The following is a 115,343-nucleotide window of genomic DNA, read 5'->3' as shown; positions in this document are numbered from 1 at the left end:
CCCGGTTACATTCCGAACCCGGAAGCTAAGCCTTTCAGCGCCGATGGTACTGCAGGGGGGACCCTGTGGGAGAGTAGGACGCCGCCGAACAATCTTTGAAGGACCTTTGGTCCCAGCGTTCAGCGCTGGGACCAAAGGTCCTTTTTTTATTTCCCGAAGCGCGTCGGATCGCCGACTGCGTGAGAATGACTGCGGTACCCGAAGACAGGAGCCCCACCCATGTCCACCAACTCTCCCGACGACCGACCGGAGCGCGAGCCGCGTCGCCGGGACGGCGGTGACCAGGGCGGATTCCGCGGTGGTCGTGATAATCGATCCAGTGGCCCGAGCCGGGACAACGACCGTGGTGGCTTCCGTCGCGACGACAACCGCGGTGGCAGCCGTGGCGGTGGCAGCGGAGCCGGTGGGTTCCGTGGTGTCCGTGACGACCGCTCGTCCAGCGGCCCGCGCCGGGACGACCGTGGTGGGCGACCCGCCGGTGCCGGTGGTGGTTTCCGTGGTGGCCGTGACGACCGGCCGTCGGGTGGGCCCCGTCGTGATGACGACCGCGGCGGACGGCCCGGCAGCGCCGGCGGATACCGCGGTGGCCAGCGTGACGACCGTGGCGGCCGCCCTTCCAGTGGTGACCGTGGTGGGCGTCCGGGTGGTAGCGGCGGTGGGTTTGCCCGTCGTGATGACCGGCCGTCGTTCCGGCGTGACGACAGTCGTGGTGACCGGCGTGATGACAGCCGTGGTGGGCGTCCCGGTGGTGGTGGCGGTTTTGAGCGTCGCGATGACCGGGGCGGTGACCGTGGTGGCCGTCCGTCCGGTGGTGACCGTGGTGGGTTCCGTGGCGGTCAGCGTGATGACCGTTCGTTCGGTGCTCCGCGCCGCGATGACCGTCCGTCCGGTGCCCCTCGCCGTGACGATGAGCGCGGTGGTGGCTTCCGCCGTGACGACCGTCCCAGCGGTGGCGGCTACGGCCGGCGCGACGACCGGGGCAGCGACCGGGGCGGGTTCCGTGGTGGGCGTGAGGACCGCCCGTCCGGTGGTCCGCGCCGTGATGACGACCGTGGCGGGCGTCCGGGTGGTAGCGGCGGTGGGTTTGCCCGTCGTGATGACCGGCCGTCGTTCCGGCGTGATGACAGTCGTGGTGACCGGCGTGATGATCGTCGTGATGACAGCCGTGGTGGGCGTCCCACTGGTGGTGGCGGTTTTGAGCGTCGCGACGATCGGGGCGGTGACCGTGGTGGCCGTCCGTCCGGTGGTGACCGTGGTGGGTTCCGTGGCGGTCAGCGTGATGACCGTTCGTTCGGTGCTCCGCGCCGCGATGACCGTCCGTCCGGTGCCCCTCGCCGTGACGATGAGCGCGGTGGTGGCTTCCGCCGTGACGACCGTCCCAGCGGTGGCGGCTACGGCCGGCGCGACGACCGGGGCAGCGACCGCGGCGGCCGTCCCTCCGGTGGTGACCGTGGCGGGTACCGCGGCGGTCAGCGCGATGACCGTGACCGTGGTGGATACCGGGGCGGCCAGCGTGACGAGCGTGGCGGCGGTTTCCAGCGGGACGACCGCGACCGGGACCGCGAGCCTGTGAAGCGGCTTCCCATCCCGGAGGACGTCACCGGCCAGGAGATCGACAAGGACGTACGGCAGGAGCTCATGAGCCTGCCCAAGACCCTCGCCGAGGATGTCGCGAAGAACCTGGTGATGGTCGCCCGGCTGATCGATGAGGACCCCGAAGAGGCGTACGAGTACTCGCGTATCGCCCTTCGGCTGGCCTCCCGGGTCGCCGCTGTGCGTGAGGCGGCCGGGTTCGCCGCGTACGCGACACAGAAGTACACGGAGGCGCTCGCCGAGTTCCGTGCCACGAAGCGGATGACCGGCACGGTCGACCTCTGGCCCGTCATGGCGGACTGCGAGCGCGGTCTGGGCCGGCCCGAGCGGGCGATGGCGATGGCCGGAGAGCCCGAGGTGCAGAGGCTCGACAAGGCCGGACAGGTCGAGATGCGTCTGGTCGCCGCCGGTGCGCGCCGCGACATGGGACAGATCGACGCGGCGATCGTCACGCTGCAGAGCCCGGAGCTGGCGTCCCACTCCGTACAGCCGTGGACCGCGCGGCTGCGCTACGCGTACGCCGACGCGCTCCTCGCTGCGGGACGCGAGGACGAGGCGCGTGAGTGGTTCGCCAAGACCATCGAGTCCGACAAGGACGGCTCGACGGACGCGTCGGACCGGCTCGCCGAGCTGGAGGGCGTCGAGTTCGTCGACGTCGAGGACGAGTCGGACCACGAGTCCGACGAGCCGCAGGCCGATGCCCCGGACCGGAGCGTGGACGGCGACGGCGACAGCGCTGCCGGCGGCCGGGACTGACGGCCGCCGTCCGGCCCTGGCCGATCGGTCAGTGAACTGACAACGAGACGGGCCGCACCCGGAAGCCGGGTGCGGCCCTTCTCCGTATGGCGCGATTCAGTCGATGGTGAGGCTGCGCAGCACGAGCCCGGTCGCCGGTTTCGGGCCGAACGAGGTCGATTTGCGGGGCATCGTCACCCCTTGGCGGGCCAGCTCCCGGACGACCTCTTCGCGTACCGGATGCATCAGAACAGCTGTGCCGCCCTGGCGTTCCGCCTGTTCGACGGCCGCGTCCGTGGCATGGATGTACGCGATGTGCTCAGGCGCGTCCGGGACCGACCAGACCTTGTCCAGGAGCGTGTGGTGCAGGACGGTCGCGTCGAGGGTCTGCCAGGCCGTGGGGTGGTCCGTGGGGACGGTTCGGGCCAGCAGCTCCTCCGACGGACGGTCGACGAGATGGAACCGGCCGTCCCCGGCCAGCAGGAAGGCGTTGCCCGCGGCTGCCGCGTCGGCGAGGGCGGCCAGCGCCTCGGGGAGCGCTTCGATCGTGCGGACCCGGAAGGCGCCGTCGAGCGCCGCCAGCGCCTCGGAGACGGGCAGCCGGCGCAGTACCCGGTGGATCGCCCGTACCTGGAGCGGATAGTGGACCGTGTCGATGAGGAGCACCAGGCCGTACCCCCACGGGCCCGGCCCCGGATGTTCGCCGCGCAGCTGGAGGTAGGTCGCCCACCGGTGGTGCCCGTCGGCGATCAGGGCCTGGCGGTCGGCCAGGTCCGCCTGCGCCTCCGCGATCTCCGCCGGGTCGGTGACGGCCCACAGCCGGTGGCTGAAGCCGTCCTCGGTGGTCGTCGCGAGCAGCGGGGGGCCGGTTATGGTCCGCTCGATGACAGCCGTCGCGCCCGCCGGTCCTGCTGTGTCCGCTGTGTCCGCTGTGTCTGCCGCGTCTGTTGTCCCCGTCGCGCCGTCGTCGCTGCGGTAGGTCAGCAGAAGCGGTTCGAAGTTGACGGCTGTGGTCCGCATCAGCGCCGCCCGGTCCGCGACGATGTCGGCCATCACGTCCTCGTGCGGAAGGACCACGCCCTCCTCGGGCGTGGAGAGGGCCAGTGCTCCGATGAGACCGCGCTGGAGCACAGCGCCGTTGCGCTGCTCGTACACATACAGGGCTGCCTCGGGGTCGGCGGCCAGGATGCCGTCCCTGAGCCAGTCGGAGAGGGTCGCCGCGGCCCTCTCGTTGCGGGCTGCCGGAGTGTCGGCCTGCGGCAGGATCAGCCTCACGATGTTGTGCGGATCGGCGGACTCCAGGTGCAGCAGCCCGTCCGGTCTGACCACGACGTCGTACGGCGGAGACGTGACGGCTGCGAGGCTGCCGACGCGTTCGGGAACGTAGCGCACTCCGCGGAAAGGGAAAAGACGCAGTCCGGTGTCCGCATGCCGACCACTTGAAGTCATTGGTGCATGGTATGTGGGGATCCGTCATACGGGATGATCGGGAGAAGAACAGCTATCGAGGAGTGCGATGACCCGGCAGACCAGGACCAGCCCGGACGGCATGAGGACAGCGCTGAGTGAGACGTACGACACAGCCCTGCTCGATCTGGACGGGGTGGTGTACGCGGGCGGCGCGGCGATCGTCCACGCCGTCTCCTCGCTCGGGACCGCGCGGGACGGCGGGATGCACCTCGCGTACGTGACCAACAACGCGCTGCGGACGCCGGATGCGGTGGCGCTGCACCTCACCGAGCTGGGGGTGCCCGCCGAGGCCGCCGATGTCATCACCTCGGCCCAGGCGGTGTCCCGGCTGATCGCCGATCAGGTCCCGCAAGGGGCCCGGGTGCTGGTCATCGGCGGGGAGGGGCTGCGGGTCGCGCTGCGCGAACGCGGTCTGGAACCGGTGGACTCGGCCGAGGACTCCCCGGTGGCGGTGGCCCAGGGGTACGGCGGTCCCGACATGACCTGGGCGCGGTTCGCCGAGGCCGGGTACGCGATCAACAGCGGTCTGCCATGGTTCGTTTCCAACACGGATCTGACCATTCCCAGCGCACGTGGGATCGCGCCCGGTAATGGCGCCGCGGTCGAGGTCGTCCGGATCGCCACCGGGGCCGAGCCGCAGGTGGCCGGGAAGCCGTTGCCCCCCATGCACCGGGAGACCGTGCTGCGGACCGGAGCCGAACGGCCGCTCGTCGTCGGGGACCGGCTGGACACGGACATCGAGGGCGCGTTCAACGGAGGGGTGGACTCGCTGCTCGTACTGACCGGCGTGACGGATGCGGCGCAGCTGCTGGCCGCCCGGCCGGAGCACCGGCCGACCTATGTGGACGCGGATCTGCGGGGGTTGCTCACCGGTCAGCCCGAAGTGACCGGCGAGGGCGGTGCGTTCCGCTGCAGCGGCTGGACCGCCTCGGTACGGGACGGTGAGCTGGCCGTGGACGGTGACGGTGGCGCGCTGGACGGGCTGCGGGCGCTGTGCGCAGCGGCCTGGACAGAGGCGGGCGAGGGTACGTACGGTCCGGACGCGGGCAAGGTGATCTCCCGCATCGGGCTCTGACGTACGCCGTGCTCCGACGCGCGTCGGGCGGTAGCGCGCGCCGTGCTCCGTCACGCGGACCTCGCCGCTTCCCCCGCCTCACCTTCCGGGTGAAGCCTCCCAGTCGAAGAGTTGCGAGGGTAGGCTAACCTAACTACGTGTTGGTCGACAGTCTCCCCAGACAGAGCGCGGAACAAGCCCCCGCGCCCCCGAAGCACAACGCTGCGCGCGCCGCCGGGCTGCTGTTGTCGCTCGGTGTGCTGCTCCTGGTCGTCGTGGCGAGCATCGCGCTCGGCGCCAAAGCGGTGCCGCTCAGCGATGTATGGCACGGCCTGGCGCACAGCTCGGGCACCGCCGACGACGTCCTGATCCAGGATGTGCGAATACCGCGCACCCTGCTGGGGGTCCTCGTAGGAGCCGCGCTCGGGGTCGCGGGAGCGGTGATGCAGGCGCTCACCCGCAATCCGCTCGCCGAGCCCGGCATCCTCGGTGTCAACGCGGGTGCCTCCGCCGCCGTGGTCTCCGCGATGAGCTTTCTCGGCGTCAGCTCCTTCACCGGCTATGTGTGGTTCGCGTTCGCGGGCGCCGCGGTGGTCTCGGTGCTCGTCTACGTACTGAGCGGGAGCCGCGGCGCCACCCCGGTACGGCTCGCGCTCGCCGGCACGGCCGCCACGTACGCGATGTTCGGATACGTCAACGCCGTGGAGCTGCTGGACTCGGCCGCGCTGGACAAGATGCGCTTCTGGACGGTCGGTTCGCTGGCATCGGCGACGTCCGCGACGGTCTCGCAGGTGTGGCCGTTCGTGGCGGCCGGTCTGCTGGTCGCGCTGCTGCTCGGCCGCCCCCTGAACGCCATGGCCCTCGGCGACGACACGGCCAGGTCGCTCGGCGCGCATCTGACGCGCACCCGGGTGCTCGCGATGGTCGCCGTCACGCTGCTCTGCGGTTCGGCGACCGCCGCCTGCGGGCCGATCGTCTTCATCGGGCTGATGGTTCCGCACATCGTCCGGGCCATCACCGGACCCGACATGCGCTGGACGCTGCCGTACGCGGCGGTCCTCTCGCCCGTCCTGCTGCTGGGCGCCGACGTCGTCGGCCGGATCGTCGCCCGGCCCGCCGAACTCCAGGTCGGCATCGTGACCGCGCTCATCGGCGGCCCCATCTTCATCTTTCTCGTACGCCGCCGGAGGATGACTCAGCTGTGAAAGCGATCCACGCGATACGGACCCCGGGCGGGCTCTCCCTGCGGGTCGAGGTCAGGACCGCGGTCGTCGTCGTACTGCTGGCCGTGGTCGCCCTGGCGGCCGCCGTCGTGCTCATCGGGAGCGGTGACTACCCGATGGCACCCGCGGACGTGATCCGCACCCTGCTGGGCAGCGGCACCACCGCCCAGGAGTTCATCGTCAACGACCTGCGGCTGCCCAGAGCGCTCGTCGGCCTCCTCGTCGGGGCGGCGCTGGGCATCGGGGGAGCGGTCTTCCAGTCCATCTCCCGTAATCCGCTGGGCAGTCCGGACGTGATCGGCTTCGGGCAGGGGGCCAGTGTCGGCGCGCTCGCTGTCATCGTGCTCTTCCACGGCGGGGCGACCGCGGTGGCCGGCGGCGCGATCGTCGGCGGTCTGGCCACCGGAATCGCCGTGTACATGCTGGCGTGGAAGCGCGGTGTGCACGGCTACCGGCTGGTCCTCGTCGGCATCGGCGCCGCCGCGATGCTCACCGCCTGCAACAGCTATCTGCTCACCAAGGCCAATCTGGTCGACGCGACCCGCGCCGTCGTCTGGATGACCGGCTCGCTCGACGGCCGCGACTGGTCGCAGGTCTGGCCGCTGCTGGTCACCTGTGCGGTCCTGATACCGCTGGTACTCGGGTACGGGCGCAACCTCAGGATGCTGGAGATGGGCGACGACGCCGCGTACGCCCTGGGCGTACGGGTCGAGCGGACCAGGCTGGTGCTGATGCTGGCCGCGGTCCTGCTGACCGCGGTGGCCACCGCCGCGGCGGGGCCGATCGCCTTCGTGGCGCTCAGCGCGCCCCAGCTGGCCCGGCGGCTGACCCGCTCACCGGGCGCCAACCTCCTCCCGTCGGCCTTCATGGGCGCGGCCCTGCTGGTGGTCGCCGACTGGATCGCCCAGCGGGCCTTCGGGGACCGGCAGCTGCCGGTGGGAGTCGTGACGGGGGTGCTCGGCGGCTGCTATCTGCTGTGGCTGCTGGTCTCCGAACGCAAGGCAGGACGGATCTGATGATGACAACCAGGAGCACCCCCATGCAGCGACTCACCGCCGAATCGGTCACCCTCGGCTACGAGCAGCGGGTCATCGCCGAGAACCTCTCGGTCGAGATCCCCGACAACTCCTTCACCGTCATCGTCGGCCCCAACGCCTGCGGCAAGTCGACCCTGCTGCGCGCCCTGTCGCGGATGCTGAAGCCCTCGCAGGGGCGGGTGCTCCTCGACGGGCAGGCGATCGGCTCGATGCCCGCCAAGAAGGTGGCCAGGACGCTGGGGCTGCTCCCGCAGTCCTCCATCGCCCCCGACGGCATCACGGTCGCCGACCTGGTGGCCCGCGGCCGCTACCCGCACCAGGGCCTGCTGCGCCAGTGGTCGCCCGACGACGAACGGATCGTCGAGGAGGCGATGGCCGCCACGCGGATCGGCGGGCTCGGCGACCGTTATGTGGACGAGCTCTCCGGCGGTCAGCGCCAGCGCGTGTGGATCGCGATGGCGCTCGCCCAGCAGACCCCGCTGCTGCTCCTCGACGAGCCGACGACCTTCCTCGACATCCAGCACCAGATCGACGTGCTCGACCTCTGCGCGGAGCTGCACGAGACGCAGGGGCGCACGCTGGTGGCCGTACTGCACGACCTCAATCACGCCGCGCGCTACGCGACCCACCTCATCGCCATGCGGGACGGAGAGATCGTCGCCGAGGGACCGCCCGCCGACGTGGTCACGGCGGGTCTGGTGGAGAAGGTGTTCGGGCTGCGCTGCCAGATCATCGACGACCCCGAGACGGGGACACCGCTGGTGGTGCCCGCCGGGCGCCGGGTGCGTACCGCGGGGACGGCTACAGCAGTGTCCTGAGGCGCAGCAGATCGCGGAAGCCCGCTTCGAGCCGCACCCGGCCCGAGCCCCAGGCCTTCGCGAAGTTCAGCTCGCCCGCCACCAGGGCCACCAGATCGTCGCCCTTCATGGCGAGCCGGATCTCCGCCTTCGCGGGCGGTGGTCCCGCGACGGTGTCGAGCACCTGGATCCGGCCATCCACGAGACGCCCGGTGAAGGTGACGTCCAGGTCGGTGATGTGGCAGCTCAGCGAGCGGTCCAGTGCCGCCGCGCTGCGTACCTGGCTGTTCGCCTCTGTCATGTTGTCCGAGAGCCTGTCGAGGGCGCTGCGGCACTCTTCTGTCGTCGCCATCGTGATCGACCGTACCGCAGCGCTTCGGGGTAGCGTCTGGGCATGAGTGACGCGATGCCGGAGCCCCCCGGGGCGCAGGCCGGGAGCCAGGACGGTCAGGACGGCCCGGGCGGTACGGAACACGCCCCGGCGCCGCTGGGAGTCGTCCGCACGCCCACCGGGAACGACGGCGTGGACCGGGTGCTCGGCCGGCTGGCCGACGCCGACCACCTCGCTGCCGACGGACATGTCGAGGTGTACGAAGATGTACACCGTGGGCTGCGTGAGGCGCTGGACGCGCTGGACGCACCGCCCGGACCTCCGGCCCCGGCCCGGGGCCCCGCCCCTCACGAGGTCCCTCAGAACGTCCCTCACAACAGCAGGAGCTGAACCGAACGTGGCAGGAGTGGCACGCCGGCGTCTCGACGCCGAGCTGGTCCGCCGGAGTCTCGCCCGCTCGCGGGAGCACGCGAGCCAGCTGATCGCGGCAGGACGGGTGTCCGTCAAGGGCGCCACCGCGACCAAGGCGGCCACCCAGGTCGAGACGAGCGCCGCCGTTGTCGTACGCAAGGACGACACGGATCCCGACTACGTCTCGCGCGGCGGGCACAAGCTCGCGGGCGCCTTCGCGGCCTTCACACCGCTCGGCCTGCGGGTCGAGGGGCGGCGGGCGCTGGACGCGGGCGCGTCGACCGGCGGTTTCACCGACGTCCTGCTGCGGGCGGGCGCCGCGCAGGTCGTCGCGGTGGACGTCGGGTACGGGCAGCTCGCCTGGTCGCTGCAGAGCGACGACCGCGTCACCGTCAAGGACCGTACGAACGTACGCGAGTTGACGCTGGAGGACATCGGCGGAACACCCGTGGACCTGGTCGTCGGAGACCTCTCTTTCATCGCGCTCGGTCTGGTGCTGCCCGCTCTCGCGCGGTGCGCGGGGCCGGACGCCGACCTGGTGCTCATGGTCAAACCGCAGTTCGAGATCGGCAAGGACCGGCTGGGCAGCGGAGGCGTGGTCCGCAGCCCCGAACTGCGGGCGGAGACCGTGCGGACCGTGGCCGGGCAGGCGGCCGGGCTCGGACTCGGCGTACGGGGTGTCACCGCCAGCCCGCTGCCGGGACCCTCGGGAAACGTCGAGTACTTTCTGTGGCTGCGGGCGGACGCGCCCGCGCTCGATCCGGCGGATGTGGAGCGTGCAGTGGCGGAGGGGCCGCAGTGACGGAAGCAGCAGCACCATCGGCAGTTGAATCAGCAGCTGGACCGGCGGTACGGGGAGTGGCACCGGCCGTGGCGGCGGGGCCGGCGGTGGAAGCGCCGGCGGAACCGGCGGCGCCCCCCGTGGACCGTACGGTCTTCCTGCTCGCGCACACCGGGCGGCCCGCCGCCATCCGCAGCGCCGAGCGCGTCGTGGAGGGCTTGCTGAAGAACGGCCTGCGCGTCCGGGTCCTGGCGGCGGAGGCCGCCGACCTGCCGGTGCCGCCATCGGTCGAACTCGTCGCCGAGGCGACACCCGCCTGTCTGGACGGCTGCGAGCTGCTGATCGTTCTCGGCGGCGACGGAACACTGCTGCGCGGTGCCGAGTTCGCCCGCGCGTCCGGGGTGCCGATGCTCGGCGTCAACCTCGGCAGGGTGGGCTTCCTCGCCGAGGCCGAGCGCGACGACCTCGACAAGGTCGTCGACCGGGTGGTCACCCGGTCGTACGAGGTCGAGGAGCGGATGACCGTCGACGTCCTCGTGCACAACAACGGCGACATCGTGCACCGTGACTGGGCGCTCAACGAGGCCGCCGTACAGAAGACCGAGCCCGAACGGATGCTGGAGGTCGTCCTGGAGATCGACGGCCGTCCGGTCACCGGCTTCGGCTGCGACGGCGTCGTCTGCGCGACCCCGACCGGTTCGACCGCCTACGCCTTCTCGGCCGGCGGGCCGGTGATCTGGCCGGAGGTGGAGGCGCTGCTGATGGTCCCCATCGGCGCACACGCGCTGTTCGCCAAGCCCCTGGTGACCTCGCCCGCCTCCGTCCTCGCGGTCGAGGTGCAGCCGCACACCCCGCACGGCGTCCTGTGGTGCGACGGGCGCCGCTGGGTGGGGCTGCCCGCGGGGGCGCGGGTCGAGGTGCGCAGGGGCGCCGTGCCCGTACGGCTGGCGCGGCTGCACCACGCTTCGTTCACCGACCGCCTGGTGGCCAAGTTCGCACTGCCCGTGGCGGGCTGGCGCGGCGCTCCGCACTGAGCTTCCCACCGGCCTTCCCGCTGAGCTCCGCACGCCCGGCCGGCGGCCGCTCCGGCCGGGGCACGTCGCACGGGACCCGGGAAACCTCGTATGGTCATGTGCGTGTTGGAGGAGATGCGGATACGGTCGCTCGGAGTCATCGACGACGCTGTGGTGGAGCTTTCACCCGGTTTCACCGCGGTGACCGGTGAGACGGGCGCGGGCAAGACCATGGTCGTGACCAGCCTCGGGCTGCTGCTCGGCGGGCGCGCCGACGCCGCCCTGGTGCGGCTCGGTGCCAAGTCGGCGGTGGTCGAAGGGCGGATCGCGCTGCCCGCGGGCGCGCCGGCCGCGGTACGGGCCGAGGAGGCGGGCGCCGAACTCGACGAGGGCGCGCTGCTCATCAGCCGTACGGTCTCGGCCGAAGGGCGCTCACGGGCGCACATCGGCGGACGTTCCGTACCGGTCGGGCTGCTCGCCGAGATCGCCGACGAACTGGTCGCCGTGCACGGGCAGACCGACCAGCAGGGGCTGCTGCGCCCCGCGAGACAGCGCCAGGCCCTCGACCGGTACGCCGGCGAGGCGGTGGCGGGCCCGCACACCAAGTACGCGGCTGCCTACAAACGGCTGCGCGCCGTCGCCGCCGAGCTGGACGAACTGACCACCCGGGCGCGGGAACGGGCCCAGGAGGCCGACCTGCTCCGCTTCGGGCTCGACGAGATCGCCGCGGTCGAGCCGCTGCCCGGTGAGGACGCCGAACTCGCCGCAGAGGCCGAGCGTCTCGGGCACGCCGAAGCGCTCGCGTCCGCCGCGTCCGCGGCGCACACCGCGCTCGTCGGCAACCCGGAGGACCCCGAGGGCATCGACGCGACGACCCTGGTCGCCGGCTCGGGACGGGCGCTCGACGCGGTACGCAGCCACGACCCGGCGCTGGCCGCGCTCGCCGAACGGATCGGCGAGATCGGCATTCTGCTCGCCGACGTGTCGGGGGAGCTGGCCGGTTACGCGGACAACCTCGACGCCGATCCGCTGCGGCTCGCCGCCGTGGAGGAGCGCCGGGCGGCCCTGACCCAGCTGACCCGCAAGTACGGCGAGGACATCGCGGCCGTACTGGCCTGGGCGGAGGAGGGCGCGGCGCGCCTCACCGAGCTGGAGGGCGACGACGACCGGATCGGTGAACTGACGGCGGAGCACGAGGCGCTGCGCTCGGAGCTGTCCGGTCTCGCGCAGACGCTCACCGACGCGCGTACGGAGGCGGCAGAGCGGTTCGCGGGCGCCGTCACCGCCGAACTCGCCTCGCTCGCCATGCCGCACGCCCGGGTGACGATCGACATCCGGCAGACCGACGACCCCGAAGGGGTGGAGGTCGGCGGGCGGACCGTCGCCTACGGCCCGCTCGGCGCCGACGAGGTGGAACTGCTGCTCGCCCCGCACCCCGGTGCGGCCGCCCGACCCATCTCCAAGGGCGCGTCGGGCGGTGAGCTCTCCCGGGTGATGCTCGCGGTCGAGGTCGTCTTCGCGGGGTCCGATCCCGTACCGACGTATCTCTTCGACGAGGTCGACGCCGGGGTCGGTGGCAAGGCCGCCGTCGAGGTGGGCCGCCGGCTCGCCAGGCTCGCCCGGTCCGCGCAGGTGGTGGTCGTGACGCATCTGCCGCAGGTGGCCGCCTTCGCCGACCGGCAGCTGCTGGTCGAGAAGACCAACGACGGCTCGGTGACCAGCAGCGGTGTCACGGTCCTGGAGGGCGAGGATCGGGTACGGGAGCTGTCGCGGATGCTCGCGGGCCAGGAGGACTCCGAGACGGCGCGGGCGCACGCCGAGGAACTGCTGGCCACAGCACGGGCGGACGGCTGAACGGACCGCGGGGCAGCAGGACGGTCGGCCGGTCGCTCAGCGCCTCCGGCCGACCCCGCCGGGGCTGCCCCCGGACCTCCGCGGGCCGCCGCCTAGGGTGGAGCGCATGACCAGACACGGCGCCCGGACCACCGCACTTCTCGCTTCGTTCGGTGCGACCCGCGCCGCCGCGACGGGACTGCGCCGCCGGTTTCCGGGGGGCGCGGCGCGCTGGGAGCGCACCAACTACGCCGGGCGCACGGTCGATCTCTGCGCCGGTCCTGCCACCACGGTCGGCGCGGCGCTCGGCGCGGTCGTCGGCACCCTTCCGCCCCGGGCACGCGGGGCGGCCGCCCTGGCCGTGCTCACCGCCGGTGCCTGCGGGGCCTACGACGACACCGCCGGCGCGGGCGATCCGCGCCGCGGGTTCCGCGCCCATCTCGGCGCGCTGAGCCGCGGCGAGATCACCAGCGGCACGGTGAAGCTCCTGGGCATCGGCGCGGCGGGTCTTGCCGCGGGCGCGCTGCTCAAGGACCGCCCCGTCGACCGGGTGCTGGCCGGGGTCGTCGTCGCGGGCACCGCCCACTTCGTCAACCTGGTGGATATGCGCCCGGGGAGGGCCGCCGTCGCGGTGCTCGGTCTCGCGGCGCCCGGTCTGCTGCGGCGCGGTCCGGCCGGGGCGCTCGCCGCCGCACCGCTCGGAGCCGCGGCAGCGGTCGTCATCGACGACCTGGCCGAACAGACCATGCTCGGCGACGCGGGAGCGCACGCCCTCGGTGCCGCCCTCGGCGTGGCGATCGTCGCGGGCAACGGGCGGGCCGGACTCGCCGCGCACGCGGCAGCGGTGGTCGCCGCCGCCGCGTACGGTGACAAGGTGAGCCGCGCGGCAGCCGGTTGAGCCGCAGCTCACCCATGCGGGTGACAGCTCAAGCGCGTTGACGCGACCGCACAGGGGCTCGGTCCCCCGGAGAGTGCCGGAACCCGTGCGCGGGCTGGCATCCTGGGGCGCACACATCCGTCCGACGCCGACTCAGGAGCTCCGGTCAGTGAGCAGCACCCAGGTCCCGCCGTACGGCCGTTCACCTCTCTGCGCCGTCCAGGTGCTGGGCGGCGGCAGCGCCGGCAGCAGCGCACATGTCCGGTCGATCACCGGGGGCCTGATCGAGCGGGGCGTGCACGTCACGGTGTGCGCCCCCGCCGAACTTGAGCGGACATACGGCTTCAGCGAGGCGGGCGCGCACTTCGTGCCCGTACCCCGGCGCAGCGACCCGTCGTCCGTCGCCGCGCTGCGCGCCGCCTGTCTGCGGGCCGACATCGTCCACGCGCACGGGCTGAACGCCGCCGTACGGACCTCGCTCGCGCTCAGCGGACTGCGGCGGCCGCTCGTCGTCACCTGGCACACCCGCCCGCACGCCGAAGGCGCGCGGAGCCGTCTGCTGCGGTTGATGGAGCGAAGGGCCGCCAGGGCGGCGGCAGTTGTGCTCGGTACGTCGTCCGAACTGGTCGACAGGGCACGCAGCCGGGGGGCGCGCGACGCGCGGCTCGCGCCGGTCGCTGTCCCCGCGCCCCGAGTGGCCGCGAGCGGTACCGAGAGCAAGGCCCGCGCGGAACTGGGCGCGGTGGACCGGCCGTTGGTGATGACCGTCGGCAGCCTCGTCGCACACCACGGTTACGGGACGCTGCTGGACGCGGCCCGGCTGTGGCAGCACCTCGACCCGGTACCGCTGCTGGTGATCGCGGGCGAGGGCGCGGAGCGTGCCGCACTGCAGAGCCGGATCGCGGCCGACGCGCTCGCGGTCCGGCTCATCGGCAGCCGCGAGGATGTGACGGAGCTGCTCGCGTCCGCCGATGTCGCCGTACTGTCCAGCCGTTGGGAGGCGCGGCCCCTGCTGGCGCAGGAGGCACTGCGGCTGGGGGTGCCCCTGGTCGCCACGGCGGTCGGCGGGGTGCCCGAGCTGGTGGGCGAAGCGGCCGAACTCGTCCCGTACGGCGACCCGGAGGCCCTGGCCGCACGGGTGACCGCGCTGCTGGCCGATCCCGAACGCCGGGAAGGACTCGCCGCTGCGGGTCTTGCGCAGGCCGCGGACTGGCCGACCGAGGACGAGACGGTGGCGCAAGTGCTCAGCGTCTACGACGAGTTGACCGAGTCCGTCGGCGCCCGCTGATCGCCCGCCGCCGGGTGACCCGCTTCCGCCGGCGGATGGCCCGCTCCCGCCGCCGGGCGCCCTGCTACGGGGTGTGCCTGCGGGCCCGCAGCGCCAGGCTCAGGGCGAGCACCGTCTGCGGGTCGTCCAGGTCGGTACCGAGGAGCTCGGCGATCCGCGCCAGCCGGTTGTAGAGCGTCTGGCGGTTGAGATGCAGTTCGCGTGCAGTCTCGGCCTTGCGGCCCGCGTGTGCCAGATAGGTCTGGAGCGTGGGCAGCAGCGCGGGCCGCGACGTGCGGTCGTGCTCGCGCAGCGGGCCGATCGCCCGGTCCACGAAGGCCGCCAGGTCCGGCTGGTCGCGCAGCCGCCAGAGCAGCAGGTCGATATCGAGACGCCGTGCGTCGTACCAGGGGCGGTCGGGCAGCCCCTGCGCGGCGGTCGCCGTCTCGGCGGCGTGCCGCAGCCCGGCCGATGCCGCGGCCCAGCCGCCCGCCACCCCCACCACGACGATCGGCGGATGCGCGCCGGCCCGCTCCAGGCCCGCGCGCGCCACACCGGCCCGCAGCGCGACGGCCACCCGGTCGGCCACGGTGGTGCGCTCCGACTCCGTACGCAGACCGAGGAGCAGTGGGACCCGGCCCTCCACGGGGCGTACGCCGAGGAGCACCGGCACCCCCACGGAGCTCAGCTCCTCCAGCACAGCCCGGGCCAGCACGGCCCAGTTGCCCGACGGCGACAGTTCGGCCGCCAGCCGCATCACCACGGGCAGCAGCGGACCCTCACCCGGCCGGAAACCGAGCACCCGGGCCTGGGCGGGAGCGTCATGGGCGGAGACCCGCCCCTCGGCCAGGTCGGTCAGGAAGTCACCGCGCCCGCGCGCTGCCAGCTCCTCCTCCTGCCGGGCCTGCATCAGCACGACGGCGAGGATCCCGGCGGTCCGCTCGGCGGCCATCCGGTGCACCTGGGCCAGCGGCGCCGACACCGGGAGGAGCGCCAGCCTGGCCCGTACCGAACCGGTGCCCGAGCCGCCGCCCGCCACGTCCACCAGGACCGCGCCCGCCGGACGGTGTCCGCGCAGCCCCTCCCACACCTGGAGCGGCTCGCCTTCGCCCGCGGCGTACAGCAGCTGTCCGTCGGGGGTCTCCAGGAAGACCGGGTTGGCCGTGAACTCGGCCAGGATCGAGAGCACTTGAGGCACCCCGCCACCGCCGAGCAGCGCCTGTGTGCACCGCCGGTGCACTTCGTCGGCGCGCTGCACCAGGGCGTAATGACCGTTGATGATCTCGGTATGGACCTCCTCCGTCACCGAGACGAAGGGCACCTCCCGGTGCAGCTGGACCAGCGGCAGCCCGGCCGCCCGTGCGGTCTCCACGAGTGTCGACGGCAGCCGCGAGAAGCGCGGGCCCAACTCCACCACGAGGGCGGCGATCCCGCGGTCGGCGAGCCGGCGGACGAACGCCCGCTGCTCGGCGGGGCGGGTGCCAAGACCAAGACCGGTGGTGAGCAGCAGCTCGCCGCCCTTGAGCAGCGAGGCGATGTTCGGCACCTCACCGGCGTGCACCCACCGGACCGTGCGGCTGAGCCGGTCGCCGCCCGCGACGACCTCGGGCAGCCCACCGCGCAGTCCCGGCAGCTCAAGCGCCCGCTGCACTGTGATTCCGCCCTGGTTCTCCATGAGGCCGGACGCTACCCGAAGCCGTCGGCGCAGGTTTCCGTGAGCCGGGGTCGTGAAGCGCGTTGCCCGCGGATTCGTGAGGTGATCCCGGGACTGCGCCATCGGGGTCGTCGCTTCATCGTGTCGTACTGCCCGGGACAGGTCGGGGTGTGACCGGGATACGTGCCAAGGGCAACGGGATGATCTCGAAGCCCTGAGCGCCCGTCGCCCGTCACTCATCCGGCTCGGTGCCGGTGGTGGTGATGCGGCCGAGGGAGGTCCCACCGTGGCGGTGCCAGGAGACGATGCGGTCGCGCTTCTGCTCACCATCGAGATCGACGATAATGCCGATAATCGATTATCTTCCTGATCATCTATTGTGTAGGCATGACCCAGACGACCCACCCCTCAGCCTCGGCGGGGAAGCAGATGCTCTCCGAGCGGGTCTACACACACCTGCGGGAGGCGATCATGCGCGGGGACCACGCTCCCGGTGACGCCCTCAAACCCCAAGACCTCGCGAAAGAGCAGGGCGTGAGCCTGGCCGTTGTGCGCGAGGCGCTCGTGCGGGTGGTCGGCGAGGGCCTCGCCGACCGGCTGCCCAACCGCGGCTTCGCCGTCCCGGCCTTCTCCGATCTCCGCTGGCAGGAGATCGCGGAGGCCCGCCGGACCATCGAACCGGTCATGCTGCGCATGTCCGTCGAACGCGGCGACGTCGACTGGGAAGCCCGCGTACGAGCCGCCCACCACCGTCTGACCCGCACCCCGGCGTACGTACCGGAGGAGGGCGAGCACTACAGCAGCACATGGGCCGAAGTCCACCGGGTCTTCCACCGCACCTTGCTGGAGGGGTGCGGCAACCTCGTCCTGCTGGAGACCTTCGACCGGATGTGGACCGCGAGCGAGCTGGCCCGCCGCTGGTCGGCGCACCGCAACCCCGACCGGGACGGCGCCCTGGAACATCGCCGACTGGAGGAGGCAGCCCTCGCCCGCGACGCCGGCACCGCAGCCGAGGTACTGACCCAGCACCTCACCCAGACCGCGGCCGGACTGACCGACTGCCCCCACCACGAGGCCACGGACGAAGCCTGACGCGCACCGCCCGCCTGACCGCACCTGATCACCGAGACCGGAGTCACCGCATGACCATCTTCGAGGCGAGCACGAGCCGCCACTGTCACAACGCTGTCAGCCCTCTGCACGCATCCGTGTACTTCGCGCCGGAGCCGGAGGAAGAACTCGCGGCACTGGGGCTGGAGCGCGGATCCATGGTCTACCTCGCGAGCCGCGCGGCGCCGCTGGGGGCCGTCGACGCGGGCACCGTCACAGCGACGTTCTACAACTTCAACCACCAGCACGTGCAGCGGTACATCCCCGCCGCATGGACCGTCACCACACCGGACAAGGTGCTCACGGCACGCCTGCGCGGCGCGGACCGAACGCTGCAGCGGCTGCTCGGGAAGGAGGCCCTCATGTCCACAAAGATGACCGAGGCGGCCGAACTGGCGCTGCACGCCACCGAAGCCTGCCGCCGAGAGGCACGGCCGCTGTACGCCGCCAACGCCGACCTCCCCGTACCCGAAGAACCGCACCTGGCTCTGTGGCACGCCGCGACGCTGCTGCGCGAACACCGGGGTGACGGTCACCTCGCCGCCCTGGCGATCGCCGGCCTGTCCGGCATCGAGGCGCTGGTCCTGCACAACGCCACCGGCACGGCACCGACATCGGCACTGTTCATGCGGACCCGCGGGTGGTCCGCGCAGCAATGGGACACCGCCCGGAACCAGTTGCGCGAGCGCGGCCTGCTGGACGAGGCAGGCAACCTCACGCAGGCGGGCACGGCCCTGCGCGGCGAGACCGAGGTGCTCACCGACCGCCTCGATGCCGCCCCGTACGACCACCTCGGCCGGGCCGCCACCGCACGCCTCACCGAACTGGCCAGCGGCTTCTCCGGAACCCTCAGGGCAGCGGGCGCCTTCCCCGCGGTGCACTTCGGCAAGGGCTGAGGCCTGCTTTCCGGCCCGGCGCGTCATCCTGGTCACGAACCCGGACGGCTGCCCCGCCCCTCGGCTCAGGGGCTCGGTCAACGGTCTGCTGTCCGGCATGGCATGGACCTGCGCCGGTTTGAGTCAAGGGCAACCAGCCGACACTGTTCACGCAGATCAAGGCGCTGCCGTGGAAGGACGCTCCGGTCGTGGACAACAGCGAGGACCGCGCCCACGGCCGCATCGAGCGGCACAGTGTCAAGGTCGTCACCGCCGCCGGGATCCTGTTTCCGCGCGCCCGCCAAGCCATCCAGATCACCCGCAAGACCCGGCGGCTCGACAGCACGAAATGGACCACCGAGATCGCCCAGGCGGTCACCAGCCTGACCGCCGAGCAGGCCACCGCGCGCCAGCTCGCCACGTGGGTACGAGGCCACTGGCGCATCGAAAACCGAGTGCACTTGGGTCCGCGACGTCACCTTCGACGAGGACCGATCTCAAATCCGACTTTGCCGGGATCCTGGTCCGGACGCTCAGAAAGTCGGGCGGGGTTCAGCGGCCGAACCGTGACTGCAACTGCTCAGGGAGACGTTCGCCCTGGATCCGGATGTTGGCCGCGGCCTCTTCGATCCGATGCAGGTCGCCGGTTGTCAGCTCGACGTCGAGTGCGCCCAGGTTCTCTTCCAGGCGGTGCAGCTTGGTGGTGCCGGGGATCGGCACGAACCACGGCTTCTGCGCCAGCACCCAGGCGAGAGCGATCTGGGCCGGAGTGGCTCCCTTGTCGTCGGCAATCTGCTGCAGCAGGTCGATCAGCACCTGGTTGGTTTGCCGTGCTTCAGGGCTGAAGCGCGGAAGCAGGCGGCGGAGGTCGTTGTCGGCCAGTGACGTGCTGGAATCGATCTTGCCGGTCAAAAATCCTTTGCCGAGCGGGCTATAGGAAACCAGACCGATGCCCAGTTCTTCCAAGGTCGGAATGATTTCGGTTTCGTGCTCGCGCATCCAGAGCGAGTACTCGCTTTGCAGTGCCGTTACTGGCTGAACGGCGTGGGCGCGACGAATCGTCGCGGCACCGGCCTCGGACAAGCCGAAGTGCTTTACCTTGCCTTCGGCGATCAGCTCCTTGACCGTGCCGGCCACGTCTTCAATGGGCACGTTGGGGTCGACGCGGTGTTGGTAGAGCAGGTCGATGCTTTCGGTTTGAAGACGCTTGAGCGAGGCCTCGGTCACTTGGCGGATCTGCTCGGGTCTGCTGTCGACCCCGGACATCGGGGTCGGCCCGTGCTCGCCGTGCCTGATTCCAAACTTGGTGGCGATCACCACCTGGTCGCGGACCGGTGCCAGCGCCTGGCCGACCAAGTCCTCATTGGTAAACGGTCCGTAGACCTCGGCAGTGTCGAAGAAAGTCACGCCGTGGTCAACGGCCGCCCGCAGCAGCTTCGTCATCTCGGCCGTGTCTTGTGGCTGACCGTAGAAGAAACTCATGCCCATGCAGCCGAGCCCGAGAGCCGAGACTTCGAGGTGTTGTCCTAGTTTGCGTTTTTGCATTAGAGATACTCCTGGGATATTGGTCGTCTGGCTCCCGCTTATTAGTGTTCAGCCGGGAGCCGGTATAGAAGTTGGACAGCCTTCGGGGACGGCCGGCGAGACCCTAGTGATAAAGGCATGCCCTCAACGCTATGGCTTTGGAGTGCACTCCAAGCAAGCGGAACAGGTAAGAAATCGGCAAGGTGCTCCCGCGGGGCGGCGGCTGCACCCCTGGGTGCTCCCGGGCCGCTCAGTACTCCAGCTGTAGATCGCGATCTTCGTAATGCGGGGCCGGCTGGGCTTGGTGGCTGCGGTGGGATGGTGCCTAGGGTGCCGGGGTGATCGCGATGCCAGAGGAGTTCGCACAGAGCACTGTCGACCGCGAGGGGGAGGCCGGGGTGGTGTGGCTCGCCGAGTTGCCCGGGATCGTGGAGGAGCTGCTGGGGCGCTGGGGGTGTATGCCGGATGGCGAGGTCATGCACGGGGGCGTTGGTGTCATCGTTCCGGTACGGCGGCGGGCTGAGGAGGGCGCCGTGCTGAAGGTGTCGTTTCCGCATCCCGGCAACGTTCACGAGCCGGATGCGTTCGTTGCGTGGGGTGGGTGCGGTGCCGTCCTACTGCATGAGCGCGACGACGAGCGGTTCGCGATGCTGCTGGAGCGGGTTCAGCCGTCGACCCTGGCGGAGGTCGAGGACGGCGACGAGGTGGTGACGGTCGCCGGGCGGCTCAATCGCCGCCTGGCCATCCCCGCACTGCCCGGCCTGCCCCGGCTGCGTGAGCAGGCCGATGTCTGGGAGGAGCAACTGTGCAAGGACGCCGTGGAGCTGCCGCAGGCGCCGCCGCGCAAGGTGCTGGACGCCGCCGTGGCGACCGTTCGGGAGCTGGGTCGGGTCCAGCCGGACACCCTCATCCATGGCGACTTTCATCCCCGGAACATCCTGCGTGCCGACCGGGAGCCGTGGCTGGCGGTCGACCCCAAGGGGTACGTGGGAGACCCCGCCTACGACGGCGGCACACTGCTGAAGTCCCGCGCGCTGATGCTCCTCGAAGCGGATGACCTGCGCAAGGCTGTCCACCGGGTCTTGGACGTCTTCGCCGAGGCCGCAGAACTCGACCGTGAACGCGTCCAGCGGTGGGCCCAGTTCCATGCCGTCCAGGCTGCGTTCTGGGGCCGCCGCCACGGCTTTCGTATCGCCCGCAGCGGACCACGGCTGGACTGGCTCACCGAATTCGCCGACCGCCTGGCTGAGTTGCTCACCGAACGCACGTAGAACGTGATGGTGCTGGCCGGGTCCGGTGGGTGGACGAGTGTGGCCACCGTTGACCATCGTGAGCTGTGTGGACTGACGATGAGATGGCGGCCAAAGGTCACAGCGTGGATCCGGCCCGGTGGCGGGAGACGTTCGCGGCGGTCATGGGCCGCATCGCGGGCCGATTCGCCCGATACGAACCCCGTTTGCGGGCCGGGCGGCTGGTACTGGGCCTGCTGTCGGACTTGCCCCACAAGAACTGCTGGGCGATCGCGGAGTGGGCCGGGGAGGCCAGCCCGCACGGTATGCAGCATCTCTTGTGCCGGGCCTCCTGGGGTGCATCTCTCGGCCGGGCGCGGTGCGAAGGGACAACGGCTCTACGACTGCACCGTCGTCGACCTCGCCGACCCGACGCCGGGCAGCCACCAGCTCCCGATCCGCCGCAGCCGCACCACCGGCGAACTCGCCTACTACCGCTGCGACTCCACCGAGCCAGTCCCGCTGACCGTGCTGGTCAAGCGAGAAGTGTCATGCTTCCGGGCGGAGTTGTACGCGTGTCTGACCGCGCGGGGCGAGGCGTTGTTCGAGGCGTTGGTTCGAGTTGTGCGACGCGCTGCTGTGCGCGGTTGGGCCGGTGCGGACGCTCGTCGACCTGGCGCTCGCGCCGGAACACCGCCGCGGGCACGGCGCCCTCTACGCCGGCCTCAACCAGGGACGGATCGACGTGACCCGACTGCGCCGTGCGCTGGTCTCGATGCCGAAGCCGAGGGCCGCGGACTGTCGTATCGTGCTGGCCGCGGACGTCCCGCCATGGCTGCGGCCGGACGTCGACACCTGCCCTGACCGGACCTTCTGCCACGTTCGGCCGGGGTGAAGGGACCGGGGTCACCCCGGCCGGCGAACCACGCAGCCAGGGGCCCGGGTGCGCTGCCGCCCGGCGGTGGCAGCACACCCGGACCTGACGGTCAGCGGGCGCGGGCCGGGGCGGCTGTCACCCGAGGGAGATCGGGTCGGTGCCGAAGGTCCAGGAGCTTCCGGACCTCGCGTAGACCTGGATCGGGGTGCTGCCGTAGTCCTCGCCGGAGATGGAGTCGCACTGGCCGGGCGCGAGGACGGGAGTGATGTGCCCCGGGCTGGTGACGTTGTCGCCCGCCGTGTCCTTGATCCAGAAATAGAAGCTGTTCGCCGAGCTCTGGTAGTTGCACAGCCGGGCGGACACCCACGGGTTGTCGTCCAACGTGTGCCAGCCAGTGATCTCCACGCCGTGCGCAGAGTTGGAGTCGGATCCGGTTGCGGCGGATGCGCTTCCCGACGCGAGCCCCAGCCCCGTGACGGTCAGTGCGGTCACTGCGGCGAGGGAGGCGACTCGGCGCCCCAGTTTGAACTGCATGTCTTCCCCTTCGATTCGGACGGGACGAACGATCCGTGTTCACAACCCTCTGACAAGTCATGGCACGGACAACTGTCCGACAAGCCATGCCTCGCAGAGGGAGTGGGTGCAGCTACTTCTCCTGCGTGCTCGCCGCTATATGGAGATCGGCGGCGTCTCTCCCCCGTACCAGTAGGCAGGACTGGTGAAGAAGGAAACTCCGTAGTAGGTGCCGGAGCCAGGGAACACCGTGTTGGAGAAGACATCGCTGCCGGGTCCCCACACGACGTTGCAGTGTTCAAGCTGCCAGGGAGAATGTTCTGGTTGCTGTCAACAACCTCTGCACAGCGGTTGATGTGGGTGTTGTTCGAGCCGCTCGTCTGGACCTCGGTCCATATATCACCCGCGCCGTCTCCATCCACACACGTCCTGACTTGAAGGCCATCCGCGGACAGATAGCGGCAGCCGCCACCTGACTGGTCGGCCGAGGCGGCGCCCGCAGCGCCAATGGAGATGCCCGTGACAAGTGCCAAAGCGGCTGCGCCGCCGGCGACAGCCCGTCGAAACCTCATGGTTCGTTCCTCTTGTAGGCGGGCGCTGCTGTGAGACGTCCTGTCGGAACTCGAAGCCACGCGGCCATGGGGAGCTGGGAAGGGTCTGTCTGCACAGTGAAGAGAAGTGCCGTCGCGCGCGTGGAGGTTGCCGAGGTAGAGCAGGCTGACGGCATCCGGATGTACTTGCCGCTGCTGGACGGCACTGGGCTGGGGCACGAGACGTTCTCGACGGGGGCGCCGGCCGGGGTTGCGGCGACGAGGCCAGCGGTGGTGAGGCCGGCCGCGATGCCTCCGGCCGTCAGTTTCAGGGCGAGTTTCATGTGGTCCCCCCCGACGTCTGTGCGTCAACGGCCTGTGTCGATCTTGCCAACTCACCCACAGGCCGCGGGCTGCTCTCCAGTCATCTCGCTGAACGCCATCAGCACGGGCCCGCGTCGCTGTTGCCCGAGTTCGCGCCACTGGCATAGGCGTGCCACGAGCCGTAGCCCTCGCCGCAGGCGAGGGAGATATTGACCGTCGCCTGCCAGGTGTCGGGCTTGGAGTTGTGGATCGGAACCCAGCCGGTGGTGACGTCCTGCGGGCCGAGGATCGTCTCGGTGTTGTTGCACGGAGGGTTGGCGAACCCTTGCGGCCTGAGGCAGGGGTTCGCTGACCAGTTGCTCGGGAGCGGGTCGTTGCGGTGGTTGACCCAGTAGCTGTAGGAGTACTGGAAGTGGGCGCGGGCGCTGCCGCAGCTGTCGTACTGCTGCTCCACCTGGCCGGCGTACTCGCCGCCGACATAGATGTTGCCAGGGGCGCCGATGTCGATGATGGTGCAGTTGGCGGGGGCGGCGTGTGCGACTCCGCCGACGTCGATGATGGTGCCGCCTGCGACGGCCAGGGTCGCGGCGGCCATGGCGATGGTGCGTCGGGCCGTTCCGAGTTTCAGCATGGGTGTGTTTCCCCCGTGTAGTTGATACCCCTTGCCGGAGCATCTGGTTGTTCCTCTGGTTTCGTGCTGCCGCTTGGGTCGACCTTGCGCGAAGTGGCAGGTCCAGGCTGCCCGGGGCGCTGGAGTGGAGTCACGTTTTCCGTACGAATCCGTACAGCCCGCTTATAGACTCTCCTTGTCAGCAGCACGGCTTCACGGGGGAGCGAGCGTCGTGGGTGGGCAGCGGGGTGCTATGCCGGATCCGAGCAAGGCGGCGGATCTGGCGGAGTTCGTCTGTTTGCTGGGTGAGTTGCGGGCCTGGGCGGGGATGCCGTCGTACCGGGTGCTTGTCAAAAGGGTCGGGCCGCTGATGCGACCGGCACGGGTTGTCTCACTGTCCACGGTCGTGGACGCTTTCAAGACCGGACGCAGTCGCCTGGACCTGGACCTGGTCGTGGGAATCGTCCGGGCGCTGGGGGCGGACGAACCTGCGGTCGATCTCTGGCGCAAGGCATGCATCAAGGTCCACGGGCTGGCCAAGACCGGCGGCCCAGTCGGCGTCTTCGGTCAACTACCCAGGGATCTGGCGACGTTCACCGGGCGCCGTGAGGAACTCGCGCGCCTGATCGCGGCCGCGACGCAGCATCACGACCGCAGCGGTGCGACCACGGTCGTGATCTCCGCGGTCGAGGGCATGGCCGGGGTCGGCAAGACCCAGCTAGCGATCCATGCCGCCCACAAACTGGTACGCGCCGGGCACTTCATCGACGTGCAGCTGCATGTGAACCTGCGCGGCTTCGACCCCGAACTCCCGCCCGCGGACCCGTCCGCGGTGTTGGAGGCGTTCCTGCGGCAGCTGGGAGTAGCCGCGCAGCAGATCCCCGAGAGTCGGGACGAGCGGGCGGCGATGTACCGCGACCGAATGCGGGATCGCCGTGCCTTGGTGCTGCTGGACAACGCCGCCACCGAGGACCAGGTCCGCGACCTCATCCCAGCCGGGCCCACATGCCTGGTCCTGATCACCAGCCGCCGCAGTCTCGCCGGACTCGACGGTGCCTCCCCGCACCTGATCGACACTTTCACCCAGACCGAAGCACTCGACCTGCTCACCCGGATCGCCGGACACGACCGTGTGGCCGCCGAACCCGAAGCTGCCGCACGCGTCATCGGGTACTGCGACCGCCTCCCACTCGCCCTGGCGCTGACCGCCGCCCGGTTACGCTCCCGGCCCGCCTGGAGCCTGGCCGAACTCGCCGACCGGATGCAGGCCGGGCGTCTGGAGGCGATCAGCGCCGGCGGCCGCGCAATACGCCCTGTGTTCGACGCGTCCTACCAGGCACTCCCAGACAGGGCACAGCAGGTGTTCCGCCTCATCGGCCTTCACCCCGGCCCGGACTTCAGCGCAGCGGCGGCCGCCGCATTGGCGGGCATCACCGCCGGCGGGGCCGCCGAGGTACTGGAACTGCTCCTGGACGAACACCTGCTCCAGCAAAAGCGCAGCGGGCGCTTCGAACTCCACGACCTGCTCCGCGCCTACGCCAGTGAGCAGGCCAACACCATTGACCCTGGCCAGGAGCGCCGCGCTGCAGTGCACCGGATGCTGGATCACTATGGGCATACCGCACACGACGCCGCCCTGCTGTTGGAACGGGGCCGGGACCCGCTGAACCTGCCCCCGCCGCAACCGGGGGTCTGCCTGGAACACTTCGCCGATCACGAGCGGGCGCTGGCCTGGTTCACCACCGAACATGCCGTGCTTCTAAGCGCCGTAGGCCACGCCGCCGCCACCGGTTTCCACGCCCACACCTGGCAGCTGGCCCACTCCCTCGCCACCTACCTCGATCGGCGCGGGAACTGGCACGACCTTGCCGCCGTCGGCAACACCGCCATAGACGCCGCCGACCGGCTGGCCGACCCCCTCGGGAAGGCCATCGCCCACAATATCGTCGCCCGCGCCCACCGCCGCCATGGCAACTATGAGGACGCCCAGCATCACCTGCGCCAGGCACTCGACCTGTTCGGCCGGATCGGTAACCTGGATGGGCAGGCCGATACGTACATCGAACTCGCCAGAGTGAAGGCATGGCAGAGCCCTCCTGCCATTGCCGAAGCACGTGCACTTGCCCGTCAGGCCCACGCCTTGTACCAGTCCCGTGGCCACCGGCTGGGGCAGGCCCAGACCCTGACCGCCATCGGCTGGTCGCACGCGCGCCTTGGCGACTATGCACAGGCCTTGACCTGCTGCCGACAGGCTCTGCCTGTCCTTGAAGAATTCGACGACCGTGAACGGCAGGCCCATGCCTGGGACAGCATTGCCTACGCCCACAGCTGCCTGGGTCAGCACACTCAAGCCGTCGCGTGCTACAGACTCGCCCTTGATCTGTGCCGCGGCCTCGGCGACCGCCCGCTAGAAGCAGACATCCTCAATCGCTTCGGCGACGCCCACCATGCCGCGCACTGCCCCGATGCAGCCCACGATGCCTGGCAACAGGCCCTGGACATCCTCACCGAACTCGATCAACCCTACGCCGACCAGATCCGCAGCAAGCTCGGTCTGTACGGTGACCGGTGGGAAGTCCCGGACAGGGGGCGTGTCAGAGGGCAGTATGAGAGAACGTTCCGAACCGGCATGACCTTCTTGTAGTCGCCTCCCTCATCGGCAGCGAGACGGGACACCCGTTGCGGCGAGAGCCGTACGCCTTGTCACCGCTGACGTGACCGGGCCGGGTGCGGGGCCGCTCGTCCTGCGGGCGAATACTGCAACTCTCGAATACCGGCACCCCACCAGTGCGCGGAGCGCCGCCGAAGGCGCCCTTGACTGACCGGACCAGCCCCACACTCAGCAGTCGGGCGGCCCGTCACGGTCCCGGCCCAGGTGGGGAATTACGCCGCGCAGATCATGTAGTCCGTGGGGGGATCACGCAGCCGCTCACAAGGCGCGGCCACCGCCGTACCCGTCGGATCACCGACCCCGCGATTTCCCAGGCGGCCCCACTGGCCGCCAAACGCCGGAGTCCTGCCCCGGCCGCGCACGCAGACGCTGACCGGGGCGGTCCCGTACACAAAGAGGGGAACTACTTGCTCACGGGGGGCAGGAATCCCATCCCCCTGTCCTATTGGCCACGCGGTGGACATCGCCGGTGGGAAAAGGACCCGGGATCCGGGATCCCACAGCAGGTCACCCTCCGTAGGCCCCCGAGGCCGTGAGCCGCAGCGCGGTGTCGATCAGCGGCACATGGCTGAAGGCCTGCGGGAAGTTGCCCACCTGGCGCTGGAGCCTGGGATCCCACTCCTCGGCGAGCAGCCCGAGGTCGTTGCGGAGCCCGAGCAGCTTCTCGAAGAGCTTGCGCGCCTCGTCCACCCGCCCGATCATCGCCAGGTCGTCGGCGAGCCAGAACGAGCAGGCGAGGAAGGCGCCCTCGTCGCCCTCCAGTCCGTCGACGCCCGCGGCGCCGCCCGTGGTCGGGTAGCGCAGGACGAAGCCGTCCGGTGTGGACAGTTCGCGCTGGATGGCCTCGACGGTGCCGATGACGCGCTTGTCGTCCGGCGGCAGGAACCCCATCTGCGGGATGAGCAGCAGGGACGCGTCCAGCTCCTTCGAGCCGTAGGACTGCGTGAAGGTGTTGCGTTCCTTGTCGTAGCCCCGCTCGCAGACATCGCGGTGGATGTCGTCGCGCAGCTCGCGCCAGCGCTCGATGGGCCCGTCGGCGTCCCCGGACTCGATCAGCTTGATGGTCCGGTCGACGGCGACCCAGGCCATCACCTTGGAGTGCACGAAGTGGCGGCGCGGCCCGCGCACCTCCCAGATGCCCTCGTCGGGCTGGTCCCAGTGGTCCTCCAGATACCGGATCAGCTTGAGCTGGAGCAGGGACGCGTAGTCGCTGCGGGCAAGGCCCGTCATATGGGCGAGGTGCAGGGCCTCGGTGACTTCGCCGTACACATCGAGCTGGAGCTGTCCGGCCGCGCCGTTGCCCACCCGGACGGGGCCCGAGTTCTCGTAGCCCGGCAGCCAATCCAGCTCCGCCTCGCCGAGCTCGCGCTCCCCGGCGATCCCGTACATGATCTGCAGGTTCTCCGGGTCGCCCGCGACGGCCCGCAGCAGCCACTCGCGCCAGGCGCGGGCCTCCTCGCGGTAGCCGGTGCGCAGCAGTGACGAGAGCGTGATCGCCGCGTCGCGGAGCCAGGTGTAGCGGTAGTCCCAGTTGCGGGAGCCGCCGATGTCCTCGGGCAGTGAGGTCGTCGGCGCGGCGACGATGCCGCCGGTCGGCGCGTAGGTGAGCGCCTTGAGGGTGATCAGCGAGCGGACCACGGCCTCGCGGTAGGGGCCGTGGTACGTGCACTGCTCGACCCAGTCGCGCCAGAAGTCCTCGGTGGCCACCAGCGAGTTCTCCGGCTCGGGCAGCGCGGGCGGGGCCTTGTGCGAGGGCTCCCAGCTGATGGTGAAGGCGATCCTGTCGCCCGGTCCGACGGTGAAGTCGGAGTACGTCGTGAGGTCCTCGCCGTAGGTGTCGGCCGAGGTGTCCAGCCAGACGGAGTCGGGCCCAGCGACCGCGACCGTGCGCCCGTCCACCTTGTGGACCCAGGGCGTCACCCGCCCGTAGCTGAACCGCATCCGGAGTGCGGAGCGCATCGGGACGCGCCCGCTCACCCCTTCCACGATCCGGATCAGCTGGGGGGCGCCGTCACGCGGCGGCATGAAATCCGTCACACGGACGGTGCCGCGCGGCGTGTCCCACTCCGATTCGAGGATCAGTGAATCCCCGCGGTAGCGGCGCCGGTCAGCGACCGGCGGACATGCCGAAGGGGCATGCGCGGGTCCCAGCCGCCAGAAACCGTTTTCCTCGGTCCCCAGCAGTCCGGCAAAGACGGCGTGCGAGTCGAAGCGGGGCAGGCACAGCCAGTCGGCCGTCCCGTCCCGGCAGACCAGGGCGGCGGTCTGCATGTCTCCGATGAGTGCGTAATCCTCGATGCGCCCGGCCACGTGCAATCTCCAGTCGAACGGCCACGTCGCCCCTCGGGGCGCTTGTGTTGCAGTCAAGGGCTGTTTGGAATAAGCGCTGACGAGCGCCGGCGGGCGCAAGTTCCGGAGAACGGGCGGGGGTGGTGCCGGCTTCCGGCCGTCTCGGCAGCGAGTGTCCGAGCAGGATACGACGCACCCAGGTGATCCGCATGACCTGCCAGGCACCCTGACTGGTCCGAACGGGTGAGTGTTGAGTGACCGGATTGCGGCCGTCCGGTGAAGGTTGAGCTGTGTGTGGCGGAGGGGGTGCTGTGCGTGGCCGGGAGCGGTCTCCCGCCGTCGCTGATACCCTGGTGGCCCGTGGACCGGTGGTCATTACGCCCCGAACCGCAGCGACGGCACCCCCGGAATTCTCCGGGCCCCGTGTCGGCACGCACTCCAGATCGCGACCACGGGAGCCCCCTCTTGGCCATGCAGGCCCGCAACTCAACATCCGCGACGACCAAGCACATCTTCGTCACCGGGGGTGTCGCCTCTTCCCTCGGCAAGGGTCTGACCGCCTCCAGTCTCGGTGCGCTCCTCAAGGCCCGCGGCCTGCGGGTCACGATGCAGAAGCTCGACCCGTACCTGAACGTCGACCCGGGCACGATGAACCCGTTCCAGCACGGTGAGGTGTTCGTCACCAACGACGGCGCCGAGACCGACCTGGACATCGGCCACTACGAGCGTTTCCTCGACGTGGACCTCGACGGTTCCGCCAACGTCACGACGGGACAGGTCTACTCGACGGTCATCGCCAAGGAGCGGCGCGGCGAGTACCTCGGTGACACGGTGCAGGTCATCCCGCACATCACCAACGAGATCAAGCACCGCATCCGCCGGATGGCCACGGACGACGTCGACGTCGTCATCACCGAGGTCGGCGGCACGGTCGGCGACATCGAGTCGCTGCCGTTCCTGGAGACCGTCCGCCAGGTCCGCCACGAGGTGGGCCGGGACAACGTCTTCGTGGTGCACATCTCGCTGCTGCCCTACATCGGCCCCTCCGGCGAGCTGAAGACCAAGCCCACCCAGCACTCCGTCGCGGCCCTGCGCAACATCGGCATCCAGCCCGACGCGATCGTGCTGCGCGCCGACCGCGACGTACCGACCGCCATCAAGCGCAAGATCTCGCTGATGTGCGATGTCGACGAGGACGCCGTGGTGGCCTGCGTCGACGCCAAGTCGATCTACGACATCCCGAAGGTGCTGCACACCGAGGGACTGGACGCCTACGTCGTCCGCAAGCTCGACCTGCCGTTCCGCGACGTGGACTGGTCCACCTGGGACGACCTGCTCGACCGCGTCCACAACCCCGACCACGAGGTCACCGTCGCGCTGGTCGGCAAGTACATCGACCTGCCCGACGCCTATCTCTCGGTCACCGAGGCCATCCGGGCGGGCGGCTTCGCCAACCGGGCCCGGGTCAAGGTCAAGTGGGTCACTTCCGACGACTGCAAAACGCAGGCCGCCGCGAAGAAGCAGCTCGGGGACGTCGACGCGATCTGCATCCCGGGCGGCTTCGGCGAGCGCGGGGTCGACGGCAAGGTCGGCGCGATCCAGTACGCCCGCGAGAACCGGATCCCGCTGCTCGGCCTCTGCCTGGGCCTCCAGTGCATCGTCATCGAAGCGGCGCGGAACGTCGCGGGCATCCCCGATGCCAACTCCACCGAGTTCGACGCGGCCACCGGCCACCCGGTGATCTCCACGATGGAGGAGCAGCTGGCCTACGTCGAGGGCGCCGGCGACCTGGGCGGCACCATGCGGCTCGGCCTCTACCCGGCGAAGCTCGCCGAGGGCTCGCTCGTCCGTGAGGCGTACGAGGACCAGCCGTACGTCGAGGAGCGCCACCGCCACCGCTACGAGGTCAACAACACCTACCGCGCCGAGCTGGAGACCAAGGCCGGTCTGGTCTTCTCGGGCACGTCCCCCGACAACAAGCTCGTCGAGTACGTCGAGTACCCCCGCGAGGTGCACCCCTACCTCGTCGCCACCCAGGCCCACCCGGAGCTGCGCTCCCGGCCCACCCGGCCGCACCCGCTCTTCGCGGGTCTGGTGAAGGCCGCCGTGGCGCGCAAGACGGGCAAGTAGCACGCGGACACGGGCGTTACGGTTGACCGGGGCGGGGTTCTCATGAGCCCCCGCCCCGGTTTCCGCATTTGAGAGGACGCTTCCATGGCCATCAGGGACACCGCAGAGGAGTGGCAGGTCACCGCGACCACCACCCCCTTCACCGGGAACAAGACCAGCGTCCGCACCGACGACGTCGTGATGCCCGACGGGACCGTCGTGCACCGCGACTACCAGGTCCACCCCGGCTCGGTGGCCGTCCTCGCACTCGATGACGAGGACAAGGTCATCGTCCTGCGCCAGTACCGCCACCCCGTACGGCAGAAGCTCTGGGAGATCCCGGCGGGACTGCTCGACATCCCCGGCGAGAACCCGCTGCACGCCGCGCAGCGCGAGCTGTACGAAGAGGCGCACGTCAAGGCCGAGAACTGGCGGGTGCTCGCCGATGTGTACCCGACGCCGGGCGGCTGCGACGAAGCCGTACGGATCTTCCTCGCCCGTGAGGTCTCCGAGGCCGAGGGCGCGCGCTTCGAGGTCTCCGAGGAGGAGGCGGACATGGAGCACGCCCGGGTCGACCCCGCGGAGCTCGTCCGGGGCGCGCTCGCCGGAGAGCTGCACAACACCTGCCTGGTCGTGGGGGCCCTGGCGCTCACCGCCGCCCTCAACGGCGACGGCCTGGACGCACTGCGCCCGGCCGACGCCCCCTGGCCCGCCCGGCCCTTCGAGGCGTAGAACGGCACCGCCCGGCCACCGGCACTTTCCGGCCCCCTCTTTTCGGCCCCTCTTTTCGGCTTTCGATCTGATGATCTGCTGATCCGATTGAGGGACATGCCTACTGTGCCCGCCCCGCCCCACCTGGTTCGTCTGAATACGTGAACTACGCTCGGCACCGTCCCGTCCGGGCCCCCGGCGGGCCGGTGCGCAGGCGGACGGAGCGAGCCCGTGACGGATCAGGCGGTGGACGCGGTCGACCGGGTCACGACATCGGACGCCGACCGGACGACCGGTCACTTCTTCGGCAGGCAGCGGGAGTTGAAGGCGCTGCGCGCCGACATCGAGCGGGCAGGTCTGGACACCATGGCCGGCCGCAAGGGCGCCCGCCCCCGGGTGCTGCTCATCGCGGGAAAGCCGGGGTCGGGGCGGAGCGCACTCGCCGCCGAACTGGCCGGACAGCTCACCGCCGACTACCCGGACGGGGTGCTGAGCGCCCGGCTCACCACACCCGGCGGCGACCGGGTGCCCGACGGGGACACCGCACGCCGGCTGCTCGGCGCGCTCGGCGTCCCCGCTCCCGCGGGCGCCGCCGACGACGACCTCACCGGACTGGTCCGCGAGGCACTGGCCGGGCGCCGGGTCCTGCTCGTCCTGGACGACGCGGCCGACGCCGGACAGGTCGATCCTTTCCTTCCCGACATCTCGGACTCCCTGGTCGTGGCCGTCTCCACCGGCCCGCTGACCGGTATCCCCGATGTCAGGCCCTGCACGCTCGGCGGTCTGGACACCGGGTCCGCCGTCGGACTGCTGGGAGATTTCACCGGCGCGGTCCGCGTCACCGTGGACCCGCGGACCGCCGAGGCGCTGTCCGAGGAGTGCGGCGGGCAGCCCGCGGCACTGGTGCTGCTCGGCGGCTGGCTCGCCGCCAGGCCCAAGCTGTCGGTCGCGGACGTCGCCCAGCAGTTCCGGAACCTGCCCGACGCGGATGACGGGCCCGCGGCCGCCCGCCCGCTGGCCCGCGCCTTCCGGTTCGTGTACGGCTCCCTCCCGCAGCCGGCCGCCCGGATACTGCGGCTGCTGGCCCTCGCCCCCGCCGGACTGGCCGACGCGCACACGGCGTCAGCGCTGGCCGGCTGCTCGGTGTCCGCCGCCCGGTCCACCCTGGAGGACTTCGCCGGGCTGGGCCTGCTGCGCGCCTGTTCGGAGGGGCAGTTCGAGGTGCCGGGCTGCCTCGCCCCGCTGCTCCGCGCACTGATGGAGGCCCAGGACCGGCCCGCCGAGGTGCAGCTGGCCAGGGCGCGGCTGCTGGAGCGGACCGTGCGGCTGCTCCAGTCCTGCCGGGCGGTCACCGACCCGGACGGCTCGCCGTCCCGCAGGAAACTGGCCGGGCTGCCCCGCACGCTGCGCTTCGCGAACGCCCCGGCCGCCGCCGAGTGGCTCCGGCTGCGGGAGCCCGCGCTGCTCGCGAGCGCACGGCTGGCGGTCGCGGACGGCGAGCTGGACACGCTGGCCAGACGGCTGGTCGCCGCGTTCGTAAGGGCCCTGACCGCGCACCGCGGTGCCGAGGCCGCCGCCGCCGAGCTGTACGGCCTCCACCAGCTGGTGCTGGGCGTCGCCGAGCGGCGCGGGCTGCACCGGGAGCAGGCGGCGGCGCTGCTGAACCTCGCCGATCTCGACGCGCGGACCGGCCGCACCCGCGAGGCCCTGGACCGCTACCGGGCCGCGCTGGACGCCGGACGCGCGGCGAACGACCCGTACGCGACCGGCCGGGCGACGGAATCCGTCGGCGGCGCCTACCAGGAGCTGGGGGACTGGCAGCGGGCCTGCGACTGGTACGGGCGAGCGCTCTCCCAGCGGCAGGCGCGGGGGGAACTGGCGGACGAGTCCCGGCTCCACGGACGGCTCGGCACCGTGCACACCTATGCGGGCCACTACACCGACGCGCTGCGCAGCTGGCGGGCAGCCGTGGCCGGGTACCGCAGGGCGGGGGACCTGCCGGCCCAGGCGCGGGCGCTCAGCGAGGTGGCCCGGGTGCAGGAGTACGCGGGGCGCCCCGACGAGTCGCTCCGCACCTGCACGGAGGCGGTGGAGTGGGCCCGGCGCGCCGATGACGTGCGGCTTCAGGCGGCGCTGCACCTGCGGCTGGCCGACACCCTGGAGCGGCTGGGCGACTCGGCGGCGGCCCAGCTCCACCGCGGTTCGGCTGAGAGATTGCTGGCCGATTAGAGATTTGCCTACGAAATCCGTGGTGGCTCGACTGAAGATTATTGCTTTGGAAGGCTAGACAGCGCGAAGTCCTTCATTAACACTGGTTTTCATCGCGTCCATCCGGGATGCCTCAGCTCTGCTGTGCATTGCCGGATATATGCGTCATCTCCAGAACATCACCCCCCAGATTCAAGGACCGTGATCGACGTGCTGGTCGGCATCCCCCGCGAGGTCAAGAACAACGAGTTCCGGGTGGCCATCACCCCGGCAGGCGTGCACGAGCTGGTGCGCCATGGACACCAGGTCGTCATCGAGCAGAGTGCGGGCGTCGGCTCCGCGATCACCGATGAGGAGTACGTGGCCGCAGGCGCGCGCATCCTCCCCACGGCCGACGAGGTGTGGGCCGCCGCTGACCTGCTGCTCAAGGTCAAGGAGCCCATCGCCGAGGAGTACCACCGCCTCCGCAAGGACCAGACGCTCTTCACCTACCTGCACCTCGCCGCTTCCCGCGCGTGCACGGACGCCCTGCTGGAGTCCGGCACCACGGCCATCGCGTACGAGACGGTCGAGACCGCGAACCGCCAGCTGCCGCTGCTCGCCCCGATGTCGGAGGTGGCCGGCCGGCTCGCCCCGCAGGTCGGCGCGTACCACCTGATGCGCTCGGCGGGCGGCCGCGGTGTGCTGCCCGGCGGTGTGCCCGGTACGGCGGCGGGCGAGGCGGTCGTCATCGGCGGCGGCGTCTCCGGCTGGAACGCCACGCAGATCGCCATCGGCATGGGCTTCCACGTCACGCTGCTGGACAAGGACATCAACAAGCTCCGCGAGGCGGACCGGATCTTCGGCACCAAGGTGCAGACGATCGTCTCGAACGCGTTCGAGCTGGAGAAGGCGGTCGTCGCCGCGGACCTCGTCATCGGCGCCGTGCTCATCCCCGGTGCCAAGGCGCCGAAGCTCGTCACCAACGCGCTCGTCGCCAAGATGAAGCCCGGAAGTGTACTTGTCGACATTGCGATTGATCAGGGCGGCTGCTTCGAGGACTCGCGTCCGACCACGCACGCCGAGCCGACCTTCCAGGTCCACAACTCGGTGTTCTACTGCGTGGCGAATATGCCGGGCGCAGTGCCGCGTACGTCGACCTACGCCCTCACCAACGCCACGCTCCCGTACATCGTGGAGCTCGCGAACCGGGGCTGGGAGGACGCGCTGCGCCGCGACCCCGCGCTCGCGCTGGGTCTCAACACGCATGACGGGCAGGTCGTTTACCGCTCGGTCGCCGAGGACCTCGGTCTTCCGCACGTCGAACTGAGCACCTTGCTCGGCTGACCCGTCAACACGCGTCGTCAATCTCACGCAACCGGCCGGACCTTGCACGCCGAGGTCCGGCCGGTTGCGCGTCTGCCCCCTTTGCGCCCCTCGTTCAACTCGCCGCGAACGTAACCCTTTAGCCGTTTCGTACACCCGTGAAACCCGCCGAGTGATCCCTGTACGCCCTTGACACCGGGGTGTTCCGTTGCCGACACATCGGGCCGGGTCCGGCGGATTGTGTTGCTGCGGACCGGTGACACGCCATAGAGTCGCCCATCGTCGGCATGGTGCCACGCTGACCTATCGATAAAGTTTCCTGGTCACGTCCAAGGAGGTAAGACGACTTGTGAATGAGTCGACATTTACTCCCGGGGGTGGTCGATCAGGAACGCCTGCTCGGGGCCACGGCCCTGCGGGGCGCGAGGCTGTCGGCTCCGTCGCTGTCCGCGCCTCCGCGAGCCACCAGACCCACCCGCACATGACGACAGCCCACCAGAGTATGGACGGCCTACACGTGAACGCCAGGGCCGGCGACCGGAGTGGCGATACGACCACCCATCTCGCCGTCTACAACGAGGTCCCCGAGGGTCACTTCTACGACCCCGACGCCGAGTACGAGCCCGACCCGGAGTACGCGGCCACGCTCGCCCCGGACGCTGCCCGCCAGCGCCGCGAGCGGATCGGCCCGACCGGACGGCCGCTGCCGTACTTCCCGATTCCAGGACCGCTGACCGATCACGGTCCCGCCAAGATCATCGCGATGTGCAACCAGAAGGGCGGCGTGGGCAAGACCACGTCGACCATCAACCTGGGCGCCGCCCTCGCGGAGTACGGACGGCGGGTGCTGCTGGTCGACTTCGACCCGCAGGGCGCGCTCTCCGTCGGTCTCGGTGTGAACCCGATGGAGCTCGACCTCACCGTCTACAACCTGCTCATGGAGCGGGGCATGGCGGCGGACGAGGTCCTGCTCAAGACCGCAGTGCCCAACATGGACCTGCTGCCCAGCAATATCGACCTGTCGGCCGCCGAAGTGCAGCTCGTCAGCGAGGTGGCCCGGGAGTCCACGCTCCAGCGCGCGCTCAAGCCGCTGATGCAGGACTACGACTACATCGTGATCGACTGCCAGCCGTCGCTCGGTCTGCTGACCGTGAACGCGCTGACGGCCGCGCACAAGGTCATCGTGCCGCTGGAGTGCGAGTTCTTCGCGCTGCGCGGGGTGGCCCTGCTGACCGAGACCATCGAGAAGGTCCAGGAGCGGCTCAACCCCGACCTGGAGCTCGACGGGATCCTGGCCACGATGTACGACTCCCGTACGGTGCACAGCCGCGAGGTGCTCGCGCGTGTCGTCGAAGCCTTCGACAACCACGTGTATCACACAGTCATCGGCCGGACCGTGCGCTTCCCGGAGACCACGGTCGCCGGTGAGCCCATCACCACGTACGCCTCCAACTCGGTCGGCGCGGCCGCCTACCGTCAGCTCGCCAGGGAGGTGCTCGCCCGGTGTCACGCCGAGTGAGTCTGCCGGGGGCCGACGAGCTGTTCCGTACGACCGGGGGGATGGCGCTCCAGTCGTCGTCCCCGCGGCGGCCGGTCAACGGCGAGGCACGGATCCCCGGACCCGCGGGCGAGAGCGACCCGGCCGCACCGGCCGCGCCCTCCGCCGAGCGGGACGGGTCCGCGGCGGCGGAGCACTCCACCGCCGCGGCGGAGACCACCGAGTCCCGCAGCAGGACCGACGGGGCGGAGGCGGCCGCGGGCCGCAGACCGCAGGAGGCGCGGCCCATGACCGCGCCGGTGGCCCCGGCCGGCCAGCAGCGCCGCCGGGGCGGCGGCAGGGGGGCCAACCGGCGCCCCACCGGGCGTGAGCGGCACGACGAGAAGATCACGGTCTATGTCTCGGCCGAGGAACTGATGGACCTCGAACACGCGCGTCTGGTGCTGCGCGGCGAGCACGGCCTCGCCGTGGACCGCGGGCGCATCGTCCGGGAGGCGGTGGCCGTGGTGCTCGCCGACCTGGAGTCGCGCGGCGACGCCAGCATTCTCGTACGGCGGCTGCGCGGGCGCTGATACGACGGCGGCGCGGGCGCTGAGCGGCTGCGCGCCGGTGGCCTTCCCGCGCCCGTACTTCCGTACCCTGGACCGCAATGCCTGCCGCCGACGACTCCGCGCCGACCCGCCGCCGCGCCCTGGGGCGCGGCCCGGGGGCGCCTTCCGTGGGGCAGCGGACGCCGGAGCCCGGCGCGGCGCCCGTACGCGTGCCCGGGTCAGATCCGGTACCCGGACCCGATCCGGTACCTGTGCCGGCGTCCCGACCGGCGCCGGAGCCGGTGGCCGACCCCGCACTCCCGGTGCCACCGCCCCCGCCGGCCCCCGTTCAGCCGGAGGACGGTGATCCGGACGAGCCGCGCGACGGCCGGTTCACGGTGCGGCTCACCAACTTCGAAGGACCCTTCGACCTCCTCCTCCAGCTGATCTCCAAGCACAAGCTCGACATCACCGAGATCGCCCTGTCGAAGGTCACCGACGAGTTCATGGCGCACATCCGGGCCATGGGCGCGGAGTGGGACCTGGACCAGACCACGGAGTTCCTGGTGGTCGCCGCCACTCTGCTCGATCTGAAGGCGGCGCGGCTGCTGCCCGCGGCCGAGATCGAGGACGAGGCCGACCTCGCGCTGCTCGAAGCGCGGGACCTGCTCTTCGCCCGGCTGCTCCAGTACCGCGCGTACAAGCAGATCGCCGACATCTTCAGCGACCGGTTCGAGGCCGAGGGCAAGCGGTATCCGCGCACCGTGGGCCTGGAGCCGCACCACGCGGCGCTGCTGCCCGAGGTCGTCATCAGCATCGGCGCCGACGGCTTCGCGAAGCTCGCCGTGAAGGCGATGCAGCCGAAGGCCGCACCGCAGATCTACATCGACCACATCCACGCCCCGCTGGTCTCCGTGCAGGAGCAGGCGGAGATCGTGGTGGCCCGGCTGCGCTCGTGCGGCGAGGTGAGCTTCCACACCCTCACCGAGGACGCGGCGGACACCCTCACCGTGGTCGCCCGCTTCCTGGCCCTGCTGGAGCTCTACCGCGAGAAGGCGGTCGCCCTCGACCAGCCGGAGGCGCTCGGCGAACTGCTGGTGCGCTGGACCGGCGGTGACGGCGCGGAGCCCGTGGTGACCGACGAATTCGATCAAGTGGTGGAGGAGACGGCATGAGTGATCTCAAGCCCGAACTCGAAGCGGTCCTGATGGTCGTCGACGAGCCGGCCACCGAAGAACACCTGGCCAAGGTCCTGGAGCGGTCCAGACGCGAGGTCGCCGACGCGCTGCGGGCGCTGTCCGACGAGTACACCGTCCAGGGCCGGGGCTTCGACCTGCGGCTGGTGGCCGGCGGCTGGCGGTTCTACACCCGCCCCGAGTACGCGGCGGCCGTCGAGAGCTTCGTCCTGGACGGGCAGCAGGCCCGGCTCACCCAGGCCGCGCTGGAGACCCTCGCGGTGGTCGCCTACCGCCAGCCGGTCAGCAGGTCCCGGGTCTCCGCGGTCCGCGGAGTCAACTGTGACGGGGTCATGCGGACCCTCCTGCAGAGGGGTCTGGTGGAGGAGGCGGGCGCGGAACCCGAAACAGGTGCGATCCTGTACAGGACGACGAACTACTTTCTGGAGCGGATGGGCCTGCGAGGCCTGGACGAGCTCCCGGAGCTCGCGCCCTTCCTTCCGGAGGCGGATGCGATCGAGGCCGAGACACAAGAAGGTGTGCCGTCGTTCGATCCGGATGCACCGTACGGTCCGGACACCGACGCAGACGACAAGACGGAACTTTGATGCGAAGCAACGGCAGGAACAGCGGAACCGGCAACCGGGACAACCGGGGTGCGGGCGGGAAGCCGCCCCGTCGGACGTCCGGCGGTGCCGGCGGGGCCGGCGGAGGGCGCGGCGACAAGCAGGAGGAGCGTCCGCGCCGGCCCCGCCCCGAGGAGCGGCGTTACGACGTCGGCACGGGTTCCTCCGACGACCAGGGGCGCAAGCCCGCGGGTGGCGGCCGGGGCGGCCCGGCCGCCGGCGGCAAGCCCGGTGGCAAGACCGCGGGCAGCCGGGGTGCCGCCGCGCGCGGCGGCGCCAAGGGCGGCCCGAAGAAGAGCCCGCAGAGCCAGCCCCCGCGCCGCGGCCCGCACGGCCAGCGGGAGCCCTCCAGGCCGCGCGAGCTCGACGCCAAGATCGAGGAGCGCAACCGGGAGCGGCACAACAAGCCGCAGGTGAAGACCCCCAAGACCTTCCCCGGCGCCGAGGAGGAGGGCGAGCGCCTGCAGAAGGTGCTGGCCAGGGCCGGTATGGGCTCGCGCCGCGCCTGCGAGGAGCTGATCGACCAGGCCAGGGTCGAGATCAACGGCGAGATCGTCATGGAGCAGGGCCGCCGGGTCCTGCCGAAGGACGAGATCAAGGTCGACGGCCTGACGGTCGCCACCCAGTCGTACCTCTTCTTCGCGCTGAACAAGCCCGCCGGTGTCGTCTCCTCGATGGAGGACCCGGACGGCCGCCAGAATCTGGGCGACTACGTCAACAACCGTGAGACGCGGCTGTTCCACGTGGGCCGCCTCGACACGGAGACCGAGGGCATCATCCTGCTCACCAACCACGGCGAGCTGGCCCACCGGCTGACCCACCCCCGTTACGGCGTGAAGAAGACCTATCTCGCCGCGATCCAGGGCCCGTTGCCGCGCGACCTCGGCAAGCGGCTGAAGGACGGCATCGAGCTGGAGGACGGCTACGCACGCGCCGACCACTTCCGCGTCGTCGAGAACACCGGCAAGAACTACCTGGTCGAGGTGACCCTCCACGAGGGCCGCAAGCACATCGTCCGCCGGATGCTGGCCGAGGCCGGTTTCCCGGTCGAGAAGCTGGTGCGGGTCAGCTTCGGCCCGATCCCGCTGGGCGACCAGAAGTCCGGCTGGCTGCGCCGCCTCACCAACACCGAGGTCGGCATGCTGATGAAGGAAGTCGGCCTGTAGCCGCCACCGCCACCGCCACCGCAGACGCAGACGCAGACGCAGACGCAACCGGAACCCGGTCCCCGCTCCGTGCGGGGGCCGGGTTCTCTCTTGCCCGCCCCGTCCGGCTGCTTTATAGTCATGGTGACCATAAAGAAGGGCGGTGCACGGCCGCCCGGTGAACCGGGCCCACGGGGGTGGACCGGATTCCGGGAGGCCGTGCACCGGCAGAGCCGGAGGGGGCGCGCATGACGGAACACCGGTCCCGCGCCCCGTACGACCCCTCTGCCTTCACGCCGTTCGCCGTCGCCGTCGACCTGGCCGTCTTCACGGTCCGGGAGGGTGCGCTGCACGTCCTGCTGATACGGCGCGGTGAGCACCCGTACCTGGGCGCCTGGGCGCTGCCCGGCGGGTTCGTCCTGCCGGACGAGTCGGCCGGGGAGGCCGCCAGACGCGAACTGGCCGAGGAGACCGGGCTGTCCGGGGAGACCGCCGCCGCGCTCCATCTGGAGCAGTTGCGGACGTACAGCGAGCCCGGCCGCGACCCCAGGATGCGGGTCGTCTCCGTCGCCTACGCCGCGCTCGTACCGGATCTGCCCGAGCCCCGGGGCGGCGGCGACGCGGCCCACGCCCAGTGGATGCCCGCCGGTACGGAGCGTGCTCTCGCCTTCGACCACACCCGGATCCTGGCCGACGCCCACCGCCGGGTCGGCGCCAGGATCGAGTACAGCTGCCTCGCCACCTCGTTCTGCCCGCCCGAGTTCACCCTCGGCGAGCTCCAGCAGGTGTACGAGACGGTCTGGGGCACCGTGCTCGACCGTCCCAACTTCCGCCGCAAGGTCCTCGCCAGCCCGGGTTTCGTCGAACCGGTGCCGGGGGCCGCGCGTCTGACGGGTGGCCGGGGCAAACCGGCCGCCCTCTATCGGGCGGGCCCCGCCACCGCCCTGCACCCACCTCTGCTGCGCCCGGAAGGACGACCCGAATGAGTCCCGTCAGCCGTACCAGCCGTGTGAGCCCCGTCAGCCGCACGAGCAGCGCCGCCGGTCAGGCCGCCACCGGCGCCCTCATCGGACTCGCCCTGGGGGACGCCCTCGGCTATCCCACCGAGTTCGACGGCATACCGTCCATCCTCGCCACGCACGGCCCCTGGCGGGAGATGGCGCTGCCCCGCCCCGCGCTCGTCACCGACGACACCCAGATGACGCTCGCGCTGGGCCGGGCCCTGCGGACCGTGATGGATCGCGGGATCCTCGAACCGGTATCGATGGCGGCGGCGGTCCGGCAGGAGTTCGTCGCCTGGTACCACTCGCCGGACAACAACCGCGCGCCCGGAAACACCTGTCTGACCGCCTGCGGCCTCCTCGACAGCGACCGGCCCTGGCAGCAGGCGAGCCGGCTGGGGTCCAAGGGATGCGGGGCCAATATGCGGGTCGCGCCCCTCGGTCTCGTACCCGGACTGAGCACCGAACAGCGCGCCGGAGCCGCCCAGTTGCAGTCCGCGCTCACCCACGGCCACCCCACGGCACTGGCGGCCAGTGACCTGACGGCGCACGCGGTGTTCCTGCTGGCGCACGGGGCAGAGCCGACCGGTCTGGTGGGACAGCTCCGCTCGTACGCCATCGAGAACCGCACGCGCTACCACGAGCGGTGGCTCGGCGACCTCTGGACGTACGCGGGAGACGCCGGCGGCGCAACCCCCGCCCACTTCATGGCCCGCGGCTGGGACGACTGCCTCGCCGTCCTGGACCGGCTCGTCGCGGCGCTCCGCGCACCCTCGCCGGAGACGGACCCCTGCCTGGCGACGGGGGAGGGCTGGATCGCGGAGGAAGCCCTCGCCACCGCGCTGCACTGCTTCCTGCTCTTCCCCGACGAACCGCTCCTGGCGCTGCGCAGGGCAGCCTGCACCAGTGGCGACTCCGACTCGATCGCCTGCCTGGCGGGCGCCTTCGCCGGTGCGCGCCTCGGCCCCGGCGTCTGGCCGCGTGAGTGGGCGGAACGGATCGAGTACCACGGGGAACTGCTGGCGCTCGGCGCGCTCTGGGACGCCTGAGCAGGACAGCGCAGTGGGCCCACCGCGCCCGTCCCCGTCTCGCAGGACGGGCGCGGCGGCCGATGTCCGTACGGCTGACTACTCTGGACGGAGCCGGTGCGGCAGACGCGCGGCGGACGTTTCACGGGAGCGAGGAGCAGCACGTGGCGGTACGAGCGGTCAGGGGAGCGGTCCAGCTGGAGCGGGACGAGGCCGGGCACCTGGAGGACCAGGTCGCCGCCCTCCTCACGGCCATCCTGGAGCGCAACGGCCTCGCCGTCGACGACCTGATCAGTATCTGGTTCACCGCCACCCCCGATCTGCACAGCGCCTTCCCGGCGGCTGCCGCGCGCGGACTCGGCATCGTGGACGTCCCGCTGATCTGCGCCCAGGAGCTGGACATCGCCGGGGCCATGCCGCGCGTCGTGCGGATCCTCGCGCACATCGAGAGCGACCTGCCGAGGTCCGGGATCAACCATGTCTACCTCGGCGCCGCCGGGGCCCTGCGCAAGGACATCGCCCAGTGAGAACCGCCCTCGTCATCGGGACCGGACTGGTCGGTACCTCCGCGGCCCTCGCACTGGCCGGCCGGGGGATCACGGTCCACCTCGTCGACCGCGACGAGGCCCAGGCCCGTACCGCGGCCGCGCTCGGCGCCGGAACCGACGAACCGCTCGAAGGCCGGGCGGACCTCGCGATCATCGCCGTACCGCCCGCCCATGTGGCCGCCACGCTGGCCGACGCGATGCGCCGCGGCGTCGCCCGCGCCTACCTCGACGTGGCCAGCGTGAAGAGCGGGCCGCGCCGCGAGCTGGAGGAGATGGGCTGCGACCTGGCCCCCTACATCGGTACGCATCCGATGGCCGGCAAGGAGCGCTCGGGCCCGCTGGCCGCGACCGCCGACCTCTTCGAGGGGCGGCCCTGGGTGCTCACCCCGACCCGGGACACCGAGACCGAGGTGCTGAACCTGGCCCTGGAGCTGGTCGCGCTCTGCCGGGCGGTGCCCGTGGTGATGGACGCCGAGGCGCACGACCGGGCCGTGGCCCTGGTCTCGCACACCCCGCAGCTGATCTCCTCGATGGTCGCCGCCCGCCTGGAGCAGGCCGACGAGACGGTCGTACGGCTCTGTGGCCAGGGCATCAGGGACGTCACCCGGATCGCCGCGTCGGACCCCCGGATGTGGGTGGAGATCCTCTCGGCCAACCCGGGACCGGTGGCGGACGTCCTGACCGGGGTCGCCGAAGACCTGGACGAGACGGTACGGGCATTGCGCGCCCTGGAGTCCGCCGACGAGGAGAAGCGGTTCACCGGGGTCGCGGGCATCGAGGACGTGCTGAAGCGGGGCAACGCGGGCCGGGTCCGGGTGCCGGGCAAGCACGGGGCCGCACCTGCCGCGTACGAGGTCGTGGCGGTCCTCATCAGCGACCAGCCGGGCGAGCTGGCCAGGATCTTCGCGGACGCCGGCCGGGCCGGGGTCAACATCGAGGACGTACGGATCGAGCACGCGACGGGACAGCAGGCCGGCCTGGTGCAGCTGATGGTGGAGCCGAGCGCGGCCCCCGCCCTGGCCACGGCGCTCCAGGAGCACGGCTGGGCGCTGCGCCAGTAGCGCCGCCCCTCAGCAGTGCCCACTCAGCAGTGCCCACCAGGAACGCCCGGGGGCCGGGCGCGGCGCCGCCGCCGGACGGCGTAACGGGACGGTCGCCCCAGCCAGTAACCTTGTGCGGGGCGCACCGGCGTCCCGCACATACCGCCCCGTGAAGCAGGAAGGTGTCCGTCACCGTGGAAACCGCCGCCCGGAACACCCCGGCAGCAGTGATTGTCGCCATCGACGGCCCCTCCGGCACGGGCAAGTCCAGCACGTCGAAGGCCGTCGCCGCCAAGCTCGGGCTGAGCTACCTGGACACGGGCGCCCAGTACCGGGCGATCACCTGGTGGATGATCAGCAACGGGGTCGACGTCCAGGACGCCGCGGCCGTGGCGAACGCGTCGGCCAAGCCCGCCATCGTCTCGGGCACCGACCCGGCCGCCCCGACCATCACCGTCGACGGCGCGGACGCCTCGGGGCCCATCCGCACCCAGGAGGTCACCGCCAAGGTCAGCGCGGTGAGCGCGGTCGCCGAGGTACGGGCCCGGATCACGGAGCTCCAGCGGGAGATCGCCGCCGCGGCCGAGGGCGGCATCGTCGTCGAGGGCCGCGACATAGGGACGACCGTCCTCCCGGACGCGGACCTCAAGGTCTTCCTGACCGCTTCCCCCGAGGCGCGGGCCGCCCGCCGCAGCGGCGAACTCAAGGGCAGCCAGGCCGCCGGCCTCGCCGCCACCAAGGACGCCCTCGTCAAGCGGGACGCGGCCGACTCCAGCCGTAAGACATCGCCCCTCGCCAAGGCGGACGACGCGGTCGAGGTGGACACCACGGAGCTGACCCTTCAGCAGGTCATCGAGTGCGTCGTCACCCTCGTCGAGGAGAAGCGGGCCGCCAGGTGACACCACCCGGGCCACGTGGTGCCGCGGTCGGGCGGGGCATCGGCATCGGGCTGATGTACGGCCTGTGGCGGCCCCGCGTCCTCGGTGCGTGGCGGGTCCCGGCGGGCGGGCCGGTCATCATGGCCGTGAACCACTCGCACAACATCGACGGGCCCATGCTGATGGGAACGGCGCCCCGGCCGGTGCATTTCCTGATCAAGAAGGAGGCGTTCACCGGTCCTCTCGACCCGTTCCTTCGTGGAATCGGGCAGCTGAAAGTGGACCGCGAGACCGCCGACCGGACAGCGGTCACGGACGCCCTCGGGGTTCTCGCCGGCGGAGGTGTCCTCGGGATCTTCCCCGAAGGCACCAGGGGCGAGGGCGACTTCGCCTCACTGCGCGCGGGACTCGCGTACTTCGCGCTGCGGGCGGGCGCACCGATCGTCCCGGTGGCCGTCCTGGGCAGCACCGGACGCGGCGGACGCCTCGTCAGGGCGCTGCCACCGCTGCGCAGCCGGGTCGATGTGGTGTTCGGCGAGCCCTTCGACGCGGGGGACGGCAGCGGACGGCGTACGCGCAAGGCGCTGGACGAGGCCACCGTACGGATCCAGCAGCGGCTCACCGGCCACCTGGAAAGTGCCAGGCGCCTCACCGGGCGCTGAGCGAGACTTGAGTAGTGGACCGCGCAACCGCGGTCCATCGATGACGCAACAGAGGAACGGACTTCATGAACGACCAGCACGACCACGGAGCACTCGGCGACGCCGAGTACGCGGAGTTCATGGAGCTCGCCGCGGAAGAGGGTTTCGACGTCGAGGACGTCGAAGGCGCTCTTGAGGAGGCCTCGCACGGCCCCCTGCCCGTCCTCGCCGTCGTCGGCCGGCCGAATGTCGGCAAGTCGACCCTGGTGAACCGCATCATCGGCCGCCGTGAGGCGGTCGTCCAGGACAAGCCGGGTGTCACCCGCGACCGCGTCACCTACGAGGCCGAGTGGGCCGGGCGCCGCTTCAAGGTCGTCGACACCGGCGGCTGGGAGCAGGACGTCCTGGGCCTGGACGCCTCCGTCGCGGCGCAGGCCGAGTACGCCATCGAGGCGTCCGACGCCGTGGTCTTCGTGGTCGACTCGACGGTCGGCGCGACCGACACCGACGAGGCCGTCGTCAAGCTGCTGCGCCGGGCGGGCAAGCCCGTGGTGCTCTGCGCCAACAAGGTCGACGGGCAGAGCGGTGAGGCCGACGCCAGCACCCTCTGGTCGCTCGGTCTCGGCGAGCCGCACCCGGTCTCCTCGCTGCACGGCCGCGGCACCGGCGACATGCTGGACGCCGTACTCGAAGCGCTTCCCGAGGCACCGGCCCAGACCTTCGGCACCACGGTCGGCGGCCCGCGCAGGATCGCGCTCATCGGCCGTCCGAACGTCGGCAAGTCCTCGCTGCTCAACAAGGTCGCGAACGAGGACCGTGTCGTCGTCAACGAGATGGCGGGCACCACCCGCGACCCGGTCGACGAACTGATCAAGCTCGGCGGCATCGTCTGGAAGTTCATCGACACGGCGGGCATCCGCCGCCGGGTGCACCTCCAGGAAGGCGCGGACTACTACGCGTCACTGCGTACCGCGGCCGCTGTGGAGAAGGCCGAGGTCGCGGTCGTCCTGATCGACGCCACCGAGTCCATCAGCGTCCAGGACCAGCGCATCATCACCATGGCCGTCGAGGCGGGCCGGGCGATGGTCCTCGCGTTCAACAAGTGGGACAACCTCGACGAGGAGCGCCGCTACTACCTGGAGCGGGAGATCGAGACCGAGCTCGGCCAGGTCACCTGGGCACCCCGGGTGAACGTCTCCGCCCGCACCGGGCGCCACATGGAGAAGCTGGTCCCGGCGATCGAGACGGCCATCAAGGGCTGGGAGACCCGGATCCCGACCGGCAGGCTCAACGCCTTCCTCGGCGAGATCGTCGCCGCCCACCCGCACCCGGTCCGCGGTGGAAAGCAGCCGCGCATCCTCTTCGGCACCCAGGCCGGGACGATGCCGCCGCGGTTCGTCCTCTTCGCGTCCGGCTTCCTGGAGGCCGGTTACCGGCGCTTCATCGAGCGCCGGCTGCGTGAGGAGTTCGGCTTCGACGGCACGCCGATCCACATCTCGGTCCGGGTGCGCGAGAAGCGCGGCCGCAAGAAGTAGTCAGGCGCGGGCCGACTGCCGGGCGGGTGGATGCCACCGGCCCGGCAGCTGTCACCGCTCGCCGGTTTCCGTCGGGCCGGGCTGTCACATGCCCCGGCGCGGGCCCGGCGGCAGCGCGGGCCGCGCCTGCCCGCTGTTGTACTGGCGCTGCCAGGACCCGGGGTTCTCCGGCGGCCGCTGTGCGCTGCCGCCGCCCGCGTGCATCCCGCCCCCGTGCATACCCGTGCCATGCATACCTGGGCTGTGCATCCCGCCCCCGTGCATCCCGGTGCCGAAAGCCGTGAAGCCGGTGTGCTCCTCGTTGTTCCGGTCGCCGGGGAGCGTACGGAACGATCTGCGGTACTCGGAGTAGAGCGCGTCGTAGATCGGTGTGGCGGAACGGTTCCCCGCCGGGTCCTGCGACGGGCGCATCGCGGGGATCTGAGACTGGTACGGCTGGCGGCTCGGCTCGTATGGGTGCACACAGGGGCCAACGACCCCGGGGCTCATCGGATGCGGGTCGGAAGTAACGGAATTTCCGCTGCAAACATGCCGGTAACCCCCAAACCGGAAATGGCTGGGGGTTTACCGGCATCCGGTCATCCGGGCTCTCAGGTACCGGCCAGCGGAAGAGCGGCGGCCACCAGCGCGCCCCGCATCGCCGCCCGCTCCAGAGCGTCACGCAGCAGGTCCTCGCGGCCCTGCTGGCCGATCGAGCCAGCCGGGGCCGCGAAGACCAGCACCGTGTGAGACTTGTTGGCCGCCGTACGCCAGCCGTCGGTGACATGCAGCGGCTGGTGAGCCTGCCACCAGGAGACGGGGCTGCCGCCGCCCGTGCCCGGCTGGAGGATGGCGTGCAGCTGTCCCATGGCGAGCAGCACGGACCAGCCCGGCAGGGCGCTCGGCAGCTGCTCCAGACCGGCCACGGGGAGGAACCCCTGCTCGGTGAGGAGGTCCAGGAAGTCGTCGCCCGTGCCGGTGGAGCCGGGCCGGACGACCGGCGCGGTCGGCTCGACGACCAGTGCAGGGCAGAGCTCGCCCTGGATCAGCACGAGACCGCTGGTGATGCCGAGCACGGCCTGCTCAGGACCTGCCGCGACCGGCGGGACGGGCGGTCCCTGCTGCGCGTCGGGGCCCTCGCCCGTGATGCTCCGTACGGCGCCCTGGAGCTGCGTCTCGGAGACCTTGACGACCTGTGAGGGGATGCAGGTGGCGTGGGCGAAGGCGAGCACGGCCGTCTCGTCGCCGACGAACAGCACCGTGCTGGTGCGCTCCTGCTCGGAGTCTCCGGGGGTACGGCAGGAGGTGCAGTCGTAGCTGCCCGGGGCGTTGTCCCCGGCGAGCAGGAGATCGGCTTCTTCGTCGCCGATCTCGGCACGTACGTCCTGGCTGACGTCGAGCATGCGCGGCACGGGTGGCTCCTCGAACTCGGTTCGTGCGCCGGGCAGTTCCCGGCCAACAAGAGAACAACGGGAGACCGCCTTCGGGGGTCACGCGTAAAGGCGGACAGAAATGGATGGCGGCGCCCGGGGGAGGACGAGTGGTCCGCCGAGCGGGTGGGACGGCCGCCGTGGGCCGCGCGGCACGATCATCATCTGATCCGGTCTGCTTAGCGTGGCCCGATGCCGACCCCTCGCGTGTGGCCCGCCGCCCTGCTGGCCCTGCTGATCGCCCTGGCCCCGTCCGGTGCGCAGGCCGCCTCGCCGCACGTCGCCACGGCCTCCGCCCGGGCTCCGGGGTCCAGACCGTTGGCCTGCACCGGTGACCAGCGGCCCTGGGGATGCATCGCCGAGTGCGAGAGCGGCGGCCACTGGGACGCCAACACCGGCAACACCTTCTACGGCGGGCTGCAGATCCTCCAGTCGACCTGGGTCGAGTACGGCGGCCTCGCGTACGCACCGCGGGCCGATCTGGCCACCCGTGAGCAGCAGATCACCGTCGCGGAGAGAATCCTCGCCGCCCAGGGCTGGGGGGCCTGGCCGGTCTGCTCCAAGCGGTACGGCTTCGACGGGGCCGCGGGCCGGGGCCATGTCGTGACGTCCGGCGAGACCCTCAGCTCCATCGCCAGGCACTACGGGGTCAAGGGCGGCTGGTCCGCGCTCTACCGGACCAACGCCCGCTCCGTCGGGGCGCACCCCGACCGGCTCGCCGTCGGTACCAGGCTGACCCTGCCTGCCACGGCCCGGGGCTCCGCCCGAGGGGCCGGCGGGCCCGAGTAGAGTCCCTTCGCACGGCAGTCACGGGGGGAGATCCGGGACACCGGGGGCGCCGGGGTGCCGCGGTCCCGGGCACACGGCGGCGACGCGGGGGACACGACGGCGACATGCACATTACTTTCATGCTCCACAACGCCTACGGCATCGGTGGCACGATCCGGACCACCTTCACGCTGGCCGGCACGCTGGCCCAGCAGCACGATGTGGAGATCGTCTCCGTCTTCCGGCACCTCGACCGGCCGACGCTGGGCGCTCCGGACGGCGTACGGATGACTCATCTCGTCGATACGCGCAAGGACAGCGCGGACTACGCCGGGGACGATCCGGACCATGCCAGGCCGGCCACCGTCTTTCCCCGGGGCGATCACCGCCACCGCCAGTACAGCCGGCTCACGGACACCCGGATCGCCGGATATCTGAAGTCCCTGGAGGCCGACGTGATCGTCGGCACCCGTCCGGGGCTCAATGTGCAGATCGCCCGCCAGACGCGGCGCGGACCGGTCCGGGTCGGCCAGGAGCACCTCACGCTCGACAGCCACAACGCCCTGCTGCGCCGCGAGATCGGGTACCGCTACGGCCTGCTGGACGCGGTCACCACGGTCTCCGAGGCCGACGCACGCGCGTACCGCAATGGACTCGCCCTTCCCGGCCTGCGGATCGAAGCCATCCCCAACAGCGTTCCGGAGCCGCTTCTCCCGGTCTCCGACACCACGGCGAAGTGGGTCGTGGCAGCGGGCAGGCTGACCGAGACGAAGCGGTTCGACCTGCTGATCCGCGCCTTCGGCCAGGTGGTGGAGGTCCGCCCGGACTGGCGGCTGCGGATCTACGGCAGCGGCGACGCCAGCGGCAACGAGAAGAGCGCCCTGCGTGCCCTGATCGATGAACTGGGCCTGTACAACCACGTGTTTCTGATGGGCCCGGCCAACCCGATCGAGGCGGAGTGGGTCAAGGGTTCGGTGGCCGCGGTCACCTCGCGTCTCGAATCCTTCGGCATGTCGCTCGTCGAGGCGATGCGCTCCGGGCTGCCGGTCGTCTCCACCGACTGCCCGCACGGTCCCCGCGAGATCATCAGCGACGGCGTCGACGGGCGGCTGGTGCCCGTGGGCGACACCGGGGCCGTCGCGGCGGCCCTCCTCCAGCTGATCGAGGACGACGCCCTGCGCGCCGCGATGGGAAGGGCCGCGCGCGACAGCTCCGCGCGCTTCGACCCCGCGCCGGTCGCGGCACGGCACGAGGCGCTCTTCACCGAACTGGCCGCCGGGCACGGCGGCGGGCCGTCCCGCGGCGCGCTGGGCGAAGGACTGCTACGCGCTCGTGGCACGGCCGGGAGCAGGACGTACGGACTGCGGCACCGGATCTCCGGCGCCGTGCGAAGGAGGAGGGCCGCATGACAGGGACCAGCGAGGACCGGCTGCCGTACGCCGTCGACTGCACGGCCGACGCCGACGGAACCATCGGCTTCGCCGTCGCGGCGGCCGGCCCGACCGCACTGGTACTGAAGCGGCGCAAGTCCGGCGACCGGGTCCGGCTGGCGCTCACGGAGTCCCCGGACGGCGGCTCTTCCGGGGGGCACGCCGTGCTGGACGCCGCCGCTGAGCTCAGGGAGGGGCGCTGGGACGTCTTCACGGAGGGCGGACCGGCCGGCGAGCAGCGCGTCGAGCCGGGTCTCAGGGACCTGCGGAAGCTGACCGACCGCACACCGCATCCCGCGGCCACGGCAGTGGTCGCCCGCATCCCGTACCGCACGGCCGACGGGATGCTCGCGGTCCGCAGCTGGTCCCGCTCACCGCACGCGGAAGCCGGTGAACTCACCGTGCGGCCGGGTGCGCTGAGCGTAGCCGGGCAGCTGTACGGGGCGGGGCTCGGCGCGGACGCGGTGGTGGAGGCGAGGCTGCGCGGCGCGCCGGGACAGGTGCACCGCGAACCGGTGCGGACCGGCGGTGACGACGGAGCGTTCAGCTGCACCCTGCACTGCGGGCCGCTGGCCGTGGGCGACGGCGAAGGGGCCCGGTTCTGGGACCTGTGGCTGCTGCCGGAGGGCGCGGAGGGGAGCGGTCCGGGCGTCCGGATCAGCCGGATCCTCGACGACATCGCCGACCGGAAGTCCGTCTTCGTCTACCCCGGTTCGCCGTGCGGTGACGGAGCGGTGCGGGCCGCCACGGCCACGCCGTACTACACGGTGGACAACGACCTCAGCGTGCGGCTCGACCCGCCGAGGGGCTGACGGGCGGGCATCCCGGGTGGTGCGGATTCTGTAGGGAATTCGTGAATCAACCGCGTTCCTGTTATTTTTCTCCCCGCTCTATTCACCGGAAATTCGGCACCCGTGTGCGGGCCGGTTCCTGTGAAATTCCGGGGGCGGAAAATGGTCCGTGGTTCACCGTGAGTGCAATGCAGATTCGACCGGTACGGAACACCCCTTCGGGTGACGGGCCACGGCCGAACAGCTGTGTTGGCGCTGTGACAGAAGTGTGACAGCAGGCGGATCCCGGCGTGATCAGGGACACCGGCCCCGCCGGCCTTCCGCCACCCCGGCCCGGGGCCTACGGTGGGTGTCATGGCACCCATTCCGACCCCTCCCGTACAGCCTGACGACGCCCCCGACAGCTATGTGGGCCTCGATGAGGAGCGCGCCGGGCAGCTGGCCAGGGAGCGCGGCTGGTCCACCGTGAGAGCGCTGCCCACGGGCACCGTCATCACCATGGAGTTCCTGTCGGGCCGGCTCAACTTCGAGGTCGACGGCGGGAAGGTCGTCCGCTGCTGGCCGGGCTGATCCCCGCGTCGGCCGGCGCGGCGGAGCCCGCGTTCCCTCAGGAGTACGAAGGCCCCGGCCCGGGAGAGATCCCCGGGCCGGGGCCTTCGTACTGCTGCGGAGTCTGTGCGTACCGCCTCCGCTGTCAGGTGGAGCCCCCCGGAACCGGCCGTGTCTGACCGGTGCGCGGGGTGCGGTCGGCGTGCGGGGGACGGCGGCTGCCGGCCGGAGTGACAGGCGTGCGGTCCGAGCGCGGGCCGTGCGCCCGCTGCGGCGAGGTGGGGTGCGTGCCGCTCCTGGGCGTACCGCCGGAGCGTCCCGCGATGCCCACCGGCTCCAGCGGCTGGCTCTCGTCGTCGGAGCCCTCGGCGCGCGGCTGGCCGTGCGGGAACAGCGCGGGCTGGACGTCGACCGGTATGGGCGCGGGCGCGGCGGGCCTGCGGCGGGCGGCGCGCAGCTTCTCGCGCACCGCGAAGATCGCGGTCTCGGTGCGGCCGATCAGCGGCTCGAACCAGGGGAGGCCCAGCAGGACCAGCAGACCGGCGGCCCAGCCGAGCAGCACATCGCTCAACCAGTGCGTACCGAGGTACACCGTGGTGGCTCCGACACCCAGGGCCAGTGCGGCCGAGCCCACCGAGAGCCAGCGCCTGGCCAGCGGGGTGGTGGCCAGGTAGGCCAGGATTCCCCAGGTCACGACCGCGTTGGCGGTGTGGCCCGACGGAAATATATCGCCGCCGGCGAAGAGCTCGGCCGAGCCGATCTGGGTCGCGTAGTGCGGTCCGAGGCGACCGAGGCCGAGCTTGACCGCGCCCACCGTGATGTTCAGCAGCAGCAGCGCCGCGCCGAGGGTCAGCAGGGGTCTGAGGGTGTGCTGCCGCCAGGAGCGCCAGCCGAGCCAGGCCGCGACCATCACCGCGGTGGGTCCGCGCTGGCCGAGCACCACGAAGTAGTCGAGGAAGGCATGAAGCTGGGGCCACTGCTGGTACGGCCGGAAGAGCATGACCTTCCAGTCCAGTCCCACGAGCCAGGACGTGGACAGCACGGCGACGACGATGGCCAGGTAGAAGGCCAGCGTCGAGCCGAGCAGGGCGATCCGGGTCCGGCTCATCCGCGGGATCTCTAGCTTCGGCGGTTCCGGCTCCCGGTCCAGGCGGGTAAAGATTCGGTCGATACGCACTCAATCGACGTTACAGCGAGTGAGTGACAAGGCTGGCCGATCCGGTCTCTTTGTGATGACGATGTGATGTGGACTATGTCTCATCCGCTTGTTTATTCCAACGGAATGTCGAATAGCGGTTCGTGGGTCTCGTTATATGCAAGAAGGCCCTTACGCTCGTGTTATCGGCCCTCTGGTAAAGACTTTTGAGGTATGCGCTCGGTATTTCCTTCCGGCCGCCGACGCCGCGCCGTCGCCCCGGCAAGATCGTTTGACCGGGTGCCGGGCGGGTGCGGACCGGTTGCCCCGGGAGGTGAGATGGGCCACGTGGCAGGCGCGCGGTCTCGCGTACTCTGACGGCTCACTCGCCCGTCGAAGCCGGGCCCCGGAGGCGCACGCCCCCAGGTCCGCCGAGCGCGAGGGACACACCGTTGTGGGAGGTATGCGCATGTCAGGGACGTCCACAGTGGGCAGGCGCCCCGGCGTCGCCGTCGCGGCCGGTGCCAACCGCTGGGTCGTTCTTGTCGTCCTGTGCGTCAGCCTGCTGCTCGTCGCCCTCGACGCGACCGTCCTGCATGTCGCGGTCCCCTCGCTCACCGAGGACCTGCACCCCGGTGCCGTCCAGCTGCTCTGGATCGTCGACGCCTATCCGCTGGTCTGCGCCGCACTGCTGATCCTCTTCGGCACGCTCGGCGACCGGGTGGGCCGCCGCCGGGTCCTGCTGATCGGATACGGGCTGTTCGGCGCGGCCTCGGCCGTCGCGGCCTTCTCCACGGGCCCCGGGATACTCATCGGGGCCCGCGCCCTGCTCGGTGTCGGCGGCGCGATGATCATGCCCGCGACGCTGTCGATCCTCCGGGCGGTCTTTCCCGACCGCCGTGAACGGGCCGTGGCCATCGGGGTCTGGACCGCGGTGGCCGCGGTCGGCGCCGCCATCGGCCCCGTCCTCGGCGGATTCCTCGTGGAGCACTTCTGGTGGGGCTCGGTCTTCCTGATCAACCTTCCGCTGATGGCGGTGCTGCTGCCGCTGTCCCGCTGGGTGCTCCCCGAGTCGCGGGGCGGCTCGGACGGTCCGTGGGACGTGCTGGGCGCGCTGATGGCGGCCGCCGGTGTACTCGGCGTGGTCTTCGGTGTGAAGCGCATCGGCGGCGGAGAAGGCGTCATCGGCGCCGAGACGCTCGTGCCACTGCTGGTGGGCGCCGTGCTGCTGGTGCTCTTCGTCCGGCGGCAGCGGAGCCGGGAGCACCCGCTCATCGACATCCGGATGTTCTCCCGGCCCACCTTCACCACGGCGGTCGGCTGCATCGTCCTGGCCATGCTGGCCCTGGTCGGCCTGGAGCTGATCGCCGTCCAGTACCTCCAGCTGGTGCTCGGCCTCAGCCCGCTGGCGACCGGCCTGCGGCTGCTCCCGCTCACCTTCGCCGCCATCACCGCCGGGGCGATGGGCTCCGCCGTGCTGCGCCGTGTCGGACCGCGCCGGATGGTCGGCTGCGGGTTCGTACTCACCGCGGTCGCCGTGCTCTGCCTGGTCGGGATGGGAACCCACGACAATCCGCTGCTGCTGACCGTCGCCTTCGTGCTGCTCGGCTTCGGGCTCCAGGCCACGCTCTTCGGGGCGTACGAGTCGATGCTCAGCGAGGCGCCCGCCGACCGGGCGGGCGGCGCGGCGGCGATCGGCGAGACCTCGTACCAGCTGGGTGCCGGTATGGGCATAGCGCTGCTCGGCAGTGTCATGAACGCGGCCTACGGTCCGTCGCTCCGTTCGGTGCCCGGGGTTCCGGCGCGGGCGAGCCACCAGGCCGCCAACTCGCTGGGGGAGGCGTACCAGGTCTCCGCCCGGCTCGGCGGCCCCGCCGGACGGGCGCTGCGGAGCGCCGCCCGTGACGCCTTCGTCCACGGGCTGCACGTCACCCTGCTGGTCAGCGCCGGACTGCTGCTGCTCGGCGCGGTCGCCGCACTGCGGCTGCCCCGGGTGATGGAGTGCGCGGCCCTGCCCGGGGAGCGTGAGCGCACCGGCGGACCGCGGGCGGAACAGACGGAAGCGGAAGGGGGCCGCGCGTCCGTGGGGCAGCCGTCGGACGGGCGGGCCCGGGAGGCCCTGCCGAGGGTGCCCGCCCCCGCCCTGGCGCGCCCGGTGTCCGCCGATGCGGCCGGGTCTGGACGAGCCGGACACTGAGCCGTAACGTCAGCGGCACCCCGTAACTAACGCTGCTAGTTTTATCCGTTGTCCGCGCGAGCCGCCGGAGGCACCCTCATGTCCGCACCGTCCACGCTGCCGCCCTTCGACCCCGCCGACCCCATCGGCCTGGACGACCTGCTCGACGACGAGGATCTCGCCATCCGCGGCACCGTCCGCACCTGGGCCGCCGACCGGGTCCTGCCGCACATCGCGGAGTGGTACGAGAAGGGGGAGCTGCCCGACGTCCGTGAGCTGGCCCGCGAACTGGGCTCTCTCGGCGCGCTGGGCATGTCCCTGGAGGGGTACGGCTGCGCGGGCGCCACCGCCGTCCAGTACGGCCTCGCCTGCCTGGAGCTGGAGGCCGCCGACTCCGGTATCCGCTCGCTGGTCTCCGTACAGGGATCCCTCGCGATGTACGCGATCCACCGCTTCGGCTCCCTGGAGCAGAAGCAGCAGTGGCTGCCCGGCATGGCGGCCGGTGAGGTCATCGGCTGCTTCGGCCTCACCGAGCCCGACCACGGCTCGGACCCGGCCGGAATGCGGACGTACGCGAAGCGGAGCGGCACCGACTGGGTGCTGACCGGCCGCAAGATGTGGATCACCAATGGCTCGGTGGCGGGCGTCGCCGTGGTCTGGGCGCAGACGGACGACGGCGTGCGCGGATTCGTCGTCCCCACGGACACCGCCGGGTTCTCGGCCCCCGAGATCAAGCACAAGTGGTCGCTGCGCGCCTCGGTCACCAGCGAGCTCGTCCTCGACGAGGTCCGGCTCCCGGCCGACGCGGTGCTGCCCGGGGTCACCGGGCTCAAGGGCCCGCTGAGCTGTCTGAGCCACGCCCGGTACGGGATCGTCTGGGGCGCGATGGGCGCCGCCCGCGCCAGTTTCGAGGCCGCGCTCGACTACTCCAGGACACGTGAGCAGTTCGGCAGGCCGATCGGCGGCTTCCAGCTGACCCAGGCCAAGCTGGCCGACATGGCGGTCGAGCTGCACAAGGGCATCCTGCTCGCGCACCACATCGGGCGGCGGATGGACGCCGGGAAGCTCCGGCCCGAACAGGTCAGCTTCGGAAAGCTCAACAACGTGCGGGAGGCGATCGAGATCTGCCGCACCTCGCGGACGATCCTGGGCGCCAACGGGATCTCGCTGGAGTACCCGGTGATGCGGCACGCGACCAATCTGGAGTCGGTGCTGACGTACGAGGGCACCGTCGAGATGCATCAGCTGGTGCTGGGCAAGGCGCTCACCGGTCTCGACGCGTTCCGGTAGATCCGGACCCGCCGGCCGGGCCGGCCCGGCACGGTCCCGGTCGCTCCGTGCTCCGGGGGTGTCCCCGGAGCACCGCCGGGCCCCGTCCCGGCTCAGCTCTGGTTGAAGAAGCCGCCCTCGGTGGACCGGCCCGCGGCCTCGCCGCTCACGATCTTCGTGTCGGACGGGGTCAGCAGGAAGACCCGGTTGGCCACCCGGTCGATCGAGCCGCGCAGCCCGAAGATCAGCCCGGCGGCGAAGTCCACCACACGCTTGGCGTCGGCGGGCTCCATGGACGTGAGGTTGACGATCACCGGGACACCGTCCCGGAACATCTCGCCGATGGCGCGGGCGTCCCGGAAGCTGTCGGGCGTGATCGTCGCGATCCGGCGGCTCCTCGCCTGCCCCGCTTCGGCGGCGACCCTGACCCTGGGGTCGGTCACCCATGCCTCGGCCGGGGCCGGGGACTCGGCGCCCTCCGTGTAATCGTCGTCGTAGTAGCGGTCTTCGTTGTCCTCGACGAGCCCCAGCCAGGCACTCGCCTTGCGTACCGATCCCATGGACGCCTCCTTTCGCCGCGGTCCTTCTGCGTTCCGCACCCCTATCGTCGTCCATGATGTGGATCGTTCGCCAAGTGGATAGTCGGTGTGCAGGGGATTCGTGACGGTACTGGTGCAGAAGTTATGGCGGTTCGTCAGGTTTCTTCCTACGTACGACTGCTGACAGAATGAAAATAGGATGTCTCCAGCCGTACGGGTGACGGTGGGGTCGTACGGGTGAAAGGGCCGCTCGCTACGATGCCGGAGGCGCCGTGACACCTCGTCCGGCACCGGTGAAAGAGGCTCGGGGGAGCACTGTGTTCGGAATAGTCAGGCCCTGTACGCACCGTCTCTCCGAGGGCCTGAGGGCGGAGTGGACGGCACATCTGTGCGGGCTCTGCCTCGCGCTGCGCGGCGATCACGGCCAGTTCGCGCGGGTCGCCACCAACTACGACGGCCTGATCGTCTCCGTGCTGACGGAGGCTCAGACAGGGCGCTCCGCCGGACATCGGCGCACCGCGGGCCCCTGTCCCTTGCGCGGGATGCGCACCGCGCCCGTCGCGCGCGGTGAGGGCGCCCGGCTCGCGGCCGCCGTATCCCTGGTGCTGGCCTCGGCGAAGATGCGGGACCATGTCGCCGACCGCGACGGTCTCCTGGCACGCAGGCCGGTCGCCGCGGCCGCCCGCCGCGTCGCCGCCCGCTGGGACCGCGCCGGTGCGCGGACCGGCGCCGATCTCGGGTTCGACACCGCGCTCCTGGTCGACGCCGTCGACCGGCAGGCCGGGATCGAGGCGCTCGCCGGGCCCGGCACGCCGCTGCTCACCGTCACCGAGCCGACCGAGACCGCCACCGCCGCTGCCTTCGCGCACACCGCCGTGCTCGCCGGCCGGCCGGGGAACGCGCCGCCGCTCGCCGAGGCCGGCCGGCTCTTCGGGAGGCTGGCCCATCTGCTGGACGCCGTGGAGGACAGGGAGGCTGACGCCGCGTCGGGTGCCTGGAACCCGCTGGCTGCGACCGGCACCTCCCTCGGCGAGGCCCGCAGGCTGTGCGACGACGCCCTGCACGGGATACGGCTCGCGCTGCGGGACGCCGAATTCACGGACGACCGGCTGGCACATGTGCTGCTCGCCCATGAACTCGGGCGCTCGGTGGACCGGGCGTTCGGCGGGAGCTGTGCCCACCGGACGCCCGGACCGTTCGGCCCGCCGCCGCCGGGGTTCGACCCCGATGGGCCGGAACACGGCGGCCAGGACGGCCACGGGCATGACAGCCACGACGGGAACGGCCACCACGGTGGGTCCAAGCGGGGTTTCCTGGCGGGGTGCGCCGTCGCCGTCGGGCTCTGCTGCACCTGCCGGGTCTGCTGCTCCTCCGAGTTCGAGGGCCCCTGGTCGGGCCGTAAGCGCGAGGGCTGCTGCAACGACTGCGACTGCGACTGCAGCGGCTGTGACTGCGGTGGGTGCGACTGCAGTGGCTGTGACTGTGACGGCTGTGACTGCTGCTGCCCCTGCGACGGCTGCTGACCCCGGCCAGTCGGTCACCGGTCAGCAGCGAGAGTGGTCAGCAGTGTGAGGCGGCTACTTGATCTCGGGCGGCGAGATCCGCGACTCCCCGATCCCGGACGGCACGGTGCCCCACTTCTTCAGGATGCGCCGGTACGTACCGTCCTTGATCAGCTGATTCACCGCGGCCCGGAAGGCAGGCGCCAGTGGCGTCCCCTTTTTGAAGGCGAATCCGACATCGAGGCGGTGGAACTCATTGAGGAACCGCAGCCCGGGCTGCTGTTCGACGGCGAAGCGCAGGCCGTTGATCGTCGACATCACCACATCACTGCGGCCCTGCTGGAGCGAGCCCCAGAGCGCGGCGGAGTCGGCATAGGTCTGGACCCGGTAATCCTTCTTCCCCGCAGCGGAGCACCGCTTCTTCGCCGCATCCAGGGCCGCCTCGAATGTGGTGCCGGCGCCGGTCGCCACATTCAGCCCGCACAGCTGTGTCAGATCGGTGACCTTGCCCAGTTTGCTGTCCTTGCGTACGGCGAAGCCCTGGCCGTCATTGATGTACGTAACGAAGTCGATCACCTTGCGGCGCTCGTCGGTCACGCCGAAATTGCCCACGCCCAGGTCGAATTTGCCGCTGTCGAGTGCGGGCAGAATCGTCTCGAAACCGGCGGCCTCACGTTTCAGCTTCAGACCGAGCGTCCTCGCGGCGGCGTCCGCGAAGTCGATGTCCTGGCCCACCAGGGTCTTCCCGTCGGGCAGATAACTGGTGCCGGGCGGGGCACCGCCGACGGCCGTCGCCAGGGTGAGGCTGCCGCCTTTCCGCAGGTCGGCGGGGAGCAGTGCGACGGCCGCCCGGTCGGGACGTACGTCCGACACCACGTCGCGGGTCGGGAGTGCGGCCGGCTTCGCCACGGCCTTCGAGCCGCCGCCCGTGGTCGCGGGGTCGCCCGATCCACAGGCCGTCAGGGCCAGTGCGGCCGCGGTGATCAGGGCTGAGGCAGCGCCTCTTCGGCTCTTGCTCATGACGTCGGATTCTCCAGATGTGCACGGCACGACCGCCGTTCCGGCCCTGGCCCCGGGGATCGCGCATGACGGATTCACGGATACACGGATTCACGGATTCACAGCCGTGACAGGGCGGGAGGGAACGGCGGAAGGGCCACAGGGAAGGCGGACAGGGGGAATGGCGAGGGGAGTGGCGAGGGGAGTGGTGGGGAAAGCGCTGCGCGGGTGAAGGCGTGAGGGATCAGCACGATGCCGCGGCGCGAGCGCGGGACGAGATCGCGTGAAAGAGGCGGCCCGGAAAGGGCGCAGAAGCAAGAAAGGCGATACGCGGAGGAAACACGCGCAGCGAGAAAGAGCGGGGGTCAGCTCAACAGGAAGAGGACCACACTCGACCGAAGTCGATGTGGGAGCGGGTGACCAGCCACTGCTGCGGATGCATGGCCCAAGTGGAACAGGCATCCGTTACCCCGTCAACTGCCGCCGGACGTAACGCCCACAGTATGGACAGCCTTGACAGCGCACGGAACCAGCGCCGTAATCTCGGCAGCGGACCGTGCTGAGGGGCTCGGTCCGCTGCTGCACCGCGTGAAGGCATCACCGTGTTCGATCTCTGCATCCACGGAGCCTTCTCATGTCCGCGTCGTCAGACACCCTTCCCCAGCTCTCCCAGGCACCGCCCGCGGACGACGGCCCGGTGCCGCGCATCGTGCCGGTCCGCCGCACCGGCCAGTGGGCGGCGGCCGCCGTGGTGCTGGTACTGCTCGCCGCCGCCATCACCTCCGTCGTCCGCAACGAGGCCTTCCAGTGGGGCGTGGTCGCCGACTACTTCGCGACCACCGCCGTACTGCGCGGTCTCGGCCTGACCCTCTGGCTCACCGCCGCCGTCATGGTGCTCGGCTTCACCCTCGGCACCCTGCTCGCCGTGGCGCGGATGTCCGCCAACCCCGTGCTGCGCGCGGTCGGCTGGGGATACATCTGGCTCTTCCGGTCGACGCCGATCCTGGTGCAGCTGCTGTTCTGGTTCAACATCGGAGCGCTCTACCCGCGGATTCTGGGCGTCAGGACCGTCGACCTCCTCGGTCCGGTCACCGTCGCCATCGTCGGGCTGACCCTGCACGAGGCGGCATACGCGGCCGAAGTCGTACGCGGCGGCATCCTCTCCGTCGGACGCGGCCAGACCGAGGCGGCCGAGTCGCTGGGGCTCGGCCGGTGGCGCAGGCTGCGGCGGATCGTGCTGCCGCAGGCCATGCGGTCGATCGTGCCGCCCGCGGGGAACATGCTCATCGGCACGCTCAAGGGCACATCGATCGTCTCCGTCATCGCCGTCCAGGACCTGCTCTACTCCGTGCAGCTCGTCTACCACCGCACGTACCAGGTCATCCCGCTGCTGCTGGTCGCCACCATCTGGTACGCGCTCGTCACCTCGGTGCTCAGCGCGGGCCAGCACTACATCGAGCGGTACTACGCGCGCGGTGCCCGGTGAGGGGGTCCGTGGCGGTGGTCGGGGCCGGTCCGCGCGGCACCGGATTCCTGGAGAGGCTCGCCGCCAACGCCCCTTCGCTGTACGGGAACCAGCCGCTCGACATCCATCTGATCGACCCCTACCCGCCGGGCGGCGGGCGCATCTGGCGCCAGGACCAGTCACCCCTGCTGTGGATGAACTCCATGGCGGCCGACGTCACCATGTTCACCGACGAATCCGCGCAGCCCCTGGAGGGCCCCGTACGTCCGGGCCCCGACTTCGCCGAGTGGTCCGGGGCCGACCCGCGGACCTTCCCCACCCGGCAGGCGCAGAGCCGCTATCTGCGCTGGGTGTACGAGGAGGCCGTGGCCGCGCTGCCGCCGGGCTCCGCGGTACGCCGGCACCGGACGCGCGCGGTACGGATCAGTGGTCCGGCCGACGGCCTCCAGCAGGTGTGGCTGGAGGGGGAGGCCGAGCCGGTCATCGCCGATCTGGTGGTGCTGACCGTCGGCCACCTGGACGCGGATCCCGACGAGGAACAGCGCGAACTGGCCAGGTTCGCCCAGCGGCACGGGCTCGTGCACCTGCCGCCCGCCTTCACGGCGGACAGCGACCTGTCGGTGCTCGGCGCCGGCGAACCGGTCGTCGTCCGCGGCTTCGGCCTCGCCTTCGTCGACCTGATGGTGCTCCTCACCGAGGGGCGCGGCGGCCGGTACGACGCACGGGGGGAGTATCTGCCCTCCGGCCGGGAGCCGGTCCTGTACGTCGGATCGCGGCGCGGAGTGCCGTACCACTCCAAGATCGGCTACGGCTGGACCGGCGAACGCCCGCCGCTGCCACGGTTCTTCGGGCCCGAGCAGGTGGACCAGCTGCTCGCCGCGCCGGGGCCGGTCGACTTCGACCGCGACGTACGGCCGCTCATCGACCGGGAGCTCGGATTCGCCCACTACCACCGGCTCTTCACCGCGCACCCCGGCCGTACCACCGTCGAGTGGCCGGTCTTCGAGGAGAAGTACGCCGCAGCCGACACCGGGCCGGAACTGGCCGCGCTGGCCGAGGACGCCGTCCCCGACCCCGCCGACCGCTTCGACCCGGCGGCGCTCGACCGGCCGCTGGACGGCGTACGCCATGACTCCCTCGACGCACTCCAGGAGAGCCTGCGCGGCTGCATCGAGGCCGATCTCACCCGCCGCCACGACCCGGCGCACAGCCCGGACCTGGCGGTCTTCCTCGGACTGCTCTCGGTCTACGGTCAGTTGACCCGCCTCGGCGACACCGGTGAGGGCGGCGCCCGCTGGCACGGATTCTTCAGCTATCTGGCGTCGGGCCCGCCGGGACCGCGGCTGCGGCAGCTCCTCGCCCTGTCCCGCGCCGGTGTGGTGCGGTTCCTCGGCGCGGGCATCACCGTCGCCGCCGACGAGAGCCGCGGGGTGTTCAGTGCGGGCAGCGCGAGTGTTCCGGGGGAGCGCGTCGAGGCCCGCGCTCTGGTCGAGGCGAGGCTGCCCGCACCCTCGCCCGCGCGCACCCGCAGCGCCCTGCTGAACGCGCTGTACGAGGACGGGGCGCGGTCCAGCGCTGCGGGCCTGCTCGTCGTGGACCCGTCCGACGGACGGGTCGTGGAGCGCGGCACAGGGCCGCATCCGCGGCGTTTCGCACTCGGCCCGCACACCACGGCCCGTTCGGCCGGCGCCTTCGCCAGGCCGCACACGAACGCCCCCGCATTCCGGCAGAACGACGCCACCGCGCGCGCTGCCCTCACCCTGCTCAAGGAGTCCGCACGATGACAACGAGCCCGACGACGACCGGACTGACGAAGACCGGCCCGACGAATACCGGCCCGGCGCAGGCCGGACTGACGGATGCCGGCCCGGGGAGGACCGGTCCGGCGGACGCGTCGGACCCGGCCCCCGCCATGGTCGAGATCAGGGCCGTGCACAAGAGCTTCGGCCCTCTCGAAGTGCTGCGCGGGATCGACCTGACAGTCCGCACCGGTGAGGTGACCGTCGTACTCGGCCCGTCCGGTTCGGGGAAGTCGACCCTGCTGCGGACCATCAACCACCTGGAGAAGGTGGACCGCGGCTGGATCAGCGTGGACGGCACCCTGGTCGGCTACCGCCGCTCCGGCGACCGTCTCCACGAACTGCCCGAGCGCGAGGTGCTCAAACAGCGCACCCGGATCGGCTTCGTCTTCCAGAACTTCCATCTCTTCCCGCACCTGACCGTGCTGGAGAACATCACCGAAGCCCCCGTGGCCGCCCTCGGGAGGCCCAGGAAGCAGGCGGAGGCGGCCGCGCAGGAGCTGCTGGCCCGGGTAGGGCTCGCCGACAAGGCGTCCGCCTACCCGGGCAGGCTCTCCGGCGGACAGCAGCAGCGGGTGGCCATCGCCCGCGCGCTCGCCCTGGAACCCAGCCTGCTCCTGTTCGACGAGCCCACGTCGGCTCTCGACCCCGAACTCGTCGGTGAAGTCCTCGATGTCATCAAGGACTTGGCCGCCCAGGGCACGACGATGATCGTCGTCACCCATGAGATCGGCTTCGCCCGGGAGGCCGCCGACACGGTGGTCTTCATGGACGAGGGCCGGATCGTGGAGCAGGGCCCGCCCGCCGCCGTGCTCGACCACCCGGAGCATGAGCGGACCCGCGCCTTCCTCTCCAAGGTCCTGTGAAAGGACTCCTGACCATGCCAGTGCCCCGCCCCCTCCACCTCGCCGCCGAGATCGGCGGCCGGCCGCGGTACGACGCCGGCCACTACACCCGCCTCGCGCTCCTCGCCGAGCGCGGCAACCTCGACTTCATCACCCTCGACGACTCCTTCGCCCGGCCGGGGCCCGACGCCCTCGCCGTGCTCGCCCGCGTCGCCCCCGGGACCGGACGGATCGGCCTGGTACCGGCCGTGACCACCACCCACACCGAGCCGTTCCATGTCTCGTCGGCCGTCGCCACCCTGGACTGGGTCAGCCGCGGCCGGGCCGGCTGGCGCACCGCGGTGTCGGACACCGCGGCCGAGGCCGCACTCTTCGGACGCCGCGACGCCGCGCCCCACGACGAGCTCTGGCACGAGGCCGGCGAAGTCGCCGACGTGGCGGCCAGGTTGTGGGACAGCTGGGACGACGACGCGGAGATCCGCGATGTGGCCACCGGCCGCTTCATCGACCGCGACAGGCTGCACTACACCGACTTCACCGGCCGTACGTTCTCCGTCCGGGGACCCGCGATCGTGCCCAGACCGCCCCAGGGCCACCCCGTCACGGTGGTCGACGGAACCGGTGCGGCGGCCCGCGAGACGGCCGTCCGGCACGCCGATGTCGTACTCGTACGCGCCGAGGACCCGGTCACCGCCCGTACGTGCAGGGAGGAGATCAGGAACCGGGCGGCCGCCCACGGCCGCAGCCCCGACCAGCTGCGTGTCCTGGTATCCCTCCCGGTCGAACTGCACACCGGCGCCGACGCGGTGGGCCTCGCCCGGCTGATCGCCGACTGGTACGAGCAGGACGCGGCCGACGGCTTCCATCTGATCCCCGCCGACGTGGAGCGCGACCTCCCGCTCATCGTCGACGGCACGGTCCCGGTGCTCCAGCACCACTGCCTGCTGCGCCGGTTCTATCCGGGCGCGACGCTCCGCGAGCATCTGGGACTGGCCCGTCCCGCAGGCCGGTACGCGGCACGGAGCCCCGGGGGACGGCACGCACCGAGCGCCGCAGGCCGGTACGCGCAGAACCCGGGGGGACGGCCGTGACCGCACAGCAGAAGCAGATGCATCTCGCCGCCCACTTCCCGGGCGTCAACAGCACCACCGTGTGGACCGATCCCCGCTCGCGGAGCCAGATCGAGTTCTCCTCCTTCGAGCATCTCGCCCGGACGGCCGAGCGCGGCAGGTTCGACTTCTTCTTCCTCGCCGAGGGGCTGCGGCTGCGCGAGCACCGGGGGCGCATCCACGACCTGGACGTGGTCGGCAGACCCGAGTCGATCACCCTGCTCAACGCGCTGGCAGCCGTCACCGACCGGCTCGGTCTGGCCGCGACCGTGAACGCCACCTTCAACGAGCCGTACGAACTCGCCCGCAGGCTCGCCACCCTCGACCACCTCAGCGGCGGGCGGGCCGCCTGGAACGTGGTCACCTCGTCCGATGCCTTCACCGGCGAGAACTTCCGGCGCGGCGGCTATCTCGACCGGGCCGACCGCTACACCCGCGCCGCCGAGTTCGTCGCGACGGCGCGTGAACTGTGGGACTCCTGGAGCCCCGACGGCAGCCCGAGTCCCTTCGCTCACACGGGCCCGCACTTCGACATCGCGGGCGAGTTCACCGTCCCGCGCTCCCCGCAGGGCCACCCGGTCGTCATCCAGGCCGGCGACTCGGACGAGGGCCGGGAGTTCGCGGCCTCGTCCGCCGACGTGATCTTCACCCGGCACGGCACGCTCGACGCGGGCCGCGCCTTTTACGCCGACACCAAGCGGCGGCTGGCGAAGTACGGCCGTGAGCCGTCGGAGCTGAAGATCATGCCGGGTGTCAGCTACGTCCTGGGCGACACCGCGGCCGATGCGCAGGAACGGGCGGCGGTCATCCGCGAGCAGCAGGTCTCCCCGCAGAACGCGATCCTCGCCCTGGAGCAGATCTGGGGCCGGGACCTCTCCTCGTACGACCCGGACGGGCCCCTGCCCGAGGTCGACCCCGATCCCGGTTCGGATGTCGTCCAGGGGCGGGTCGGGGTGGCCGATCCGCAGGCCGTCGCCGCGAAGTGGCGGGCGCTCTCACGGGAGAAGGGGCTGTCCATCCGGCAGACGGTCATCGAGACCACCGGACGCCAGTCCTTCATCGGCACCCCGGAGGCGGTGGCCGCCGAACTGCACGAATTCGTCCGGGCGGACGCGGCCGACGGGTTCGTCCTCGTCCCGCACCTCACCCCGGGCGGACTCGACGACTTCGTCGACCGGGTCGTACCACTGCTCCAGGAGCGCGGGGTGTTCCGCACCGAGTACAGCGGCCCGACGCTCCGCTCCCACCTCGGTCTCGCCGAGCCGGTATGGAAGGGTTGATCCCATGACAGAAGGAACGGGCAGTACCGATGGCCCCACGACTGCCACTGATGGCTCCACCGGCTCCACGACTGCCGAGGAAGCAGGGGCGCCGGGGCCGGCCGGCTGGCGGGCGTGGCACGAGCAGCGCACGGCGACGGTCACCGCGCCCTACGGTCCGCTGGCCCTGACCGGCACCCACTGGCTCGACGACGCGCAGGACGGACGGATTCCGGATGTAGCGGGCCACTGGGAAGCGGCCGGTGACGAGGTGGTGCTGACGGCCACCGCCGAGGACGGACTCTCCCTCGACGGAGAGCCGTTCACCGGACGGACCGCGCTCACCGCCGACCACACCCCGCCCGCGCAGGCGCGCATCGCCCAGGGCGACCGGCGGCTGGTCGTGGTGCGCAGGGAGGGGCTGTGGGCGGTCCGCGTCTGGGACCCGGACTCCGCGAACCGGCGGGCGTTCGCCGGGATCGAGGCCACGCCGTACCACCCGGAGTGGGTGCTTCCCGGCCTCTACCGGCCGTACGGCGCGAGCCGCACCGTCCAGGTGCCCAACGCCGACGGCCGCGACCGCGGTCTCGGCCTCTCCGGCGAACTCGCCTTCCACCTGGAGGGCGACGAACACACCCTCCAGGTCGCGCAGGAGGAGGACGGCTCGCTGTGGGCGGTCTTCGCCGATACCACCAGCGGAACGAGCAGTTACCGGTTCCGCTTCCTGCGGCCCTCCGCGCCGGCGGCCGACGGCCGGGTGAGCGTCGACTTCAACCGCACGCTGCTGCCGCCCTGCGCCTTCGCCGAGCACTTCATCTGCCCCTTCCCGCCGCCGGGCAACACCCTCCCGGTCGCGGTCACGGCGGGCGAACGCACGGCGCGTACAGGCTGATCCGTCACCTCGCGGTGGCCGTGCCCGGCCGGAAGGCCCTCTTGCGCCCGACGGCCGGGTCGCGCTGTACTCCCGGCAGCGCGTTTGTCAGGGACACGGCGGGAGTGCTCCGCCGTGCCCCGGCCTGCGCCTCATGGGTCCCCCCACCGAAGGACCCGCGGATTCTCTTCCGGAGGAACTGATATGAGGATCAAGCGCACCACCCCCCACAGCGGCCCCGCGAGACGCGGCCGGCTGATCGCCGTGGCGTCCGGCCTGCTGGTCGCGGCCGCACTCACGGTCCCCACCGCCCACGCCGACCAGGCCACGGCGTACAGCCCCCAGCAGCTGACGGCCGCGAGCAACGCCGTGCAGGGCGCGGACGTGGCGGGCACCGCCTGGTACGTCGACAAGGCGACCGGCACCCTCGTCGTCACCGCGGACAGCTCGGTCTCATCGGCGGAGATCAGCCGGATCAAGCAGCGGAGCGGGGCCAACGCGGGCGCGATCCGCGTCGAGCGCACCTCCGGCACCTTCAACAAGCTCCTCAAGGGCGGTGACGCCATCTACACCTCGCAGTGGCGCTGCTCCGTCGGCTTCAACGTACGCAGTGGCTCGACCTATTACTTCCTCACCGCAGGGCACTGCACCGAGGGCTCTCCCGCCTGGTACACCAACTCGTCCGACACCACGAGCATCGGCCCGACGGCCGGCACCAGCTTCCCGGGCAACGACTACGGCATCGTCAAGTACACCAACTCCGCCGTGCCGCACGACGGCACCGTCGGCAGCCAGGACATCACCAGCGCGGGCAACCCCACCGTGGGCCAGACCGTGACCAGGACCGGCTCCACCAGCGGTACCCACAGCGGCAAGGTCACCGCGCTGAACGCCACCGTCAACTACGGCAGCGGGGACGTCGTCTCCGGACTCATCCAGACGACGGTCTGCGCCGAGCCCGGTGACAGCGGCGGCCCGCTCTACGCGGGCTCCAAGGCCCTGGGTCTCACCTCCGGCGGCAGCGGTGACTGCACATCGGGCGGTACGACCTTCTTCCAGCCCGTCACCGAGGCGCTGAGCGCCTACGGGGTCAGCGTCTACTGACCGGGCCCCTCGGGTGGTTGTCGCCGCCCCGCTGACACAGCGACGCAAGAGCCTTCGTCCGGATTCCGGGCGGGGGCTCTTGCGTACTTTTGAGAGGATGTCAGGGGGAGCGGGGAGCTCACAGAAGGCGGGGGCGTATGAAGCGCATCGGAGTGACCGGACACCGCAGTATTCCGCCCGACGCCATCGCCCATGTGCGGGAGGCGCTGCGCACTCTGCTCGGCGGCCACCAGGGGCCCCTGGAGGTCCTCTCCAGCCTGGCCGCGGGCGCCGACCAGCTCTTCGCCTGCATCGCGCTGGAATGCGGCGCCGAACTGACCGCGGTCATCCCCAGCGGTGACTACGAACTGGGCTTCTGCGACCCGGTCGAGCTGGCCGGCTACCACCGGCTCAGAGGCAGGGCGACCCAGGAGGTACGGATGGACTTCCCGCACTCCACGGACGAGGCCTACTACGCGGCCGGCGCCTATATCGCCGACAACTGCGACCGCCTGGTGGCCGTCTGGGACGGCCTGCCCGCGCGTGGCCTCGGCGGTACGGGCGACATCGTCAGCTACGCCCTGGAGGCGGGCAAGCCGGTGACGGTCATCTGGCGCGAGGGCGTGAAACGTGACTGAAAACGATCGCAGCTTCTGATCCGTCCCGCGGGCTGCTTCTGACCCGTGCCGCGGTGAATGTGTGACGTGGCATCAACTGCCGTGCCGGGCAAGCCAGTCGGTGTACTGCGGAGAGACGACCCGCTCGGTCTCGTACACCGCGGCCGACCACTGCTTCTCGGTGAGGGGGCTCTCCATCGCCAGATGCAGCGCCTTGAGCTTCTCCTCCACCAGTGCGTGCGCCGCTATCAGCGGCTGGTGCCGGCGGAACTCGCTCCAGGCGACCCCGGAGGCCGCGGCGGCCGACACCACCGCGGCGACCTCGGTGTTCTCGCTGATGGAGAGGGCACGCAACACCCCGAAGGCCAGGGCGACCAGGGTGAGCAGCGCGAAGGCACTCGACCACAGGAGGGTGGCGCCGCGGGAGACCTCCTGCTTGCGCCGGTACCAGTTGCGCTGCTCGATGAGCCGGTCCCGCACATAGGTCTCCTTGCGGACCTCGAACGACTTGGCCCGCAGGGAACGCATCTGAGGGGTGATCAGGTCAGGACCCGGTGTCTCCTGGTCCCAGCCCACCGTGCGCAGTTCCTCCAGCTGCTCCCCGACGCGGCCGATGAACAGCTCGTCCACATCGGCCGATCCGGCGTCGAAGGGGGCGCCGTGGACGGCGTATCGCCAGCACATGGACTTGATGAAATCGGCTGCCGAGCGGTTGAGTTGCCACTGTGCCTTGGCCTTGCGGCGGGAGGTGCTGAAGGTCAGCAGCAGCACCCCGGCGTAGGCCAGCGTGCTCAGTACGCCGATGGCCTGGAAGCCACCCCCGAGCTCCGCCCGCCAGGGCAGGGACGCCGTCGCGGCACCCACCACCAGGAGCACCAGCTGGGCCCGGGTGGAGCCCACGGCCTCGCCCTGTCTGGCGATGGCGTGGGCGTCGGCCCGGTGGAACAGTTCGGGCAGATCGGCACTCCGGAAGACCATGCTGCGTTCTGGGTTCCGCTCTGGACCGGGAAACGCCGTCACATGAACCCCCGTCTGCGACTTCAGTCTTCACTCTTTAGGTGGAATGGCGTGTTCCGGAATTCGGGAGCACACTCTGTGCGACGTTCTCGCTCGCGTCCGGTCGCGCTCAGTTGCCTTCGGTGTGGTTGAGGGTAAAGTCGACCCGCCGACACTGCAACGGTGCAAGTATCGGCATTCCTGCCCATGTCCAGAAAACATCCCTCAAGGACGGCCTCATCATGTCCGTAACTTCAGCCTCTTCCGGCGCAGTCAAGAAGCCGCGTGTCCCCCTGGCCGAGATCGATGTGCGCGGTACCGAGGCTGTCAAGCAGCTCGGCCGGGTTCTCTCCGCTTCGACCGGTCGCTCGATGAGGGCATCGACCTTCAATTCGGCGCTCTAGACTGGTGGAATGACAGGACCCCTGGTCCCATTCCGCGAGATCGTCCTCAAGGTCCACAGCAGATGCGATCTTGCCTGTGACCACTGCTATGTCTACGAACATGCTGACCAGAGCTGGCGCACTCGGCCCAAAGCCATCTCTGACCAGGCGATCCACTGGACAGCTCTGCGACTGGCGGAGCATGCCAGGACCCATGACCTGCCCTCCGTGTCAGTGATCCTGCACGGAGGGGAGCCACTGCTGGCAGGTCCCGCACGACTGCGCCGCGTCTGTGAGGAGCTCACCGGGGCCCTGGAAGGGACCGCCGAGCTCGACCTCCGGATCCACACCAACGGCCTCCAGCTCAGCCCCCGGTACCTCGACCTGTTCGACGAGTTCAACGTCCGGGTCGGCATCTCCCTCGACGGGGACCGCGCTTCCAACGACCGGCACCGCCGCTTCGCCGACGGCCGCACCAGTCATCCGCTGGTGCTCAGGGCCGTCGAGCTGCTCCGCCAGGACCGGTACGCCCATCTCGACCTCGGTCTGCTCTGCACCATCGACGTACTGAACGACCCGGTCGCCGTCCATGACGCGCTGACCGGGCTCGGCCCCCCGCGCATCGACTTCCTGCTGCCGCACGCGACCTGGGACGACCCCCCGCACCGGCCCGCCGGATCGCCGACCGCCTACGCCGACTGGATCCTGACGGTCTTCGACCGCTGGGACGCGCAGGGGCGGCAGATCCCCGTGCGGCTCTTCGAGTCGGTCATCTCCACGCTCAACGGCGGTCCGAGCCTCACCGAGTCGCTGGGCCTGGCCCCCACCGATCTGGTCGTCGTGGAGACCGACGGCACGCTGGAGCAGGTCGACTCCCTCAAGAGCGCCTACGAGGGCGCCGCGTTCACCGGGTTCGACGTCTTCAGCCACACCTTCGACGAGGTCGCGGCCCACCCCGGGGTCCGCGCCCGTCAACTCGGCCTGGCCGGTGTCGGCGAGAAGTGCCGGGAGTGCCCCGTCGTACGGTCCTGCGGGGGCGGTCTCTACACCCACCGCTACCGTGCGGGCTCCTTCGACCAGGAGAGCGTCTACTGCACCGACCTGGAGGCCCTGGTCCGCGGCATCGAGACGCGCACCGCGGCGGCCACCACCTCGCCCGCGCTCACCGATCCGCAGGAGCTGGACGCCGGACAGCAGGACCTGACCCGCACTCTGCTCGCCGCGCTGCACACGGAGCTGGCGGGCCGCGGCGGCGAGGAGTGGGCGCGGGCCTGGGAGCTGGCGGGCACGGTCGAGCAGCGGTCCGACGGGCTCGACACCGTGCTCGCCCACCCCTACGCCCGCAGCTGGCTGTTCAGTTGTCTGGACGCCCTGCGCCAGGGCCGGACCGGCACCCCCGGCAGCAGGCTGGCCGCCCACGTCGCGGCGGGAGCCCTGCGCGGCGGGCTCGACCTGCCCGTCACCGTGGCGTACACCGGCGGTCTGCTGCACCTTCCGACCTACGGGGCGTTACGTCTCACCGGGCCGGCCGGGAGCGGCCGTGCCGAGGTCCGCATCGCCGAGAAGGGCTTCCTGGTCAGAAGCGAGGGCGCCGAACTGCACGTGCCGCGCCCGGACGAGGCCACCGCCGACTGGCAGCCGCTGCGCCGGACCGACTGCGACGGGGCCCCCGATCTCGCGCTGGACGATCTGGACCCGTACCGCGACTGCTTCGGTACGCCCGTCGGGGAGCGCCTCACCCTGGCAGGCGCCGCCGACTGGAGCCGGCGCTTCGCGCACACCTGGTCCGCGCTGCGTGCCGCCGTACCCGCGCACGCCGAGGACGCCGCCGCCCGGCTCACCACGGTGACCCCGCTGACCGCGGGCGAGCCGGCCGTCGGCCGGCACGGAGCCGGAGCCATCGGTGTCTCCCTGTCCGGCCTCACCCCCGAGGGCCTGCTGCGCGCCACGCGCCGGGCGAAGCTGCGCGCGCTCCTGGATGTCACCGATCTCTACGCCCAGGACGGCGCCTGGCTGCACCGGGTGGCCCGGCGGCAGGAACCGGCGCCGGTCTCGGAGGTGCTGTCCTGCGCCTACGAGGGCGTGGCGCTCGCCGCGTACGGAGGAGAGAACCGTGCACGCACCCTGGCGCACACCCGGCAGGCGCTGGAAGCTCTGGAGGGCGCGGCCGAACTGACCGTCAGTGGCAGGAGCCTGGTCGCCGCCCTGTGGGACGAGTGGGAGGAGACCGCCCGTGGCCGATGAAGCCGGGCCGGCCGCCGAGCTGAGGGCGCTCGGTGTCAGGGAGGGGATGACGCTGCTGGTGCACGCCGCGCTCGGCGGCACCGGGCTGGACGCGCGGACGCTGCGGGACGAGCTCCTCGGCGTACTGGGCGAGGACGGGACGCTGGTGGTCCCGGCCTTCACCCCGGAGAACTCCACGACATCGGCGGCCCATCTGCGGCAGACCGCCGGACTCACCGCGGACGCCAGGGACCGCTTCCTCGCCGCGATGCCCGCCTTCGATCCCGCCCGTACACCGTGCCCCGGGATGGGCCGGCTGGCTGAATGTGTACGGCTCTCCCCGGGCGCGGTCCGCAGCAGCCACCCCCAGACCTCGTTCGCCGCGCTGGGCGCGCGCGCCGAAGAGCTGGTAAAGGACCATCCTGCCGACTGCCACCTCGGTGAGGAGTCCCCGCTGGGCAGGCTAGCCGCCGCCGGTGCGGAGGAATTGATGATCAATGTGGGATTCGGTGTGTGCACCTCCTTCCACCTTGCTGAATACCGGATTCCGGATATCCCGACGCAGCTGTACCGCTGCGTGGTCAGTACGGGCGGGCGGCGTGAGTGGTTCGAATACCGGGACGTCGAACTCGACGACAGCGATTTCGAACTGATCGGTGCGGATTTCCCCCGCGGGAGCCTGCGGGAGGGGAAGCTGGGGAACGCGGCCGCCACGGCGTTCCCGATCAAGGACGCTGTGGAGCACGCGATGAAATGGATGACCGAAAAGCGGCGTTGATTGACCGAACGTCGACGGGGTGGAGACTCTTCGCTCCGGAATGATGTCTTCATGGACGACGGGGGGCCGAGTTGGCAGCATCGGAACAGCCGAGAGCGGCGAACCACAGGCCGTATTTTTTTCTCAGCTATGCGCACACTCCGAAACACGGAGCCGTCGGGCCCGACCCGGACATGTGGGTCGAGCGGCTCTTCCGTGACCTCTGCGCCCATGTGATGGCCATGACCAATCTGCCCGCGGGAGCGCCCGCGGGCTTCATCGACCGGGAGCTGCGGTCGGGGGAGGGCTGGTCGGAGCGGCTCGGCGAAGTCCTCGCCACCTGCCGGGTCTTCGTACCGCTCTTCTCGCCCCGCTATTTCGGCAGCGAGATGTGCGGCAAGGAGTGGTACGCCTTCGCCCAGCGCGCCATTCAGGAACAGGTCCGCAGCAACCGCACGGCCGACGCGATAGTCCCCGCCCTCTGGGTCCCCGTGCCGCCGCACCAACTGCCGGGCCCGGCAGCGCGGTTGCAGTTCAACCACCGGGCGTTCGGTGAGCGCTATGTGACCGACGGGCTCTACGGTCTCGTCAAACTGCGGATATTCGCCGAGGAGTACGAGCGGGCCGTCTACGAACTGGCCAAACGCATTGTGAGCGTCGCCGACGCATCGGACGTCGGCCCGTGCCGCCCCGTCGACTACCGGGCCATACCCAGCGCCTTCGGCCCGCCCAGTGCGGGCCCGCGCCCGATGAAACTGACCGTCGCCGCGCCCACCCGCCACGACCTTCCCGACGGCCGGCATTCCGAGTACTACGGGGACACCCCGCTGGACTGGAATCCGTACCACCCGGTCTCCGCGCAGCCGCTGTCCCGGCTCGCCGAGGACCTGGTCCGCTCGCTCAACTACCAGGCCACCGTCACCTCGTTCGACGAGGAAGTACTCCATCTCGACGGGAAACAGCCGCCGTCACGCCCCGAGGTCCTGCTCGTCGACCGCTGGGCCCTGCACGACGACGAGCGGCGCCAGCGGCTCTCCGCCTTCGACTCCGAGCACCGCCCCTGGGTGAGTGTGGTGGTCCCCTGGAACCGCGACGACCACCAGAGCAGAGCCTCCGAGGCCGAGCTCACCGGCCGTCTGGAGGACACCATGCCGTCCAAGATGCGGGAGGGGCGCGCCGCGTCGAGAGCGGCGGCCAAGGGCGTCCCGAGCATGGAGGCCTTCGGCCAGATCCTGCCCCAGGTGGTGGAGGCCGCCGCCCAGCAGTATCTGAAGCACGCCGCCGTCTACCCGCCGGGCGGCGGCGGTCACCACGAACGGCCCCGGCTCATCGGCCCGATGGCGACCGAACAGGCCGCCACCCGCTACATACCGGCTACTCAGGATCTCGCGCTCGATGCGGAGGACACGGATGACGGCAGGTCGTGACGGACGCATCGTCACCTTCTACTCGTACAAGGGAGGTACCGGCCGGACCATGGCCCTGGCCAACACCGCCTGGATCCTGGCCGCCAACGGCAAACGCGTCCTCGCGGTGGACTGGGACCTGGAGGCACCGGGCCTCTACCGCTTCTTCCACCCCTTCCTCGACCCGTCCACGCTCGGCGCAACCACCGGGATCATCGACCTGATCACCGAGTACGCCTGGGCGGCCACCAGCCCCGTCCCGCGCCCCGACGACTGGCACCGGGACTACGCCCGTATCCAGCAGCACGCGGTCTCGCTGACACCGGAGACGCTGGGCTGGGAGTTCCCCGACGGCGGCACGCTCGACTTCGTGTCGGCCGGCCGGCAGAACCGCGAGTACTCGGCCACCGTCTCCACCTTCGACTGGGACAACTTCTACGACCGGCTCGGCGGCGGCCACTTCTTCGACGCGCTGCGCGACGACATGAAGGCCAACTACGACTACGTCCTCATCGACAGCAGGACCGGCCTCAGCGACATCGCCGACATCTGCACCGTCCATCTGCCCGACGCGCTCGTCGACTGCTTCACCCTCAGCGACCAGTCCATCGACGGCGCCGCCGCAGTGGCCCGCCAGATCGACAAGCACGACGGCGGCCGGGGCATCCAGATCCTGCCCGTCCCGATGCGGATCGACGAGGGCGAGAAGGAGAAGGCGGACGCCGGACGGGCCCTGGCCAGGCTCCGGTTCGACGGACTGCCGCGCGGGCTCACGGGCGAGGAGCTCACCGCGTACTGGGGAGCGGTCGAGATCCCGTACCGCCCCTACTACGCCTACGAGGAGACCCTGGCCACCTTCGGCGACGAGGCCGGGCTCACCAACTCGCTGCTCTCCGCCTTCGAACGGCTCGCCTCCGTCGTCACGAACCGGCAGATCACCTCGATGCCGCAGATCCCCGAAGAGGTCAGGCTGCGCATCAGGGACGCCTTCACCCGGCGCCGCCCCGCGCTCCCCGCCGATCTGCTGCTCAGCTATGTGGCGGAGAACCGGATGTGGGCCGACTGGATCGAGTCGGTGCTCACCCGCGCCGGCTTCCGGGTGGTGCCGCGCGACGTGTCCGCCGAGGCGCCGCCGTCCGACGCGGAGACCGCGGCGGCCGAAGGCGCGGCCCGTACCGTCGTCGTCCTCTCCAGCGCCTATCTCAAGTCGGCCCGCGCGGTGGAGGTCTGGCAGCGCTCGGCGGCCGAGGACCCCTCGGGGACCCGCAGACATCTGCTGCCGCTGCGCGTCGGTGACGTACGGCTGACCACGCCGTACATCGACCGCAACCCGGTCGACCTGTTCCGGCTGGACGAAGTGCACGCCACCACGGCGCTGCTGCGGTCGGTGGACCGGCCGGGCGGCCAGGCCGTCGACGGGGTGGCGCCGGGGCCGCGGTTCCCCGGCACCGTCCCGAAGATCTGGAACGCACCGGCCCGCAACTCCGGCTTCACCGGGCGCTCCCTGGTACTGGAGCGGATGCGCGACCAGCTCGGCGGCGGGATGGCCGTGGTCCTGCCGCAGCCCCAGACGCTGTACGGCCTCGGCGGCGTCGGCAAGACCCAGGTGGCCCTGGAGTACGTGCACCGCTTCATGGCCGACTACGACCTGGTCTGGTGGATCTCCGCCGAACAGACCGACGACGTGATCGCCGGCCTCGCCGAACTCGCCGTCCGTCTCGGCACCCAGGGCGCCGACGACATGGCGTCCGCCTCGCAGGAGGCCATCGACCTGCTGCGCCGCGGGGTGCCCACCTCGCGCTGGCTGCTGGTCTTCGACAACGCGGACGACCCCGAGCAGCTGAAGCGCTTCTTCCCGCCGGGCGGCCCCGGCCATGTGCTGGTGACCTCGCGGAACCAGACCTGGTCGCAGTACGGGGACGCGCTGCCCGTCGACGTCTTCATGCGGGAGGAGTCCGTCGAGCACATCCAGCGCCGGGCGCCCGGCCTCTCCGCCGACGACGCGGCCCGGGTCGCCGAGGCGGTGGGCGACCTGCCGCTCGCCGTCGAGCAGGCGGCCGCCTGGATCGCCGAGACCGCCACCCCCGTCGACACCTATCTGGAACAGCTGGCCCAGGAGGCCGAGAGCGTCCTCGGCCTCAACCAGCCCGCCGGATACCCCGAACCGGTGGCCGCCACCTGGAACGTGTCCATCGCCCGCCTCAAGGAGCGCTCGCCCGCCGCGGTCCGGCTGCTCCAGCTCTGCGCCTTCTTCGCACCGGAACCGATCTCGGCGAAGCTCCTCTACAGCCGGGAGATGATCGACGCGCTCAAGCCGTACGACGCGACGCTCCAGGAGAAGCTGGTGCTCGGCCGGGTCATCCGGGAGATCGGCCGCTTCGCGCTCGCCAAGGTGGACCCGGTGGGCGGCTCCATCCAGGTGCACCGCCTGGTGCAGGCCGTGATCAAGGCACAGCTCACCCACGCGGAGCGGGACGACGCACGGCACGCCGTCCACATGATCCTCGCGGGCGCCAGGCCCGACGGTGACGAGCCCATAGACAACCCCGGCACCTGGCCCGACTTCGCCCCCATCTGGCCGCACCTGGGCCCGTCGGAGGCCAGGCTCTGCAAGGAGCCGGAGACCCGCCGGCTGATGATCGACCGGGTGCGCTACCTGTGGAAACGCGGCGACTTCGTCACGGCAGCGGCGCTCGCCGGCGAGCTGCGCGAGGTCTGGCGCGAACGCCTCGGCAACAACGACCTCCAGTACCTCTACCTCCGCTTCCACCTCTCCAACATCCTCCGCTCGCGAGGCCGTTACGTGGAGGCCATGGAGCTGGACGAGGAGACCCTGCGACGCCAGCGCGAACAGCTCCCGGAGCTCGGCCCCTCGCATCCGCACACCTACATGACCACCAGCGCCCTGGCCATGGACCTCGGCGCGGTCGGTGAGTACAGCAGGGCCATGACGCTGGCGACCGAGGCGTACGAGGGGTTCAAGGAGATCTTCGACGAGTCGCATCCGAGGACCCTGGCCGCGGCCAACAACCTGGCGCTGAACCTGCGGATCGCCGGCCAGTACGCCCGCGCCCGCGAGATGGACCAGGACGTCTACGACCGGCGCACCGAAGTGCTCGGCCCGGAACATCCGTACACCCTCTCGTCCGCGCAGAACCTCGCCCGCGACCTGCGCGAGGTCGGCCGGTACGAGGACTCCGTCGCGCTGCTCTCGCGGACGTACCAGATCTTCAAGGAGCAGCTGGGCCGGGCCTTCCCCGGTACGCTCGCGGCGGCCAAGAGCCTGGCCGTCTCGCTGCGCAGGGCCGGCCGTCCGGAGGACGCCAGGCGGCTGACCTCGGCCACCCGGGACAGGTACCGCATCAAGTACACGGTGGCGAACCCGGACTGGCTGGCCTGCGACCTGAACTTCGCGGCCGACCTGTTCGCCGCCGGGGACGCGGTGGGAGCACGGGACACCGCGCAGGCGGTGGTCGACCAGTACATGAAGATGCCGGGGGAGCGGCACCCGTACACCCTCACCGCCATGAACAACCTCGGCATCTACCAGGGGGCCTGCGGGGCGCTGGACACCGCGGAGTCGGTGCTCGCCAGCACGATCAGGGCGATGAGCGACGTACTGAACCCCCGCCATCCGCATGTGCTGTTCGCGACCGTCAACCTCGCCAATGTCACGGCCCAGCTGGGCGATCTCCCCAAGGCGCTGGAGATCGAGCGCCGGGTGGTCGCGGCGCTGCGCGAGGTCGTCGGCGCCCACCATCCGGAGACCCTGGCCTGTGCGTCCAACATGTCGGTGACGCTGGACGCGCTCGGCCGCAAGGAGGAGGCGCAGCTGCTGAGGGCGGAGACCGTCACCGAGCTGCAGCGGCAGCTCGGTGACGACCACGACTACGTGGGGATCGCGGGCGACGCGCGGCGGTTCAGCCGGGACCTGGAGCCGCTCGTGGTGTGACGGTCCGGATCGCGCCGCGCGCCCCGGTTCTCACTCGTCCAGCAGCCAGTTGAGGATGCGGGGGAGCGCGTGCAGCGCGTCGAAGTGCGCGGCGGCCGGTTCGAGTACGGCCGTCGCGCCCGGGATGCGCCGGGCCAGCCAGCGCGAGTGGCCGACGGGTGAGAAGACGTCCTTCACCCCGTGCCACAGCATGATCGGGCTGCGGATGTCGGCGGGGTCGAAACCCCAGGGGCGGGAGAACGCCAGCGCGTCGTCGATCCAGCCGTACGGTGAAGTGCGCAGCGCCTCCTGGTAGTTGCGCAGCAGCATGGCCCGTACGCCCGCGTCGTTGACGACTCTGCGGTCGGAGTCGGTGAGGTCGCTGAACAGCTGGTCGAGCAGGCGGACGGGGTTCTTCCTGATCTCCGCCGAGCGCGGGATGAGCCGTGCCGCCAGACCGTCGGGGTCGTCGGAAGCGCTGGTGTACTCCCGGACGTTGGACGCGGCCATGCCCTCGAACCAGTCGAGCCCGACGGCGTCCCGCGGGGCGAGCGTCACCAGGGCGGCCGCCCTGGTGACCCGGCCGGGCAGCAGGGCCGCACAGGCCAGCGCGTGGGGTGCGCCACCCGACCGCCCGGCGACGGCGAACTTCTCGATTCCCAGCGCGTCCGCGATCGCCCCGACGTCCTGGGCGACATCGGCGACGCTGCGTCCCGGCAGCCGGTCACTGCCTCCGTAGCCGGGGCGGTCGAAGGCGATGAGCTGCATTCTGCGCTGATAGAGCACCATGCCGCGCGGGGCGGGCCCCAGTCTGCTGCCCGGTGTGCCGTGCAGCAGGAACACCGGCCTGCCGCGCGGATCGCCGAGGCGCTCCACTGTGAGATGACGTCCGTCCGGCGCGCGAACCCGCCCGCGCAGCCCCGGTCCCTCTGTGCCGTATGCATGCATCGTGTGCACTGGCATCCCCCTTCGTTCCGATGATTACCCATCAGAGCGATTTCCGGGGGAGGGAGTTGCAGGGAAAGTGCGGATACGGACGGGGCCGCGCCCGCAATCCGCCCGCAACACGGTTGCAATCCGGTCGCAATCCGGTCCTCCGGCGGTGGATAGCGGACGGCGGCCGTCGGGCAACGGCTTCTGTTTGTCATCCGGTGGGGCTTATCTCCGCTTGAGTCCCCCTGCCGGACTGCCCATTCGTGAACGGAGTGCGGGTGCCTTGTTGGTGTCGTGTGCCCGTCCATGGGTCGACCTTGTGTGCGAGCTGTGACTGTCGGAATAGTGGGCGGCTCCATCCTCCGCTTCCGGTCACCCCACATGGCCGGAAGCGGCCCCCACAGGAGGTCGAAGTTGAAGCACCGACGCATACCCAAGCGCCGAGTGATCGCGGCAGCGACCGGCGCCGCCGCGCTGATCGCCGCAGGCGTCACCTTCCAGACGGCCAACGCCAGCGAGGCAGCACCGGCATCCCCGGTGAAGACGCTGTCCGTGGCCGCGGCCGGGACCCTGGCCTCGACGCTGACCCACGAACTGGGCGCCGACGCGGCCGGTTCGTACTACGACGCCAAGAGCAAGCACCTGGTGGTGAACGTCGTCGACGAGGCGGCGGCCCAGGGTGTGCGCAAGGCGGGCGGCCGAGCGAGAGTCGTCCAGAACTCGATGACCGCACTGACCGGTGCGCGCAAGACCCTGGCCGACAAGGCATCGCTGCCGGGCACCTCATGGGCGGTGGACCCGGTCAGTAACAAGATCGTCGTCACCGCCGACCGCACCGTCTCCGGGGCGAAGCTCTCGAAGCTGGACAGCGTCGTCAAGGGCCTCGGCGCCAAGGCCGAACTCAAGCGCAGCGCGGGGGAGTTCAAGCCCCTCATCGCGGGCGGCGACGCCATCTGGGGCTCCAGCGCCCGCTGCTCGCTCGGCTTCAACGTGGTCAAGGACGGCCAGCCGTACTTCATCACCGCCGGGCACTGCACCCAGGCCGTCAGCAGCTGGTCGGACTCGCAGGGCGGATCCGAGATCGGCACCAACGCGGCCTCCGACTTCCCCGGCCACGACTACGGCCTGGTGAAGTACACATCGGACACCCCGCACCCGAGTGAGGTCGACCTCTACAACGGCAAGACGCAGCCGATCACCAAGGCGGCCGACGCGACGGTCGGCATGGCGGTCCAGCGCAGCGGTTCCACCACCCAGGTGCACGGCGGCACGGTGAAGGGGCTCAACGCCACCGTCAACTACGGCAACGGCGATGTCGTCAACGGCCTCATCCAGACCGATGTCTGCGCCGAGCCCGGCGACAGCGGCGGCGCGCTCTTCTCGGGCGACAGCGCGATCGGTCTGACCTCGGGCGGCAGCGGTGACTGCTCCGCCGGCGGCGAGACGTTCTTCCAGCCGGTGCCCGCGGCGCTGGCCGCCTTCGGAGCGACGATCGGCTGACGCTCCCTCCCGTACGCAGGGCGTGTTCTGAAGGCGTGCCTCCTGAAGGCGTGTCCTGAAGTGCATGTCCTGCGAACAGCAACAGGGCCCGGCCCGTCCTCGTGACGGGCCGGGCCTCTGCCGTGGGGCCGCCCCCGGCTCCGCCCTCAGGCCCGGGGCGTCTCCCGTGGCTCCGGGGCGACGGCCGGCCTCCTGCGGAGCGTGGACATGGAGAGCGTGATCACCGTGCCCACCACCGCCCAGCCGGAGAGCACCAGCAGCGGCCCGGTGACGGAGTTGCCCCTGAAGTACGCGATGGAGCGCGCCGTCCAGGTGCCCGCGCCCGGGGGCAGCCAGGGGCCGATCGCGTGCCAGAACGGCGGCAGCATCGGCAGCGGGAAGGCGCCGCCCGCGCTCGGGTTGCCCGCGACCACCACCAGCAGGACGGCCAGGCCGATCCCCACGATGCCGGTGAGCGCCTGCAGGGCGAGAGTGATCGCGCCGACCCCGAAGACGACCAGCGCGCCGAGACCCCAGAGCGCCAGGACGCTGCCGGGCAGGGCGCCGAGCACCGGGCCGACGATGACCGCGCCCCCCAGCCCGCCCAGGACCGAGTAGAGCGCCATGGTGATGAGCCTGAGCGCGGCGCGCCGTCCGTTGGCGGCCCGGGAGCCCGCACTGATGGCCAGGATCGACGCGCAGAGGTAGCCGCCGACGCACCATCCGACGACCAGGTAGAACGCGGAGAGACCGTCGAAGTCCTGGGCCGACGCCGGTGCCACGTCGACGGTCCGCACGCTCCGCCGCTGTGTCTTCTCCACGCCGGTGATGATCCGGTCGAGCGACGAGGACAGCACGGTCCCGCCGCCGGACGCGACCAGGAGCGTGTCCTTCGAACCACCGGGGCGGACGATCAGGGCGCCGTCGAGATCACGGTTCAGGATCTTCTGCCGGGCATCGGCCGCGTCGGCGACCGTACGCGGGTCCAGCGGCCCGCCGGGGAGTCCCTTGAGTTCACTGACCAGCCGCGGGCCCGCCTGCGCGGGCGCGACGACCCCGAAGGGGACGTCCTTCGGCCGGGGATTGTGCAGAGCGCCCACATAGGACGCGATGAACAGCAGCTGAAGCACCAGCGTGCCGATGACGAGCAGCGCCGCGCGCGGAGTGACAGCGGTCTTCATCTCGTCCAGAAAAGTCATGGCCCCACGGTCCGGTAGAGCCGGTGTTTACGCAGGTGGGGCGGGCCCGAATGGCTGACGCGCCGTTAATCGCACAAGTATTCGAAAGTGGTCTATGGTGGAGAAGGGGGTCAGGAACGGACTGGACCATCGGAGCAGGAGGTGCGGCGGATGCCCGGTTTCACGCATCTCCACACCGTCTCGGGGTTCTCCCTGCGGTACGGGGCCTCCCACCCGGAACGGCTCGCCGAGCGGGCCGCCGAGCGGGGCATGGACGCCATCGCGCTGACCGACCGGGACACCCTCGCGGGCACCGTCCGCTTCGCCAAGGCGTGCGCCGCGGCCGGGGTGCGGCCGCTGTTCGGGGCGCGGCTCGCGGTCGGCGGGCGGGCGCGCGCCGAGGGCCCCACGCACCGGATGCGCGCCCCCGTGCGCGGCGGGGTGTTCGTCGACGAGTCCGTGCCCCGCGCGACCTTCCTCGCCCGGGACGGCGCGGAGGGCTGGGCGGCCCTGTGCCGGCTGGTCACCGCGGCCCACGCGGACGGGGACCGGCCCCTGCTGCCCTGGGACGAGAACCACGGGGACGGTCTCGCCGTCCTGCTCGGCCCGGACTCCGACGTCGGCCGGGCGCTCGCCGCAGGCCGCCCGGACCGGGCCGCCGTCCTGCTCGGACCCTGGCGGGAGGTCCACGGCGACGCGCTCCGCCTCGAAGCGGTCCACCACGGGCTGAGCGGCACAGGGCCCGGCTCGCTCAGACTCGCCGCCCGCACGCTCGGCTTCGCCGCCGAGCAGGGCGTACGCCCCGTACTGACCAACGCGGTCCGCTACGCCGACCAGGGGCAGGGCCCCGTCGCCGACGTCCTCGACGCCGCCCGCAGGCTGGTGCCCGTCGACCCGCGCAAGGGCCTCGACAGCGGTGAGCGCTGGCTCAAGGACGCCGGTGAGATGTTCCGCACCGCCGAGCGGATCGCCGAGGCGGCGGGCTTCCGCCGGGACACCGCGCACCGGCTGATCGACGAGACCCAGTCCCTGGCCGCCTCGTGCAGCGTCGACGCCGAGGACGACCTCGGTATGGGTACCGTCCACTTCCCCGAGCCGCGCCTCGTCGGCGCCGCGCACCGCACCGCCCAGCGCGTGCTCGCCTCCCGCAGCGCCGCCGGCATGGTGCTGCGCGGCTACGACCGCAGACGTGAGTACTGGGAGCGGCTGCACCACGAGCTGGACATCATCGCCTTCCACGGCCACGCCTCGTACTTCCTGACCGTCGCCCGGGTCGTGGACGACGTGAAGGAGATGGGCATCCGGGTCGCGGCCCGCGGCTCCGGCGCGGGGTCCCTCGTCAACCATCTGCTGGGCATCGCCAACGCGGACCCCGTCGAGCACGGGCTGCTGATGGAGCGCTTCCTCTCCCGGCGCAGGCTCGCGCTGCCCGACATCGACATCGACGTCGAGTCGGCCCGCAGGCTCGACGTCTACCGCGCGATCATCGGCCGCTTCGGTGCCGAGCGGGTCGCCACCGTGGCCATGCCGGAGACCTACCGGGTGCGCCATGCGATACGGGACGTGGGCGCCGCCCTGTCCATGGACCCGGCGGAGACCGACCGGCTCGCCAAGGCCTTCCCGCACATCCGCGCCCGCGACGCCCGCGCCGCGCTGGCGGAGCTGCCCGAACTGCGCGCCGTGGCCGAGGAGTCGGAGCAGGGCGGCGGGAAGTACGGACGGCTGTGGGAGCTGGTCGAGGGGCTCGACGCGCTGCCGCGCGGAATCGCCATGCACCCGTGCGGGGTGCTGCTCTCCGATGCCTCCCTGCTGCGGCGCACGCCGGTGATGCCGACCAGCGGCGAAGGCTTTCCCATGTCCCAGTTCGACAAGGAGGACGTGGAGGACCTGGGGCTGCTCAAGCTCGATGTGCTGGGGGTGCGGATGCAGTCCGCGATGGCCCACGCCGTCGCCGAGATCGGCCGGGCCACGGGGGAGCACCTCGACCTGGACGACCCCGCACAGGTGCCGGCGGGCGACCCCGCGACGTACGCGCTCATCCGCTCCACCGAGACGCTGGGCTGCTTCCAGATCGAATCGCCGGGCCAGCGCGACCTGGTGGGGCGGCTGCAGCCGGCCACCTTCGACGATCTGGTCGTCGACATCTCGCTGTTCCGGCCCGGGCCGGTCGCGGCCGACATGGTGCGGCCCTTCATCGAAGCCCGGCACGGCCGCGCGCCGGTGCGCTTCCCGCACCCCGATCTGGCGGAGGCGCTGAGCGGCACGTACGGGGTCGTCGTCTTCCACGAGCAGATCATCGAGATCCTGCGGATCATGACGGGCTGCGGCCGGGACGAGGCGGACCAGGCGCGGCGCCGGCTGTCCGACCCCGAGTGGCAGGGGCGGATCCGCGCCTGGTTCGCCGGGGCGACGGCGGAGCGCGGTTATGCGCCCGAAGTCACCGCGCACACCTGGGAGATCGTCGAGGCGTTCGGCGCGTACGGCTTCTGCAAGGCGCACGCGGTGGCCTTCGCCGTGCCGACGTACCAGTCCGCCTGGCTCAAGGCACACCACCCCGCTGCCTTCTACGCGGGGCTGCTCACCCACGACCCCGGGATGTATCCGAAGCGGCTGCTGCTGGCGGACGCACGGCGGCGCGGGGTCCCGGTGCTGCCGCTGGATGTGAACCGGTCGGCGGTCGCTCACCGTATCGAACTGGTGTCCGGTACTTTCGGTGTCCGGCTCGCGCTCTCCGATGTCCACGGCATCAGCGAGGCCGAGGCCGCACGGATCGAGACGGGCCGGCCCTACTCCTCGCTGCTGGACTTCTGGCAGCGCGCCCGGCCGGGGAAGCCGGTCGCCCAGCGGCTCGCCCAGGTCGGCGCGCTGGACGCGTTCGGCGCGAACCGCCGGGATCTGCTGCTGCACATCTCCGAACTGCACGCGGGCCGCAGCGGATCCGCGCACAGCGGCCAACTCGCCCTGGGGGAAGGGCGGAGGACGGCACCGGCCGGACTGCCCGACCTCAGCGACGCCGAGCGGCTCAGCGCCGAACTCGGCATCCTCGGCATGGACTCGTCGCGCCATCTGATGGAGGACCACTACGCCTTCCTGAAGGAACTGGGCGCGCTCTCCGCCCGGCGGCTGCGCTCCGCCGAGCACGGGCAGAGCGTCCTGGTCGCGGGCGCCAAGGCCGCCACCCAGACCCCGCCGATACGTTCCGGGCGCCGGGTCGTCTTCACCACCCTGGACGACGGCACGGGCCTGGTCGACCTCGCCTTCTTCGACGACAGCCATGCCACGTGCGCGTACACCGTCTTCCACTCCTGGCTGCTGCTGGTACGCGGAGTGGTGCAGCGGCGCGGGCCGCGCAGCCTCAGCGTGGTCGGCTCGGCGGCCTGGAACCTGGCCGATCTGGTCGAACTGCGGCGTACCGGCGGTCTCGATGCCGTCGCCGCCGCCCTGGCCACGCCCGCACCGGACGGAAGGGACGGGGCGGATGGAAAGGACGGGACGGGCGACAACGGCCGGCGCATCCAGCTCTCCACCGGCTACGAGATGAACCCCTGGGCGGACCTCAGGCCCGCCGGGGACCCGAACGCCACCGGGCGCAAGCTCTGGCACTCCAGCCAGGGGAGCGCGGGATGATCCTCTCCGTACGGTTCACGCCCGAGGCCCTGCCGCTCGGCCTGATCGAGGACCTCACCCCGGTGGTCCAGGCGTTCCCGCCCGACTCCGCGCTCATCGATGTCGGCGGCGCACAGCGGTACTTCGGGCGGAGCGCCACCGAACTCGCCGCGCTGCTGCGGGTGCGCGCGCTCGCCCACCACGGTCTCGACTGCGCGATCGGGGTGGGCGCCAATCCGCTGCTGGCCCGGATGGCCGCACGGGAGGCCCGGCCGGGAACGACCCTGGTGGCCGGTGACGCCCGGACGTTCCTCGCGGACAAACCCGCCGCCGCGCTCCAGGGGGTCGGGCCGAAGCTGGCCCGCATTCTCTGCTCGTACGGACTCGACTCCATCGACAGGATCGCCGCCGCGCCCCTCGCCACCCTCCAGCGGATCGCCGGAGCGCGCGCCGGGCGCGAACTCCAGGAACGGGCGCGCGGCATCGACCGTACGCGGGTCGTGCCGAACGCCGCTGCCCGGTCGGTCTCGTCCGAACGGTCCTTCCCCCGCGACGAACTGGACCGCGACCGGCAGCGCGGGGCCCTGCTCTCGCTCACTGAGGAACTGGGCAGCCGGATGCGTCGCGAGGGACAGGTGTGCGGCTCGCTGACGCTCACCGTGCGGTACGCCGACCGGTCCACCACCACTCGCGGCCGCACCTTGCACGAGCGGACCGCGCACTCGGCGGCGCTCACCGCCGCGGCGTACGCGATTCATGACGCGCTCGGGCTCCAGCGCGCCAGGGTGCGCGCGATCGCGCTGCGCGCCGAGGGGCTGACACCGGCCGAGCACGCCGCCCATCAGCTGATGTTCGACCCCGCCGACGACAAGGCACGCCGCATCGAGGCGGTCGCCGACCGGGCGCGGGCACGGTTCGGACCCGGGGCGATCGTGCCGGGGACGCTCGGGGTGCAGGACCGGCGACACACGCGCCGTGCGGGCAGGTCCGTACGGCGGTCCGCTGTACCGTGACCGGCGAAGATCAGCGAACGGCGAAAATCAGCGGACCGCGAAGGTTCAGTGACCGGCGAAGATCAGTTTCTGATCCTCCATCAGTTCTTTACTGACGCGTAACTTCCCCCGCTACCTTACTCGCGCGTAATTTGGCGTGAGCAGAACACTCTGGTGGTCCGGGCCGCAGGGCGAACGTCCGTCGTCACTCCCTTGAGTCGCAAGGAGATCACTCGATGATGCCCTGGAAGCGTGCGCTCGGAGCCCTCCCCGCGCTGGCGCTGGCGGTCACCGCCGCCGCGGTCCCCGCCGCTACGACGGCGCAGGCCGCCGCCCCCAGCAGCGGCTGGAACAACTACTCCTGCAAACCGTCGGCCGCTCACCCCCGGCCGGTCGTCCTCGTCCCCGGCACCTTCGGGAACGCCGCCGACAACTGGCTGGTACTCGCCCCGTACCTGGTCAACCGCGGCTACTGCGTCTTCTCGCTCGACTACGGCCAACTCCCCGGCGAAACCCTCTTCGACGGGCTCGCCCCGATCGAGCAGTCGGCCGCCCAGCTCTCCACGTTCGTCGACAAGGTGCTCGCGGCGACCGGCACCCCGAAGGCCGACATCGTCGGCCACTCGCAGGGCGGCATGATGCCGAACTACTACATCAAGTTCCTCGGCGGCGCGGCCAAGGTGAACTCGATGACCGGCATCGCCCCCGACAACCACGGCACCACCCTGTCGGGCCTCACCAAGCTCCTGCCGTACTTCCCCGGCGCCGCCGACATCCTCGCGAAGGGCGCACCGGGCCTCACCGACCAGGTCGCGGGCTCGCCCTTCGTCACCAAGCTCAACTCGGTGCCCGACACGGTGCCCGGCGTGCACTACACCGTCATCGCCACCAAGTACGACGAGGTGGTCACTCCCTACAAGACCCAGTTCCTCAGCGGCCCGGACGTCAACAACGTGCTGCTCCAGGACAAGTGCGCGGCCGACCTCTCCGAGCACGTCACCATCGGCCTGACCGACAAGATCGCCTACCACGAGGTCGCCAACGCCCTCGACCCCGCGCACGCCACCCCCACCACCTGCGCCTCCGCCGTGGGTTAGGGGCCGGCAAGCCCGCCGGTACGGCGGCGAGCGCAGGGCGCGGTCTCCCCTCCCGTCCCGGGGCTGGAGGGGAGTTGTATACGGACGCGCCGAAGAGGGAGATCCACGTGCCGCGTCCGCCGTACGGTCATGAACTGCCCGAGCGTCGCACGGAGATACACGTATGTTTCGCCGGGCATGTGATCAGCGGGATTGTCGGTGGGAGCTGAGAGCATCGGATCATGACGATCAACTGGGATGCCGCCGCCGACACCTTCGACGAGGAGGCCGACCACGGCCTGCGCGACCCCGGGGTGCGCGACGCATGGGCGGCACGGCTGAAGAGATGGCTGCCGGGGGAGCGGGCCGCGGTCCTCGACGTGGGCTGCGGCACGGGCAGCCTGTCCCTGCTCGCCGCCGAGCAGGGACACCGGGTCACCGCGGTCGACCTCTCACCCCGGATGGCCGAGCAGGCGCGTACCAAACTGGCCGGTGCGGACGCCGAGGTACTGGTGGGCGACGCGGCGCTGCCACCCGTCGGCGCGCGGACCTTCGATGTGGTGCTGGCCCGCCATGTGGTGTGGCTGCTCCCCGATTTCGAGGCGGCGCTCAAGCACTGGTGCTCCCTGCTCAACCCGGGCGGCCGGCTGGTCCTGGTGGAGGGCGTCTGGGGCGGCGTCGGGCTCTCGGCGGGCCAGCTGATGGCGGCCCTGGACCCGCTCACCGAGTCCGTGCACCACGAACTGCTCTCGGCCGACCCGGCCCTCTGGGGCAAGGAGGTCGACGACGAGCGCTATGTCCTGGTGGCGCTGACCTGAGACACCTTCAGCCCGGGATGCCTGGGTACCTGGGAAGCGGTGGTGGGGGCCGGGCGGACACCGGCCCCCGGCTTCGCCGTACCGGTCAGGCGTGCGGCAACTGGCCGCGTGAGGCGAGCAGTTCCAACTCGTCCAGAGCCTGTACGGCCTGCCGTGCCGCCTCCGGGTCGCGCCCGGCCAGACCGCTCGCCTCGAACTCGTCCTCGTCCAGCCGGAGAATCTCGGCCCCGTCCACCGACACCCACAGGTCGAGATCCAGGTCCTCCACGACCAGTTCGCCTTCGCGCAGCTCGGCCGGCCGGGTCACATCGCAGTACCAGCCCTTGAGCTCCCCGGCTCCGGTGCGGACCTCCTTGACGGCGTACCACCGGTCGCGCCAGTAGTGCTCGGTGAACACGTCACCGGGTTCGAACCGAACGAACCCGAAGTCCCGTACGCCCGCACCCGCCCACTCCGCCCGGACGGTCACCCGGGTGCCGTCGTCGGAGAGCACCGTCGCCGGATAGCTGATCTTCGTACTGCCCGCCTTCCGCAGGACGACCGTCACCTCGGCCGGACTCCCTGACGACATGCCGTACCTCCGTCGAGCGCTCTCGTAGCAGGACTGTACGGCGGCCGGTCGGCGCTCGGCCCCGGCTGCCGCCGCAGATTACGTGGGGACCCCGGCGGGCCGCCTCCCCTTTTCGGCCGGGTGCCGCCGGAACGGTGGCCCTCCGTGGGGGAGAATCGCGGGGTGACTCTGAAGATCGCCATTGACGCGGATGCCGCCACCGCCCCGTACGAGCAGCTGAGGGCCCAGATCGCCGGACAGGCGCGCTCGGGGAAGCTTCCCGCGGGGTACCGGCTGCCGACGGTACGGGGGCTGGCCGAGGAGCTCGGCCTCGCTGCGAACACGGTCGCCAAGTCGTACCGGGCGCTGGAGGCGGACGGTGTGATCGAGACGCGTGGACGCAACGGCACCTTCGTGGCGGCCGCCGGTGACGCGGCGGAACGCGAAGCGGCGGAGGCGGCGCGGGCCTTCGCCGAGCGCGTCCTGCGGCTGGGCCTCGCTCCGGACGCGGCCCGCACCGCGGTCGACGACGCGCTGCGGGCGGTCTACGGGAAGTAGCTCCGGCAGGGGTGCGCGCCCCCCTACAGGTACAGCCCCGCGTCAACGCCCCGTTCCTGCGCGGGTACGGACGCCGGTCCCGTACCCCGTCGCAGCGCGTACAGCTCCGCGAGCGTCGTGCCGTCCCGGCCGACGCCCTCCTCCGTGCCCAGCCACGCCGCCGATTCCTTGCGGGTCAGCGGGCCGACCTCGATCCGGGCCAGGCAGCGGCCCGGACGCACCACGGCGGGGTGCAGACGCTCCAGGTCCTCATTGGTGGTGACGCCCACCAGGACATTGCGGCCCTGGCCCAGCAGCCCGTCCGTGAGGTTCAGCAGCCGCGACAGCGCCTGCCCCGCGGTGTGCTTGGCCTCGCCGCGGATCAGCTCGTCGCAGTCCTCGAGGAGCAGCAGCCGCCAGCGCCCCTTCGCCGAGCCGTCGTCCTCGCCGATGGCGATGTCCATCAGATAGCCGACGTCGTTGAACAGCCGCTCCGGGTCGAGCACGCAGTCCACCTGGCACCAGTCGCGCCAGGACCGGGCCAGTGTGCGCAGCGCCGACGTCTTCCCGGTGCCGGGCGGGCCGTGCAGCAGGAGCAGCCGGCCCGAGATGTCGTCCGGGGTGACCTTCATCAGGCCGTCCAGCGCATCGGCCACCGGTGCGGTGTAGTTGGCCCGCACCTCCTCCCAGGTGCCGGCCGCGATCTGCCGGGTGGTGCGGTGCGGACCGCGGCGCGGGGAGACGTACCAGAACCCCATGGGGACGTTCTCGGGCTGCGGTTCGGGCTCGTCCTGCGCGTCGTCCGTCGACTGCTTCAGTACCTTCGCCGCCAGCTCCTCACTGACCGCGGTGACGGTGACATCGGCGCCGCGGTTCCAGCGCGAGACGAGCAGCGTCCACCCCTCGCCCTCGGCGAGCGTCGCGCTGCGGTCGTCGTCCCGGGCCGCCCGCAGCACGGTCGCGCCCGGCGGCACCAGGGTGAGTCCCTTCTTGACACGGTCGATCGAGGAACTGTGCGAGTACGGCTGCTCGCCCGTGGCGAAGCGGCCGAGGAACAGCGCGTCCACGACATCGGACGGCGAGTCGCTGTCGTCGACGTTGAGCCGGATCGGCAGGGATGCCTCAGGGTTTGCGGACATGCGCCCATGATCCGGCACCGGCGCGGCCGGTGCACGCCCTTTGTGCCACGCGTTCTTCCCCGGCGGGACCGCCGTACGGCCGTCCGGGTCACTGAGGCCGTGTCACCGAAGGGGTGAATCAGGGCTGTTGACGCCCGGAACCGCCGAGTGCCGGGCTTCACTGACGACGGGCGACCGTAAGCCGTCGGTGCGCCGTCCATGCGCCGTCGACGCGCCGAATACTTGGCATGAACACTTCCAGAGTGTGGCCCTGAGCTGGTACGACAGACGTGGCGGAAATCCCGCTCAAGGAGGTTCCATGAAATTGTCCAGATTTGTGACTTTCTCATCCTCTGTACTGCTCGCCGTCGGACTCGCCCTCACCGGGGCGGGCGCGGCGCAGGCCGCCCAACCGGCTGCATCCACCAGCTATGTGGCCCTCGGAGACTCGTACTCCTCCGGTGTCGGATCCGGCAGCTATGACAGTTCGAGCGGGGACTGCAAACGCAGCAGTCTCGCGTACCCGAAACTGTGGGCGGCGGCCCACTCGCCCTCGTCGTTCGCCTTCGTCGCCTGCTCGGGCGCTCGTACGAGTGACGTTCTCTCCAGCCAGCTCTCCGCGCTGAACTCCTCGACCGGCCTGGTCTCCCTCACCATCGGCGGCAACGACGCGGGATTCGCCGACACCATGACCACCTGTGTGCTGAAGTCCGAGGCGACCTGTCTCGCGGCTCTCGCGACAGCCAACACGTACATCGACTCGACGCTGCCCGGCCTGCTGGACAAGGTCTACTCGGCGATCTCCGCCAAGTCCCCCTCCGCGCATGTGGTCGTGCTCGGCTATCCGCGCTTCTACCAGCTGAACGGCAGCTGCATCGCCGGGCTGAGCGAGAAGGAGCGCGGCGCCATAAACTCCGCGTCCGACCACCTCAACGCGGTGACCGCCAAGCGCGCCGCCGACCACGGCTTCGCGTTCGGTGATGTCACCTCCGCCTTCTCCGGACACGAGATCTGCTCGTCCGACAGCTGGCTGCACAGCGTGAACATCCTCGATTTGACCGAGTCCTACCACCCCACGGCAGCCGGCCAGTCCGGCGGCTATCTGCCCGTGCTCACCGCGCAGGACTGAAGCTCGCCTTACGGGGGAGGAGGCCCTGTGTCCCAGGGCCTCCGTCCGGCTCCGTCCGCCTGCCGGCAGGACGGAGCGTGATCGGTCAACTCACCCTGGAACCAGATATATTCGGAGAGTTACCGTCAACCTCCGTATGGCAGAGGTGAATCCGGCGCCCGGGATACACGGGTGCCTCCGAGGGGCGATAGGGTTACTGTGCCCCGGGCCGGGTGCCCTCGTACGGGTGGGGAGTGACATGGAACAGATAACAGTGCGCAGCAGGCCACGAGTGCCTGCGATTACGTGCGGAAGCGGTGCGACCAGTTCGCGCCTCGACCGCCATCTCTCGGTGCTCGGCGGCCCTGTGGTCCCGCAGCGCGAGTCGGCAGAAGCGACGTCCCTGATGCGTGAGCTCACCTCGCGTGACGTCGCACACTCCAGGACGGGCAGGGGTGCACGGGTGAAGCTCTTCGCGCCGCTGCGACGCCTGCGCCGCTCGCTCTTCGGCAGCCGCGGCTGAAACCTCCGAACAGGAACGACCGGTCCACGACCGGGCGACCACACCGTCCCGGTGCGGCGCTGCTCACGTCCCGCCCGTCATTCCCGGGGCGCACAGTGGCGCGCCGGTGTGTTCGCCGGTTCCGCACTCCTGACTTCCCGGCACCCTGAGCTTCCGTAACTCCGAGTCTCCACAACCCTGCCCAGCAGGCCCGGCCCGTCCGTGGGTCCTCCCCAGCCCGCAGGCCGGTCTGCTCCGGGCTCCGGACCCACCCGGCGGTGTCACACCAGAGCGAACTGGCCTTCCGGGCCCTCCTCGTGGTGATCGAGCACCGACGCGGGGCGGCGGGCCGCCGCAGGTATCGGAAGGACGCCTGCCGCTTCCAGTTCGGCCCGTCCGATGCGCGGGCCCGACGCCAGCTTCCGCCGCAACTCGCCCTGCCCGGACCGGAGCCCGGCCAGCAGCGCCAGCACGGTGATCAGCTCCAGCAGTTCGGAGTTCCACTCCGGGGGCCAGCCGGCCGGCCGCAGCGCCTCCAGGGTGCCGGGCTGCGCCGCAGCGGTCCTGCGTCCGAACCAGAGGTCGAGCACCCGCACACCGCCCACGGTGAAGTCCCATGCCTCGGCGGGCACCGGCGAGATACGCCCGGTGCCGAGCAGCAGGGCCTCCTCGCCGGGGTCGTACGTGAGAACGTCGGGCCGGGGCGGGACGGCGGCCCGCACATAGGGCCGGCGGCCACCGGGCAGCCGGGGCCGGTCGCCGCCGCGCGCCCCGCGCAACTGGATCCGCAGCAACCGCCGCCCCAGTTCGGTCCCGGACGACCAGAGTTCCGGGTCGGCGGTCAGCGGTACGGCGCACCCGCCGGGCGCCGTACCGGCGGCGGCCACCGCCCAGGCGAGTATCTGCTCGGCGGTCACCTCCTGCCCGTACCGCGAGGCGAGCAGATCCGCCAGCCCCGGCGCGATGTTGGGCTCGGCCCCGCCGGGCCTGCGGTGCAGCGGCCTGATCCGGCCGGCCCGGCCCGCCGGGGAACGGCCGTCCGGGAGCACGGCGGAGACCAGCAGTGCCGGGCCGCCGTCCTGGGCCGTGCTGTCTCCCGCCGTGCTGCTCCGCGCCGCTCTGTCTGCCGCGGCGCCGGCCTGTTCGACGGCGAAGAACTGGTGCTCGTCGGCGACCCGCCACAGCTCCGGGCGGGCGGCGTCCAGCAGCCGGTGGTCCGGGATCAGCCACTGCTCGTCGAACGGGCCGCATCCGAGCCGTACCGGTGCGGGACACGGTCCCGACTCACGGCTGAAGCGGCCCGTCCCGGTGGGCTGTCCCGGCAGCGCGGGTACGGAACTCTCCGGCGTCCTGGCCCTGGTGGGGCGGAACAGCCGCTCCCGTTCCGGCCCGTCGGCCCGTACCAGGGTGTCCCAGCGTGCCCTCAGCGAACGGGCGTCGGGCGCCACCACCCAGTCGCGCCCCAGCCGCGGGGACCCCACCGACCAGGGCATCAGATCGTCGAGCAGGGGAGCGTCATCCGTCACGGTCCGCAATGCTAGTGCTGCGGCGGGCAAGGCTTGCCCCGTCCCGACGGGGCAAGCACTCTCCAGCAGGACGATCACCGCTGTCTGACCACCACCAGGACGATCGCCGCGATTACGACCAGAGCGGCCACCACCGCTGCGGTGATCTTGCCCTTGCTGTACGGGCGTTCGCCGATGACCTCGGCGGTCCGTGCGTTGACCATGACCTGCCAGCTCTTGCCCGCGTAGAGATAGGTCAGGAACCAGACGGGCAGCAGCATCAGCTTGAAGGTGAGCCCGGAGTACCGGGTGTCCACCGAGTGCACCCGCTGCTCGTCCCCGCCGATGTCGGACCGGCAGTCGCGCGTGATGACGTCGGCCATCCGCTCCTTGGCCGTCACCAGCCCGTCCTCGGGCTCCACGTCGTACCGCACGGTCTGGAAACCGGCCAGGTACTCCGGCTGGAAGGGCTTGGCCTCCTCCAGCGGCCAGGGCGTCAGCTTGTCCAGCTGCTTCGTGGCCACGTGGTTGGTCCCCGCGACCAGCACATCGTCGAAGTCCCGGCTGACCGTCCCGGAGGCCGCGAACCAGCGGGTGTGCCGCACCTCACGGGTCTTGGTGACACTCTCACCGTTCTCCGTCGTGGTGTACGTCTCGGTCACGTAGTAGTACTGACCACGCTGGCCCCGGTAGTGGGAGACCGTCTCCGCGTCATACGTCCAGTGCGGCAGATAGCTGCCCTTGAACGTCTCCGCCTCGCTGACCTTCTTCAGGCTGGAGGGGGCGAACCAGCGGGACGACGTCCACTTGCGCAGCGCCTCACGGGCGTTGTTGCGGTCCAGACCGAACGGGACCACCGCCTCCGGTGCCACACGTTCGGTGGCGTCCGGCTCCGCGACCAGCGCCGTCGCACAGAACTGGCAGCGGGCGGAGAGGTCGTCGGTCTCGGTGTGGGCGGCGCAGCCGGGGCAGACATACGCCCGCACGCCGGCGGGCACGGAGCCCCGCGGCTTGGCGGGGAGCGTGGCCAGCTCGTCCCAGCTGTGCTCGCGCACCTGGCGGGGCACGGAGGTGACAGCCTGCTCCTGACCGCAGTACGGGCAGCGCATCGCATCCGAGCCGGGAGCGAACTCCACGGTGGCGCCGCACGCCTGGCACGGATAGGAGAGGGAAGCGGCCCCGGGCACGGCGGCCCCGGCGTACGGATCCGCGGCCGGTCCGGTGGGTGCGCCGTAGGGCTGATCGTTGCTGGTCATCGTCGTCCCTGCCTCAGCCCTGCTGCGGGAACGGCGGCGGAACGGACCCGAGGAGTCTGCTGATCCCCGGCACCTGGTCGGCCGGGAGCCAGCCCGCCATCCCGTCCTTCCAGACGAGCGTCTCGCGCGTCAGGGTGCCCGCGCCCACCAGGCCGCTGAGCGCGGCGCTGTCGTACGGTCCCTGCTGGGCGCCGTTGACACCGACGAACCACTGCTCCTGCGCGGGCAGCGGCGGCGGACCTGCCGCCGGTGCGGGCGCCGCGGCAGGGGCGGTCGCCGCAGCGGCCTGCTGCGGGGCGAGCCCTGCGGCCATCCGCTGACCTGCGGCCATGCCGAGGCCCAGACCCATGCCCTCGCCGACACCGCTGCCGGGGGTCCGCGCACCGGCGCCGAGCGCGTCGGCCGCCTGGAACTGGGTGTACTGGTCGAGATTGCCCGCGATGCCCATCCGGGAGCGGGTGTCGATGGCCTGCTCCACCTCCGGCGGCAGCGAGATGTTCTCGATGATGAACTTGGGCACCGCGATACCGACCGGCGTCAGCTCCTGGGTGAGCACACCCGCCAGCTTCACGCCGATGGCGTCCTGCTGGGTCGCCAGATCCAGCATCGGTACACCCGAGTTGGCCAGCGCGCTGCCCAGCTTGCCGACGATCAGCTGGCGCAGGTACTCCTGCACCTCCTCGGTGCGGAACTGCGGGTCGGTGCCCGCCAGTTCGCGCAGCAGCGCGGCCGGATCCACCACCCGCGCGGCGAAGGCGCCGAAGGCCCGGAGCCGCACCATGCCGAACTCGGGGTCGCGGACGATGACGGGGTTCTGCGTGCCCCATTTCATGTCGGTGAACTGACGGGTGGTGACGAAGTACACCTCGGCCTTGAACGGCGAGTTGAACCCGTACTTCCAGCCCTTCAGCGTGGCGAGCAGCGGCAGGTTCTGCGTTTCCAGCGTGTACGTGCCGGGCTGGAAGACGTCCGCGATCCGGCCCTCGTTGACGAAGACCGCCGTCTGCGACTCGCGCACGACGAGCCTGGCACCCATCTTGATCTCGTTGTCATGACGCGGGAATCGCCACACGATGGTGTCCCGGCTGTCGTCGGTCCACTCGACGATGTCAATGAATTCTCCGCGGATGCTGTCGAACAGCCCCATGGAACCTCCCCCTCTCTCGTTCGCGCGCCTTTCCCGACCCGCCCGGGAACGATAGCAACCGGTTCGGACACCCGGTCGGGCCGTCCACCGGCACGGGCGCGCAGGCCGGAGGCCCGGAACACCCGCCTGTAACAGGTCGGAGCGCTCGACAGGTCAGGGCGCTTCCACCGTCACCGAGAAGGAGAACTTGTCACCCCGGTACCGGATCCGGGCCACATCGACGACCTGGCCCGCCTCGTCGTACGTCACGCCCGTGTAGTGCAGGATCGGCGAGAGCAGCGGAACCTGGAGCAGTTCGGCCGTCACCGGGTCCGCCAGCCGGGCCTCGACCGTGTCGGTGATCCGGCTGATCCGCACCCCGACCCCGTCGCGCAGGACCTTGGTCATCGGCCAGCGCTCCAGGTCGCTGATCCGGACGGCGGCGGCGATCTCCGGACGGAGCGCGTTCTCCGCCCAGTTGGTCGGCTCACCGCTCTCGCTGTCGCAGCGCAGCCGGGTGTAGTCGACTATCTCGTCCAGCCCGGGGAAGTGCTCGGCGAGCTCACCCGGCACCGGGACCGGGCCGTGGCTGAGTACGGTCGTCCGCTCGCCCGACTGCTGGGCGACGATCGCGTCGATCGACCCCAGCAGACGGCGCGGAGCGCTCGGCCGTGCGCCGGGATCGATGAAGGTGCCGCGCCGCCGGTGCCGGGTGATCAGGCCCTCCGTCTCCAGCTCCTTGAGGGCCTGGCGCATGGTGAGCACGCTGACGCGGTAGTGCCCGGCCAGCTGCTCCTCGGTCGGCAGCCGCAGCGGATCCTGCGGACGGCGGCCCAGTATCGAGGCCCGCAGCGACTGCGAGACCTGATACCAGAGGGGCAGTCTGCGGTTCAGGACCAGCGAGTCGGGCGCGAAGGCGGTCACGTGGGTCTCCGTACGTACGGACGGTCGGCCGTGGCGGCACCGGACAGCCGGTGATCTTCGACCGTGCTGTCCGAGTATCCCTCAGCCCTCCCAGTGCCTGGCCAGCCCCCGCCACACGTTGTCGTACCCGGTCTGCAGATGACCGGCCTCCGCCGCCTGCGCGGTCGTCGTCACCGGCCAGCGCGTCTCGAACATGAAGGCGAGCCCGTCGTCGATCTTCTGCGGTTTGAGCTCGGCGACGCCGGCCCGCTCGAAGGTCTCCCGGTCCGGACCGTGCGCGGACATCATGTTGTGCAGGGAGCCGCCACCCGGGACGAATCCGCCCTTGCCCGCCGTCTTCGCGTCGTACGCGCCCTCGATCAGCCCCATGTACTCGCTCATCACATTGCGGTGGAAGTAGGGCGGCCGGAACGTGTCCTCGCCGACCAGCCAGCGCGGCGCGAAGACCACGAAGTCGACACCGGCGAGACCCTCGGTGTCGGACGGGGACGTCAGCACCGTGAAGATCGACGGGTCAGGGTGGTCGTAGCTGATGGACCCCATCACATTGAACCGGTGCAGGTCGTAGACGTACGGCGCGTGGTTGCCGTGCCAGGCCACGACGTCCAGCGGCGAGTGGTCGTACTCCGCGGCCCAGAGATTGCCGCAGTACTTGTTGACCACCTGGACCGGGCGCCCGTCGCCCCCGTCGTCCTCGTAGGCGGCCACGGGGGCCAGGAAGTCCCGTGCGTTGGCCAGGCCGTTGGCGCCGATCGGGCCGAGGTCGGGGAGCTGGAAGGGGCGGCCGTAGTTCTCGCAGACATAGCCGCGGACCACTCCGTCGAGCAGCTCGACGCGGAACCGGACCCCGCGCGGGATCAGCGCGACCTCACCGGGCCGCGCGCTCAGCAGCCCCAGCTCGGTGCGGATGAGGAGCCCGCCGCTCTCCGGGACGATCAGCAGCTCGCCGTCGGCGTCGCTGAACACCCGGTCCTTCATGGGGGAGTTGGCGTGGTAGAGGTGCACCGCCATCCCGGAGCGGCTGCTCGCGTCGCCGTTGCCGCCCAGCGTCCACAGGCCGGCCAGGAAGTCCGTGCCCGGGGCGGGCTCGGGCAGCGGGTCCCAGCGCAGCCGGTTGGGGTCGGGGACCTTCTCGGTGAACGGCGCACCGCGCACCGCGCCGTTGTCGATCCGTACGAAGGGCGGGTGGGCGGCCGACGGCCTGATCCGGTAGAGCCAGGAGCGGCGGTTGTGCGCGCGTGGCTCGGTGAAGGCGGTGCCGCTGAGCTGTTCCGCGTACAGCCCGAGCGGGGCGCGCTGCGGCGAGTTCCGGCCGTGCGGCAGGGCGCCGGACACCGCCTCCGTGCTGTGCTCGTTGCCGAAACCCGACGAGTACGTCAGCGCCCCGGCCGTCTCTCTGGCCTGCTCGACTGCGCCGGCCTGCTCGATCTCTCTGGCCTGCTCGGTGGTCGTCATCGCTCGCTCCCGGGTGCCGAAAGAATCCTATGCTCAACAGTAGGATTGCGCTTACCGCGCGTCAACGGGGGGAAACCGGGGGCGACACCGCGCCGGGGCATCATGGAACGCATGGCCGATCCGAACGCGCTCCGGCGCGTCCCCGTACAACAGCGCAGCGCCGAGCGGCTGACCCGGATACTCGACGCCTGCGCGGAAATCCTCGATGAGGACGGTTACGAGCAGCTGACCACCCGTGCCGTCGCCGCGCGGGCGGCCGTTCCCATCGGCTCCGTCTACCGCTTCTTCGGAAACAAGCGCGCGATGGTGGACGCCCTGGCGCAGCGCAATCTGGACGGCTACGCGACCCGGATCACCGAGCGGCTCACCGGGCTCCCCGCGGCGGACTGGCGCGGGGTGATCGATGCCGTGCTGGACGAGTACCTCGCCATGCGGCGGACCGTCCCCGGATTCGCCTTCGTCGACTTCGGCGGTCCGGCGGCACTGGACGACCCCAACCCGAAGGTCGCCGACCGCCTCACCGAACTGCTCGCGTCCCACCTCGGCAGGGCCGCCGACGGCACGCTGCGACGCAAGGTGCTCGTCGGTGTCGAGGCGACCGACGCGCTGCTCCAACTCGCCTTCCGCGGCGAGCCGTCCGGGGACACGGGGCTGATCGGGGAGGTCCGGGAGCTGCTGCACGCGTATCTCGGACCCGTACTGGACTGAGGCGCCCGGGCTGTTCGCCCCGCCATTCGCCCCACCAGGGGTGCGGCGCTCCGTCCACCGGGGATGAGCCCCCCCCCGCTCTGACACACCGATCTGCCCCGCCCCGCTCTGAGGCGCCCGCTCTGACGCATCCGGTCTGCCGTGCCTGTTCCGGCACGTCTGTCGCGGCATCGCCGTCGGGGGGCCCTGGCGCCGGAAAACTAACATCGCTAGTTTGGGCGGTGACGTCACCGCCCGGCCCCGCACGGCGCCGGGCCGGGCGGCGCAGCGACATCCGGCAGGTTCTGGAGGAGTGCGATGAAGGCCCACGACGGCATGTACATCGGCGGTGAGTGGCGGCCCGCGGCCGGCCCGGACACGATCGCGGTGGTGAATCCGGCCGACGAGCAGGTCATCGGCCATGTCCCGGCCGGTACCCCGGAGGACGTCGACGCCGCGGTACGGGCGGCCCGTGCGGCCTTCCCGGGCTGGGCGGCGACGGCGCCCGCCGAGCGTGCCGCCAGGATCGGGGCCCTGCGCGATGTGCTGGTCGCGCGCCGGGACGAGATCGCGGAGACCGTCACCGCCGAGCTGGGCGCACCCCTGCAGTTCTCCCGGGCCGTGCACGCGGGCGTGCCCGCGCTGGTCGCCGGTTCGTACGCGGAACTGGCCGCCAGCCACCCCTTCGAGGAGAAGGTCGGCAACTCGACCGTCCTCTCCGAACCGGTCGGCGTCGTCGGTGCGATCACCCCCTGGAACTACCCGCTGCACCAGATCGTCGCCAAGGTGGCCCCGGCGCTCGCCGCGGGCTGCACGGTCGTCCTGAAGCCGGCCGAGGACACCCCGCTGACGGCGCAGCTGTTCGCCGAGGCGACCGCGGAAGCGGGGCTGCCCGCGGGGGTCTTCAACCTGGTCACCGGCGTCGGATCGGTCGCGGGCCAGGCGCTGGCCGGGCACGACGGCGTCGACCTGGTCTCCTTCACCGGCTCCACCGCGGTCGGCCGCCAGATCGGCGCGGTCGCCGGCGCCGCGGTCAAGCGCGTCGCGCTGGAGCTCGGCGGGAAGTCCGCCAACGTGATCCTGCCGAGCGCCGACCTGGCCAAGGCTGTGGGTGTCGGTGTTGCCAACGTCATGGGCAACTCCGGCCAGACGTGCAGCGCCTGGACCCGGATGCTGGTCCATCGCGACCAGTACGACGAGGCGGTCACGCTCGCGGCGGCGGCCGCCGCCAAGTACGCCCCGGGTGAGCGGATGGGCCCGCTGGTCAACGCCAAGCAGCTGGACCGCGTCCGCGGCTACATCGAGAAGGGCGTCGAGGAGGGCGCCAGGCTGGTCGCGGGCGGGCCCGGAGCGCCGCTGGAGCGGGGGTACTACGTCAGCCCGACCGTCTTCGCCGATGTCACCCCCGACATGACCATCGCGCAGGAGGAGATCTTCGGCCCGGTCGTCTCGGTCATCGCCTACGAGGACGAGGAGGACGCCCTGCGGATCGCCAACGGCACCGTCTACGGCCTCGCGGGCGCCGTCTGGGCCGGTGAGGAGAGCGAGGCGGTGGCCTTCGCACGGCGGATGGACACCGGCCAGGTCGACATCAACGGCGGCCGCTTCAACCCGCTCGCACCCTTCGGCGGTTACAAGCAGTCCGGCGTCGGCCGCGAGCTCGGCTCGCACGGCCTCGCCGAGTACCTCCAGACCAAGTCCCTGCAGTTCTGAGCCCGGGAGCACCGCACATGGTCCGCGCAGCTGTCCTGTCCGCCGTCGGTTCCCCCCTGGAGATCACCGGCATCGAACTGCCCGGACCCGGCCCCGGCCAGGTCCGGGTCCGTCTCGCCGCAGCCGGGGTCTGCCACTCCGACCTCTCGCTGGCGAACGGCACCATGCGGGTGCCGGTTCCCGCGGTCCTCGGCCACGAGGGCGCGGGCACCGTCGTCTCGGTGGGCGAGGGCGTCACCCATGTCGCCCCGGGTGACGGCGTCGTCCTCAACTGGGCCCCGTCCTGCGGGACATGCCATGCCTGCTCGCTCGGGGAGGTGTGGCTCTGCGCCGACGCGTTGTCCGGGGCCGGCCGCGTCCATGCCCGTACCGCCGACGGCACCGAGCTGCATCCCGGCCTGAACGTCGCGGCGTTCGCCGAGGAGACGGTCGTCGCCGCGAACTGCGTCCTGCCGGTGCCCGACGGCATCCCGCTCACCGACGCGGCGCTGCTGGGCTGTGCTGTCCTCACCGGGTACGGCGCGGTGCACCACTCGGCGCGGGTCCGCGCGGGCGAGACGGTGGCGGTGTTCGGGGCGGGTGGTGTCGGCCTCGCGACACTGCAGTCCGCGCGGATCGCGGGTGCGTCGGCGATCATCGCGGTGGACGTCTCCCCGGCGAAGGAGGAGCTGGCGCGGGCCGCCGGTGCCACCGAGTTCGTGGTGGCGTCCGGGACCACGGCCAAGGACATCCGCCGGCTGACGGGCGGCCACGGCGTGGACGCCGCGGTCGAGTGCGTGGGCCGCGCGGTGACGATCCGTACGGCCTGGGAGTCGACCCGGCGCGGCGGCCGCACCACGGTGGTCGGCATCGGCGGCAAGGACCAGCAGGTCACCTTCAACGCCCTGGAGCTCTTCCACTGGGGCCGCACGCTCTCCGGCTGCGTCTACGGCAACTCCGACCCGGCGCAGGACCTGCCGGTGCTCGCCGGGCACATCAGGGCGGGGCGGCTCGACGTCGGCGCGATGGTGACGGAGCGGATCGGCCTTGAGGGGATCCCCGGGGCGTTCGAGAACATGCTGGCGGGCAAGGGCGGACGGGCGCTGGTGGTCTTCGAATAGGCCCCTGGGCAGGGCCTCCAGGGGGTGGGGCGAGAGGTTCGCAGGGTGCGCGGGCCCGGCATCCCGGTGAACTTCCCGGCCGGGGAGCGCGGCACCGGGTGCCGTGGGTGACCGCTGCGTAGGGTCGCGCCGCCGGCCTCTCCGGCCGCACCGCCCCTGCCGCTTCCGGACGCGGGGCTCCCACCGCCGAAGGGTCTGCCCATGCCTCGCCTTCTCAGCCGTGCCCGCCTCAGCAGAGCCGCGCTCGTCGCGTGCGGGATTCCGGCGCTGCTCACACCGCTCGCGCTGGCCGGGGCCGGCCCGGCGGCCGGAACGCCGCTTCCCGGCAGCGCGGCACGCGGCGGCGGATCGGTCATCACCGTGACGACCGTCGAGGTGGGCAGGCCCGGCAACCGGGCGATCGGTGTCGTGCCCTTCACGGATGCCGTCTACCGGTCCTGCGCCGACGCCCCCGACACCTCCAAGGGATGCCTGATGGTCGGCGGTGTCCGGCATCCGTACGAGATCGGGCAGCTCGAAGTCACCGTCGACGAGTGGGTGGCGTTCCTGAACACGGCGGACCCGACGGGCCGGGACCCCCACAACCTCTACGACAGCACCGAGAGCTCCACCGCCTGGCCCAGGTTCGGCCAGATCAACTTCTCCGCGCGGGCCCGCAGCGGCCACCACTACACGGTGGCCTATCCGCAGTGGGCGGACAAACCGTACGGCTTCGCGAACTTCCTGCGGTCGGCGCGCTTCGTCAACTCGCTCTACAACGGCCGGCTGATCTCCGAGAAGTCCGGGAACGGTGGCGGCTTCACGTCACGGACGTACAAGGTCCGGCTGTCGGCGCGCACCGAGCGGGGCATGTACGACCTCGCACGGCCGAAAGCCACCCGCTCCCACGCGTCGGGCTTCGTCCTGCCGAGCCAGGACGAATGGATCAAGGCCGCCTACTACGACCCGAAGGGCGGCGGCACCGACTCCTACTGGAAGTACCCGACCAACCCCGGGGTCTTCGGTGACGGTGACGCGACCGCACCCGCTCCGACGGCCCTGAACCCCTCGACCGGCGACGTCACCAACTCCGCGAACCAGCCGCTGGCCACCTACCACGCTTCGGGTCAGCCGGCGCCGGCCTGGTGCCCGGGACAGGTGCGGCCGGATGTCTGCTCCAGCGTCAACCCGTTCGGCCTGGACCCCACGCTCTACGCCCGCGTCTACCAGGGCAGCCTCAGTACGGTCGGCCAGGCGCGGAGCACCTCGCCGTGGGGCACGTTCGACCAGGGCGGCAACGCAGTCGAGTGGACCGACACCATCGCACCGGCCCCGGCCGGGCAGGACTCCAGCCGCGTCTGGCGGCGGCTGCACGGCGGGACCGCCGGCGCCCCCGCCTACCAGATGTGGCCGTCGGCCGTCGGACTCCAGCCGCAGGACAATCCGTTCTTCGACCACGTCTATCCGTGGCTCGGCATCCGGGTCGGCGTCATCGGCACCCTGCGGACCGGCGCCCCGCGGGGCTGACTCCCGGCCGGCCGTGGCGGTGTTCCGGGCGCTCGCGGACGGCTGACGCGCGCACCGCGTGCGTCAGCCACCGTCCGCGGGCGGCCGGCCGTCCGCGAACTGCAGAGCCAGGCCGTCCACCAGGGCCCTGAGCCCGGTCTCGAAGGCGCCGTTGTCGACCTTCTGCCGGCGGTCGGCGAGCAGATGCGCCTGTCCGAGGTGCGGATAGTCGGCGGGGTCGTAGGCCGTCTCGTCGTCGACGAAGCCGCGCGCGAACGAGCCGAGCGCCGAGCCGGTGATGAAGTACCGCATCAGCGCCCCGATGTACGTCGCCTGGGCGGGCGGCCATCCCGCGCGGACCATCGCGCCGAAGACCGCGTCGGCCACCCGCAGCCCCGCCGGGCGCCTTCCGGGACCGTGGGCCAGCACCGGGACGATGTTGGGGTGGTCGCTGAGGGCCGCCCGGTAGGAGACGGCCCAGTCGTGCAGCGCGGTGCGCCAGTCCCGGCCATCCGTCTCGTCGAACATCGACAGGTCGACCTGCGCCGAGACGGCGTCGGCGACCGCTTCGAGGATCTCGTCCTTGGTACGGAAGTGGTTGTACAGCGAGGGCCCGCTGACCCCCAGTTCGGCGGCGAGCCGGCGGGTGGAGACAGCGGCGAGCCCCTCGGAGTCCACGAGCGCGCTCGCGGTGGTGACGATGCGCTCCCTGCTGAGGAGGGGCTTGCGTGGGCGGGCCATGGCGCACATAGTAGGGCCTGCCACCCAGAAACTAGCAGTGCTAATTTAACGGATCCGGCCCGGCGGCCCGGCCGTCGGGCTGTCCGGCCGCCCGGCCGTTCCGGATGATCCGGCTGATCAAAAAGAGGTGCCCCATGAATCTGGAGCTCAGTGAGGAGCAGTCCGCGGTACGGCGGCTCGCCGAGGACTTCGTCGCCCGGGAGATCACACCGCACGTCGTCGAGTGGGACCGGGCGGAGAGCGTCGACCGCTCCGTGGTGCGCAAGCTCGGCGCGCTGGGCTTCCTCGGACTGACCGTGCCCGAGGAGTACGGCGGCTCCGGCGGTGACCACCTCTCGTACTGCCTGGTCACCGAGGAGCTGGGCCGCGGGGACTCGTCGGTGCGCGGCATCGTCTCGGTCTCGCTCGGCCTGGTGGCCAAGACCGTCGCGCACTGGGGCGACGAGGAGCAGAAGCAGCGCTGGCTGCCCGGCCTCACCTCCGGCGAGTACATCGGCTGTTTCGGCCTCACGGAGCCCGGCACCGGATCCGACGCGGGCAACCTCACGACGAAGGCCGTCCGGGACGGCGCCACCGGTGACTACGTCGTCAACGGCTCCAAGATGTTCATCACCAACGGCACCTGGGCCGATGTGGTGCTCCTCTTCGCCCGCTCCACCGATGCCCCGGGTCACCGGGGGATCTCGGCGTTCCTGGTCCCCACCGACACCCCGGGACTCACCCGCCGTACCGTCCACGGCAAGCTCGGGCTGCGCGGCCAGGCGACGGCCGAGCTGGTCTTCGAGGACGTACGGGTCCCGGCTTCGGCGATGCTGGCGCCCGAGGGCAAGGGGTTCTCGGTCGCCATGTCGGCGCTGGCCAAGGGGCGGATGTCGGTCGCCGCGGGCTGTGTGGGCATCGCGCAGGCGGCGCTCGACTGCGCCGTGAAGTACGCGACCGAGCGCGAGCAGTTCGGCAGAACGATCGCCCACCACCAGCTCATCCAGGAACTGATCACCGACATCTCGGTGGACGTGGACGCGGCCCGGCTGCTCACCTGGCGGGTCGCCGATCTGATCGACCGCGGCCAGCCCTTCGCCACCGAGTCGTCCAAGGCGAAGCTCTTCGCGTCGGAGGCCGCCGTACGGGCCGCGAACAACGCACTCCAGGTCTTCGGCGGTTACGGATACATCGACGAGTACCCGGCGGGGAAGCTGCTGCGCGACGCCCGCGTGATGACGCTGTACGAGGGCACCAGCCAGATCCAGAAGCTGGTCATCGGCCGCGCGCTCACCGGGGTTTCCGCCTTCTGACACCGGGGCCCGCCTTCCGGCCCGCTCGTGGCCGCACCGGACGGGCACCCGCGCCGGGCGCCCGCTCTGAGTACCCGCGCTGAGTAGCTGTGCGGATGTGGCCGGTGCCACATCCGCACGATGCTGTCCCCATGAGTGACACACCGGTCAGACAGCAGAACACCGCCGCCTACTACGGCCAGGCCGTCGCCTCCTTCGCCGTCGCACTGGCGGCCATGGCGCTGGGCATCCTCAACCTGGACGTCAACGTCTGGGTGCGGGCCTTCCTCGGGCTCGGGCTCCTCTACCTCACGACATCCGCCTTCACCCTCGCCAAGGTCATCAGGGACCGGCAGGAGGCCGGCCAGATCGTGACCCGGGTCGACCAGGCCCGGCTGGAGAAACTGCTCGCCGAGCACGACCCGTTCCAGAAGCTCTGACAGCCGCTGCCATCGTTCTAAGCGCTTGCTCACCTTCGGGGTATGGTGTGCGTCCTGCAGCAGCGCTGCGTCATGGGCGGAAGGGGCGAGCAATGAGCACGGCGGAGGAGACGGCGGGCGGCGAGGAGCCGTGGGCGGAGGTCGGCCCCGAGGCAGCCAGGCGGCTGCTCGTCGCCGCGGTCGAGGCCTTCGCCGAACGCGGCTACCACGCGACGACGACCCGCGACATCGCGGGCCGCGCCGGAATGAGCCCGGCCGCGCTCTACATCCACTACAAGACCAAGGAAGAGCTGCTCCACCGGATCAGCCGGATCGGCCACGAGAAGGCCCTGGAGATCCTGGAGACGGCGGCCGACGGCCCGGGCACACCCGCCGACAGGCTCGCGGCGGCCGTCCGCGCCTTCGTCCGCTGGCACGCCGGGCACCACATGACGGCCCGTGTCGTCCAGTACGAACTCGACGCGCTCGCCGCCGAACACCGCACCGAGATCGTCGAACTCCGCAAGCGCAGCGACGCCGCCGTGCGCCGCATCATCAACGACGGTGTGCTGGCAGGGGAGTTCGACGTCCCGTACGTCGCCGGGACAGCGCTGGCCGTGCTGTCGCTCTGCATCGACGTGTCGCGCTGGTTCAACGTGGAGGGGCGGAGCACGCCCGACGAGGTCGGCGTGTTCTACGCCGACCTCGTCCTGCGGATGGTCTCCGCCCGCAAGTAGCGCGGGCTCAGCGGCGGCCCGGCGCCGCGGTGGTCCAGCGGTGCGGCAGTCCCGCGGCCGGTGTCAGAAGTAGTAGCGGGAGACCGACTCCGCCACGCACACCGGCTTGTCGCCGCCCTCGCGCTCCACCGTGACGGCGGCCGTCACCTGGACGCCCCCGCCCGCCTCGGACACGTCCGTGAGGACCGCCGTGGCCCGCAGCCGGGAGCCGACCGGCACCGTGGCGGGGAAACGCACCTTGTTGGTGCCGTAGTTGATGCCCATCTTCATCCCCTCGACCCGCATGACCTGCGGGACCAGCGTGGGCAGCAGCGACAGGGTCAGATAGCCGTGAGCGATGGTCGTGCCGAACGGGCCCGCCGCGGCCTTCTCCGGGTCGACATGGATCCACTGGTGGTCACCCGTGGCGTCCGCGAAGAGGTCGATCCGCTTCTGGTCGATCTCCAGCCAGTCGCTCGGCCCCAGCTGCTCACCGATCCCGGCGCGCAGCTCATCGGCGGATGTGAAGATCCTCGGCTCTGCCATGCGTGATCCTGCCTTTCCCAACAGTCCCGGCGGCCGGCGGCGCTCCGGCGGCCCCAGCGAAGTGTCCAAGCGCTTGCTCAGCATCGTAGGGCGCGCCCGTCCCTGTCAACGACCGGCCGCACCACCGGCCGTTGACGGAGGCGGGCAGTAGGCTTCGCGGAGTGCCGCACATTCCAGAGAAGATCCATGAGCTCACGGTCGGCCAGCTCTCCGCACGGAGCGGGGCCGCCGTCTCCGCCCTGCACTTCTACGAGAGCAAGGGGCTGATCAGCAGCCGCAGGACGAGCGGGAATCAGCGCCGCTACACCCGGGACGCGCTGCGCCGCGTCGCCTTCGTCCGCGCGGCGCAGCGGGTCGGCATCCCGCTCGCCACGATCAGGGGCGCGCTCGCCGAACTGCCCGACGAGCGCACGCCCAACCGCGAGGACTGGGCGCGCCTCTCCGCCGCCTGGCGCTCCGAGCTGGACGGGCGCATCGCCCAGCTCGCCCGCCTGCGCGACCATCTCACCGACTGCATCGGCTGCGGCTGCCTGTCGCTGGAGAACTGCGTCCTGTCCAACCCGGACGACATGTTCGGCGACCGCATGACCGGTTCGAGGCTGCTCCCCGGTCCTCCCGGTCCGGCTCCGGAGAGCGGGACCGGCTGACGGTCACGCAGGCTGTATCGGGCCCGGTTCTCAGGCCGCCGATGCCAGGGGTGAGTGCCGGGCGCTCCTCGCGCGGGCCAGCGCGGTGGGGGTGAGGACCGGCTGCGGTACGAGGATCCCGCAGTGGCTGCAGACCGGCCCCGACCACGGCTCCCGGCCGCCTCGCGAGGTCCAGGTCATGGTCTTCTCGGTACATACCGGGCAGGCGCCGGCCGGATCGGCCCTGAGGGCGGAAATCAGCCGCTGCAGAACCTCCGCCAGAGGGCGGGACGGGTGCACGGCGGGGTCGCCGCACCAGGCCACACCGCAGCCGCCCCAGGTGCGCCGGTGCCAGTCGTCGAAGGTGCCGGGACGCCGTATCCCGTCGTGTTTCTCACGCTTGCGCCGCTCCGCGAACTCCGCCTCGTAGGCGAGCCAGACGGTTCGCGCCTCTTCAAGTTCGTCGAGCGCGGCCACCAGCCGCGCCGGATCCGGGGCCCGGTCCTCGGGCCCGATGTGATGCCTGGCACACAGATGATCCCAGGTCGCCCTGTGTCCGTACGGGGCAAACCTCTCCAGACACTTGCGCAGCGAATACCGCCGCAGGGCAAGGTCGTGGTGGGGATCGCGCACCTGTCTCGCGAGACTCCGGAAACCGGCCATCGCACTGCCACCTCCGTCGCTGAATACTCCTGTGTCAGTGAATGGACGTACGGCTACCCGGTTCGGCTCCATCGAATTCCCGATGGCTGCCATCACCGATCCGGCCGCTCCCGCACCTGTGTGGTGATTCGGAAAAGGTGACGCATGTTCACCTTACTGACGGGTTACCTCGCCAGTAACGTCCGTCTCCACGGCTTCCCCCTCAGGAGCATTCATGCGACGACGCACCGGAAAGTTCAGAACCGCCATCGCCATGGCGGTGTTCGCACTCGGCGCCGGCCTGATGACACCACTGCCGCAGGCGACCGCCGCGGCCGCGGACCCCGTCACCGACTACTGCAAGAGCCAGTGCAACGACATCATGCCGCCGGGTGAGAACGGCAACGCCACCCTCGCCCAGATCCTCGCCCACCGTGCGCTGGGCACCCGCCCCGAACACAGCGCCGACCAGCTCGGACCGTACGACGCGCTGCCCGCCGGGGCTCCGTCGCTCACCGACTCCACCCTGAACAACTTCTTCAACGACGCCTCGTTCGGCGTCCCCGACGACCAGGTCGCCTCGGTCACCAAGCCGCGCGACGACGTCAGCATCACCCGGGACAAGAAGACCGGCGTACCCCACATCAAGGGGACGACGCGCTACGGAACCGAGTTCGGTGCCGGATACGCGGCGGGCCAGGACCGGCTCTGGCTGATGGACCTCTTCCGGCACATCGGCCGCGGCGAGCTCACCTCCTTCGCCGGCGGCGCACTCGCCAACCAGGGCCTGGAGCAGGAGTTCTGGCCGCAGGCCCCGTACACCGAGCAGGACCTCCAGGACCAGGCCGACCGGATAGCGGCCCAGGGTGCGCGCGGCAAGCAGGCCATGGACGACGCGCAGGCGTACATCGACGGCATCAACGCCTACCGGCAGAAGTCGAAGGACGGCCGCTACTTCCCCGGCGAGTACGTCCTCACCGGGAAGATCAACGCGATCACCAACGCCGGTGAGATCGCACCGTTCAAGATCACGGACATGATCGCGCTCGCCTCGGTCGTCGGCAGCCTCTTCGGCAGCGGCGGTGGCGGCGAGGTGCAGGACGCGCTGTCGCTGCTCTCGGCCCAGCAGAAGTACGGCGTCACCGAGGGCAGCAAGGTCTGGGAGTCGTTCCGGGAGCGCAACGACCCGGAGGCGACCCTCACCGTCCATGACGGCACCAGCTTCCCGTACGCGGACAAGCCCGCGGACCCCAAGGGCACCGCGATGCCCGACCCGGGCTCCGTGAAGGCCGAACCGCTGGTCTACGACCGGACGGGCGGCGCCAAGACCGAGGCGAAGACCCCGGTCAAGGCTCCGAAGAAACTCAAGCCCATGCAGGGGATGTACGACAACGGGGTGCTGCCCGCCGACCTGTTCAGCAGCAAGAAGGGCATGTCCAACGCCCTCGTCGTCTCGGGGCAGCACACCGCGAGCGGAAACCCCGTCGCCGTGTTCGGCCCGCAGACCGGGTACTTCCTGCCCCAGCTGCTGATGCTCCAGGAACTCCAGGGGCCCGGCATCAGCGCCCGCGGTGTCTCCTTCGCCGGTGTCGGCATGTACATCCAGCTGGGCCGCGGCCAGGACTACGCGTGGAGCGCCACATCCGCGGGCCAGGACATCACCGACACCTACGCGGTGGAGCTCTGCCAGGACGACACCCACTACCTCTTCCGGGGCGTCTGCACCCCGATGGAGAAGATGGAGCGGACCAACTCCTGGACGCCCACCGTCGCCGACTCCACGGCGGCCGGCTCCTACCGGATGCAGGTCTACCGCACCAAGTACGGCATTGTGACGCACCGCGCGACCGTCGGCGGCAAACCCGTCGCCTACACCTCGCTGCGCAGTACGTACGGCCATGAGGCCGACTCGATAGTCGGCTTCCAGATGATGAACGACCCGGGGTACGTGAAGGACGCCAAGACCTTCCAGGAGGCGGCCAGCCACATCGGCTTCACCTTCAACTGGTTCTACGCGGACTCCCGTCAGGCCGCCTACTTCAACAGCGGCAGGAACCCGGTGCGTGCGGACGGGGTGGACGCCTCGCTGCCCGTCAAGGCCGAACAGGCCTACGAGTGGAAGGGCTTCGACCCTGACCAGTACGCCACCGACGTCACCCCGCCCGCCCAGCACCCGCAGTCCGTGGGCCAGGACTACTACGTCTCCTGGAACAACAAGCAGGCCAAGGACTACTCCTCGGCCGGGTTCGGCAACGGCTCGGTGTACCGGGTCGACCTGCTCGGTGACCGGGTGGCCAAGCTCGTCGCCAAGGGCGGTGTCACCCGTGCCGCGCTGACCCGTGCCATGGCCGAGGCGGCCGTCACCGACCTGCGCGGCGAGGACGTCCTGCCCGAACTGCTCGACGTCGTACGGAGCAAGCCGGTCACCGACCCGGCGGAGGCAAAGGCCGTCGAGCAGCTGGAGGCCTGGGTGGCCGACGGCGCCCAGCGCAAGGAGAACGCCCAGAGCTCGCACGTCTACACCCACCCGGACGCCGTGCGGATCATGGACGCCTGGTGGCCGCTGCTGGTGGAGTCCGAGTTCAAACCGGGGCTCGGTGACGACCTCTACACGGCGCTCACCAACAACCTCGCCATCGACGAGTCGCCGTCGGCGGCCCACGGACCCACCGGGGCCCACGCCGGATCCGCCTTCCAGTACGGCTGGTGGAGCTATGTCGACAAGGACATCCGTACGGTCCTGGGACGCCCGGTGAAGGGCAAGCTGGGCAAGACGTACTGCGGTGGGGGAGACCTGAGCTCCTGCCGCGACGTGCTGCTCTCGACCCTGGGCCAGGCCGCGGCCAAGACCCCGGCGCAGGTCTACCCCGGCGACGACAGCTGCGCCGCCGGTGACCAGTGGTGCTCGGACGCGATCATCCACCGTCCGCTGGGCGGGCTGCAGTTCTGGCCCATCCAGTGGCAGAACCGGCCCACGTACCAGCAGGTCGTGGAGTTCCCCTCGCACCGGTAGCGATACCGGGGTACGGGGCCGCGGGCCGGACCGGACAACTCCGGTCCGGCCCGCGGCGGTTGTCGCTCAGCGGTACGTCAGATACCGCTCGCGGACGGACCGGAAGGCGGCGAGTTCGCCCTGCCAGGCCGCCACCACCTCATCGGTGTCCGCACCCTTGTCGATCATGGTGCGGACCTGCGCGGACCCGGTCAGCTTGTCGATCCAGTCGTCGGAACGCCAGGCGAACCCGGACCAGACCTTCTTGGCCGTCACCAGCAGCCCGATCGCGGTCCGCACCGGGTCGAACGCCGCACGGTCCTGGACATGGAGCTGCACACCGCCCGCGGTCTTCCCCTCGAACTTGGAGAACACCGGCGCGAAGTACGCCTCGCGGAAGGCGACCCCCGGCAGCTCCAGCGCGTTGGCCGCCTCGGCCCACCGCCGGTCGATCCCCTCGGCCCCCAGCAGCTCGAACGGCCTGGTGGTGCCCCGTCCCTCGGAGAGGTTCGTCCCCTCGAACAGACAGGTCCCCGAGTAGACGAGAGCGGTGTCCGGTGTCGGCATGTTCGGGCTCGGCGGCACCCATGGCAGGCCCGTCGCGTCGAAGAAGTCGCCGCGCCGCCAGCCGGACATCCGCACGGTCTCCAACTCGACCGGCTTCGGGAGGAATTCACCGTTGAAGAGCCGGGCGAGCTCCGTCACGGTCATCCCGTGCGCCTGGGAGACGGGCTGCCGCCCGACGAAGGTCGCGAACTCCTTGTGCAGCACAGGACCGAGCGCGGCCCGCCCCGTGACCGGATTCGGCCGGTCCAGCACCACGAAGCGCAGGCCCGCCAGCGCCGCCGCCTCCATGCAGTCGTACAGCGTCCAGATGTACGTGTAGAAGCGGGCCCCCACGTCCTGGATGTCGAAGACCACCGTGTCCACGCCGGACGTGGTGAAGATGTCCGCGAGGGGCTGCCCGCTCCTGGTGTACGTGTCGTACACCGGAAGCCCGGTCGCCGGGTCGTCGTACCGCCCCTCCGAACCGCCCGCCTGCGCCGTGCCGCGGAACCCGTGCTCCGGGCCGAAGACGGCGGTGAGGTTCACCCTCCGGTCGGCGTGCATGACATCGACGATGTGCCGGACGTCCTGGGTGACCCCGGTCGGGTTGGTGACGATCCCGACGCGCTCCCCGTCGAGCAGGCCGTAGCCGTCGGCGGCCAGCCGGTCGAACCCGGTACTCACCCGGGCGCGCTTCCCGTGCGCGGCGGCCGGCTGGGCCGCCCCGCCCACGGCTCCCAGCGCACCCACGGCTCCGCTCGCGGCCAGCAGACCCCGCCTGGACAGGTTCATCGGGCTACCTCCATGATCTCGCCGAGTGTCATGGCCACGCAGGCTAACTCTCGCCCCTTCCCCTGCCGCATACCGACTGGTTAGTCTGCGGGTGAATTCAACGGAGAGGCAGGTCCTGATGGGTACCGTCGAAGGCGCGGGTGTAGTGGTCACAGGGGCGGGCGGCGGTATCGGCGCGGCACTGGCCCGGAGGTTCGCCGCCGAGGGAGCCCGTGTCGTCGTCAACGACCTGGACGGCGACAAGGCCCGTGCGGTGGCCGACGGTATCGGCGCCACCGCGGTGCCCGGCGATGCCTCGGCCATCGTGGACGCCGCCCGCGAAGCGCTCGGCGGACGTGTCGACGTCTACTGCGCCAACGCCGGTCTGGGCTCCGGCGGCGACCCCTTCTCCGACGAGGCGGTCTGGGCCGCCGCCTGGGACGTCAACGTGATGGCCCATGTGCGCGCCGCCCGTGCGCTGCTGCCCGACTGGCTGGAGCGCGGCGAGGGCCGGTTCGTCTCCACCGTGTCGGCCGCCGGGCTGCTCACCATGATCGGCGCGGCCCCGTACAGCGTCACCAAGCACGGCGCGCTGGCCTTCGCCGAGTGGCTCTCGCTCACCTACCGCCACCGCGGGCTGAAGGTCCACGCGATCTGCCCGCAGGGCGTACGGACCGACATGCTCGCCGCTACGGGCTCCGCGGGTGAACTGGTGCTCGCCCCGACGGCGATCGAGCCCGACGATGTCGCGGACGCGCTCTTCGACGCCATCGCCGATGACCGGTTCCTGGTGCTGCCGCACCCCGAGGTCGCCGAGTACTACCAGGCGCGGGCCGCCGAGCCCGACCGGTGGATCGGCGGGATGAACCGCCTTCAGCAGAAATGGGAGGCCGGGCGGTGAGCACCTCGATCTACGCGGCGAAGCCCTGGCTCGGACAGCTCAGTGAGGCCCAGCGCAGGCCCGTACACCCGCAGCCGAGCGTGGTCCACGCCTTCCGCGACGCCGTGGCCCGCGCACCGGAACACCCCGCCCTCGCCTACTTCGACGGGCGGCTCACCTACCGCGAGACCGACACGCTCTCCGACTCGGTCGCCGGACACCTGGCCGCCAGAGGGGTGGGCCGCGGCGACCGGGTCGCGGTCATGCTGCAGAACTCGCCGCACTTCGTGCTGGCGCTCCTCGGCGCCTGGAAGGCGGGTGCCACGGTCGTACCGCTCAATCCGATGTACAAATCGGCGGAGGTCGGCCATGCCCTGCGGGACGCCGGTGTCACGGCGCTGGTCTGCTCCGACCGTGCCTGGGAGGCGTATCTGCGGGAGACCGCCGCCGGCACCGCCGGCTCCCTGGTCCGGTTCGCGCTCACCGCCTGCGAACGCGATCTGCAGAGCCGCGACGACGAACGGGTCCTCGGCTTCGAGCGGCTCCCGTGCCCCGCCGACACCGACGATCTGCTGGCGGTCGCCCGGCAGGGGCTCCCGGCCCCGGCCGACCGCGATCCGCTCGCCTCCGATGTGGCGCTGATCAGCTATACGTCGGGGACCAGCGGGACTCCCAAGGGCGCGATGAACGCGCACGCCAACATCATGGTGAACGCCGAGCGCCAGCGCACCGGCCACCCCGTCCCGGAGGGCTCGGCGTACTTCGCGCTCGCGCCTCTCTTCCACATCACCGGGATGGTCTGCGAACTCGCCGCGTGCGTCGCCAACGCCGGGACCCTCGTCCTCGCTTACCGGTTCCACCCCGGGGTGGTGCTCGACGCGTTCACCGAGCACCGTCCCGCGTACACGGTCGGCCCCTCCACGGCCTTCATGGCGCTCGCGGCCGACCCGTCGGTCACCCCGGACCACTTCGCCTCCTTCAAGGTGATCTCGTCGGGCGGCGCACCGCTGCCGCCCGCGCTGGTGGAGGGCTTCCGCGAGCGGTTCGGCCCGTACATCCGCAACGGATACGGGCTCACCGAGTGCACCGCCCCGTGCGCTTCGGTCCCGCCCGAGCGGGAGGCCCCGGTCGACCCGGTGTCGGGCACACTCTCGGTCGGGGTGCCGGGACCGGACACCGTGGTGAGGATCGTGGACGCAGGCGGCGCCGAGGTGCCCTTCGGGGAGCAGGGCGAGATCGTGGTGAGCGGGCCGCAGGTGGTTTCCGGGTACTGGGAGCGCCCGGAGGCCACTGCCGAGACGTTCCCCGGCGGCGAACTGCGCACCGGGGACATCGGCTTCATGGACCGGTACGGCTGGCTCTATGTCGTGGACCGGATGAAGGACATGATCAACGCCTCCGGTTTCAAGGTGTGGCCGCGCGAGGTCGAGGACGTCCTCTACACCCATCCCGCCGTACGGGAGGCCGCCGTGGTCGGGATCCCCGATGCCTACCGGGGAGAGTCGGTCAAGGCCTATGTGAGCCTGCGGCCCACGGAGTCCGGGGCCGCTGTGACGCCGGAGGAGCTGGCCGGCTACTGCAAGGAGCGGCTCGCGGCGTACAAGTACCCGCGCGAGGTCGAGATCCTGCCCGAGCTGCCGAAGACAACCAGTGGGAAGATCCTGAGGCGGGAACTGCGTTCCCCGCGGTGACGGGCGCAGGCGACGAGCACATGTGACGAGCTCATGGACGGACGGAAGGTGGCGGCGATGGCAGCCAGAACGACCGACGGGAGCGGTGTCCCCGTCCCGCAGAGGCTGCTGGCCGCCGCGACCCGGCTCTTCGCCGAACGCGGCTACGACCGGACCTCCGTCCAGGAGATCGTCGAAGCGGCGGGGGTCACCAAGGGCGCCCTCTACCACTACTTCGGCTCCAAGGAGGACCTGCTCCAGGAGGTCTACTCCCGGCTGCTGCGGCTCCAGCAGGAGCGGCTCGACGCGTTCGCGGACTCCGACGCGCCCGTCGAGCAGCGCCTGCGGGAGGCCGCGGCCGACGTCGTCGTCACGACCATCGAGAATCTGGACGACGCGTCGATCTTCTTCCGCTCCATGCACCAGCTGAGCCCGGAGAAGAACAAGCAGGTACGGCT

96 protein-coding genes, 1 rRNA gene and 4 pseudogenes (2 of these 101 only partly in view) are annotated in these 115,343 nt (G+C 71.1%); 75 read left to right on the top strand and 26 right to left on the bottom strand.

What is annotated here, in order from left to right; translation table 11 throughout:
- From rrf to OHB13_RS06680, 3 genes and pseudogenes are all read left to right on the top strand, one after another.
- Positions 1-90 (top strand): 5S ribosomal RNA (gene rrf / locus OHB13_RS06690); it begins 27 nt to the left of the window's first position.
- 576 nt (positions 91-666) lie between these two features.
- Positions 667-1,491 (top strand): annotated as a pseudogene (locus OHB13_RS38715) (hypothetical protein); the annotation flags it as partial.
- A 147-nt stretch (positions 1,492-1,638) separates the two neighbouring features.
- Positions 1,639-2,349 (top strand): tetratricopeptide repeat protein, encoded by a 711-nt coding sequence (locus OHB13_RS06680; protein WP_328380230.1) that lies wholly within the window; start codon positions 1,639-1,641, stop codon positions 2,347-2,349.
- A 96-nt stretch (positions 2,350-2,445) separates the two neighbouring features.
- On the opposite strand, the gene OHB13_RS06675 is transcribed toward OHB13_RS06680, so the two are convergent.
- On the bottom strand, positions 2,446-3,777 hold the full coding sequence (locus OHB13_RS06675) for a DUF1015 domain-containing protein (RefSeq protein WP_328376236.1): 1,332 nt from the start codon (positions 3,775-3,777) through the stop codon (positions 2,446-2,448).
- A gap of 67 nt (positions 3,778-3,844) precedes the next feature.
- Here OHB13_RS06675 and OHB13_RS06670 point away from each other — a divergent pair, with 67 nt between their 5' ends.
- The 4 genes from OHB13_RS06670 (at position 3,845) to OHB13_RS06655 (ending at position 7,930) form a co-directional block, all read left to right on the top strand.
- Positions 3,845-4,873, top strand: coding sequence for an HAD hydrolase-like protein (locus tag OHB13_RS06670; RefSeq protein WP_328376234.1), 1,029 nt, complete (start codon positions 3,845-3,847; stop codon positions 4,871-4,873).
- Between the two features lie 140 nt (positions 4,874-5,013).
- Positions 5,014-6,057 (top strand): FecCD family ABC transporter permease, encoded by a 1,044-nt coding sequence (locus OHB13_RS06665; RefSeq protein WP_266861183.1) that lies wholly within the window; start codon positions 5,014-5,016, stop codon positions 6,055-6,057.
- Positions 6,054-7,091, top strand: a complete 1,038-nt coding sequence (locus OHB13_RS06660; RefSeq protein WP_266858418.1) for a FecCD family ABC transporter permease — start codon at positions 6,054-6,056, stop codon at positions 7,089-7,091. The genes OHB13_RS06665 and OHB13_RS06660 overlap by 4 nt, the downstream gene beginning before the upstream one ends.
- Positions 7,092-7,114: 23 nt before the next feature.
- Positions 7,115-7,930: an ABC transporter ATP-binding protein gene (locus OHB13_RS06655; protein WP_328376233.1), complete on the top strand. Its 816-nt coding sequence runs from the start codon at positions 7,115-7,117 to the stop codon at positions 7,928-7,930.
- On the opposite strand, the gene OHB13_RS06650 is transcribed toward OHB13_RS06655, so the two are convergent.
- Positions 7,914-8,261 carry an SCP2 sterol-binding domain-containing protein gene (locus tag OHB13_RS06650; RefSeq protein ID WP_266858421.1) on the bottom strand — a complete coding sequence of 116 codons (348 nt, stop codon included), beginning with the start codon at positions 8,259-8,261 and terminating at the stop codon, positions 7,914-7,916. The two genes, OHB13_RS06655 and OHB13_RS06650, sit on opposite strands and share 17 nt — an antisense overlap.
- Before the next feature lie 42 nt (positions 8,262-8,303).
- On the opposite strand from OHB13_RS06650, the gene OHB13_RS06645 reads away from it, so the two are divergent.
- The 6 genes from OHB13_RS06645 to OHB13_RS06620 all read left to right on the top strand — a co-directional run bounded on the left by OHB13_RS06645 (position 8,304) and on the right by OHB13_RS06620 (position 14,443).
- Positions 8,304-8,630 carry a hypothetical protein gene (locus OHB13_RS06645; RefSeq protein WP_266858423.1) on the top strand — a complete coding sequence of 109 codons (327 nt, stop codon included), beginning with the start codon at positions 8,304-8,306 and terminating at the stop codon, positions 8,628-8,630.
- 7 nt (positions 8,631-8,637) lie between these two features.
- Positions 8,638-9,453, top strand: a complete 816-nt coding sequence (locus OHB13_RS06640) for a TlyA family RNA methyltransferase (protein WP_328376231.1) — start codon at positions 8,638-8,640, stop codon at positions 9,451-9,453.
- An 86-nt stretch (positions 9,454-9,539) separates the two neighbouring features.
- Entirely contained in the window at positions 9,540-10,466 is a 927-nt protein-coding gene (locus OHB13_RS06635) for an NAD kinase (RefSeq protein WP_405750040.1), read from the top strand.
- 114 nt (positions 10,467-10,580) lie between these two features.
- Entirely contained in the window at positions 10,581-12,299 is a 1,719-nt protein-coding gene (recN, locus tag OHB13_RS06630) for a DNA repair protein RecN (protein WP_266861185.1), read from the top strand.
- A gap of 106 nt (positions 12,300-12,405) precedes the next feature.
- Complete coding sequence (locus tag OHB13_RS06625; protein WP_328376229.1) at positions 12,406-13,176, top strand: hypothetical protein; 771 nt, start codon at positions 12,406-12,408, stop codon at positions 13,174-13,176.
- A gap of 148 nt (positions 13,177-13,324) precedes the next feature.
- Positions 13,325-14,443, top strand: a complete 1,119-nt coding sequence (locus OHB13_RS06620; protein WP_328376227.1) for a glycosyltransferase family 4 protein — start codon at positions 13,325-13,327, stop codon at positions 14,441-14,443.
- 64 nt (positions 14,444-14,507) lie between these two features.
- Here the strand turns inward: OHB13_RS06620 and OHB13_RS06615 are convergent, their stop codons facing one another.
- Positions 14,508-16,097, bottom strand: a complete 1,590-nt coding sequence (locus tag OHB13_RS06615) for a PucR family transcriptional regulator (RefSeq protein WP_266858433.1) — start codon at positions 16,095-16,097, stop codon at positions 14,508-14,510.
- Between the two features lie 366 nt (positions 16,098-16,463).
- Here OHB13_RS06615 and OHB13_RS06610 point away from each other — a divergent pair, with 366 nt between their 5' ends.
- Together OHB13_RS06610 and OHB13_RS06605 are read left to right on the top strand one after the other, a co-directional pair.
- On the top strand, positions 16,464-17,168 hold the full coding sequence (locus OHB13_RS06610) for a GntR family transcriptional regulator (protein WP_328376225.1): 705 nt from the start codon (positions 16,464-16,466) through the stop codon (positions 17,166-17,168).
- A gap of 50 nt (positions 17,169-17,218) precedes the next feature.
- Positions 17,219-18,082, top strand: coding sequence for an SCO6745 family protein (locus OHB13_RS06605; RefSeq protein WP_266858437.1), 864 nt, complete (start codon positions 17,219-17,221; stop codon positions 18,080-18,082).
- Positions 18,083-18,613: 531 nt separating this feature from the next.
- Here the strand turns inward: OHB13_RS06605 and OHB13_RS06600 are convergent.
- Positions 18,614-19,606: an aldo/keto reductase gene (locus OHB13_RS06600; protein WP_328376223.1), complete on the bottom strand. Its 993-nt coding sequence runs from the start codon at positions 19,604-19,606 to the stop codon at positions 18,614-18,616.
- Between the two features lie 317 nt (positions 19,607-19,923).
- Here OHB13_RS06600 and OHB13_RS06595 point away from each other — a divergent pair, with 317 nt between their 5' ends.
- The 3 genes and pseudogenes from OHB13_RS06595 to OHB13_RS06585 all read left to right on the top strand — a co-directional run.
- Entirely contained in the window at positions 19,924-20,856 is a 933-nt protein-coding gene (locus OHB13_RS06595; RefSeq protein WP_328376221.1) for an aminoglycoside phosphotransferase family protein, read from the top strand.
- A 143-nt stretch (positions 20,857-20,999) separates the two neighbouring features.
- Positions 21,000-21,224, top strand: a pseudogene (locus OHB13_RS38710) (IS701 family transposase); the annotation flags it as partial.
- 112 nt (positions 21,225-21,336) lie between these two features.
- Positions 21,337-21,697, top strand: a pseudogene (locus OHB13_RS06585) (transposase); the annotation flags it as partial.
- Positions 21,698-21,826: 129 nt separating this feature from the next.
- Here OHB13_RS06585 and OHB13_RS06580 read toward each other — a convergent pair.
- Positions 21,827-22,225 (bottom strand): hypothetical protein, encoded by a 399-nt coding sequence (locus OHB13_RS06580; RefSeq protein ID WP_266858440.1) that lies wholly within the window; start codon positions 22,223-22,225, stop codon positions 21,827-21,829.
- Positions 22,226-23,176: 951 nt separating this feature from the next.
- Entirely contained in the window at positions 23,177-23,689 is a 513-nt protein-coding gene (locus OHB13_RS06575) for a hypothetical protein (RefSeq protein WP_328376220.1), read from the bottom strand.
- A 232-nt stretch (positions 23,690-23,921) separates the two neighbouring features.
- Between OHB13_RS06575 and OHB13_RS06570 the strand changes: the two genes are divergently transcribed.
- Positions 23,922-26,312, top strand: coding sequence for a tetratricopeptide repeat protein (locus OHB13_RS06570; protein WP_328376219.1), 2,391 nt, complete (start codon positions 23,922-23,924; stop codon positions 26,310-26,312).
- 534 nt (positions 26,313-26,846) lie between these two features.
- Here OHB13_RS06570 and OHB13_RS06565 read toward each other — a convergent pair.
- On the bottom strand, positions 26,847-28,649 hold the full coding sequence (locus OHB13_RS06565; RefSeq protein ID WP_266858447.1) for a glycoside hydrolase family 15 protein: 1,803 nt from the start codon (positions 28,647-28,649) through the stop codon (positions 26,847-26,849).
- Positions 28,650-29,099: 450 nt separating this feature from the next.
- Here OHB13_RS06565 and OHB13_RS06560 point away from each other — a divergent pair, with 450 nt between their 5' ends.
- From OHB13_RS06560 to der, 16 genes are all read left to right on the top strand, one after another.
- On the top strand, positions 29,100-30,758 hold the full coding sequence (locus tag OHB13_RS06560) for a CTP synthase (RefSeq protein WP_266861189.1): 1,659 nt from the start codon (positions 29,100-29,102) through the stop codon (positions 30,756-30,758).
- A gap of 84 nt (positions 30,759-30,842) precedes the next feature.
- Positions 30,843-31,469: an NUDIX hydrolase gene (locus OHB13_RS06555; RefSeq protein ID WP_328376217.1), complete on the top strand. Its 627-nt coding sequence runs from the start codon at positions 30,843-30,845 to the stop codon at positions 31,467-31,469.
- A 210-nt stretch (positions 31,470-31,679) separates the two neighbouring features.
- On the top strand, positions 31,680-33,677 hold the full coding sequence (locus OHB13_RS06550) for an AAA family ATPase (protein ID WP_405750013.1): 1,998 nt from the start codon (positions 31,680-31,682) through the stop codon (positions 33,675-33,677).
- Between the two features lie 189 nt (positions 33,678-33,866).
- The gene (ald, locus tag OHB13_RS06545; RefSeq protein WP_328380228.1) at positions 33,867-34,982 is read left to right on the top strand and encodes an alanine dehydrogenase; all 1,116 of its coding nucleotides are present in this window, start codon (positions 33,867-33,869) and stop codon (positions 34,980-34,982) included.
- Between the two features lie 328 nt (positions 34,983-35,310).
- Positions 35,311-36,480: a ParA family protein gene (locus tag OHB13_RS06540; protein WP_266858451.1), complete on the top strand. Its 1,170-nt coding sequence runs from the start codon at positions 35,311-35,313 to the stop codon at positions 36,478-36,480.
- The gene (locus OHB13_RS06535; RefSeq protein ID WP_266861195.1) at positions 36,477-37,031 is read left to right on the top strand and encodes a hypothetical protein; all 555 of its coding nucleotides are present in this window, start codon (positions 36,477-36,479) and stop codon (positions 37,029-37,031) included. Before OHB13_RS06540 ends, OHB13_RS06535 begins: the two co-directional genes overlap by 4 nt.
- Before the next feature lie 77 nt (positions 37,032-37,108).
- Complete coding sequence (locus tag OHB13_RS06530) at positions 37,109-38,164, top strand: segregation and condensation protein A (protein ID WP_328376214.1); 1,056 nt, start codon at positions 37,109-37,111, stop codon at positions 38,162-38,164.
- Positions 38,161-38,772, top strand: a complete 612-nt coding sequence (scpB, locus tag OHB13_RS06525) for an SMC-Scp complex subunit ScpB (protein WP_328376212.1) — start codon at positions 38,161-38,163, stop codon at positions 38,770-38,772. Before OHB13_RS06530 ends, scpB begins: the two co-directional genes overlap by 4 nt.
- Positions 38,772-39,956: a pseudouridine synthase gene (locus OHB13_RS06520; RefSeq protein ID WP_266858456.1), complete on the top strand. Its 1,185-nt coding sequence runs from the start codon at positions 38,772-38,774 to the stop codon at positions 39,954-39,956. The genes scpB and OHB13_RS06520 overlap by 1 nt, the downstream gene beginning before the upstream one ends.
- Positions 39,957-40,183: 227 nt before the next feature.
- A complete protein-coding gene (locus OHB13_RS06515) occupies positions 40,184-40,921 on the top strand; it encodes an NUDIX hydrolase (protein WP_266858457.1) in 738 nt (245 codons plus the stop codon).
- Positions 40,918-41,985: an ADP-ribosylglycohydrolase family protein gene (locus OHB13_RS06510; protein WP_266858459.1), complete on the top strand. Its 1,068-nt coding sequence runs from the start codon at positions 40,918-40,920 to the stop codon at positions 41,983-41,985. The genes OHB13_RS06515 and OHB13_RS06510 overlap by 4 nt, the downstream gene beginning before the upstream one ends.
- Before the next feature lie 143 nt (positions 41,986-42,128).
- Positions 42,129-42,491 carry a chorismate mutase gene (aroH, locus tag OHB13_RS06505; RefSeq protein WP_266858461.1) on the top strand — a complete coding sequence of 121 codons (363 nt, stop codon included), beginning with the start codon at positions 42,129-42,131 and terminating at the stop codon, positions 42,489-42,491.
- Positions 42,488-43,573: a prephenate dehydrogenase gene (locus OHB13_RS06500; protein ID WP_266858464.1), complete on the top strand. Its 1,086-nt coding sequence runs from the start codon at positions 42,488-42,490 to the stop codon at positions 43,571-43,573. The genes aroH and OHB13_RS06500 overlap by 4 nt, the downstream gene beginning before the upstream one ends.
- 161 nt (positions 43,574-43,734) lie before the next feature.
- A complete protein-coding gene (gene cmk, locus OHB13_RS06495) occupies positions 43,735-44,451 on the top strand; it encodes a (d)CMP kinase (RefSeq protein ID WP_266858466.1) in 717 nt (238 codons plus the stop codon).
- 53 nt (positions 44,452-44,504) lie between these two features.
- Positions 44,505-45,092, top strand: coding sequence for a lysophospholipid acyltransferase family protein (locus OHB13_RS06490; protein WP_328380227.1), 588 nt, complete (start codon positions 44,505-44,507; stop codon positions 45,090-45,092).
- A 65-nt stretch (positions 45,093-45,157) separates the two neighbouring features.
- A complete protein-coding gene (gene der, locus OHB13_RS06485; RefSeq protein ID WP_266858468.1) occupies positions 45,158-46,606 on the top strand; it encodes a ribosome biogenesis GTPase Der in 1,449 nt (482 codons plus the stop codon).
- 84 nt (positions 46,607-46,690) lie between these two features.
- Here der and OHB13_RS06480 read toward each other — a convergent pair whose 3' ends face one another.
- Positions 46,691-47,017: a hypothetical protein gene (locus OHB13_RS06480; protein ID WP_328376207.1), complete on the bottom strand. Its 327-nt coding sequence runs from the start codon at positions 47,015-47,017 to the stop codon at positions 46,691-46,693.
- Between the two features lie 179 nt (positions 47,018-47,196).
- Positions 47,197-47,997 carry a hypothetical protein gene (locus OHB13_RS06475; protein ID WP_266858470.1) on the bottom strand — a complete coding sequence of 267 codons (801 nt, stop codon included), beginning with the start codon at positions 47,995-47,997 and terminating at the stop codon, positions 47,197-47,199.
- 210 nt (positions 47,998-48,207) lie between these two features.
- Between OHB13_RS06475 and OHB13_RS06470 the strand changes: the two genes are divergently transcribed.
- From OHB13_RS06470 to OHB13_RS06455, 4 genes are all read left to right on the top strand, one after another.
- Positions 48,208-48,804, top strand: a complete 597-nt coding sequence (locus tag OHB13_RS06470; protein WP_328376204.1) for a transglycosylase family protein — start codon at positions 48,208-48,210, stop codon at positions 48,802-48,804.
- 104 nt (positions 48,805-48,908) lie between these two features.
- Positions 48,909-50,192, top strand: a complete 1,284-nt coding sequence (locus OHB13_RS06465; RefSeq protein ID WP_328376202.1) for a glycosyltransferase family 4 protein — start codon at positions 48,909-48,911, stop codon at positions 50,190-50,192.
- Positions 50,189-51,025 (top strand): transferase, encoded by an 837-nt coding sequence (locus OHB13_RS06460; RefSeq protein ID WP_328376200.1) that lies wholly within the window; start codon positions 50,189-50,191, stop codon positions 51,023-51,025. Before OHB13_RS06465 ends, OHB13_RS06460 begins: the two co-directional genes overlap by 4 nt.
- 333 nt (positions 51,026-51,358) lie before the next feature.
- Positions 51,359-51,574 carry an I78 family peptidase inhibitor gene (locus OHB13_RS06455; RefSeq protein ID WP_266858478.1) on the top strand — a complete coding sequence of 72 codons (216 nt, stop codon included), beginning with the start codon at positions 51,359-51,361 and terminating at the stop codon, positions 51,572-51,574.
- Between the two features lie 124 nt (positions 51,575-51,698).
- Here OHB13_RS06455 and OHB13_RS06450 read toward each other — a convergent pair whose 3' ends face one another.
- A complete protein-coding gene (locus tag OHB13_RS06450) occupies positions 51,699-52,730 on the bottom strand; it encodes a phosphatase PAP2 family protein (RefSeq protein ID WP_328376199.1) in 1,032 nt (343 codons plus the stop codon).
- A gap of 427 nt (positions 52,731-53,157) precedes the next feature.
- Here OHB13_RS06450 and OHB13_RS06445 point away from each other — a divergent pair, with 427 nt between their 5' ends.
- Together OHB13_RS06445 and OHB13_RS06440 are read left to right on the top strand one after the other, a co-directional pair.
- Positions 53,158-54,885, top strand: a complete 1,728-nt coding sequence (locus OHB13_RS06445; RefSeq protein WP_328376197.1) for an MFS transporter — start codon at positions 53,158-53,160, stop codon at positions 54,883-54,885.
- 78 nt (positions 54,886-54,963) lie between these two features.
- A complete protein-coding gene (locus OHB13_RS06440; RefSeq protein WP_328376195.1) occupies positions 54,964-56,154 on the top strand; it encodes an acyl-CoA dehydrogenase family protein in 1,191 nt (396 codons plus the stop codon).
- A 92-nt stretch (positions 56,155-56,246) separates the two neighbouring features.
- On the opposite strand, the gene OHB13_RS06435 is transcribed toward OHB13_RS06440, so the two are convergent.
- Positions 56,247-56,693, bottom strand: a complete 447-nt coding sequence (locus OHB13_RS06435; protein ID WP_266858486.1) for a cell division protein SepF — start codon at positions 56,691-56,693, stop codon at positions 56,247-56,249.
- Positions 56,694-56,989: 296 nt separating this feature from the next.
- Between OHB13_RS06435 and OHB13_RS06430 the strand changes: the two genes are divergently transcribed.
- Positions 56,990-58,195 carry a DUF5685 family protein gene (locus tag OHB13_RS06430; protein ID WP_328376193.1) on the top strand — a complete coding sequence of 402 codons (1,206 nt, stop codon included), beginning with the start codon at positions 56,990-56,992 and terminating at the stop codon, positions 58,193-58,195.
- A gap of 54 nt (positions 58,196-58,249) precedes the next feature.
- Here the strand turns inward: OHB13_RS06430 and OHB13_RS06425 are convergent, their stop codons facing one another.
- Positions 58,250-59,194: an ABC transporter substrate-binding protein gene (locus tag OHB13_RS06425; RefSeq protein ID WP_328376191.1), complete on the bottom strand. Its 945-nt coding sequence runs from the start codon at positions 59,192-59,194 to the stop codon at positions 58,250-58,252.
- A gap of 613 nt (positions 59,195-59,807) precedes the next feature.
- Between OHB13_RS06425 and OHB13_RS06420 the strand changes: the two genes are divergently transcribed.
- From OHB13_RS06420 to OHB13_RS06385, 8 genes are all read left to right on the top strand, one after another.
- Positions 59,808-60,659: an amino acid ABC transporter permease gene (locus OHB13_RS06420; protein ID WP_328376189.1), complete on the top strand. Its 852-nt coding sequence runs from the start codon at positions 59,808-59,810 to the stop codon at positions 60,657-60,659.
- A gap of 8 nt (positions 60,660-60,667) precedes the next feature.
- Positions 60,668-62,422, top strand: coding sequence for an FAD/NAD(P)-binding protein (locus OHB13_RS06415; protein WP_443062929.1), 1,755 nt, complete (start codon positions 60,668-60,670; stop codon positions 62,420-62,422).
- 128 nt (positions 62,423-62,550) lie between these two features.
- Entirely contained in the window at positions 62,551-63,303 is a 753-nt protein-coding gene (locus OHB13_RS06410; RefSeq protein ID WP_266861199.1) for an amino acid ABC transporter ATP-binding protein, read from the top strand.
- A gap of 14 nt (positions 63,304-63,317) precedes the next feature.
- A complete protein-coding gene (locus OHB13_RS06405) occupies positions 63,318-64,373 on the top strand; it encodes an LLM class flavin-dependent oxidoreductase (protein ID WP_328376185.1) in 1,056 nt (351 codons plus the stop codon).
- A gap of 17 nt (positions 64,374-64,390) precedes the next feature.
- Positions 64,391-65,671: an NtaA/DmoA family FMN-dependent monooxygenase gene (locus OHB13_RS06400; protein WP_328380226.1), complete on the top strand. Its 1,281-nt coding sequence runs from the start codon at positions 64,391-64,393 to the stop codon at positions 65,669-65,671.
- 4 nt (positions 65,672-65,675) lie between these two features.
- The gene (locus OHB13_RS06395; protein WP_328376183.1) at positions 65,676-66,542 is read left to right on the top strand and encodes a DUF1684 domain-containing protein; all 867 of its coding nucleotides are present in this window, start codon (positions 65,676-65,678) and stop codon (positions 66,540-66,542) included.
- Between the two features lie 183 nt (positions 66,543-66,725).
- On the top strand, positions 66,726-67,625 hold the full coding sequence (locus OHB13_RS06390; protein WP_328376181.1) for a S1 family peptidase: 900 nt from the start codon (positions 66,726-66,728) through the stop codon (positions 67,623-67,625).
- Positions 67,626-67,762: 137 nt separating this feature from the next.
- The gene (locus OHB13_RS06385) at positions 67,763-68,242 is read left to right on the top strand and encodes a hypothetical protein (RefSeq protein WP_328376180.1); all 480 of its coding nucleotides are present in this window, start codon (positions 67,763-67,765) and stop codon (positions 68,240-68,242) included.
- Between the two features lie 72 nt (positions 68,243-68,314).
- Here OHB13_RS06385 and OHB13_RS06380 read toward each other — a convergent pair whose 3' ends face one another.
- Positions 68,315-69,199, bottom strand: coding sequence for a DUF4231 domain-containing protein (locus OHB13_RS06380; RefSeq protein ID WP_328376178.1), 885 nt, complete (start codon positions 69,197-69,199; stop codon positions 68,315-68,317).
- A 260-nt stretch (positions 69,200-69,459) separates the two neighbouring features.
- On the opposite strand from OHB13_RS06380, the gene fxsA reads away from it, so the two are divergent.
- From fxsA to fxsT, 5 genes are all read left to right on the top strand, one after another.
- The gene (fxsA, locus tag OHB13_RS06375) at positions 69,460-69,621 is read left to right on the top strand and encodes an FxSxx-COOH cyclophane-containing RiPP peptide (RefSeq protein ID WP_266858506.1); all 162 of its coding nucleotides are present in this window, start codon (positions 69,460-69,462) and stop codon (positions 69,619-69,621) included.
- Positions 69,622-69,630: 9 nt separating this feature from the next.
- Entirely contained in the window at positions 69,631-71,844 is a 2,214-nt protein-coding gene (gene fxsBH / locus OHB13_RS06370; RefSeq protein WP_328376176.1) for a radical SAM/SPASM protein FxsBH, inactivated beta-hydroxylase extension form, read from the top strand.
- Positions 71,834-72,601 carry an aminoglycoside N(3)-acetyltransferase gene (locus tag OHB13_RS06365; protein WP_405749973.1) on the top strand — a complete coding sequence of 256 codons (768 nt, stop codon included), beginning with the start codon at positions 71,834-71,836 and terminating at the stop codon, positions 72,599-72,601. Before fxsBH ends, OHB13_RS06365 begins: the two co-directional genes overlap by 11 nt.
- Positions 72,602-72,672: 71 nt before the next feature.
- The gene (fsxC, locus tag OHB13_RS06360) at positions 72,673-74,007 is read left to right on the top strand and encodes an FxsC protein (RefSeq protein ID WP_266858510.1); all 1,335 of its coding nucleotides are present in this window, start codon (positions 72,673-72,675) and stop codon (positions 74,005-74,007) included.
- Positions 73,991-77,938 carry an FxSxx-COOH system tetratricopeptide repeat protein gene (gene fxsT, locus OHB13_RS06355; RefSeq protein WP_266858512.1) on the top strand — a complete coding sequence of 1,316 codons (3,948 nt, stop codon included), beginning with the start codon at positions 73,991-73,993 and terminating at the stop codon, positions 77,936-77,938. The genes fsxC and fxsT overlap by 17 nt, the downstream gene beginning before the upstream one ends.
- Positions 77,939-77,968: 30 nt before the next feature.
- Here the strand turns inward: fxsT and OHB13_RS06350 are convergent, their stop codons facing one another.
- Positions 77,969-78,865: an alpha/beta fold hydrolase gene (locus tag OHB13_RS06350; protein ID WP_266861205.1), complete on the bottom strand. Its 897-nt coding sequence runs from the start codon at positions 78,863-78,865 to the stop codon at positions 77,969-77,971.
- 399 nt (positions 78,866-79,264) lie between these two features.
- Between OHB13_RS06350 and OHB13_RS06345 the strand changes: the two genes are divergently transcribed.
- Positions 79,265-80,350 (top strand): S1 family peptidase, encoded by a 1,086-nt coding sequence (locus OHB13_RS06345; RefSeq protein ID WP_328376173.1) that lies wholly within the window; start codon positions 79,265-79,267, stop codon positions 80,348-80,350.
- Positions 80,351-80,496: 146 nt separating this feature from the next.
- Here the strand turns inward: OHB13_RS06345 and OHB13_RS06340 are convergent, their stop codons facing one another.
- Complete coding sequence (locus OHB13_RS06340; RefSeq protein WP_328376172.1) at positions 80,497-81,528, bottom strand: DUF3533 domain-containing protein; 1,032 nt, start codon at positions 81,526-81,528, stop codon at positions 80,497-80,499.
- A gap of 150 nt (positions 81,529-81,678) precedes the next feature.
- On the opposite strand from OHB13_RS06340, the gene OHB13_RS06335 reads away from it, so the two are divergent.
- The 4 genes and pseudogenes from OHB13_RS06335 to OHB13_RS06320 form a co-directional block, all read left to right on the top strand.
- Positions 81,679-85,134: a DNA polymerase III subunit alpha gene (locus OHB13_RS06335; protein WP_328376170.1), complete on the top strand. Its 3,456-nt coding sequence runs from the start codon at positions 81,679-81,681 to the stop codon at positions 85,132-85,134.
- Positions 85,131-86,126 carry a DNA polymerase Y family protein gene (locus tag OHB13_RS06330; protein WP_328376168.1) on the top strand — a complete coding sequence of 332 codons (996 nt, stop codon included), beginning with the start codon at positions 85,131-85,133 and terminating at the stop codon, positions 86,124-86,126. The genes OHB13_RS06335 and OHB13_RS06330 overlap by 4 nt, the downstream gene beginning before the upstream one ends.
- Positions 86,127-86,341: 215 nt before the next feature.
- The gene (locus tag OHB13_RS06325; protein WP_266858522.1) at positions 86,342-87,202 is read left to right on the top strand and encodes an esterase/lipase family protein; all 861 of its coding nucleotides are present in this window, start codon (positions 86,342-86,344) and stop codon (positions 87,200-87,202) included.
- 218 nt (positions 87,203-87,420) lie between these two features.
- Positions 87,421-87,990: pseudogene (locus tag OHB13_RS06320) on the top strand (class I SAM-dependent methyltransferase); the annotation flags it as partial.
- A 94-nt stretch (positions 87,991-88,084) separates the two neighbouring features.
- Here the strand turns inward: OHB13_RS06320 and OHB13_RS06315 are convergent.
- Positions 88,085-88,570 carry a DUF402 domain-containing protein gene (locus OHB13_RS06315; RefSeq protein ID WP_328376166.1) on the bottom strand — a complete coding sequence of 162 codons (486 nt, stop codon included), beginning with the start codon at positions 88,568-88,570 and terminating at the stop codon, positions 88,085-88,087.
- Between the two features lie 162 nt (positions 88,571-88,732).
- On the opposite strand from OHB13_RS06315, the gene OHB13_RS06310 reads away from it, so the two are divergent.
- Entirely contained in the window at positions 88,733-89,107 is a 375-nt protein-coding gene (locus OHB13_RS06310; RefSeq protein WP_266858524.1) for a GntR family transcriptional regulator, read from the top strand.
- Between the two features lie 23 nt (positions 89,108-89,130).
- Here OHB13_RS06310 and OHB13_RS06305 read toward each other — a convergent pair whose 3' ends face one another.
- Positions 89,131-90,225, bottom strand: coding sequence for a DUF5925 domain-containing protein (locus tag OHB13_RS06305; protein ID WP_266858526.1), 1,095 nt, complete (start codon positions 90,223-90,225; stop codon positions 89,131-89,133).
- Positions 90,226-90,523: 298 nt separating this feature from the next.
- On the opposite strand from OHB13_RS06305, the gene OHB13_RS06300 reads away from it, so the two are divergent.
- Positions 90,524-91,333, top strand: a complete 810-nt coding sequence (locus OHB13_RS06300) for an SGNH/GDSL hydrolase family protein (protein WP_266858528.1) — start codon at positions 90,524-90,526, stop codon at positions 91,331-91,333.
- Positions 91,334-91,571: 238 nt separating this feature from the next.
- Positions 91,572-91,835 carry a hypothetical protein gene (locus OHB13_RS06295; RefSeq protein ID WP_164267539.1) on the top strand — a complete coding sequence of 88 codons (264 nt, stop codon included), beginning with the start codon at positions 91,572-91,574 and terminating at the stop codon, positions 91,833-91,835.
- Positions 91,836-92,095: 260 nt separating this feature from the next.
- Here the strand turns inward: OHB13_RS06295 and OHB13_RS06290 are convergent, their stop codons facing one another.
- The 5 genes from OHB13_RS06290 to hmgA all read right to left on the bottom strand — a co-directional run bounded on the left by OHB13_RS06290 (position 92,096) and on the right by hmgA (position 98,080).
- Positions 92,096-93,307 carry a type ISP restriction/modification enzyme gene (locus OHB13_RS06290; protein ID WP_328380224.1) on the bottom strand — a complete coding sequence of 404 codons (1,212 nt, stop codon included), beginning with the start codon at positions 93,305-93,307 and terminating at the stop codon, positions 92,096-92,098.
- A gap of 107 nt (positions 93,308-93,414) precedes the next feature.
- Positions 93,415-94,575: a hypothetical protein gene (locus OHB13_RS06285; protein ID WP_328376162.1), complete on the bottom strand. Its 1,161-nt coding sequence runs from the start codon at positions 94,573-94,575 to the stop codon at positions 93,415-93,417.
- A 13-nt stretch (positions 94,576-94,588) separates the two neighbouring features.
- A complete protein-coding gene (locus OHB13_RS06280) occupies positions 94,589-95,722 on the bottom strand; it encodes an SPFH domain-containing protein (protein ID WP_328376160.1) in 1,134 nt (377 codons plus the stop codon).
- Between the two features lie 153 nt (positions 95,723-95,875).
- A complete protein-coding gene (locus tag OHB13_RS06275) occupies positions 95,876-96,625 on the bottom strand; it encodes a GntR family transcriptional regulator (RefSeq protein WP_266858535.1) in 750 nt (249 codons plus the stop codon).
- 81 nt (positions 96,626-96,706) lie between these two features.
- Positions 96,707-98,080, bottom strand: a complete 1,374-nt coding sequence (gene hmgA / locus OHB13_RS06270; protein ID WP_328376157.1) for a homogentisate 1,2-dioxygenase — start codon at positions 98,078-98,080, stop codon at positions 96,707-96,709.
- 102 nt (positions 98,081-98,182) lie between these two features.
- Between hmgA and OHB13_RS06265 the strand changes: the two genes are divergently transcribed.
- From OHB13_RS06265 to OHB13_RS06250, 4 genes are all read left to right on the top strand, one after another.
- Entirely contained in the window at positions 98,183-98,788 is a 606-nt protein-coding gene (locus OHB13_RS06265) for a TetR family transcriptional regulator (protein WP_266858537.1), read from the top strand.
- A 297-nt stretch (positions 98,789-99,085) separates the two neighbouring features.
- Positions 99,086-100,480 (top strand): aldehyde dehydrogenase family protein, encoded by a 1,395-nt coding sequence (locus OHB13_RS06260; RefSeq protein WP_328376155.1) that lies wholly within the window; start codon positions 99,086-99,088, stop codon positions 100,478-100,480.
- 17 nt (positions 100,481-100,497) lie between these two features.
- Positions 100,498-101,580 (top strand): Zn-dependent alcohol dehydrogenase, encoded by a 1,083-nt coding sequence (locus OHB13_RS06255; RefSeq protein ID WP_328376154.1) that lies wholly within the window; start codon positions 100,498-100,500, stop codon positions 101,578-101,580.
- A 201-nt stretch (positions 101,581-101,781) separates the two neighbouring features.
- The gene (locus tag OHB13_RS06250) at positions 101,782-103,086 is read left to right on the top strand and encodes a hypothetical protein (RefSeq protein ID WP_328376152.1); all 1,305 of its coding nucleotides are present in this window, start codon (positions 101,782-101,784) and stop codon (positions 103,084-103,086) included.
- Between the two features lie 63 nt (positions 103,087-103,149).
- On the opposite strand, the gene OHB13_RS06245 is transcribed toward OHB13_RS06250, so the two are convergent.
- Positions 103,150-103,806, bottom strand: coding sequence for a TetR/AcrR family transcriptional regulator (locus OHB13_RS06245; RefSeq protein WP_328376150.1), 657 nt, complete (start codon positions 103,804-103,806; stop codon positions 103,150-103,152).
- Positions 103,807-103,940: 134 nt separating this feature from the next.
- Between OHB13_RS06245 and OHB13_RS06240 the strand changes: the two genes are divergently transcribed.
- The 3 genes from OHB13_RS06240 to OHB13_RS06230 all read left to right on the top strand — a co-directional run bounded on the left by OHB13_RS06240 (position 103,941) and on the right by OHB13_RS06230 (position 106,233).
- The gene (locus OHB13_RS06240; RefSeq protein WP_328376149.1) at positions 103,941-105,098 is read left to right on the top strand and encodes an acyl-CoA dehydrogenase family protein; all 1,158 of its coding nucleotides are present in this window, start codon (positions 103,941-103,943) and stop codon (positions 105,096-105,098) included.
- A 131-nt stretch (positions 105,099-105,229) separates the two neighbouring features.
- Entirely contained in the window at positions 105,230-105,517 is a 288-nt protein-coding gene (locus OHB13_RS06235) for a YiaA/YiaB family inner membrane protein (protein WP_266858548.1), read from the top strand.
- Positions 105,518-105,609: 92 nt separating this feature from the next.
- The gene (locus OHB13_RS06230) at positions 105,610-106,233 is read left to right on the top strand and encodes a TetR/AcrR family transcriptional regulator (protein ID WP_266858550.1); all 624 of its coding nucleotides are present in this window, start codon (positions 105,610-105,612) and stop codon (positions 106,231-106,233) included.
- A 63-nt stretch (positions 106,234-106,296) separates the two neighbouring features.
- Here OHB13_RS06230 and OHB13_RS06225 read toward each other — a convergent pair whose 3' ends face one another.
- Positions 106,297-106,758: a MaoC family dehydratase gene (locus OHB13_RS06225; protein ID WP_328376148.1), complete on the bottom strand. Its 462-nt coding sequence runs from the start codon at positions 106,756-106,758 to the stop codon at positions 106,297-106,299.
- A 161-nt stretch (positions 106,759-106,919) separates the two neighbouring features.
- Between OHB13_RS06225 and soxR the strand changes: the two genes are divergently transcribed.
- Positions 106,920-107,405 carry a redox-sensitive transcriptional activator SoxR gene (gene soxR, locus OHB13_RS06220; RefSeq protein ID WP_266858554.1) on the top strand — a complete coding sequence of 162 codons (486 nt, stop codon included), beginning with the start codon at positions 106,920-106,922 and terminating at the stop codon, positions 107,403-107,405.
- Positions 107,406-107,435: 30 nt separating this feature from the next.
- Here soxR and OHB13_RS06215 read toward each other — a convergent pair whose 3' ends face one another.
- Positions 107,436-108,047, bottom strand: coding sequence for a hypothetical protein (locus OHB13_RS06215; protein ID WP_328376145.1), 612 nt, complete (start codon positions 108,045-108,047; stop codon positions 107,436-107,438).
- A gap of 214 nt (positions 108,048-108,261) precedes the next feature.
- On the opposite strand from OHB13_RS06215, the gene OHB13_RS06210 reads away from it, so the two are divergent.
- Positions 108,262-111,039, top strand: coding sequence for a penicillin acylase family protein (locus OHB13_RS06210; RefSeq protein ID WP_266858558.1), 2,778 nt, complete (start codon positions 108,262-108,264; stop codon positions 111,037-111,039).
- A 66-nt stretch (positions 111,040-111,105) separates the two neighbouring features.
- On the opposite strand, the gene OHB13_RS06205 is transcribed toward OHB13_RS06210, so the two are convergent.
- The gene (locus tag OHB13_RS06205) at positions 111,106-112,356 is read right to left on the bottom strand and encodes an exo-beta-N-acetylmuramidase NamZ family protein (RefSeq protein ID WP_328376144.1); all 1,251 of its coding nucleotides are present in this window, start codon (positions 112,354-112,356) and stop codon (positions 111,106-111,108) included.
- 118 nt (positions 112,357-112,474) lie between these two features.
- Here OHB13_RS06205 and OHB13_RS06200 point away from each other — a divergent pair, with 118 nt between their 5' ends.
- The 3 genes in view from OHB13_RS06200 to OHB13_RS06190 are tightly spaced (at most 33 nt apart) and all read left to right on the top strand, a layout consistent with a single transcriptional unit that may run on beyond the window.
- Positions 112,475-113,236 (top strand): SDR family oxidoreductase, encoded by a 762-nt coding sequence (locus OHB13_RS06200; protein WP_266858562.1) that lies wholly within the window; start codon positions 112,475-112,477, stop codon positions 113,234-113,236.
- A complete protein-coding gene (locus OHB13_RS06195) occupies positions 113,218-114,906 on the top strand; it encodes a class I adenylate-forming enzyme family protein (RefSeq protein ID WP_405944915.1) in 1,689 nt (562 codons plus the stop codon). Before OHB13_RS06200 ends, OHB13_RS06195 begins: the two co-directional genes overlap by 19 nt.
- A 33-nt stretch (positions 114,907-114,939) precedes the next feature.
- Positions 114,940-115,343, top strand: partial view of a TetR/AcrR family transcriptional regulator gene (locus OHB13_RS06190; protein ID WP_443062928.1) — the 5' portion only. The gene runs 217 nt beyond the window's last position; the window shows 404 of its 621 coding nt (coding positions 1-404); its start codon is at positions 114,940-114,942; its stop codon lies off the right edge, out of view.

This window comes from Streptomyces sp. NBC_00440 (assembly GCF_036014215.1).
Classification (GTDB): domain Bacteria; phylum Actinomycetota; class Actinomycetes; order Streptomycetales; family Streptomycetaceae; genus Streptomyces.
This window is presented reverse-complemented; position numbering and strand designations above follow the sequence as displayed.

What these genes read in the sequence shown, in the direction of transcription:
- OHB13_RS06235 (WP_266858548.1), top strand. Translation starts at nt 105,230, where the DNA reads ATGAGTGACACACCGGTCAGACAGCAGAACACCGCCGCCTACTACGGC.
- OHB13_RS06265 (WP_266858537.1), top strand. Translation starts at nt 98,183, where the DNA reads ATGGAACGCATGGCCGATCCGAACGCGCTCCGGCGCGTCCCCGTACAA.
- OHB13_RS06325 (WP_266858522.1), top strand. Translation starts at nt 86,342, where the DNA reads ATGATGCCCTGGAAGCGTGCGCTCGGAGCCCTCCCCGCGCTGGCGCTG.
- OHB13_RS06315 (WP_328376166.1), bottom strand. Translation starts at nt 88,570, where the DNA reads ATGTCGTCAGGGAGTCCGGCCGAGGTGACGGTCGTCCTGCGGAAGGCG.
- OHB13_RS06425 (WP_328376191.1), bottom strand. Translation starts at nt 59,194, where the DNA reads ATGAGCAAGAGCCGAAGAGGCGCTGCCTCAGCCCTGATCACCGCGGCC.
- OHB13_RS06645 (WP_266858423.1), top strand. Translation starts at nt 8,304, where the DNA reads ATGAGTGACGCGATGCCGGAGCCCCCCGGGGCGCAGGCCGGGAGCCAG.
- OHB13_RS06255 (WP_328376154.1), top strand. Translation starts at nt 100,498, where the DNA reads ATGGTCCGCGCAGCTGTCCTGTCCGCCGTCGGTTCCCCCCTGGAGATC.
- OHB13_RS06445 (WP_328376197.1), top strand. Translation starts at nt 53,158, where the DNA reads ATGTCAGGGACGTCCACAGTGGGCAGGCGCCCCGGCGTCGCCGTCGCG.
- OHB13_RS06480 (WP_328376207.1), bottom strand. Translation starts at nt 47,017, where the DNA reads ATGCGCCCGTCGCAGGACCCGGCGGGGAACCGTTCCGCCACACCGATC.
- OHB13_RS06440 (WP_328376195.1), top strand. Translation starts at nt 54,964, where the DNA reads ATGTCCGCACCGTCCACGCTGCCGCCCTTCGACCCCGCCGACCCCATC.
- OHB13_RS06200 (WP_266858562.1), top strand. Translation starts at nt 112,475, where the DNA reads ATGGGTACCGTCGAAGGCGCGGGTGTAGTGGTCACAGGGGCGGGCGGC.
- OHB13_RS06655 (WP_328376233.1), top strand. Translation starts at nt 7,115, where the DNA reads ATGCAGCGACTCACCGCCGAATCGGTCACCCTCGGCTACGAGCAGCGG.
- OHB13_RS06385 (WP_328376180.1), top strand. Translation starts at nt 67,763, where the DNA reads ATGAAGCGCATCGGAGTGACCGGACACCGCAGTATTCCGCCCGACGCC.
- OHB13_RS06380 (WP_328376178.1), bottom strand. Translation starts at nt 69,199, where the DNA reads ATGGTCTTCCGGAGTGCCGATCTGCCCGAACTGTTCCACCGGGCCGAC.
- OHB13_RS06555 (WP_328376217.1), top strand. Translation starts at nt 30,843, where the DNA reads ATGGCCATCAGGGACACCGCAGAGGAGTGGCAGGTCACCGCGACCACC.
- OHB13_RS06400 (WP_328380226.1), top strand. Translation starts at nt 64,391, where the DNA reads ATGCATCTCGCCGCCCACTTCCCGGGCGTCAACAGCACCACCGTGTGG.
- OHB13_RS06340 (WP_328376172.1), bottom strand. Translation starts at nt 81,528, where the DNA reads ATGACTTTTCTGGACGAGATGAAGACCGCTGTCACTCCGCGCGCGGCG.
- OHB13_RS06250 (WP_328376152.1), top strand. Translation starts at nt 101,782, where the DNA reads ATGCCTCGCCTTCTCAGCCGTGCCCGCCTCAGCAGAGCCGCGCTCGTC.
- OHB13_RS06395 (WP_328376183.1), top strand. Translation starts at nt 65,676, where the DNA reads ATGACAGAAGGAACGGGCAGTACCGATGGCCCCACGACTGCCACTGAT.
- recN (WP_266861185.1), top strand. Translation starts at nt 10,581, where the DNA reads ATGCGGATACGGTCGCTCGGAGTCATCGACGACGCTGTGGTGGAGCTT.
- OHB13_RS06230 (WP_266858550.1), top strand. Translation starts at nt 105,610, where the DNA reads ATGAGCACGGCGGAGGAGACGGCGGGCGGCGAGGAGCCGTGGGCGGAG.
- fxsBH (WP_328376176.1), top strand. Translation starts at nt 69,631, where the DNA reads ATGACAGGACCCCTGGTCCCATTCCGCGAGATCGTCCTCAAGGTCCAC.
- OHB13_RS06460 (WP_328376200.1), top strand. Translation starts at nt 50,189, where the DNA reads ATGACAGGGACCAGCGAGGACCGGCTGCCGTACGCCGTCGACTGCACG.
- OHB13_RS06260 (WP_328376155.1), top strand. Translation starts at nt 99,086, where the DNA reads ATGAAGGCCCACGACGGCATGTACATCGGCGGTGAGTGGCGGCCCGCG.
- OHB13_RS06575 (WP_328376220.1), bottom strand. Translation starts at nt 23,689, where the DNA reads ATGCTGAAACTCGGAACGGCCCGACGCACCATCGCCATGGCCGCCGCG.
- OHB13_RS06330 (WP_328376168.1), top strand. Translation starts at nt 85,131, where the DNA reads ATGATCCTCTCCGTACGGTTCACGCCCGAGGCCCTGCCGCTCGGCCTG.
- OHB13_RS06580 (WP_266858440.1), bottom strand. Translation starts at nt 22,225, where the DNA reads ATGCAGTTCAAACTGGGGCGCCGAGTCGCCTCCCTCGCCGCAGTGACC.
- OHB13_RS06560 (WP_266861189.1), top strand. Translation starts at nt 29,100, where the DNA reads ATGCAGGCCCGCAACTCAACATCCGCGACGACCAAGCACATCTTCGTC.
- OHB13_RS06490 (WP_328380227.1), top strand. Translation starts at nt 44,505, where the DNA reads ATGTACGGCCTGTGGCGGCCCCGCGTCCTCGGTGCGTGGCGGGTCCCG.
- OHB13_RS06615 (WP_266858433.1), bottom strand. Translation starts at nt 16,097, where the DNA reads ATGGAGAACCAGGGCGGAATCACAGTGCAGCGGGCGCTTGAGCTGCCG.
- OHB13_RS06390 (WP_328376181.1), top strand. Translation starts at nt 66,726, where the DNA reads ATGAGGATCAAGCGCACCACCCCCCACAGCGGCCCCGCGAGACGCGGC.
- OHB13_RS06405 (WP_328376185.1), top strand. Translation starts at nt 63,318, where the DNA reads ATGCCAGTGCCCCGCCCCCTCCACCTCGCCGCCGAGATCGGCGGCCGG.
- OHB13_RS06305 (WP_266858526.1), bottom strand. Translation starts at nt 90,225, where the DNA reads ATGTCCGCAAACCCTGAGGCATCCCTGCCGATCCGGCTCAACGTCGAC.
- OHB13_RS06335 (WP_328376170.1), top strand. Translation starts at nt 81,679, where the DNA reads ATGCCCGGTTTCACGCATCTCCACACCGTCTCGGGGTTCTCCCTGCGG.
- OHB13_RS06410 (WP_266861199.1), top strand. Translation starts at nt 62,551, where the DNA reads ATGGTCGAGATCAGGGCCGTGCACAAGAGCTTCGGCCCTCTCGAAGTG.
- OHB13_RS06675 (WP_328376236.1), bottom strand. Translation starts at nt 3,777, where the DNA reads ATGACTTCAAGTGGTCGGCATGCGGACACCGGACTGCGTCTTTTCCCT.
- OHB13_RS06420 (WP_328376189.1), top strand. Translation starts at nt 59,808, where the DNA reads ATGTCCGCGTCGTCAGACACCCTTCCCCAGCTCTCCCAGGCACCGCCC.
- OHB13_RS06195 (WP_405944915.1), top strand. Translation starts at nt 113,218, where the DNA reads ATGGGAGGCCGGGCGGTGAGCACCTCGATCTACGCGGCGAAGCCCTGG.
- OHB13_RS06515 (WP_266858457.1), top strand. Translation starts at nt 40,184, where the DNA reads ATGACGGAACACCGGTCCCGCGCCCCGTACGACCCCTCTGCCTTCACG.
- OHB13_RS06210 (WP_266858558.1), top strand. Translation starts at nt 108,262, where the DNA reads ATGCGACGACGCACCGGAAAGTTCAGAACCGCCATCGCCATGGCGGTG.
- OHB13_RS06435 (WP_266858486.1), bottom strand. Translation starts at nt 56,693, where the DNA reads ATGGGATCGGTACGCAAGGCGAGTGCCTGGCTGGGGCTCGTCGAGGAC.
- OHB13_RS06290 (WP_328380224.1), bottom strand. Translation starts at nt 93,307, where the DNA reads ATGCCCTGGTCGGTGGGGTCCCCGCGGCTGGGGCGCGACTGGGTGGTG.
- OHB13_RS06520 (WP_266858456.1), top strand. Translation starts at nt 38,772, where the DNA reads ATGCGAAGCAACGGCAGGAACAGCGGAACCGGCAACCGGGACAACCGG.
- OHB13_RS06610 (WP_328376225.1), top strand. Translation starts at nt 16,464, where the DNA reads ATGACCCAGACGACCCACCCCTCAGCCTCGGCGGGGAAGCAGATGCTC.
- OHB13_RS06650 (WP_266858421.1), bottom strand. Translation starts at nt 8,261, where the DNA reads ATGGCGACGACAGAAGAGTGCCGCAGCGCCCTCGACAGGCTCTCGGAC.
- OHB13_RS06280 (WP_328376160.1), bottom strand. Translation starts at nt 95,722, where the DNA reads ATGGGGCTGTTCGACAGCATCCGCGGAGAATTCATTGACATCGTCGAG.
- OHB13_RS06465 (WP_328376202.1), top strand. Translation starts at nt 48,909, where the DNA reads ATGCACATTACTTTCATGCTCCACAACGCCTACGGCATCGGTGGCACG.
- OHB13_RS06225 (WP_328376148.1), bottom strand. Translation starts at nt 106,758, where the DNA reads ATGGCAGAGCCGAGGATCTTCACATCCGCCGATGAGCTGCGCGCCGGG.
- OHB13_RS06350 (WP_266861205.1), bottom strand. Translation starts at nt 78,865, where the DNA reads ATGCATGCATACGGCACAGAGGGACCGGGGCTGCGCGGGCGGGTTCGC.
- OHB13_RS06625 (WP_328376229.1), top strand. Translation starts at nt 12,406, where the DNA reads ATGACCAGACACGGCGCCCGGACCACCGCACTTCTCGCTTCGTTCGGT.
- OHB13_RS06680 (WP_328380230.1), top strand. Translation starts at nt 1,639, where the DNA reads ATGAGCCTGCCCAAGACCCTCGCCGAGGATGTCGCGAAGAACCTGGTG.
- OHB13_RS06605 (WP_266858437.1), top strand. Translation starts at nt 17,219, where the DNA reads ATGACCATCTTCGAGGCGAGCACGAGCCGCCACTGTCACAACGCTGTC.
- OHB13_RS06205 (WP_328376144.1), bottom strand. Translation starts at nt 112,356, where the DNA reads ATGAACCTGTCCAGGCGGGGTCTGCTGGCCGCGAGCGGAGCCGTGGGT.
- OHB13_RS06470 (WP_328376204.1), top strand. Translation starts at nt 48,208, where the DNA reads ATGCCGACCCCTCGCGTGTGGCCCGCCGCCCTGCTGGCCCTGCTGATC.
- OHB13_RS06510 (WP_266858459.1), top strand. Translation starts at nt 40,918, where the DNA reads ATGAGTCCCGTCAGCCGTACCAGCCGTGTGAGCCCCGTCAGCCGCACG.
- OHB13_RS06295 (WP_164267539.1), top strand. Translation starts at nt 91,572, where the DNA reads ATGGAACAGATAACAGTGCGCAGCAGGCCACGAGTGCCTGCGATTACG.
- fxsA (WP_266858506.1), top strand. Translation starts at nt 69,460, where the DNA reads ATGTCCGTAACTTCAGCCTCTTCCGGCGCAGTCAAGAAGCCGCGTGTC.
- OHB13_RS06240 (WP_328376149.1), top strand. Translation starts at nt 103,941, where the DNA reads ATGAATCTGGAGCTCAGTGAGGAGCAGTCCGCGGTACGGCGGCTCGCC.
- scpB (WP_328376212.1), top strand. Translation starts at nt 38,161, where the DNA reads ATGAGTGATCTCAAGCCCGAACTCGAAGCGGTCCTGATGGTCGTCGAC.
- OHB13_RS06600 (WP_328376223.1), bottom strand. Translation starts at nt 19,606, where the DNA reads ATGCAAAAACGCAAACTAGGACAACACCTCGAAGTCTCGGCTCTCGGG.
- fxsT (WP_266858512.1), top strand. Translation starts at nt 73,991, where the DNA reads ATGACGGCAGGTCGTGACGGACGCATCGTCACCTTCTACTCGTACAAG.
- der (WP_266858468.1), top strand. Translation starts at nt 45,158, where the DNA reads ATGAACGACCAGCACGACCACGGAGCACTCGGCGACGCCGAGTACGCG.
- OHB13_RS06455 (WP_266858478.1), top strand. Translation starts at nt 51,359, where the DNA reads ATGGCACCCATTCCGACCCCTCCCGTACAGCCTGACGACGCCCCCGAC.
- OHB13_RS06300 (WP_266858528.1), top strand. Translation starts at nt 90,524, where the DNA reads ATGAAATTGTCCAGATTTGTGACTTTCTCATCCTCTGTACTGCTCGCC.
- OHB13_RS06670 (WP_328376234.1), top strand. Translation starts at nt 3,845, where the DNA reads ATGACCCGGCAGACCAGGACCAGCCCGGACGGCATGAGGACAGCGCTG.
- hmgA (WP_328376157.1), bottom strand. Translation starts at nt 98,080, where the DNA reads ATGACGACCACCGAGCAGGCCAGAGAGATCGAGCAGGCCGGCGCAGTC.
- OHB13_RS06245 (WP_328376150.1), bottom strand. Translation starts at nt 103,806, where the DNA reads ATGGCCCGCCCACGCAAGCCCCTCCTCAGCAGGGAGCGCATCGTCACC.
- OHB13_RS06215 (WP_328376145.1), bottom strand. Translation starts at nt 108,047, where the DNA reads ATGGCCGGTTTCCGGAGTCTCGCGAGACAGGTGCGCGATCCCCACCAC.
- OHB13_RS06570 (WP_328376219.1), top strand. Translation starts at nt 23,922, where the DNA reads ATGCCGGATCCGAGCAAGGCGGCGGATCTGGCGGAGTTCGTCTGTTTG.
- OHB13_RS06285 (WP_328376162.1), bottom strand. Translation starts at nt 94,575, where the DNA reads ATGACCAGCAACGATCAGCCCTACGGCGCACCCACCGGACCGGCCGCG.
- OHB13_RS06530 (WP_328376214.1), top strand. Translation starts at nt 37,109, where the DNA reads ATGCCTGCCGCCGACGACTCCGCGCCGACCCGCCGCCGCGCCCTGGGG.